This window comes from Idiomarina sp. HB (genome assembly GCF_048059115.1).
Lineage (GTDB): Bacteria > Pseudomonadota > Gammaproteobacteria > Enterobacterales > Alteromonadaceae > Idiomarina > Idiomarina abyssalis.
The window spans coordinates 1-115343 of sequence record NZ_JAYLVU010000004.1; the positions used below are offsets into that span (position 1 = coordinate 1).

General features: G+C 48.0%; 103 protein-coding genes, 1 rRNA gene and 1 pseudogene (1 of these 105 running past the window's edge). 50 read left to right on the forward strand and 55 right to left on the reverse strand.

The window, feature by feature from the left end:
* From rrf to VBY75_RS11100, 3 genes are all read left to right on the forward strand, one after another.
* A 5S ribosomal RNA gene (gene rrf / locus VBY75_RS11090) occupies nt 1–108 on the forward strand; the annotation flags it as partial.
* 269 nt (nt 109–377) lie between these two features.
* On the forward strand, nt 378–926 hold the full coding sequence (locus VBY75_RS11095; RefSeq protein WP_222236036.1) for a cytochrome b: 549 nt from the start codon (nt 378–380) through the stop codon (nt 924–926).
* A gap of 2 nt (nt 927–928) precedes the next feature.
* The gene (locus VBY75_RS11100; RefSeq protein WP_416512513.1) at nt 929–1510 is read left to right on the forward strand and encodes a YceI family protein; all 582 of its coding nucleotides are present in this window, start codon (nt 929–931) and stop codon (nt 1508–1510) included.
* A gap of 18 nt (nt 1511–1528) precedes the next feature.
* Here the strand turns inward: VBY75_RS11100 and VBY75_RS11105 are convergent, their stop codons facing one another.
* The 4 genes from VBY75_RS11105 to hemC are packed head-to-tail and all read right to left on the reverse strand — an operon-like array spanning nt 1529 to nt 5483.
* Nucleotides 1529–2692: a heme biosynthesis HemY N-terminal domain-containing protein gene (locus tag VBY75_RS11105; RefSeq protein ID WP_416512515.1), complete on the reverse strand. Its 1164-nt coding sequence runs from the start codon at nt 2690–2692 to the stop codon at nt 1529–1531.
* Complete coding sequence (locus VBY75_RS11110) at nt 2689–3813, reverse strand: uroporphyrinogen-III C-methyltransferase (RefSeq protein WP_416512517.1); 1125 nt, start codon at nt 3811–3813, stop codon at nt 2689–2691. Before VBY75_RS11110 ends, VBY75_RS11105 begins: the two co-directional genes overlap by 4 nt.
* On the reverse strand, nt 3806–4567 hold the full coding sequence (locus tag VBY75_RS11115; protein ID WP_416512520.1) for a uroporphyrinogen-III synthase: 762 nt from the start codon (nt 4565–4567) through the stop codon (nt 3806–3808). The genes VBY75_RS11110 and VBY75_RS11115 overlap by 8 nt, the downstream gene beginning before the upstream one ends.
* Nucleotides 4542–5483, reverse strand: coding sequence for a hydroxymethylbilane synthase (gene hemC / locus VBY75_RS11120; protein ID WP_271332191.1), 942 nt, complete (start codon nt 5481–5483; stop codon nt 4542–4544). The genes VBY75_RS11115 and hemC overlap by 26 nt, the downstream gene beginning before the upstream one ends.
* Nucleotides 5484–5575: 92 nt before the next feature.
* Here hemC and lptM point away from each other — a divergent pair, with 92 nt between their 5' ends.
* The 8 genes from lptM to VBY75_RS11160 all read left to right on the forward strand — a co-directional run bounded on the left by lptM (nt 5576) and on the right by VBY75_RS11160 (nt 12895).
* Nucleotides 5576–5722: an LPS translocon maturation chaperone LptM gene (gene lptM / locus VBY75_RS11125; protein WP_126783178.1), complete on the forward strand. Its 147-nt coding sequence runs from the start codon at nt 5576–5578 to the stop codon at nt 5720–5722.
* Nucleotides 5719–6981, forward strand: a complete 1263-nt coding sequence (gene lysA, locus VBY75_RS11130; protein WP_416512523.1) for a diaminopimelate decarboxylase — start codon at nt 5719–5721, stop codon at nt 6979–6981. The genes lptM and lysA overlap by 4 nt, the downstream gene beginning before the upstream one ends.
* A gap of 1 nt (nt 6982) precedes the next feature.
* On the forward strand, nt 6983–7810 hold the full coding sequence (gene dapF / locus VBY75_RS11135; protein ID WP_054490491.1) for a diaminopimelate epimerase: 828 nt from the start codon (nt 6983–6985) through the stop codon (nt 7808–7810).
* Nucleotides 7807–8502, forward strand: a complete 696-nt coding sequence (locus tag VBY75_RS11140; protein ID WP_278357924.1) for a DUF484 family protein — start codon at nt 7807–7809, stop codon at nt 8500–8502. Before dapF ends, VBY75_RS11140 begins: the two co-directional genes overlap by 4 nt.
* Nucleotides 8489–9391, forward strand: coding sequence for a tyrosine recombinase XerC (locus tag VBY75_RS11145; protein WP_199494857.1), 903 nt, complete (start codon nt 8489–8491; stop codon nt 9389–9391). Before VBY75_RS11140 ends, VBY75_RS11145 begins: the two co-directional genes overlap by 14 nt.
* Nucleotides 9392–9417: 26 nt before the next feature.
* Nucleotides 9418–10128: an HAD-IA family hydrolase gene (locus VBY75_RS11150; protein WP_199494856.1), complete on the forward strand. Its 711-nt coding sequence runs from the start codon at nt 9418–9420 to the stop codon at nt 10126–10128.
* Between the two features lie 97 nt (nt 10129–10225).
* Nucleotides 10226–12397, forward strand: a complete 2172-nt coding sequence (gene uvrD, locus VBY75_RS11155) for a DNA helicase II (protein WP_054490484.1) — start codon at nt 10226–10228, stop codon at nt 12395–12397.
* 75 nt (nt 12398–12472) lie between these two features.
* Nucleotides 12473–12895, forward strand: coding sequence for an OsmC family protein (locus VBY75_RS11160; RefSeq protein WP_054490482.1), 423 nt, complete (start codon nt 12473–12475; stop codon nt 12893–12895).
* Here VBY75_RS11160 and rarD read toward each other — a convergent pair.
* Both rarD and VBY75_RS11170 read right to left on the reverse strand, forming a co-directional pair.
* Entirely contained in the window at nt 12872–13807 is a 936-nt protein-coding gene (rarD, locus tag VBY75_RS11165) for an EamA family transporter RarD (RefSeq protein ID WP_416512528.1), read from the reverse strand. The genes VBY75_RS11160 and rarD overlap by 24 nt on opposite strands.
* A gap of 25 nt (nt 13808–13832) precedes the next feature.
* Nucleotides 13833–14297 carry a thioesterase family protein gene (locus VBY75_RS11170; protein ID WP_054490478.1) on the reverse strand — a complete coding sequence of 155 codons (465 nt, stop codon included), beginning with the start codon at nt 14295–14297 and terminating at the stop codon, nt 13833–13835.
* Between the two features lie 60 nt (nt 14298–14357).
* Between VBY75_RS11170 and recQ the strand changes: the two genes are divergently transcribed.
* Genes recQ through VBY75_RS11185 form a run of 3 tightly spaced genes read left to right on the forward strand, consistent with a single transcriptional unit; the run spans nt 14358 to nt 19248 of the window.
* Complete coding sequence (recQ, locus tag VBY75_RS11175; RefSeq protein ID WP_222236019.1) at nt 14358–16202, forward strand: DNA helicase RecQ; 1845 nt, start codon at nt 14358–14360, stop codon at nt 16200–16202.
* A gap of 9 nt (nt 16203–16211) precedes the next feature.
* Nucleotides 16212–16472 carry a DUF3630 family protein gene (locus tag VBY75_RS11180; RefSeq protein WP_416512530.1) on the forward strand — a complete coding sequence of 87 codons (261 nt, stop codon included), beginning with the start codon at nt 16212–16214 and terminating at the stop codon, nt 16470–16472.
* Nucleotides 16465–19248 carry an EAL domain-containing protein gene (locus tag VBY75_RS11185; RefSeq protein ID WP_416512532.1) on the forward strand — a complete coding sequence of 928 codons (2784 nt, stop codon included), beginning with the start codon at nt 16465–16467 and terminating at the stop codon, nt 19246–19248. The genes VBY75_RS11180 and VBY75_RS11185 overlap by 8 nt, the downstream gene beginning before the upstream one ends.
* A 36-nt stretch (nt 19249–19284) precedes the next feature.
* Here VBY75_RS11185 and VBY75_RS11190 read toward each other — a convergent pair whose 3' ends face one another.
* Nucleotides 19285–19758 carry an Hsp20 family protein gene (locus tag VBY75_RS11190; protein ID WP_199494850.1) on the reverse strand — a complete coding sequence of 158 codons (474 nt, stop codon included), beginning with the start codon at nt 19756–19758 and terminating at the stop codon, nt 19285–19287.
* 229 nt (nt 19759–19987) lie between these two features.
* Between VBY75_RS11190 and VBY75_RS11195 the strand changes: the two genes are divergently transcribed.
* Nucleotides 19988–20992 (forward strand): hypothetical protein, encoded by a 1005-nt coding sequence (locus VBY75_RS11195; RefSeq protein ID WP_416512534.1) that lies wholly within the window; start codon nt 19988–19990, stop codon nt 20990–20992.
* A 12-nt stretch (nt 20993–21004) separates the two neighbouring features.
* Nucleotides 21005–21829, forward strand: coding sequence for a mechanosensitive ion channel family protein (locus VBY75_RS11200; RefSeq protein ID WP_224798440.1), 825 nt, complete (start codon nt 21005–21007; stop codon nt 21827–21829).
* Here VBY75_RS11200 and VBY75_RS11205 read toward each other — a convergent pair.
* Nucleotides 21826–23658 carry an ABC transporter ATP-binding protein gene (locus VBY75_RS11205; protein WP_416512537.1) on the reverse strand — a complete coding sequence of 611 codons (1833 nt, stop codon included), beginning with the start codon at nt 23656–23658 and terminating at the stop codon, nt 21826–21828. The genes VBY75_RS11200 and VBY75_RS11205 overlap by 4 nt on opposite strands.
* Nucleotides 23659–23772: 114 nt before the next feature.
* Here VBY75_RS11205 and VBY75_RS11210 point away from each other — a divergent pair, with 114 nt between their 5' ends.
* On the forward strand, nt 23773–24198 hold the full coding sequence (locus VBY75_RS11210; RefSeq protein WP_054490462.1) for a DUF6746 family protein: 426 nt from the start codon (nt 23773–23775) through the stop codon (nt 24196–24198).
* Nucleotides 24199–24202: 4 nt separating this feature from the next.
* On the opposite strand, the gene VBY75_RS11215 is transcribed toward VBY75_RS11210, so the two are convergent.
* Nucleotides 24203–25309, reverse strand: coding sequence for a threonine aldolase family protein (locus tag VBY75_RS11215; RefSeq protein WP_416512539.1), 1107 nt, complete (start codon nt 25307–25309; stop codon nt 24203–24205).
* 7 nt (nt 25310–25316) lie between these two features.
* Complete coding sequence (locus VBY75_RS11220) at nt 25317–25568, reverse strand: hypothetical protein (RefSeq protein WP_053953456.1); 252 nt, start codon at nt 25566–25568, stop codon at nt 25317–25319.
* 94 nt (nt 25569–25662) lie between these two features.
* On the opposite strand from VBY75_RS11220, the gene VBY75_RS11225 reads away from it, so the two are divergent.
* The gene (locus VBY75_RS11225; protein ID WP_416512542.1) at nt 25663–27516 is read left to right on the forward strand and encodes a DUF885 domain-containing protein; all 1854 of its coding nucleotides are present in this window, start codon (nt 25663–25665) and stop codon (nt 27514–27516) included.
* Nucleotide 27517: 1 nt separating this feature from the next.
* Here the strand turns inward: VBY75_RS11225 and VBY75_RS11230 are convergent, their stop codons facing one another.
* Nucleotides 27518–28168, reverse strand: a complete 651-nt coding sequence (locus VBY75_RS11230) for a response regulator (RefSeq protein ID WP_271332198.1) — start codon at nt 28166–28168, stop codon at nt 27518–27520.
* Entirely contained in the window at nt 28165–29310 is a 1146-nt protein-coding gene (locus VBY75_RS11235; protein ID WP_416512544.1) for a histidine kinase, read from the reverse strand. The genes VBY75_RS11230 and VBY75_RS11235 overlap by 4 nt, the downstream gene beginning before the upstream one ends.
* 125 nt (nt 29311–29435) lie before the next feature.
* On the opposite strand from VBY75_RS11235, the gene VBY75_RS11240 reads away from it, so the two are divergent.
* Both VBY75_RS11240 and VBY75_RS11245 read left to right on the forward strand, forming a co-directional pair.
* Nucleotides 29436–30182 carry a hypothetical protein gene (locus VBY75_RS11240; protein ID WP_271332200.1) on the forward strand — a complete coding sequence of 249 codons (747 nt, stop codon included), beginning with the start codon at nt 29436–29438 and terminating at the stop codon, nt 30180–30182.
* Nucleotides 30179–31042, forward strand: a complete 864-nt coding sequence (locus VBY75_RS11245; RefSeq protein ID WP_271332201.1) for a tetratricopeptide repeat protein — start codon at nt 30179–30181, stop codon at nt 31040–31042. The genes VBY75_RS11240 and VBY75_RS11245 overlap by 4 nt, the downstream gene beginning before the upstream one ends.
* Before the next feature lie 2 nt (nt 31043–31044).
* Here VBY75_RS11245 and VBY75_RS11250 read toward each other — a convergent pair whose 3' ends face one another.
* From VBY75_RS11250 to VBY75_RS11260, 3 genes are all read right to left on the reverse strand, one after another.
* Nucleotides 31045–32154 (reverse strand): sensor domain-containing diguanylate cyclase, encoded by a 1110-nt coding sequence (locus VBY75_RS11250; RefSeq protein ID WP_271332202.1) that lies wholly within the window; start codon nt 32152–32154, stop codon nt 31045–31047.
* 84 nt (nt 32155–32238) lie between these two features.
* A complete protein-coding gene (locus VBY75_RS11255) occupies nt 32239–32853 on the reverse strand; it encodes a LysE family translocator (RefSeq protein WP_271332203.1) in 615 nt (204 codons plus the stop codon).
* A 12-nt stretch (nt 32854–32865) separates the two neighbouring features.
* Entirely contained in the window at nt 32866–33768 is a 903-nt protein-coding gene (locus tag VBY75_RS11260; protein WP_416512548.1) for a hypothetical protein, read from the reverse strand.
* A gap of 120 nt (nt 33769–33888) precedes the next feature.
* On the opposite strand from VBY75_RS11260, the gene VBY75_RS11265 reads away from it, so the two are divergent.
* From VBY75_RS11265 to recD, 4 genes are all read left to right on the forward strand, one after another.
* Nucleotides 33889–34785 (forward strand): glycosyltransferase, encoded by an 897-nt coding sequence (locus VBY75_RS11265; protein ID WP_199494840.1) that lies wholly within the window; start codon nt 33889–33891, stop codon nt 34783–34785.
* A 90-nt stretch (nt 34786–34875) separates the two neighbouring features.
* Entirely contained in the window at nt 34876–38343 is a 3468-nt protein-coding gene (gene recC / locus VBY75_RS11270) for an exodeoxyribonuclease V subunit gamma (RefSeq protein ID WP_416512550.1), read from the forward strand.
* Nucleotides 38340–42053, forward strand: coding sequence for an exodeoxyribonuclease V subunit beta (gene recB, locus VBY75_RS11275; RefSeq protein ID WP_416512552.1), 3714 nt, complete (start codon nt 38340–38342; stop codon nt 42051–42053). The genes recC and recB overlap by 4 nt, the downstream gene beginning before the upstream one ends.
* A complete protein-coding gene (recD, locus tag VBY75_RS11280; protein ID WP_416512554.1) occupies nt 42050–43951 on the forward strand; it encodes an exodeoxyribonuclease V subunit alpha in 1902 nt (633 codons plus the stop codon). The genes recB and recD overlap by 4 nt, the downstream gene beginning before the upstream one ends.
* Nucleotides 43952–44046: 95 nt before the next feature.
* On the opposite strand, the gene VBY75_RS11285 is transcribed toward recD, so the two are convergent.
* From VBY75_RS11285 to VBY75_RS11315, 7 genes are all read right to left on the reverse strand, one after another.
* Nucleotides 44047–45723 (reverse strand): hypothetical protein, encoded by a 1677-nt coding sequence (locus VBY75_RS11285; RefSeq protein ID WP_416512556.1) that lies wholly within the window; start codon nt 45721–45723, stop codon nt 44047–44049.
* Nucleotides 45711–46883: an AAA family ATPase gene (locus VBY75_RS11290; RefSeq protein WP_416512558.1), complete on the reverse strand. Its 1173-nt coding sequence runs from the start codon at nt 46881–46883 to the stop codon at nt 45711–45713. The genes VBY75_RS11285 and VBY75_RS11290 overlap by 13 nt, the downstream gene beginning before the upstream one ends.
* Nucleotides 46883–48736: a DrmB family protein gene (gene drmB / locus VBY75_RS11295; protein ID WP_416512561.1), complete on the reverse strand. Its 1854-nt coding sequence runs from the start codon at nt 48734–48736 to the stop codon at nt 46883–46885. Before drmB ends, VBY75_RS11290 begins: the two co-directional genes overlap by 1 nt.
* Nucleotides 48736–51927, reverse strand: a complete 3192-nt coding sequence (locus VBY75_RS11300; RefSeq protein ID WP_416512848.1) for a helicase-related protein — start codon at nt 51925–51927, stop codon at nt 48736–48738. Before VBY75_RS11300 ends, drmB begins: the two co-directional genes overlap by 1 nt.
* Nucleotide 51928: 1 nt before the next feature.
* The gene (locus VBY75_RS11305; RefSeq protein ID WP_416512563.1) at nt 51929–53593 is read right to left on the reverse strand and encodes a DNA/RNA helicase domain-containing protein; all 1665 of its coding nucleotides are present in this window, start codon (nt 53591–53593) and stop codon (nt 51929–51931) included.
* Nucleotides 53594–54064: 471 nt separating this feature from the next.
* Nucleotides 54065–55603: a DNA cytosine methyltransferase gene (locus tag VBY75_RS11310; RefSeq protein WP_416512565.1), complete on the reverse strand. Its 1539-nt coding sequence runs from the start codon at nt 55601–55603 to the stop codon at nt 54065–54067.
* A 107-nt stretch (nt 55604–55710) separates the two neighbouring features.
* Nucleotides 55711–56217 (reverse strand): very short patch repair endonuclease, encoded by a 507-nt coding sequence (locus VBY75_RS11315; protein WP_416512567.1) that lies wholly within the window; start codon nt 56215–56217, stop codon nt 55711–55713.
* 181 nt (nt 56218–56398) lie between these two features.
* Between VBY75_RS11315 and dgt the strand changes: the two genes are divergently transcribed.
* The 3 genes and pseudogenes from dgt to VBY75_RS11330 form a co-directional block, all read left to right on the forward strand.
* Nucleotides 56399–57883: a dGTPase gene (dgt, locus tag VBY75_RS11320; RefSeq protein WP_416512569.1), complete on the forward strand. Its 1485-nt coding sequence runs from the start codon at nt 56399–56401 to the stop codon at nt 57881–57883.
* A gap of 134 nt (nt 57884–58017) precedes the next feature.
* Entirely contained in the window at nt 58018–59286 is a 1269-nt protein-coding gene (locus VBY75_RS11325) for a hypothetical protein (RefSeq protein ID WP_416512571.1), read from the forward strand.
* Between the two features lie 131 nt (nt 59287–59417).
* Nucleotides 59418–59579: pseudogene (locus VBY75_RS11330) on the forward strand (dGTPase); the annotation flags it as partial.
* A 254-nt stretch (nt 59580–59833) separates the two neighbouring features.
* Here the strand turns inward: VBY75_RS11330 and VBY75_RS11335 are convergent.
* Complete coding sequence (locus tag VBY75_RS11335; RefSeq protein WP_416512573.1) at nt 59834–61771, reverse strand: S8 family serine peptidase; 1938 nt, start codon at nt 61769–61771, stop codon at nt 59834–59836.
* 336 nt (nt 61772–62107) lie between these two features.
* On the opposite strand from VBY75_RS11335, the gene VBY75_RS11340 reads away from it, so the two are divergent.
* A complete protein-coding gene (locus tag VBY75_RS11340) occupies nt 62108–62764 on the forward strand; it encodes an epoxyqueuosine reductase QueH (RefSeq protein ID WP_054490416.1) in 657 nt (218 codons plus the stop codon).
* A gap of 71 nt (nt 62765–62835) precedes the next feature.
* Here the strand turns inward: VBY75_RS11340 and VBY75_RS11345 are convergent, their stop codons facing one another.
* The 3 genes from VBY75_RS11345 to VBY75_RS11355 all read right to left on the reverse strand — a co-directional run bounded on the left by VBY75_RS11345 (nt 62836) and on the right by VBY75_RS11355 (nt 66647).
* Nucleotides 62836–64959: a TonB-dependent siderophore receptor gene (locus VBY75_RS11345; protein WP_416512575.1), complete on the reverse strand. Its 2124-nt coding sequence runs from the start codon at nt 64957–64959 to the stop codon at nt 62836–62838.
* Nucleotides 64960–65031: 72 nt separating this feature from the next.
* Nucleotides 65032–65502, reverse strand: a complete 471-nt coding sequence (locus VBY75_RS11350; RefSeq protein ID WP_416512577.1) for a hypothetical protein — start codon at nt 65500–65502, stop codon at nt 65032–65034.
* On the reverse strand, nt 65502–66647 hold the full coding sequence (locus VBY75_RS11355; protein WP_416512579.1) for a PepSY-associated TM helix domain-containing protein: 1146 nt from the start codon (nt 66645–66647) through the stop codon (nt 65502–65504). Before VBY75_RS11355 ends, VBY75_RS11350 begins: the two co-directional genes overlap by 1 nt.
* Before the next feature lie 112 nt (nt 66648–66759).
* Between VBY75_RS11355 and VBY75_RS11360 the strand changes: the two genes are divergently transcribed.
* The 6 genes from VBY75_RS11360 (at nt 66760) to VBY75_RS11385 (ending at nt 72461) form a co-directional block, all read left to right on the forward strand.
* The gene (locus VBY75_RS11360) at nt 66760–68901 is read left to right on the forward strand and encodes a TonB-dependent siderophore receptor (RefSeq protein WP_416512581.1); all 2142 of its coding nucleotides are present in this window, start codon (nt 66760–66762) and stop codon (nt 68899–68901) included.
* A 104-nt stretch (nt 68902–69005) separates the two neighbouring features.
* Nucleotides 69006–69929: a citrulline utilization hydrolase CtlX gene (gene ctlX, locus VBY75_RS11365; protein WP_416512583.1), complete on the forward strand. Its 924-nt coding sequence runs from the start codon at nt 69006–69008 to the stop codon at nt 69927–69929.
* Nucleotides 69922–70755, forward strand: coding sequence for a putative RNA methyltransferase (locus tag VBY75_RS11370; RefSeq protein ID WP_416512585.1), 834 nt, complete (start codon nt 69922–69924; stop codon nt 70753–70755). Before ctlX ends, VBY75_RS11370 begins: the two co-directional genes overlap by 8 nt.
* 112 nt (nt 70756–70867) lie before the next feature.
* On the forward strand, nt 70868–71104 hold the full coding sequence (locus VBY75_RS11375) for a DUF4160 domain-containing protein (protein ID WP_054490401.1): 237 nt from the start codon (nt 70868–70870) through the stop codon (nt 71102–71104).
* Complete coding sequence (locus VBY75_RS11380) at nt 71085–71324, forward strand: DUF2442 domain-containing protein (protein WP_054490399.1); 240 nt, start codon at nt 71085–71087, stop codon at nt 71322–71324. Before VBY75_RS11375 ends, VBY75_RS11380 begins: the two co-directional genes overlap by 20 nt.
* Nucleotides 71325–71327: 3 nt before the next feature.
* Nucleotides 71328–72461, forward strand: a complete 1134-nt coding sequence (locus tag VBY75_RS11385; RefSeq protein WP_416512588.1) for a GNAT family N-acetyltransferase — start codon at nt 71328–71330, stop codon at nt 72459–72461.
* Here VBY75_RS11385 and VBY75_RS11390 read toward each other — a convergent pair.
* Complete coding sequence (locus VBY75_RS11390) at nt 72458–74233, reverse strand: SLC13 family permease (RefSeq protein WP_222235980.1); 1776 nt, start codon at nt 74231–74233, stop codon at nt 72458–72460. The genes VBY75_RS11385 and VBY75_RS11390 overlap by 4 nt on opposite strands.
* Before the next feature lie 105 nt (nt 74234–74338).
* Between VBY75_RS11390 and VBY75_RS11395 the strand changes: the two genes are divergently transcribed.
* The gene (locus VBY75_RS11395) at nt 74339–75364 is read left to right on the forward strand and encodes a lyase (RefSeq protein WP_199495099.1); all 1026 of its coding nucleotides are present in this window, start codon (nt 74339–74341) and stop codon (nt 75362–75364) included.
* Here the strand turns inward: VBY75_RS11395 and VBY75_RS11400 are convergent, their stop codons facing one another.
* Nucleotides 75365–76195 (reverse strand): DUF4198 domain-containing protein, encoded by an 831-nt coding sequence (locus tag VBY75_RS11400; protein ID WP_416512591.1) that lies wholly within the window; start codon nt 76193–76195, stop codon nt 75365–75367.
* A 2-nt stretch (nt 76196–76197) separates the two neighbouring features.
* Nucleotides 76198–77265 (reverse strand): PepSY-associated TM helix domain-containing protein, encoded by a 1068-nt coding sequence (locus VBY75_RS11405; RefSeq protein ID WP_199495097.1) that lies wholly within the window; start codon nt 77263–77265, stop codon nt 76198–76200.
* A gap of 143 nt (nt 77266–77408) precedes the next feature.
* On the opposite strand from VBY75_RS11405, the gene VBY75_RS11410 reads away from it, so the two are divergent.
* From VBY75_RS11410 to VBY75_RS11435, 6 genes are all read left to right on the forward strand, one after another.
* Nucleotides 77409–78191, forward strand: a complete 783-nt coding sequence (locus tag VBY75_RS11410; protein ID WP_054490386.1) for a ferredoxin--NADP reductase — start codon at nt 77409–77411, stop codon at nt 78189–78191.
* Nucleotides 78192–78233: 42 nt separating this feature from the next.
* Nucleotides 78234–79073 carry a patatin-like phospholipase family protein gene (locus VBY75_RS11415; protein WP_271332229.1) on the forward strand — a complete coding sequence of 280 codons (840 nt, stop codon included), beginning with the start codon at nt 78234–78236 and terminating at the stop codon, nt 79071–79073.
* Nucleotides 79030–79620 carry a uracil-DNA glycosylase family protein gene (locus tag VBY75_RS11420; RefSeq protein WP_199495096.1) on the forward strand — a complete coding sequence of 197 codons (591 nt, stop codon included), beginning with the start codon at nt 79030–79032 and terminating at the stop codon, nt 79618–79620. The genes VBY75_RS11415 and VBY75_RS11420 overlap by 44 nt, the downstream gene beginning before the upstream one ends.
* Before the next feature lie 69 nt (nt 79621–79689).
* The gene (locus VBY75_RS11425; protein WP_054490379.1) at nt 79690–79938 is read left to right on the forward strand and encodes a hypothetical protein; all 249 of its coding nucleotides are present in this window, start codon (nt 79690–79692) and stop codon (nt 79936–79938) included.
* A gap of 10 nt (nt 79939–79948) precedes the next feature.
* The gene (locus tag VBY75_RS11430) at nt 79949–80665 is read left to right on the forward strand and encodes a PepSY domain-containing protein (RefSeq protein WP_287816423.1); all 717 of its coding nucleotides are present in this window, start codon (nt 79949–79951) and stop codon (nt 80663–80665) included.
* Nucleotides 80662–81339 (forward strand): PepSY domain-containing protein, encoded by a 678-nt coding sequence (locus VBY75_RS11435; protein ID WP_054490375.1) that lies wholly within the window; start codon nt 80662–80664, stop codon nt 81337–81339. Before VBY75_RS11430 ends, VBY75_RS11435 begins: the two co-directional genes overlap by 4 nt.
* Nucleotides 81340–81350: 11 nt before the next feature.
* Here the strand turns inward: VBY75_RS11435 and VBY75_RS11440 are convergent, their stop codons facing one another.
* Nucleotides 81351–81812, reverse strand: a complete 462-nt coding sequence (locus VBY75_RS11440) for a methyltransferase family protein (protein WP_222235973.1) — start codon at nt 81810–81812, stop codon at nt 81351–81353.
* A 36-nt stretch (nt 81813–81848) separates the two neighbouring features.
* Here VBY75_RS11440 and VBY75_RS11445 point away from each other — a divergent pair, with 36 nt between their 5' ends.
* From VBY75_RS11445 to VBY75_RS11455, 3 genes are all read left to right on the forward strand, one after another.
* Complete coding sequence (locus VBY75_RS11445) at nt 81849–82388, forward strand: DUF1415 domain-containing protein (protein ID WP_416512595.1); 540 nt, start codon at nt 81849–81851, stop codon at nt 82386–82388.
* Between the two features lie 85 nt (nt 82389–82473).
* Entirely contained in the window at nt 82474–83862 is a 1389-nt protein-coding gene (locus VBY75_RS11450) for a diguanylate cyclase (protein WP_416512598.1), read from the forward strand.
* 216 nt (nt 83863–84078) lie between these two features.
* Nucleotides 84079–84288, forward strand: a complete 210-nt coding sequence (locus VBY75_RS11455; protein ID WP_054490368.1) for a cold-shock protein — start codon at nt 84079–84081, stop codon at nt 84286–84288.
* Nucleotides 84289–84350: 62 nt separating this feature from the next.
* Here VBY75_RS11455 and VBY75_RS11460 read toward each other — a convergent pair whose 3' ends face one another.
* The gene (locus VBY75_RS11460; RefSeq protein WP_416512600.1) at nt 84351–84683 is read right to left on the reverse strand and encodes a helix-turn-helix transcriptional regulator; all 333 of its coding nucleotides are present in this window, start codon (nt 84681–84683) and stop codon (nt 84351–84353) included.
* Nucleotides 84684–84686: 3 nt separating this feature from the next.
* Nucleotides 84687–85082 (reverse strand): hypothetical protein, encoded by a 396-nt coding sequence (locus tag VBY75_RS11465; protein WP_416512602.1) that lies wholly within the window; start codon nt 85080–85082, stop codon nt 84687–84689.
* 222 nt (nt 85083–85304) lie between these two features.
* Here VBY75_RS11465 and VBY75_RS11470 point away from each other — a divergent pair, with 222 nt between their 5' ends.
* On the forward strand, nt 85305–85964 hold the full coding sequence (locus VBY75_RS11470; RefSeq protein WP_278358942.1) for an SDR family oxidoreductase: 660 nt from the start codon (nt 85305–85307) through the stop codon (nt 85962–85964).
* A gap of 59 nt (nt 85965–86023) precedes the next feature.
* Here VBY75_RS11470 and VBY75_RS11475 read toward each other — a convergent pair whose 3' ends face one another.
* Complete coding sequence (locus VBY75_RS11475) at nt 86024–87049, reverse strand: phospholipase A (protein WP_199495088.1); 1026 nt, start codon at nt 87047–87049, stop codon at nt 86024–86026.
* A gap of 185 nt (nt 87050–87234) precedes the next feature.
* Complete coding sequence (locus VBY75_RS11480; protein WP_271332236.1) at nt 87235–87702, reverse strand: hypothetical protein; 468 nt, start codon at nt 87700–87702, stop codon at nt 87235–87237.
* A 432-nt stretch (nt 87703–88134) separates the two neighbouring features.
* Between VBY75_RS11480 and VBY75_RS11485 the strand changes: the two genes are divergently transcribed.
* On the forward strand, nt 88135–88695 hold the full coding sequence (locus tag VBY75_RS11485) for a hypothetical protein (protein ID WP_199495086.1): 561 nt from the start codon (nt 88135–88137) through the stop codon (nt 88693–88695).
* Between the two features lie 263 nt (nt 88696–88958).
* Here VBY75_RS11485 and VBY75_RS11490 read toward each other — a convergent pair whose 3' ends face one another.
* From VBY75_RS11490 to VBY75_RS11515, 6 genes are all read right to left on the reverse strand, one after another.
* A complete protein-coding gene (locus VBY75_RS11490) occupies nt 88959–89450 on the reverse strand; it encodes a hypothetical protein (RefSeq protein WP_222235967.1) in 492 nt (163 codons plus the stop codon).
* Nucleotides 89447–90505: a tetratricopeptide repeat protein gene (locus VBY75_RS11495; protein ID WP_416512606.1), complete on the reverse strand. Its 1059-nt coding sequence runs from the start codon at nt 90503–90505 to the stop codon at nt 89447–89449. Before VBY75_RS11495 ends, VBY75_RS11490 begins: the two co-directional genes overlap by 4 nt.
* Nucleotides 90502–90993, reverse strand: a complete 492-nt coding sequence (locus VBY75_RS11500) for an Ig-like domain-containing protein (RefSeq protein WP_222235965.1) — start codon at nt 90991–90993, stop codon at nt 90502–90504. Before VBY75_RS11500 ends, VBY75_RS11495 begins: the two co-directional genes overlap by 4 nt.
* A 21-nt stretch (nt 90994–91014) precedes the next feature.
* Entirely contained in the window at nt 91015–92583 is a 1569-nt protein-coding gene (locus tag VBY75_RS11505; protein ID WP_222235964.1) for a DUF4331 domain-containing protein, read from the reverse strand.
* Nucleotides 92584–92658: 75 nt separating this feature from the next.
* Nucleotides 92659–93177: an anti-sigma factor domain-containing protein gene (locus tag VBY75_RS11510; RefSeq protein WP_416512609.1), complete on the reverse strand. Its 519-nt coding sequence runs from the start codon at nt 93175–93177 to the stop codon at nt 92659–92661.
* A 152-nt stretch (nt 93178–93329) separates the two neighbouring features.
* Entirely contained in the window at nt 93330–93866 is a 537-nt protein-coding gene (locus VBY75_RS11515) for a sigma-70 family RNA polymerase sigma factor (RefSeq protein ID WP_199495080.1), read from the reverse strand.
* 376 nt (nt 93867–94242) lie between these two features.
* On the opposite strand from VBY75_RS11515, the gene VBY75_RS11520 reads away from it, so the two are divergent.
* The gene (locus VBY75_RS11520; protein ID WP_222235962.1) at nt 94243–95109 is read left to right on the forward strand and encodes an AraC family transcriptional regulator; all 867 of its coding nucleotides are present in this window, start codon (nt 94243–94245) and stop codon (nt 95107–95109) included.
* Between the two features lie 90 nt (nt 95110–95199).
* Here the strand turns inward: VBY75_RS11520 and VBY75_RS11525 are convergent, their stop codons facing one another.
* The 12 genes from VBY75_RS11525 to VBY75_RS11580 all read right to left on the reverse strand — a co-directional run bounded on the left by VBY75_RS11525 (nt 95200) and on the right by VBY75_RS11580 (nt 105869).
* Nucleotides 95200–96381: an NAD(P)/FAD-dependent oxidoreductase gene (locus tag VBY75_RS11525; RefSeq protein ID WP_222235961.1), complete on the reverse strand. Its 1182-nt coding sequence runs from the start codon at nt 96379–96381 to the stop codon at nt 95200–95202.
* On the reverse strand, nt 96381–96872 hold the full coding sequence (locus tag VBY75_RS11530; protein ID WP_054490362.1) for a peroxiredoxin: 492 nt from the start codon (nt 96870–96872) through the stop codon (nt 96381–96383). The genes VBY75_RS11525 and VBY75_RS11530 overlap by 1 nt, the downstream gene beginning before the upstream one ends.
* Nucleotides 96856–97647 carry a class I SAM-dependent methyltransferase gene (locus VBY75_RS11535; protein WP_416512613.1) on the reverse strand — a complete coding sequence of 264 codons (792 nt, stop codon included), beginning with the start codon at nt 97645–97647 and terminating at the stop codon, nt 96856–96858. The genes VBY75_RS11530 and VBY75_RS11535 overlap by 17 nt, the downstream gene beginning before the upstream one ends.
* Nucleotides 97644–98096 (reverse strand): GNAT family N-acetyltransferase, encoded by a 453-nt coding sequence (locus tag VBY75_RS11540; protein ID WP_416512615.1) that lies wholly within the window; start codon nt 98094–98096, stop codon nt 97644–97646. Before VBY75_RS11540 ends, VBY75_RS11535 begins: the two co-directional genes overlap by 4 nt.
* The gene (locus tag VBY75_RS11545) at nt 98093–98965 is read right to left on the reverse strand and encodes a Dam family site-specific DNA-(adenine-N6)-methyltransferase (RefSeq protein WP_199495068.1); all 873 of its coding nucleotides are present in this window, start codon (nt 98963–98965) and stop codon (nt 98093–98095) included. The genes VBY75_RS11540 and VBY75_RS11545 overlap by 4 nt, the downstream gene beginning before the upstream one ends.
* An 81-nt stretch (nt 98966–99046) precedes the next feature.
* Nucleotides 99047–100645: an AAA family ATPase gene (locus VBY75_RS11550; RefSeq protein WP_416512617.1), complete on the reverse strand. Its 1599-nt coding sequence runs from the start codon at nt 100643–100645 to the stop codon at nt 99047–99049.
* 45 nt (nt 100646–100690) lie between these two features.
* The gene (gene aroB / locus VBY75_RS11555) at nt 100691–101764 is read right to left on the reverse strand and encodes a 3-dehydroquinate synthase (RefSeq protein WP_416512619.1); all 1074 of its coding nucleotides are present in this window, start codon (nt 101762–101764) and stop codon (nt 100691–100693) included.
* An 18-nt stretch (nt 101765–101782) separates the two neighbouring features.
* Complete coding sequence (gene aroK / locus VBY75_RS11560; RefSeq protein WP_199495065.1) at nt 101783–102316, reverse strand: shikimate kinase AroK; 534 nt, start codon at nt 102314–102316, stop codon at nt 101783–101785.
* Nucleotides 102317–102453: 137 nt separating this feature from the next.
* Nucleotides 102454–103728 carry a type IV pilus secretin PilQ gene (locus VBY75_RS11565; RefSeq protein WP_416512621.1) on the reverse strand — a complete coding sequence of 425 codons (1275 nt, stop codon included), beginning with the start codon at nt 103726–103728 and terminating at the stop codon, nt 102454–102456.
* Complete coding sequence (locus VBY75_RS11570) at nt 103728–104549, reverse strand: hypothetical protein (RefSeq protein WP_416512623.1); 822 nt, start codon at nt 104547–104549, stop codon at nt 103728–103730. The genes VBY75_RS11565 and VBY75_RS11570 overlap by 1 nt, the downstream gene beginning before the upstream one ends.
* Complete coding sequence (locus VBY75_RS11575; RefSeq protein ID WP_222235952.1) at nt 104542–105063, reverse strand: hypothetical protein; 522 nt, start codon at nt 105061–105063, stop codon at nt 104542–104544. The genes VBY75_RS11570 and VBY75_RS11575 overlap by 8 nt, the downstream gene beginning before the upstream one ends.
* A complete protein-coding gene (locus VBY75_RS11580) occupies nt 105051–105869 on the reverse strand; it encodes a hypothetical protein (RefSeq protein WP_222235951.1) in 819 nt (272 codons plus the stop codon). Before VBY75_RS11580 ends, VBY75_RS11575 begins: the two co-directional genes overlap by 13 nt.
* A gap of 155 nt (nt 105870–106024) precedes the next feature.
* On the opposite strand from VBY75_RS11580, the gene VBY75_RS11585 reads away from it, so the two are divergent.
* On the forward strand, nt 106025–108487 hold the full coding sequence (locus tag VBY75_RS11585) for a penicillin-binding protein 1A (RefSeq protein ID WP_199495060.1): 2463 nt from the start codon (nt 106025–106027) through the stop codon (nt 108485–108487).
* A 30-nt stretch (nt 108488–108517) separates the two neighbouring features.
* Here VBY75_RS11585 and VBY75_RS11590 read toward each other — a convergent pair whose 3' ends face one another.
* Entirely contained in the window at nt 108518–110959 is a 2442-nt protein-coding gene (locus tag VBY75_RS11590) for a bifunctional aspartate kinase/homoserine dehydrogenase II (RefSeq protein WP_271332259.1), read from the reverse strand.
* A gap of 174 nt (nt 110960–111133) precedes the next feature.
* Here VBY75_RS11590 and metJ point away from each other — a divergent pair, with 174 nt between their 5' ends.
* Entirely contained in the window at nt 111134–111457 is a 324-nt protein-coding gene (gene metJ, locus VBY75_RS11595) for a met regulon transcriptional regulator MetJ (RefSeq protein ID WP_082332159.1), read from the forward strand.
* Here the strand turns inward: metJ and VBY75_RS11600 are convergent.
* Together VBY75_RS11600 and rpmE are read right to left on the reverse strand one after the other, a co-directional pair.
* Complete coding sequence (locus VBY75_RS11600) at nt 111454–112698, reverse strand: malic enzyme-like NAD(P)-binding protein (RefSeq protein ID WP_416512627.1); 1245 nt, start codon at nt 112696–112698, stop codon at nt 111454–111456. The two genes, metJ and VBY75_RS11600, sit on opposite strands and share 4 nt — an antisense overlap.
* Before the next feature lie 247 nt (nt 112699–112945).
* Complete coding sequence (gene rpmE / locus VBY75_RS11605) at nt 112946–113158, reverse strand: 50S ribosomal protein L31 (RefSeq protein ID WP_054490333.1); 213 nt, start codon at nt 113156–113158, stop codon at nt 112946–112948.
* A 167-nt stretch (nt 113159–113325) separates the two neighbouring features.
* Between rpmE and priA the strand changes: the two genes are divergently transcribed.
* On the forward strand, nt 113326–115343 hold the 5' portion of the coding sequence (gene priA / locus VBY75_RS11610) for a primosomal protein N' (RefSeq protein WP_222235948.1). Its footprint extends 193 nt past the window's final position; the window shows 2018 of its 2211 coding nt (coding positions 1–2018); it begins with the start codon at nt 113326–113328; its stop codon lies off the right edge, out of view.

The following is a 115343-nucleotide window of genomic DNA, read 5'->3' on the forward strand; positions in this document are numbered from 1 at the left end:
CCATAGCGGTGTGGCACCACCTGAATCCTTTCCGAACTCAGAAGTGAAACACACCAGCGCCGATGGTAGTGTGGGGTCTCCCCATGCGAGAGTAGGTCACCGCCAGACTATTAATAAAATAGCCCTCAGCTTACGCTGGGGGCTTTTTTTATGTCCGAAACAAAATTCAGTAGCCTGACGTTCACGTCAGGTGAGTCGATTCCCCCCCGACCAGCTTGAAGCCTAAATCATACCAACCTACCATTTATTCATCCCTTCCTGATTAATAAACTAACCTTTGTTTCTATTTTTTAGAAAATAAACGGCGATATTTACTGATATTCATTTCATATAATTGGACTAAGATACTATTTGTACGAACGAAAGAGATGAAAGCAATGTTTAGAAATACACAGACAGGCTACGGTGCCATTACCATCGTTATTCATTGGTTAACGGCTCTGATGGTTATCGGGCTTTTCGCCCTTGGCTGGTGGATGCTCACTCTAACCTATTATGACGAGTGGTATCGATTGGGGCCTTGGTGGCATAAGTCCTTCGGTATCGTATTACTTGCTTTAACTGTTCTGCGAGTCATCTGGACTTTATTGAATACTAAGCCTAAACCTTTAGGCAGCAGGTTGGAACGTGTTGGTGCTAAGGCAGGCCATTTGTTGCTTTATGTACTGTTATTTACGGTCATGATCAGCGGCTTTTTAATATCCACCGCAGACGGCAGCTCTATCAGCGTCTTTGATTGGTTTTCGGTGCCTGCGGTGATTACCGATTTACCAAAACAAGAAGACATTGCCGGTGAAGTGCATTGGTATTCCGCGTTGGCGTTAGTGATTTTAGCCGGCGGTCATGGTTTAGCGGCAATGAAACATCACTTTATCAATAAAGACAGCACACTAATTCGAATGTTTGGAAAAACTAAGAGGAAATAATTATGAAAAAGACATTAATTGCAGCCGCTGTGGCGGGTAGTGCATTATTTACTTCGGCAGCTATGGCAGAAGATTATAAAATTGATATTGAGGGGCAACACGCCTTTATTCAATTTAAAATCAGTCACTTAGGTTATAGTTGGTTATATGGTCGTTTTAATGATTTTGAAGGGTCTTTTAGTTACGACGAAGATGCCCCTGAAAATGCGTCAGTGAACGTAACCATCGATACTTCCAGCGTTGATACAAACCATGGTGAGCGTGACAAGCATTTACGTGGAGACGACTTCTTAAGCGTATCTGATCATCCGACGGCGACATTTAAAAGCACCAAATACGTACCGGATGAAGATGATAAAGAGGAAGGTACTCTGCATGGCGAATTCACGCTTAACGGTGTTACCAAAGAAATCGCTATCGATGTTGAGCATATCGGCGCAGGCGAAGATCCATGGGGCGGATTCCGCCGCGGTTTTGCGGGCGAAGTTGATTTAACCCTGGCGGACTATGGAATTGACTACAACTTAGGCCCTGACGCCAAAGAAGTACAGTTGATGCTGTCTATTGAAGGTGTACGTCAATAATCACAGCACCAACCTTAGTTAGTGAGCTAACGCCTCTTTGTAGGCGTTAGCTGCTAATTGGCTATCGCCCAGCGCATGGTAAGCATCGCCTAAAATACGATAAACATGACTGCTAGGCTCAATCTCCGCTAGTTTCTTCAACGCTCGCTGCGCTAACGAGAAGTCCTGATTGTCCATCGCAATTTGCGCCAGAGCATACAAATAGTCTCTGCTCTCAGGGTTTTGCTTTAACTGAGCCTGTACAAATTCCAGCAGTTTTTCCGATTTCGCATTAAATAGATGCAGAGAGTTTACCGCAGCCGGCTCTAAGTCACCTCGTTTAAGGCCTTTAAGAATCACTCTTGCGGATATTTCGTGATCGCCCAAATGCTTCAACGCGGCGGCATAACTTAAACGAACGGTTGCATCAGCACGTTGCTTACTTGGTAAGCTGCGCCACTCGTTGTAGAGCATTTCGTTACTTTTACGCCCTTCAGCAACAAAGCGTTCGAAATACACCTGATACTCAAGGCGTTCGAACTCAGCTGGAGCAAGGTCAGTTACCTGGCGAAGCTCCGGCAAAAGCTCCTTCAGTTGCTGCCAGTTTCCCGATGCGCTAAATACGCGGTAAGCCAATTTCAATACGTTAGCCGTATGAGGTTTTGTTTTTAACAGGCTTTGGATTTTGCGGTCAGCTTCTGCCGGGTTCACTTTAACCTGTTGCTCAATAACGACCAATTGTAAGAGTGTGTCGGAGTTTTCATAAAAACTGCCGGCTTCTTCCTGCCAGTAGGTTGCTTTACCAGCGTCTTTATCAAGACAGGCGGCAGCGGCAGTTAATGCCGCAAGGTTATTATCCGGCGCCTTTTTATAGGCTTTGGCAAAGCTCTCGGCGGCTTTATTGGGTTCATCATTGAGTAACTCACGAATGCCCTGCTGATACATTGTCTGGGCTTTGCGCTCGCTGCGATTGGCCAGCCATTTTCGACCCTGGCGAGTTTTACTCAGAAGCCGACGCAGTAACGACCAAACAACGGCCAGCACAGCAACAGCCACAACAGTTACCACAAATAGACCGACAACGGTTGTCTCAATGGCAACGCCAGCAAACTGAACCAGAACGTAACCCGCGTTACCAGAGGTCATGGGGCCAATAATGGCACCTAATATAATGATAACAACCAGCGCAATGATCCACTTCATGACGCATCTCCCTGCTCAATTGTCTGAGCAATGAAGTCCAGTGACTCAAGCTGATCGAGGCTTTGCTCTTCAAAGTCCTCGCGACTTAGCGCCTGAATGCGGGATACGACATCTTGCGTGGCCGCTTTATCGCCTTTTACTTCTAAAATCAGTTCTGATAACTGCTCTAGATAACGCTGCCATAATTGTTCGTTGTTCTTAACTGCGGCTTGCTGAGCCAGAGTAAAGGTTAACTGAATTCGCTCGTTAATAGCCGTACGTTGAGTGACATTTAATAAAGGCTCCGGGTCACTTTCTACCGGCTGAATGCGGATAAAGTTATCAAGGAACGACTGCCAGTTAGCACTCAGGTTAGTTTGCCAGTCGTTAACGTCGTCGCTGACGGCCTGAGTGTCAGAGCTGAGACGCTGCTGATTGTTATTTACTTTATCCGGTAAGTCAGCCACCCGTTGCTGAAGCCCCACTAGCTGTAAAGCCAGATCAGTGTTGTCGGCTTCTACTATGGCATTAACCCGCTCAATATCTCCTGCTAATTTTTCGCGGGTACGAATGACGTCCCGGTTGTCGATACCCACTAACTGCTGGTCCGCAAGCTTTAAAAGTCTAAGCGCCGCTTTGTAGTCTTCCTGGCTCCACATCATTCGTGCTGCGGCTGATAGCGTTTGTTTAATTTCCACTAAGCGCCAGTAAGCTGCTTTTTCTGCCGGCGTTTTACGGACATCATCGCGTAAATCTTCCAGGCTTTGGCGTAGATTGGTGAATTCGCGTTGTAACTGCTGATCGGTATTACTGAATTTATCGAGTTCCCGTGCCTGAACGGTGCTTTGCAGTTGTTGCTCTAAATTGGCGACTGAGCGTTCCAATTGGTTAAAACGAGCGTCAATCGGGTCCTGTCTTGGTTGCTCTACAACCTGCTCAGCGTCCGCGTTAAATATAGCGGGGAAGCGAGTGTAACCCCAGTAGGCTGCAGCCGCTATAGCCACTAAAATAACGAGCCACATTAATCGCTTAAAGAAGCGCCCACTACTTTTCTCTGCCGTCAGCGTCTCTTCTTCGGGTTGATCGTTGTTCTGGTCATTATTCTGTAACTCGTCGTTCTCTACTCTATTCTCTTCAGTCATGAGTTTTTCCATCCGCTATTAGCGCATTCATTAATATGGCGTCCGCTGCACTGCCTGTTACTTTGATACTGTCTGATTGTCCAAAAGGAATCAAACCTTTCAAGCGGTGACTTGGCACTATCCACTGACAATTATCCAGCCATGTCTTTGCCGAGCTTGGCATTGATGACAGAAAGTATCCCAGTTGCTCAGCACTTGTAACTACTATAGTACCTACTGATTTTATCCACTGTTCAATAAGTTCGGGATCATTCAATGTGAGTTGTTTCCTGCGGTAAACTTCCCAGTAGTCAACGGATGCGCCTCGTGCCCGTAGCGCATCGGCCAGTAACTCACGTCCGCCCTCACCCCGAATAATTAACCAGCTTTGCTGTTCCAGCTTTTGCAGATCAGCCAAGTCCAGTAACCCCTCGGACTGATGTATAAAAGTAGGGCAACTTACCGGCGTGTTTAAGTGCTTTGCAGCAAATGAAGCCGTACCGGGGCCAACGGCATAATATTTAGAGGGAACATCGATAAAGCCGGCTTTTGCAGCGTAATGTGCCGCGTTTTTGCTGACAGCAACAATACCATCCCAATGCCGTTGCTTAAGATCGGTTAACTGCTTTTTATCCACAGCCAGGGGCTCTATTTCAATAAAACTGTGAACAAAGCACTCTCGGCCGGTCTCGCGCAACTGGCGAGTGAAGGCGTCCGGCATATTACCCGGACGCAGCAGTAAAACCGCTTTATGACTGACTGGATTCACTGTCATAGACTGCACTTAAAATTTCGGCTGCACCTTGTTTAAGTAACCGCTCAGCAAGCTCTGAACCTAGTTCTTCCGCCTTAGACGCCGGGCCGCGCACTTCATCTCGAAGTACTTTACCACCGTCAGGCTCGCCAACCAGGCCGCGTAAGTAGACGTTGTCGCCTTCCAGTTCAGCATAAGCACCAATAGGCACCTGACAACCACCATCCAGACCGCGGTTCATTGCACGTTCTGCTAATACTCGTGTACGGGTTTGCTGACATTGCAGTGGCGCCAGTAAGGCCTTCATTTCGTCGTCATCGCTGCGACATTCAATGCCCAGTGCACCTTGTCCGTTAGCCGGTAATGACTGCTCCACCGGAATAAAGGAGGTAATACGGTCGCCAAGCTCTAATCGAATTAAGCCTGAAGCGGCCAGGATAATGGCATCAAATTCACCGTCATCCAGTTTGCGTAAACGGGTCTGAACATTGCCGCGTAAATCTTTTATGACTAAATGCGGAAACTGCTCTTTAACCTGGCAACGACGACGCAAACTACAGGTTCCGACCACGGCGCCTTCCGGCAGTTCATTAAGGTTTTTGTAGTTGTTGGATACAAAAGCATCACGCGGATCTTCGCGTTCACAAATGGTGTGAAGCTCCAGCCCCGGCGGGAACTCAACCGGTAAGTCTTTCATGCTGTGTACGGCAATATCCGCACGCCCTTCCAGCATGGCTACTTCCAGTTCCTTTACGAATAAACCTTTGCCGCCAATCTTTGCCAGCGGGGTATCCAGAATGACATCGCCTTTGGTAGACATAGGAACCAGCTCTACCGACAGGCCCGGGTGCAGCTCTTCAAGGCGCTGTTGAATGTGTTCAGCCTGCCATAAAGCCAGCTTGCTTTTGCGTGTTGCAATTCTAACGCGTTGGGTCATTCGTTTTCCTTTACGACGATTAATGACTTTTTGGGTATCTGGTGCGATGATAGGCACCAGAGAAACCCAAACGGAATACCTATAGTTTAGCGATGTTTAGTCGAATTGTAATCAAGACGCTGGTGCTATCAGCCATTTTAATGACTTTAGTTGGTTGTGGTCAGAAAGGACCATTAACGCCTGAGCCTATGCCTGAGCAAAATACACCTGCAGAGCCGCCGGCGGAAGATAAAGAATGAGCGAATTAATTGACTATAAAAATGGCCAATTTCACATCGAAGGCTGTGATGTTGAGAGCCTGATTGAGCGTTTTAGCTCGCCTTTGTATGTTTACTCTAAAGGTCAGATTTTAAAAAACTGGCGCGAGTTTCAACAGTACTGGCCAACCCCTCACAAACTTTGCTACGCGGTCAAAGCGAACAGCAACTTAGCTATTTTACAGCTACTGGCTGAGCACGGTGCCGGGTTCGATATTGTGTCTGGTGGCGAGCTTCAACGCGTACTCATGGCTGGTGGCAAAGCGGAAGATATTGTCTTTTCCGGTGTGGCTAAGTCAAAAGATGAAATCATTATGGCGCTGGAAGCGGGCATTGGCTGCTTTAATGTTGAATCCGAGGCAGAGCTTGAGCGCATTCAGGACATTGCTGCTGCCATGGACAAACAGGCGTCAGTATCGTTAAGAGTGAACCCCGATGTTGATGCCAAAACGCATCCGTACATTGCCACAGGCATGAAAGCCAACAAGTTTGGCATCAGCATGTCACTGGCCAAGCCGGTTTTTCTGAAAGCGCATAGCCTGCCTAATATTAACTTAATTGGTGCGGACTGCCATATTGGCTCGCAGATAATGACAGCCGAACCTTTTCTTGATGCGGCTCAGCGTATGTTTAATCTGGTGGCAGAGTTGGAAAAGGACGGTATCAACTTAACCCACCTGGATTTAGGTGGCGGTTTTGGTGTGGCGTATCAGCCGGAAGAGCCGTTGGATAAAGCCTTTTATTTAAAAGAACTGGTTAAGTTAGCCGAGAATTACCCGCAAATTACAATGGTACTGGAACCCGGTCGCGCGATTACCGCAGATGCCGGAGTTCTGCTGACGACGGTGGAATACATTAAACCCTCAGACGATAAGAACTTTGTACTGGTAGACGCCGGCATGAATGACTTATTACGTCCGTCTTTGTATCAGGCCTGGCACGACATTCTGCCGGCACACGAGAACAAACGCGGCGGCGACCAACTAAACGATGTGGTGGGACCGGTGTGTGAAACCGGAGACTTTTTCGGACACGCGCGGCATTTGCATGTGCAGCAGGGCGATGTACTTATCGTCAAGCATGCTGGTGCTTATGGCTTCACCATGGCATCAAATTATAACAGCCGAGGCCGTCCGTCCGAGGTTTTGGTCTCTGGTGAAAATGCTACACTTATCCGCGAGCGAGAGAGCTTTAATGATCTTGTCCGGGGCGAGCACTTGTTACACCAGGAAGGCCAATAAAATGTTATTACATTTTTCAAAAATGCACGGGCTCGGCAACGACTTTATGGTGGTGGATAATGTCACCCAGAATTTATATGTGAATCCGGACCAAATTCGTCGTTGGGCAGACCGGCATACAGGCATTGGCTTTGACCAAATGCTGCTGGTTGAACCACCCTATGACCCCGACCTGGATTTCCATTATCGTATTTTTAACGCAGACGGCAGCGAAGTTGCGCAATGTGGTAACGGTGCCCGTTGTTTCGCAAAGTTTGTCAAAGCCAAAGGCTTAAGCAATAAAAACCATCTTAAGGTCAGCACCAAAGCGGGCAAAATGGTTTTGCATTTAGAAAAGGACGGACAAGTAACGGTGGATATGGGCGAACCCTTATTCGAACCGGCGGCGGTGCCTTTTAAAGCGCAAAAGGCGGAACAGACTTACGTTTTACGAGTAAAGGATGAAACCGTTTTGTGCGGCGTTTTGGGGTTAGGCAATCCGCATTGTGTTATTGCAGTGGATAACGTCGATACGGCACCAGTGCAGACTCTTGGCGCTGACTTAGCTGCGCATGAGCGCTTTCCGGAAAGTGTGAACGTGGGTTTCATGCAGAAAATATCCGCTGATGAAATTAAACTGCGCGTATTTGAGCGTGGAGTCGGTGAAACCATGGCCTGCGGAAGTGGTGCCTGCGCTGCAGCTGTCGCGGGCATTCAACAAGGTTTACTGAACGAACGAGTAAAAGTCAGCTTGCCGGGTGGAGATTTGCTCATTCGCTGGCAACAAGGGCATCCGGTTAAAATGACCGGCCCCGCAGAATTGATTTACGATGGACAAATGGTGTTATGAGTAGCGAATCGAACATAATGGCAAATGAACGGCTGGACGACAGCCTTATCAGAGAATACTTACAAGAGAACCCTGACTTTTTTACGCGAAACGATGATCTGCTTGCTCAACTGCAGTTTCAGCACAGTGAAAAAGGAGCAGTGTCGTTAATAGAGCGTCAGCAACAGAAGCTGCGTTTGCGCGTGAATCAACTGGAAGAAGAAATTACCGAGTTGATGATTAACGCACGTCGTAACGAGGCTATTTTTTCTGCTTACAGTAACTTGTATGTTCGCCTTCTGCGTTGCCAAAGTCTGACTCAGGTACTGGAAGAGTTAGAAAACACCTTTGAAAATGAACTGGAAATGCCGGCTTTGTCACTCAAGTTCTTTGACAGCCCTGTGGAGCTGGATGAGCAATACAGCTTTGCTTCCGACACTCACAAAAAGCTGTTGAGCAAGCGCTTTAATGACAGCTCTATTTATCTTGGGCGTTTAACCGAGCAGGAGCATAAGCTGTTGTTCCAGGACGAAGACATAGCCTCAGTTGCTTTACTGCTGCTGGGCGACAACGGTGAGTTGGGTATGCTTGCGGTTGGCAATACCAATGCCAGCCACTTTGAGCCGGCAATGGACAAATTATTGATCAATCAGCTACAGGCTCTGCTAAGTGCATTGTTACCGGGGCTACTGAAAAACCATGAAGCTGCATGACTGGCAGCAAAAATGGATGCAACAACTGCAGGGAGAGCGAGGGTTAGCAGAGCTGACGCTGAAGAACTATCAGCGTCTTATTGCCGCTGACCTGGCTGCTCTTGAACTGCAAAAAATAACTGAACCTAAAGCACTGCGTGTGCCTGTTATTGAACGGCTTTTAGTTGGCTGGCGCCGCAATGGCCTGGGTGAGCGTAGTATTGCTTTAAAACTATCGGCGTGGCGGACATTTTGCCAGTTCATGGTGGAATCTAACGCTATGGATGATAACCCCGCCATGTCGGTATCAGCTCCGAAGATCCCCAAACGCTTACCCAAAAACCTCGATGTGGACAGTATTTCCCATTTACTGGATTTACCCACAGATGATGACCTGGCGATTCGCGATGCCGCCATGATGGAGCTGCTGTATGCCAGTGGTATTCGTCTGGCTGAGCTGGTCAGCCTTGATCGAGATGACATTGATCACCGTATGATGCAATTAAGGGTAACGGGTAAAGGCAGCAAAACGCGCATTGTGCCCTTTGGCCGCTGCGCAGAAAAAGCCTTAAAGAAATGGTTGTCAGTCCGTCAATCCTGGCTTAACGAAAAGCCCGAGCTGGCGCTATTTGTCAGTAAAAGGCTGCAGCGTATTAGTCCGCGTACCGTGCAGCAGCGGCTGAATTACTGGGGTAAGCAGCAAGGTGTAGTGGGTGACTTGCATCCGCATAAACTGCGGCATTCATTTGCTTCTCACATGCTAGAATCCAGTGGTGACCTGCGTGCTGTGCAGGAAATGTTAGGGCACGCTAACTTATCCACAACTCAGGTGTATACACATTTAGATTTTAAGCGTTTAGCCAGTGTTTATGACAGCGCCCACCCGCGTGCCCGGAAAAAATCGACCTAAATTCAACTCAATGAGAGTAATGCGTTATGCAGTTTCATCGCCGTTGGTATTTGCCCAAAGTCATTAGTTTTGATTTAGACGACACACTGTACGACAACGTGCCGGTTATGCAGCGCGCAGAGAAAGCGGTGCATAACTACATTACAGAACAATTTCCGCAAACCGCTGAGTGGGATATGCACCACTGGCGTCGTTTTCGTGACGAAGTCAGCCGAACCGATCAAGCTCTGGCCAGCGATATGACCAAGCTTCGACTGAAAACACTGGAGTTAGGGTTAAAAAAGTTCGGTATTGGTGACGTATCAAAGGCCGCAAACACCATAATGGATGTGTTTTTGTCTGAGCGTAGCAATTTTCAGGTGCCATACAACAGTTTTGAGTTACTTGAAGCATTATCGCAGCATTACAAACTGATAGCGCTTAGCAATGGTAATGTCGATGCCGGAAAAATAGGCTTGGCGAAATACTTTGATCAGGTGATTCAGCCAGGAGATGGTATTCGGGGTAAACCTTTGCCCGATATGTTTGCGGCTGCGCAACGTGAATTGCCTAATTTGCAGCCGCATGAGTTTTTACACGTGGGTGATCATCCTTATTCCGATGTTCTTGGTGCGCAGCGTCATGGCTGGCAGTCGGCCTGGCTAACCTCCGGCCTGGGAACCTCAGAACATTTGTCGGTATTACCAACGGTTACTTTGCATAATCTGAGTCAGCTTCAGCAACTTCTGCTGGACTAAAGCGTCTGATTAACTACTGGTTGCTTATACAGTGATGCGCTATTACACTGGCGCATTAACGCAACACAGTTCCCAATAATGACTTAGGTGACCGCAGATGAGTACACACCCGCTTCTGGCAGATTTAAATGAACGACAGCAGCAAGCCGTGTCTGCAACAGACGGGCATATGCTGGTTCTGGCGGGAGCCGGTAGTGGCAAAACCCGTGTGTTAGTGCACCGCATCGCCTGGCTTATTCAGGAGCGGCAGTATTCGCCTTTTAGTGTGCTGGCGGTTACCTTTACCAATAAAGCCGCGGCGGAAATGCGTGGTCGTGTTGAGCAACTGGTTGGCAGCTCAGTGCGCGGCATGTGGATTGGCACCTTCCATGGTCTGGCGCACCGCCTGTTGCGCGCGCACTACATGGATGTGGGGTTGCCCCAGAACTTTCAGATCCTCGACAGCGATGACCAACAGCGGCTGATTAAACGCTTAATTAAAAGTTTAAACCTGGACGACAAACGTTGGCCGGCAAAGCAGGCGCAATGGTACATCAACGGTAAAAAAGACGAAGGTTTGCGCCCGCAGCACATTGAAACTTACGACCCGACAGAGCAAACCCTAAAAGAAATCTATACTTTGTATCAGGAAAGCTGTGATCGGGCCGGTCTGGTCGACTTTGCGGAGCTGTTATTACGGGCACACGAATTACTGCGCAATAACCGGATTGTCCGCGAGCATTACCAAAACCGTTTCCGGCATATTCTGGTGGACGAGTTCCAGGATACCAACTCCATACAATATGCCTGGGTGCGTTTACTGGCTGGCGAACAAAACAGCGTGACTATTGTGGGTGACGATGATCAGTCCATTTACGGTTGGCGTGGTGCAAAAGTCGAAAACATTCATCAGTTTTTATCCGACTTTGAAGGCGCAGAAACCATTCGCCTGGAGCAAAACTATCGTTCAACCAGCACCATATTGCGCGCAGCAAACTCGGTTATTTCCAATAACTCTGGGCGGCTGGGTAAGGACTTATGGACTGATGGTAACGATGGCGAGCCCATTAGCCTTTATGCCGGTTTCAATGAAATGGATGAAGCCCGGTACATTGTTGCCCGCATTGAAGAATGGAGAGATCAGGGCGGTTCGCTGCAAGACGCGGCTCTTTTGTACCGAAGTAACGCACAATCGCGTATTTTAGAGGAAGCTTTGCTGCACGCACGTATTCCCTATCGTATTTATGGCGGTTTACGTTTCTTCGACCGTCAGGAAATTAAAGATGCACTCGCCTATTTGCGAATTCTGGGTAATCGGGACGATGACGCCGCTATTGAACGAGTGATCAACACACCAACCCGGGGTATCGGAAACCGAACTCTGGAAATGATCCGTCAGGCCGCCCGCGAACGTGGCGAGTCTTTATGGCAGGCTTCAAAGTACATGGTGAATGAAAAGCAGCTGGCCGGTCGTGCGCGCAATGCGGTTGGTTCTTTTCTCGATTTTATGGAAGCTCTGGACGACGAAACCGAAGAGTTTTCGTTAGGTCGCCTGAGCGACGAAGTCATTAAGAAGAGCGGCCTTATGGCCATGTACGAAGCCGAAAAAGGCGAAAAAGCTGAAACTCGGGTAGAAAACTTAAAAGAGCTGGTTACGGCTTGCGAGAACTTTACCCTGGATGACGCCGAAGAGGACATGACCCCTTTGAACGCTTTTCTGGCGCACGCAGCTCTTGAGGCTGGTGAAGAGCAGGCCGATGAATATCAGGACGCGGTGCAGCTAATGACGTTACACAGTGCCAAGGGTCTGGAATTTCCGTTGGTGTTTATGACTGGCGTGGAGGAAGGCTTGTTTCCGTCCCAGCAGTCTATGGATGAACCAGGAAGATTGGAAGAAGAGCGGCGACTTTGCTACGTGGGGATGACCCGCGCCATGCAAAAGTTGGTGCTTACTTACGCTGAGCAGCGCCGTATTTATGGTCAGGAATTGTTTCACAAAGTCAGTCGCTTTATTAGCGAAATTCCGCCGGACACGCTGCACGAAGTGCGCATACAAACCAAAGTTGAAAAGCCCAGTAGTTATAGCCGATTTAATAACGCAGCCAGCCATGAGGCCTTTGAGCAGACTGGGTACTCACTTGGGCAACGTGTACGCCACCCGAAATTTGGCGAGGGTACGGTATTGAACTACGAAGGCACCGGGCCGCAATCCAGAGTCCAGATCAATTTCGATAACGTTGGCAGTAAGTGGCTGGTTGTTTCGTATGCACGCCTGGATCCCGTCTTCTGAAGTGTAAAGTAGTGATCAAAAAATGCGTTCTTCGACTATGTTTAAAGTACATACATACTATGTCGGAGGCATTTTATGAAACGCTCTGCAAATGCACAGTGGAAAGGCAGTATTAAAGAAGGTTCAGGTGTTGTTTCAACGCCAAGTGGTGTTTTAGACAGTACCCAATACTCATTTAAGAGCCGGTTTGAAGACGGTAAGGGCACTAACCCTGAAGAGCTTCTTGGTGCTGCGCACGCAGGCTGCTACGCCATGGCGTTTTCGTTAATGCTGGGAGAGTCTGGCTATGAGCCGGACAGTATTGACGCCAAAGCCGAAGTTTCCTTAGAGGAAGACGGTGATGGCTTCAGCATTGCGAAAATTCACTTAACGGTTAAAGCCAGCATTCCGGATATTGACGAAAGCAAATTCCAGAAACTGGCAGAAAAAGCGAAAGACGGCTGTCCGGTCAGTAAGGTGTTGAACGCTGACATCTCAATGGATGCCAGCCTCAGCTGAAGCTAATCGCTTCTTCGCTTTACGATCCCGCTGGCGCTGTATTATTGAATCGAAACTGTACAGTGCCAGCGCACTCCAGATAATAATAAAGGTAACCAGCTTACTTTCCTCTAAAGGCTCACCGTAAACCACCACCGCTAATATGAACATTAATGTTGGCGCAATATACTGAAAGAAGCCCAGTGTCGCATAACGTAAGCGTTGTGCTGCAGCCGTAAAACACAGCAGTGGAATGGTTGTTACCAGCCCCGCAGCAACCAAAAGCAGATTTAAGGTCCACGGGTTAGCGGTTAAATCACTGCTGGCCGACTGTGCGAAGCCAAATAGGTAAATCAGCATAACCGGCAGCAAAATAGCCGTTTCGAGCCACAGCCCGCTAATGGAATCGACCGGCAGACGTTTGCGAATGGCACCATAAATGGCAAAGCTGGACGCTAAAGCCAGAGCAACCCAGGGCACAGAGCCAAAGGTAATAACCTGAATAGAAACCCCTACCATCGCCATGCCAATGGCAATTAACTGTAACCGACGCATACGCTCGGCGAAAAAGGCCATACCAATAGCTACGTTCAGTAGTGGGTTAATGTAATAGCCCAGGCTGGCGTCCAGCATATGGTCGGTGTTTACCGCCCAAATAAACAAAAACCAGTTGCCGCCCAGTAAGCAAGTGGCAAGAGTCAGACGCAGTACCAGTTTGCGGCTTTTCAGAATAGGACGAATGCGATCCAGCCGTTTCATGGCAACGATCAGCACAAACACCATTAAAAACGCCCAAATAATACGGTGGGAGAGTATCTCGAACGCAGGCACCTGCTTTACCAGTTTGAAATAAACCGGTGCAATGCCCCAAAAGGTGTAGGCAGCAAGTGCGAAAAAAACGCCATGCCGCGCCCGAACTGCGTCATCGGACATAGTGGGAATCCTTATTTAATCTGCGTTAGCCGACCAGGTAAGTACCGGTTCCAAACGCTATGTGCGTGCCTTCTTCGTTGTGCAATTCCATCCTCGCTACCGCCACTTTGTTGCCTGAGCGGATAATGGTTGCGCTGGCAATAAACTCAGTGCCACGGCCCGGACGGAGGTAATCAACCCGAAGGTCAATAGTACCACAACGGCTCAGCCGCTCCATTAAATAAGCTTCAGAAGGTGACTCCAGTCTGTCGACCATGCCGGCAATAGCGACCAGTCCTCCGGCGGTATCCAGCGCCGTAGCCGTAACCCCGCCGTGCAACATACGCTGTGGTACATTGCCCATAAGCTGGTCTTGCCATTTAAATCGAATTTCACCACGGGCAGGGTTAAATTCCGTAATTTCCAGGCCAAGCAGTGCCTGGAACGGAACCTGAGTGTTCATAAACTCGGAAACTTTTGTCAGTATTGTTTGTGTATTCATTTTCGGCATGGTGATTAACGAACAGGACGCTTACAATAAGAGCATGTTACTCGGGAAGTCAATATAACCATGCACAGCAGTACCGCCGAAAAAACGCAGTTTGATCCGCTTCAGCAGCAGCTTGAGTCTACCTTTGGCTATCATCAGTTTCGTGATGGCCAGCAGGATATTATGCAGGCCGCTATGCAGGGGCGCGACTCTCTGGTGCTGATGCCAACCGGTGGCGGCAAGTCGCTTTGTTACCAGTTGCCGGCCATTTGTGGTGACGGCCTTACTCTGGTTATTTCGCCATTGCTGTCATTAATGCAAGACCAGGTAGAGGCGCTTAAGGCATTAGATATTTCAGCGGCAACGCTGCATTCGGGGGTAACATCACAAGAATCCATGGCAACAATGCAAGGGCTACAGAGCGGCGACATTAAGCTGTTGTACGTAAGCCCTGAGCGAGTTTTGCAGCCCTCCTTTATTGAGCGGTTGCAGTCATTAAAGCTCAATTTTATTGCGGTCGACGAAGCGCACTGTATCAGCCAGTGGGGGCACGACTTCCGACCTGAATACGGCAAACTCGGAGTACTGCGTAATTACCTGCCCAATGTGCCTTTTATGGCATTAACGGCAACTGCCGACTCTGCAACCCAGCACGACATTATTGAACGACTGTGTTTGCGCGAACCTTTGGTGCACCGCAGTTCATTTGACCGCCCCAACATTCGTTACGTGGTACAGGAAAAGTACAAGCCGCTGAAGCAGGTTCGTGACTACGTTAAAAAGCAAAAAGGCGCCGCCGGTATTATTTATTGCGGTAGCCGCAAGAAAACTGAAGAGCTGTCTGAAAGTCTTCAACAAGCTGGCGTGCGCGCTGCGCCCTACCATGCCGGTATTGAGCATCAAATAAAGGAAAGTACCCTGCGGCAGTTTCTGCGTGACGACATAGACGTTGTTGTGGCAACAGTGGCCTTTGGTATGGGTATTAATAAGCCGAACATTCGTTTTGTCATTCATTTTGATATTCCACGCAGCGTGGAGTCTTATTATCAGGAAACCGGGCGTGCCGGTCGCGACGGCCTGCCGGCAGAAGCGCTTATGCTTTATGACCCGCGCGACGCGCAGTGGATACGGCGGATGATAGAAGAGCAGGAAAATGAGCAGCGACGCCTGGTTGAGGCGCAAAAGTTTTCAGCAATGCAGGCCATGGCAGAAGCCCAGACCTGTCGACGCCTGGTGGTGCTGAATTATTTTAATGAATACTCCGATAAAGAATGCGGAAACTGTGACTTGTGCCTGGATCCGCCGCAACGCTATGACGGTCTGGAAGATGCCCAAAAGGCGCTGAGCTGCGTGTACCGGGTAGGCCAACAGTTTGGTATTAACCATGTGGTTGAGGTTTTACGCGGCTCAAAAGCGCAACGGGTTATCGAGCTTGGACACGACCAGCTCAGTACCTATGGCCTGGGCAAATCGGAAACACAGGAGCATTGGTTCTCGGTGTTAAGACAGTTGATTCATCGAGGGCTTATTCTGCAGGATATACGCCGTTTTGCGGCGCTTCAGCTTACTGACGCAGCGCGTCCGGTGTTAAAGGGCGAAGTTCCGTTGGAACTGGCCAAGCCGAGAATCGAATTAACCGCTACCAAAACCCGTATTACCGACCGTGGCGACTATAATAAAATATTGTTCCGGCGTTTACGTAAATTACGTAAAGACATTGCCGACCGTGACCAAGTGCCACCATTCGTTGTCTTTAGCGATGCAGCATTAGTTGAAATGTGTGTGCACTATCCCACAACAGCCAAAGATATGTTAGAAATCAATGGCGTTGGGGAAGTGAAACTGGCACGTTATGGTGATGACTTTATGCACGCCGTGGAAGCCTTTCTGTCCGGAGCCAGCGAGCGACAATTATTTAACGGGTAATAAAAAGCAATGGAAGACAATGTCATTACGTTAAAAAGTACACCACCGGAAGCCGAGCTTGAGCTTTGGGTTGATGAGCTTTGTGAGCGTATTGGAGCCACTGTTCGTGAAAGAGAACAGGCGGCAGACCAGTTTTGCTGGCGCTTAAGTATAAACCAGCGCCATTGGTTATTGTTTTACTCTGAAATTTGCGATGCCACCTGGCTGCAGGCTTTGGAAGAGCCGCAGCCTGCGGTACAAGCGAAACTGGCGGAGTATGGCTATGTTTAGGTATTGGCTGGTCGGGTTATTATTAGCGTTAGGGTTAGGCCAGTCTGCGGCTGCTCAGGAGCCGCTTACCGTTTCTCCGCAAACTTCCAGACTCATGCTGAATGAATATCTGAACTATCGTGTTGTGGATAAGAGTTTAAATGTTGAAAATATAGCGGTGAATGAACCCCAGCGATGGCTCAGCCCTTCACAACTGCAGGACCATAATTACGCCGGTGAACGACCAAATGTCTGGGGCGTTATCCCGCTGTTTAACCGCAGTAATGCCCCCCTGACTTTTCATCTTAAGTTCGGCGATCCTTATTTGGAAAAAGTTGGTGTCTACTTACTGGATAAAGAAGGCCAAATAACAAGCCAAAGCATCAGTCGTTTTTCGACGCCAATTTTACAGCGAGAGTATTTATCACACGAGCAGGTGCTGCCCGTTACCATACCCGCTAACAAAATTGTCTGGCTGGCCGTATCGGTTCAGCAGTGGCCAGAGCAAATGCCTTCCGTAAGCTTATGGCAACCCGGAGACTTGCAGCTACGCCTGCAGCAGCAACAAACTGCGCTGGGTGTTAATGCTGGTATCCTAATTTTATTAGCTCTGGCTGCAGCCACCTCGGCGAGGTTATTTGGTAGTCGTCTGTTAATTGCGTTTGGCACACTAACACTAGCCTTTACGTTGTCACTGCTGCTGCATAGCGGTGTCTGGATCACCTATTTTACGCCATACTCGCCGGACATAGCGGCAGTTTTGAAAGGCTACATTAGCCAGCTACTGATTGTTGCACTCAGTTGGTTTATCTGGGAGTGGTCGCGTTTTCGTTTCAAGCTATCGAGGTTTAACCGAATTGGTTACTCGGTAATGTTAATTGCTATCGCTATGACCATTTTATTGCCGTGGCTTCCGGAGCCTTGGCAGTTGGCGCTTATTTCCTGGGAAATTAACGCACTACTACTGTGGGGCGGTGTTGTCGTTGGGCGCAGTTTGCAGAAACAGCCTGTGTCAGGGCATCGCTGGCAAACCGCACTGATGGTACTCACCGTATTATCCGCCTGGTTATTAGTCTCTCCTCGTTATAATCCAATTTGGGAAGGGCTTTCAGGGCTTCTTTTGTATAGTGGTCTGACGCTGGTCACTATTATGTTTTTACTGGCATTAGAGCGTTACCGTCTCAGCCGTTTAATGCAACGTATTAGCCATTTAAAGCAAAACCGAAAAGCCTTGCGGCGCAGGTTATGGCGGCTGTTGAAACGAACCGGGGAAGGTTGGTTTCAGATGAATTCTGACGGCAGTATTAAGCAGGTTAACCGTCAAATGATGAGAATTCTCGCGGCGCACTCCGAAGAACAAATTCGGGCCAACTGGCCTAACGGGTTTAATATTGATGGTCAGCGGCAATTGGTTTCTATTGAACGTCTTGATGGTCGAAAAGTGTGGCTGGATATCGAGCTTTTCACTGATAATACCGGGCGTATAGCAGATGTTACTAAACGCATGGAAGCGGAAGTTCATTTGAATTTCCTGGCGCATCACGACGCCGTTACCGGGCTGCTCAACGTGCGGGAATTTCGGCGTTTATTACAAGACAGGCTGGATAAGAAAAAGACTTCAAGTGTGACTATTATTCGCCTCACAGGCTTGCAGGTTATCGCTGACCAAGCGGGCTCCGACGGGCGTGATCAGGCTATATTGCAGTTGACCTTGTCGCTTCAGCAAAAAGCTCCGAAAAGTGCACGAGTTGCCCGTATTAGTGAAACGGAAATTGCCTTGTTAAGCCGTGAGGATGAGCAAGCCGCGTTTGCACAGGCTCATCGTTTGCTTCAGTTTTGCCGTGAGTTCCGTTTCAGCAGTGATAAGCGCATATTTCAGCTTACTGCACACGCCGGTATTTCCTACAGCGCAGATGAGGACGTTGCAGCCAGTACGTTAATGCGACAAGCGCGTGAGGCCGTTCAGCTTGCTATGCAGCAAGGTGACTACCGGGTGCATTCCTACAGTGAAGCCGATCAGAAACGTTTAATAGGCCAGGCCGAGGCGGAATGGGAAACTCGGTTGAAAAAGGCTTTAAGGGAAGAAGACTGGCAATTGTTTTCGCAGCCGCTTATCAGTACGTCTAAAAGCGAAGACAAACACTGTTTCGAGGTATTGCTGAGGCTACCCGGCTCAGGCTCTGATGAAGCCATTGCACCGCAACAGTTTCTGAGATCAGCATTGCGGGCGGGTGTGATGGGTAAAGCCGACCGCTGGCTAGTTCGCGAAGTTATTGAGCACTTTAACGAACAACCGTTTCAGGCAAACAGAACCTGGCGTTGCCACATAAATTTGTCGGCGCAAAGTCTGGAGGACGTCGACTTCATTCGTTTTCTTGAGCAAATTCTTAAGCAGTCGGTGCTGCAACCGGAACAATTAATGTTTGAAGTGGCTGAGCCCGATGCCGACAAGTATTTTGATGAAACCTACCGTCTGTTCAAAGAGCTTCAGGGGCTGGGGGTTGGTACAGCGCTGGATCAGTTCGGAACAGGCTTTAATTCATTTCGTTTAATGCGGCAGTTGCCGTTAACGCAAATTAAGGTCAATCGCTTTTGGGTGCAGGACATGTTGGTGGACGCTGTTGATGCAGAACTGGTAGCAAGCTGCGTTCGTATTGCTAAAGTGCTTGGTATTGAGGTGTGCGCAGTAGGCGTTGAAAGTGACGAAGCGCGCATTAAGCTCACTCAGCTGGGTGTAGACTATGTCCAGGGGTTCGTCTGTGGGCACCCAGTAGAGTGGCAACGTCAGGAAAAATAGGGCGGCTAATTGCCGCCCCTCATCCAGTGCTTAAGTTTAAGCAGCATTTTCCTTACTTTTGGAACGATCTTCCAGCAGGTCTTTAGTCGAGCTGCCAATGTTGATGCGTTTCGGCTTCATGGCTTCAGGAATGTTTTTCACCAAGCCGACCGTTAACAGACCGTTCTTTAAGGCTGCGCCTGTGACTTCAATGTGTTCAGCCAGGCTGAACTTACGTTCGAAGGCACGGTTTGCAATGCCGCGGTGCAGATACTCGCGTTTTTCGTTTTCTTCGGCTTTCTTGCCGGTCACACGAAGCACGCCGTTCTCTACTTCAATTTCCAGATCATCCTCTTCAAAACCTGCAACCGCCAGGGTAATGGCGTACTGGTTTTCTGCTACCAGTTCAATGTTGTAGGGAGGGTATCCGGTTGCACCAGTATCTGAGCGTAGTGCCGAATCCAGCAAAGATGCCATACGGTCAAAACCTACACTGCTACGATATAGAGGGCTTAAGTCGATAGTTGCCATAATAGTCATTCTCCTAAGAAGCAATAACGTTAATTGTAATAAACAAGTGACACACCATGTGTCGGTTTAAGGCGGCTCTCTCAGAGACACCGGCCTTAACTCTTATATGTGCGCTGGTTAAATTGGTTTCAAGAGTCTATTTGCAAATTTTTCATTGGACTCTGCTTCAGGGCACTCTATTATCGTTGTTAAGCACTCACTTATTTTATCCGTTAAAAGGGACCTTAGAATGGCCGAAGAGCCAAAGAAAACGTGGCAATGGGTTACGGTTGACGATTATGAAAAACCTGCGGTGCCGACCGTTATTAAGGTTAAAAAGTGGTGGGGAAAATTTATTCGATGGATAACCCCTGAACAAGAGCAAGAAAGTGAGGATGGCCAGTCGAGTGCGCTGGAGCTCAGTTTTGACGACGCAGCAGATGCTTTGGAACAGTGTTTTTCTGAGTGGCCGGAGGACGACGAAGATAACAGCTTACGCTGGATAATCGCACCACCTCATTCAGGTGTTGAAGAAGCCGTAAAGAAGTGGGCTGAGAAGCATAGTCTCAGGGAAATGAGCCTGCCCGACAGAGAATCACTTTGCGACCCGGATGATTCTACTCTGCCTGAATTTTTGTCCAAGTCCGATGATAATAAGCCGTGGATTTTGCCACAGTTAGCGCATGGTTTTCTTCGTCAAACCAATGGCTTGCGGTGGGTGCGCGAGTTCTTTTCCAGCGTTCTTTCAGGCGAAGCGGGAAAAGGCGTTATTGTTTGTGACAGCTGGGCGTGGGCCTTTCTTGAAAAGGTCTGGCCGGTTCCGGTAAGCCAACTGTGGACTTTGCAGGGGTTGGATCAACCGGCGCTGGAGGAGCTTGGTTTGGCTTGTGGCGATGGCCGTCTGCGCGCGTTAGCGGCATTAAGCCGCGGTAACGCAGGTGTGGCTGCTGCCTATTCCGATCGTTACCAGCGCAGTAGCGAGAAACCTTTTGAAACACCCAGCATGCCTTCAGAGATTAACGATGCCACGGCTTTTGTCTGTTATGCTCTGCTGTTACACCGAGGTTTGAATAAAGGGCAGTTGGTTAAGGTGTTGCCAATAATATCCGGTAGTCAGCTTGAAATTCAGCTACAGGTTTTGCATCAGCGAGGTTTGATAGAGCTTGAGCAGGAGCTTTGGTATGTCACTGCACGCGGTTACCCGGTTGTCCGGGAGCTTTTGGCCTCGCGGGGCTTTTGGCTAGACCGGTTTTAACGGGAGACATTAATGGAAACAGGATCAGTAGACGACGTTACCGGACTCTTTAAATCGCTGGACGGCTTCGCGATCTTTGAAATAGCAGTGATTTTCGTTTTTGCACTAGCGATAGTTTGGCTGACTCAGCGTGTTTTACCCTGGGTTGCCTCCCACCTGCACGGCAAACGCCGACTGTACACTTTGGCCTTAGTACCAATGATTCGCATACTGGTATTGGTTGTTGCTCTGGTTATGATAATGCCCCGGATCATTGAGCCAACGTTGCAGAACATGGTGGCAACACTGGGTGCAGCGGGCCTGGCTATAGGTTTTGCATTAAAAGACTATGTGAGTAGTTTAATTGCCGGAGTAGTGGCTATTCATGAAATGCCCTACCGACCGGGTGACTGGATAGAAGTTGACGGTAGTTATGGCGAAGTTACCCATATAGGCATGCGTACGGTCGAGTTAGTAACCAACGACGACACCGTTATTTGGGTACCACACTTAAAACTCTGGGATAACCTTATTCACAATGCGAACAACGGCGGCCCCAGTTTAATGTGCATTGCTGAATTTTATACTCAGCCAGAAGCCGACGCCTATCAAATACGAGATGCTCTGGAAGAAGTGGCTCTGACCAGCCCGTATTTACAGCTGGGCAAGCCCATAGCGGTAACAGCGGCGGAACAACCCTGGGGCACCAAATACCGCTTAAAAGCCTACCCGATAGACCCCAGACAGCAGTTTCAGTTTATTACTGACATGACAGCCCGGGGTAAAAAACGCTTAATGGAACTGGATGTACGCTTCGCCAAAATTGAATCTGACGAAGCGTACGAGCTAAAACACTAAGCTTCTTTTGCTAAAAAACCACCCGACTGATGACGCCACAACTTAGCGTAGAGACCGTCCTGGGCAAGCAGCTGTTCGTGGCTGCCCTGCTCAATAATCTCACCCTGATCCATAACCACCAGCTTATCCATAGCAGCAATAGTCGATAAACGGTGAGCAATGGCAATAACGGTTTTGCCCTGCATCAGTTGGTACAGGTTTTCCTGAATGGCATTTTCTACCTCGGAGTCGAGTGCGGAAGTGGCTTCGTCCAGAATCAGAATGGGGGCGTCTTTTAGCATGACGCGGGCTATGGCAATGCGCTGGCGCTGGCCGCCGGACAGTTTCACGCCACGTTCACCCACGTGGGCATCCAGACCGGTGCGCCCTTTGCTGTCACTTAAGTCCGCAATGAACTCTTCGCAATGAGCACGTCGCACCGCATTCATGAGTTCCTCTTCACTGGCTCCCGGGCGACCATACAAAATGTTGTCACGCACTGAACGGTGTAGCAAAGAAGTGTCCTGAGTTACCATACCAATATTGGCGCGCAAACTGTCCTGCTGCACTTTATGAATGGCCTGATCATCAATACGAACCTCACCGCCTTCAACATCATAAAAACGCAGTAACAAGTTCACCAGGGTGGATTTTCCGGCACCGGAGCGGCCAACAATGCCGACTTTCTCACCAGGCTTAATGTGCAGATTAAAGTCGTCCATTACGCCATGCCCCTTGCCGTAATGAAAGCGCACATGATCGAAGGCTATGTCGCCGCACTCTACTTTTAAAGGCGGTGCGTCAGGTTCATCAACAATGCGTTGAGGTACGGCAATAGAGCCTATTCCGTCCTGAACAGTACCTATACTTTCAAACAGGGTCGACATTTGCCACATGACCATTTGTGACATACCAAATAAGCGCAGAACCAGGCCAATAACCACGGCAACCGCCCCCAGAGTGACGGCATTATCCATCCATAACACAATAGCGGTAGCGGCCGAGCTGAACAGCAGTGCGCAGTTAATGAAATAAAGAAAACCATAAAGCTGAGTGACCAGGCGCATTTGCTTGTGCACCGTGCCTAAAAAGGTATCCATACCGTCATGGGCGAAAGCCGCCTCACGCTGAGAATGCGAAAACAGCTTAACGGTTTGTATATTGGTGTAAGAGTCGACTATGCGGCCGGTCATATTGGAACGAGCATCCGCCTGTTCGGCAGAAACTTTACCCAGCTTAGGCACAAAGAAACGCAGCAGCAGCGCGTAAAGAATAAGCCAGCATGCCAGTGGCAGCATCATACGCCAGTCGGCACTGCCAATAATGACAAACATCCCCAGAAAATAGACGACGACATAGTTCACTATTTCAATAAAGGTCATGATGCACTGGCGCAGGGCGAGCGAGGTTTGCATCAACTTGGTGGCGACCCGGCCGGCAAACTCATCCTGGTAGTAGCTCATGGACTGTTTCATCAGGTAGCGGTGGCCCAGCCAGCGGATACGCATGGGGAAGTTGCCAAGCAGTGTCTGGTGGGTCAGTAAGGAGTGGAACCAGACCAGCAGAGGCAGGCCTAACAAAACCAGCGTGCTCATACCTAACAGCGGCCAGAACTGGTCGCTTAACAAGGTCTCTTTGTCCTGAGCGGCAAGCCAGTCGACAATCTGCCCTAAAAAGCCAAACAGCCAGACTTCAGCTACGGCAATGGCAGCCATAAGTAGCGCCGTAACGGTAAGGAAGGGGGTCGCACCTTTCGTATAATGCCAGCAGAAAGCAAAAAAGCCGGTAGGAGCCTGAGTGGGTTCCTCCGCAGGGAAAGGGTTTAATCGGCGCTCGAACCACGAAAACATTGCGTCACTCCTTGATATACATCAAGCTAAGAATATCAGGTTCGCATTCATTCAGCTTGTAAAAAATGGACATTTGAACAATAATGAGAACCATTAACAACTAATGAGGTTTTTATGAAAGCTTTAACAATGATACTAGCAGGCGCAGCACTGCTTTTTAATGTAGCCGCTACGGCCAGTGACAATGATGACGAGCAGCGTTACCAGCATTTTAAACCAGAGGCTTCTGAAAACTTAGAACAGGCTATTATGAACCTGACGAAATATAACGCCAAATTACAGGAAATTGTGAATGGCGATTTAGACTCACAGGACATGGTGAAAGTACACGAGCTGACTTACACACTGGAAGTGGCACTGGCCCGTTTAAGTAAAGAGCTCGACGTAGCGGCAAACTCTCTGGAAGAAGTGCATTTAGGCTCTGAGGCAATGAACAAACAACGTGTTAAAGGCTTTGGTAAAAGCTACTTAGATACCCTGAACCATGTGTTAGGCGAGCATAGCAAACACCATGAAGGTGAGCACAAAGAGCACCACTAAAAGCCTAAAGCGTTTCTAAAAACGCCTTAAAGTGTCGCAGCCAGAAGCTTTGTGGTTGCGACATGGCGTTTCTTCCAATTGAAATCTCACAAATAGCTTCACCATTGATCTCTGCTCTTGGCAGGGGTAATAGCATGACGCCTGTATTGCTGGCGTAGTCTGTTATTTTCTCGCCGAGCGTATTGGCCGGCAGAGCAAAATGAAGGTGAAACATCGCGGCTTGCGGTATCTCCGGATTTACCTTTAGCATTTCTAACTCGTTGAGTGCCTCGCCGAGTGCTTTGGCGTAGTTAACCGCGTCGGGCATAATGGGTAAATTCTCTCTTAAGCCGTAACGGGCAGACAAAACCTGCGGGTACTGGGTAATGATATTGCCACCGGCACGGCGAGCCCAGATTTTGGCTTGCTCTATGAAGGCTTCTGAACCCGCCAGAATAGCCCCCGAGATAGCCCCTAAATCCTTATAAAAACTCACATAAACCGAGTCAAATAACTCACAGACTTCGGGCAATGAACAGTCATAAGCACTAGGTACCTGCCAGAGCCGGGCTCCGTCTAAGTGCATGGCTATATTGTGCTGGCGCGCCCATTGCGACTGCGCGACCAAGTCGTCCCAGTCGGGCAACTGCCCCCCAATTTCACGCATGGGCAGTTCCAGTAAAACGGCAGCCAGATCCTGTGTTTGCACGGACTTTAAATCGCTAAGTGTTATCGGTTTATTGGCAAAGCCCGTGGTGGTGCCGTTAAGCTGCCACAAAGCTTCAAAGCCCATTTGTTCGTGCAACATCAAGTGTGACGTTGGGTGTAATGCCACGCCATTACGCTGACGCTGGTCGGCATGTATACGCAGGGCCAGTGGTTGCGCCAGGGTTCCCGTAGGTAAAAACAAAGCGGCTGGCTTGCCCAGTAATTTTGCAACGCTATCTTCAAAGTCGTTAATGAGCGCCCCGCTACCATAGACGTCTCTTTTCTCATTGCCCTGAAGTTGTTCAGACAATAATTTGAGCTCATCCGCCATGCCAGGCTGGGATTGACGCAAAAGAGATGTGCTCGCCTGCTCGGCAGCGTGCTGGTACGCCTGTTTTGTTTTTACCGTTATTGAGGTTGTCATGGTTTTCCTACTTTGAATGGACTTTACCGCCAATAATTTTGTAGGCAGGAGTGCCACGTATCATAGTTTCGCGCGCAAACTCCTGCCCACAACCGGGGCAATGGCACGGCTTAGTAGTGTGGTCTTCAACAATACGCTCAATAAAGCATTTTACCAAAGCGCCTTTGCCACCCTTGCGATATTTAAATATGGGCGTTTTGCACTGCAGACAAGAAATCTGCACGGTGCGAACCGGCCCTTTCTTGTTGGGTTTCGCCATAAAACAGTCGGTTACAATTTAAGCATTTCCATTAGTGTAACAAGCACGCTATAGTTTTTCTTCCTGTATCAAAAGAAGAATAAAGGACACTGCTATGCGTTATTCCATTGTCGCCCTGGCTGTTTTGGGCTTATTAACGGCCTGCGGACAACCGCAGCAAAACAATTCTGAACAAAATTTACAAACGGCGGTTGAGCAAACGGCGCAGTCAGAAACTGAGCGTCTGAATCAGTGGTTTGAAGAAAAGTACGAACAACAGCTTCAACAAAGCCCCATTCAAATGACCTTTCTGGGTCGCAAAGACCGCTACGGTGACATTGATGACATGACCGTCGCTGCTGAGAAAAAGCAGCTGCAGTGGCTGGAAAATAGTGTTGAAGAGCTGAAAGCGAACTTTGATTACGACAAGCTGAACCTCGAAGCTCAGACGTCTTACGACGTTTGGGTTTACCAATACGAACAAGCCAAGCGTAATGCCGAATTCCGTGGCATGGACTACGTATTTGACCAAATGCGTGGCGCACACACCTTCTTACCGCAGTTTTTAATCAACTTCCATCGAGTGGATGACGCGGAAGATATGGAGGCTTATATTTCCCGTATTAAGGGCGGTGCAACGGCTATTGAGCAATTATTGCAGCGCGCGAAAGAACAAGTAGAGAACGGCGTTCGTGCTCCGCGGTTTGCGTATGAGCAGGTTATTAAAGAGGCAAAAGGCCTGACTTCAGGTGCCCCTTTTGATGAAGAAGGTGACTCAAGCTTACTGGAAGATGCTAAAAACAAGCTCAGCACGCTTCAGGAAAATGACGCGATCTCCGCCGAACAAGCCGATAAATACGAAAAAGAAGTGCGTAAGGCTCTATTGGAGCGTTTCCGCCCGAGTTACGAAGCCTTAATCAGCTTTTTGGAAAGTGACATTGAGAATACCGACGAAGTCGCAACCGGCGTGCATCGTCTGGAAAACGGCGAAGCTTACTATAACGCCCGTTTGGCCAACTACACGACGACTGACTTAACCGCTGATGAAATTCATGAGATAGGCCTGAGTGAAGTCGAACGCCTGACCAATGAGATGATCGCGATTAAAGAGAAAGTTGAATTTGATGGCGATTTGCAGGACTTCTTTGATTATATCCGCACCGACGAGCGCTTCTTCTATCCGAACAACGACGAAGGCGCTGAAATGTATCTGGAAGATTCGCGCGAATATCTGGCGTACATTAATGAAAAGCTGCCTGAATATTTTGGTATTTTGCCAAAAGCCGACTTGGTGGTGAAACGGGTTGAGCCTTTCCGTGAACAAGACGGTGCGGCCCAGCATTATTACCCTGGTTCGCCTGACGGTGAGCGTCCGGGCATTTACTATGCGCATTTGTCGGACATGAGCTCCATGCCGAAAAATGAAATGGAAGCCATTGCCTATCATGAAGGTAACCCGGGTCACCATATGCAAATTTCTATTGCTCAGGAACTGGAGTCGGTACCAGAATTCCGTACTCAGGCTGGCTTTACGGTTTACAGTGAAGGCTGGGGCTTATATTCAGAACAGTTAGCCAAGGAAATGGGGGCCTATGAAGACCCTTACTCTGACTTTGGTCGCTTAACCACCGAAATTTGGCGTGCCGTGCGCTTGGTTGTGGATACCGGCATGCACGCTAAAGGCTGGACTGAAGAGGAAGCGGTTAAGTACTTCCAGCAGCACACGCCGATTGCTGAAGGCGCTGTGCGTTCAGAAGTTCGTCGCTACCTGGTCATGCCGGGTCAGGCAACGGCCTACAAAATTGGCATGATCCGCATTCTGGAACTGCGTGAAGAAGCCAAAGAGGCCTTGGGCGATAAGTTTGATATCCGTGGCTTCCACGACACCGTTTTGGGTGGTGGCGCATTGCCGCTGCATATTCTGGAGCGTCGTGTTGACCAATGGGTTGAAAAGCAGAAGAACGCCTAACTTACAATAAACCTAAATCAATGGCCTTTAACACAGCTCGGGTGCGGTCACGTACCCCGAGCTTGGCCATAAGTGACGACACTTGATTCTTAACGGTCCCTGTCGATTTAAACAAGCTTTCCGCTATTTCATTATTGCTGAGCCCCGCTGCTATTAACCGTAAAACGGCAATTTCTTTATCTGTCAGCGGCTCAACCAGAGTCTGTTCACTATTATTTTCAGACGCTTTGCTTTCTTTTAAGCCTTGCACGATACGTTCAGTGATAGCGGGCTGAAGCCAGGTTTTACCATCGGCTAAAGCTTCAATGGCGTCCACCAAAACCTCCAGCGAAACATCTTTTAATAAGTAGCCTTCGGCGCCGACTTGAATGGCTTTCATTATAGATTCGTGGTCATCAAAGGTTGTCAGCATTAAAACCGGTGTTTGGAAGCCTTTTTTTCGCAAAAGCTCGACGGCCTCAATACCACTCAAGTCAGGCATGCGAATATCCATGAGAATTACATCAGGTTCACTCTCTGTCGTTAGCCTAACCGCCTCTCTGCCAGAGCTAGCCTGCGCGACAACGGTAACATTGTCGGATAGTGACAAGAGCGAACTCAGACCTTCCCGAACTAATGTTTGGTCATCAACTAACAGAACGTTAATGTTCATACATCACCCTCAAGCGTTAGCTGAATGCTAAAGCCTCTGCCCTTTGTCTGCACGCTCAAATCAGCACCAATTTCATCGGCGCGCTCTTGCATACCGGTCAGTCCATTTCCGCCCTTAAAATGCTGAGTAGACCCATTATCTTCAATAAAAAGGCAGAGTTTATCTCCCTGGCAAGATAAAGAAATACTCTGACAATCACCATTGGAGTGCTTCAGGAAATTGGTCACTGCTTCTTGCGATATTCTCAGAACAGCGTCAGCAATATCGATGGATTGAATACCAAGTTTTTTCTGGCAAACCACCTCAACTCGCTTGTCCGCCGAGTGATAAGAAAGAGACTGTAATGCGTTTTCAATGTCCAGCACGGCCGAATCACGTAAATCGGAAACCGCTTCACGAACATCGGAGAGCAATAACTTGGTAATGCTCTGACTCTTCTCCAAAGTGGGTTTTAGTTCATCATCTGCTTTTCGAGCTGCCACCTGTAGGTTAATTGAAAGCGCCGTTAAGTGATGGCCTATTAAGTCGTGAATGTCGCGGGCTATGCGAGTCCGTTCATTCTGTTTGCTCGCTTCCTGAAGCAACATTTGTGTTGCGCGAAGTTCTCGATTGATAGCTTGCTCTCGCTCCAGTGCTTTTGTTTCTCTCAGCCGGGTGCCCATGGTCACAATGGAGAACAAATTAAATGCCCAAAACAGAATGGCGGATATCCAAGCATAACTGTCGCCCCAGCCAAATTGGTAAATCAACCATAATGGAACCGATAGCGGAATAGAGAGAAGAACAGAGTTTCGAATACTGGTGTAATAAGGCAGCTGTGCCATGCAAATCGTCATCAATATGGCGACAACACTATAGGGTATTAAGTAATACAAACTGAAAATAGCCACTAATTGAATAAAGACAAGACTAAGGCGTAGCCAAGGCTCGTTTTTGTAAGGCTGCTCCCGTGTGGCTATTGTGAAGCACACAATAAAGGCCAAAAAAAGTACCGCGGAAATAATCCAGTACGAACTGAAGAAAGGCGTTTGCTCTCTTTGGCCCAGTAAGTAGAGACAAAACGAGGACAGCAGCACCCAGGCCAGCACTGCAATCCACTGCTCATGATCTAAGTATTTGGAAGTAACAGATTTTATATTCATTAGTTAAGTATGCCCGCAGCTCGGCATTTCGCAATAGGTCAAAAGTCACGTTTCATAAAGTGACTTCTTGCACTAACCGACACCGTTGAACCGCTCTAACCTGTAAAAAAACAGGAGGGCTTATTATGTTGACGCTGCACAGCTTTTTACTTTATTTACACATCGTGTTTGGTGCCATAGCGATGGCATTATTCTGGATACCGGTAGTGACAAAAAAGGGAGGTTTGAACCATCGCCGGTTTGGTAAGGCGTACGTCTGGATCATGAATACGGTTGCTGTTTCGGCCATCGTCATGTCAGTAATGGTTCTGGTGGCTCCTGCTTATTTTAAAGCGGACATCATTGCCAATAGCCAAAGACCTGACGCCGTTACAGAGGGGATTCGCTTCTTTTGGACATTGCTGTTGTTCCTTTCCGTGTTTACTTTTGCCTCGGTTCGGAACGCAACCGTTGTTTTGCGGTCGAAACGAAGTCGCGATAACTTGCGCACATTCAGCTACTTATCGATGCCGGTTGGTTTGGCGGTGATGTCTCTGGTGTTGCTATGGCAGAGCATGAATACGCCTGCTATTCAGTTTGTCAGCCCTTGGTTGCACATTATTTTTGGCATTTTAGGGTTAGTAAACGTGTATCAAATGTTGCGTTTTGCATTTTCGCCCTCAGTTAAGAAGAATGCCTGGCTGATAGAGCATTTAAGTTCAATGTGTGGTTCAGGCATAGCGGTTTATACAGCGTTCTTTGCTTTTGGCGCGCGTCATGTGCTGGCTCACTTGGGGCAGTGGCAATTGTTATTCTGGGTAGTGCCGGGTGTTGTAGGTACGGTGCTTATATTTTTATGGTCACAAAAATACGAAAAAGGAGAATTCTCGTGAGGTGGCTTTTATTCTTACTTACAACATTAATTTTTGCGCCCGGCGTTTATGCCGAGGTGGAAACGAAGCAGGTTATTCAGCAGCAGTTGGCTGATGGCTCATTGGATAGCGCTGAAAACAGCGTCGAAGAATGGGTTAAAAATGAACCGGGAAACGCTGAAGCATGGCATACCCGTGGGGTGGTGATGGCGCAACAGGCACAAAATGCCTTTTTCAGTGCGATGAGCTACGCCGGCAAGTCAGTGGACTCCTTTGAGAAAGCAGTTGAACTGGCGCCTGAGAGTATTAAATACCGTAGATCCCTAATGCAGTTTTATTTAATGGCGCCCTCTATTGCCGGTGGTGATGACGAAAAAGCGCTGGCTCAAATTGAGAAAATGATGGCGTTAGACCCGGCACAAGGTGCGCTCGCGAAAGTTGGGTATTTTCGTAAGCATGAAAAGATGACAGAAGCAGAATCGCTGCTGGAAGAAACCATAGCAGCACACCCAAATAATGCGGATGTTTTGCTTTATGCAGGCTTGCAAAAACAACGCGCAGGAGAATTTGATACGGCTCTCAAGCTGCTTGATAGAGCGGTAAATGGCGTTTCAGATGATGGTTCTGCAGTCAGTATGGCGTTGTATCAGATTGGAAAAACCGCCGTTTTAGCCGAAAACCAAATCGAAGCTGGAATTGCAGCGTTAAATAGCTACTTAGAGGAAGAGGTAACATCGGATAATTTGCCTGAGCCGCACTGGGCCCAGTTTAGAAAAGCACAGCTATTGGCGCTAAAAGGCGACACGGAAACCTCGGAGCAAATGCTTGCAGAGCTTAAAGGCGTTGACGATAAAGAGCTGCAAAAACAGCTAGCACAATAATGCTAGTCGTCTAAATACCCTTTGTTTCGACCATTGGACTTGGCGCGATAAAGCGCTGAGTCTGCTTTGCCTATCATTTTTTCTACAAGTGTTTCAATGTTTTCATCGGTTTGTGGAGTATGGATATAGCCACCGACACTAACAGTCAAGTAGGGCGCTATAGCCGAGGTTTCATGAGGTATTTGCAAGGCTCTGACTGATTCAAGTAAATGGTTGATGCTGTCTTCGGTCTTCTTTCTGTCAGTCGCTGAAATCACAGCAACGAATTCCTCCCCACCGTAACGGGCAACAAAGTCCGTGTTGCGCTGGAACAGATCGAATAGTGCATTGGCAACCGACTTTAGCGCCTGGTCGCCTTGTAAATGACCGTAGTGATCATTATAGGACTTAAAATGATCGATATCGATAATCAGTAAGCTTAGGGGCGACTGTTCTCGCATTGAACGCTGTATCTCATTGTGAATGCGCTCGTCGAAGGCGCGGCGGTTGGCAATACCGGTTAAGCCATCCTGAGACACTTGCGCATGAAGCAGGCGGTTGGCTTTTTCCAGTTCACGTTGAGTATGAATGAGCTCGGCATAGGTTCGCTGGCGCTCTAGCGTATTGGCAATAATGTTGGCGACTAGCTTTAAACAGCGAACTTCTTCTGGTATCCAGCGATGCTTCTTCTGGACTCTGTCACAGCCGACAAAACCAAGTAACTGATGCTTCGCCACAATACCGACACAGATAACCGACTTTATATGCTCGCGTTTAAATTCCTGCTTTTCAGCTTCGGCTTCAGGGGGTAATAACTCGACATCATTAACAATCAACAGTTGGTGCGTCTTTATTTCACTGAAAAACCAGGGGAGGTCATCGATACCCACAGACTGAAGGTCATCAATATGTGCGTCAAAGCCATCTCGCACCCACTCATGGGTATTGGTCATATTGGCAACAGCGTCATCAAATTCAAAAACATAGCAGCGGTCTGCACCGGCGTAGCTGCCAAATGCTTCGATGACTTCTTCTATGCATTCGTAAGTTTCTGCCGGCTCGCTGTTGATCAAGCGAGACGAAAGCTCAGAAATGAGTTGGCTAAACGTAACTTGAGTATTTATGGCGTCCATGATTCCATCCGACTGTTTACAATTTTAGTTAAGCACAGACTAAGCACTGGGTAAATGTTATTTTTGTGTTATTTGAGAGATTGCTCAGGCTGTATAGAATATCCAGATATCGTATACGACGGGTAACACAGAAAAGACCAATAGAAGAGCCATTGAGACGTTAAAGACGCGCTGTGCGGTGTGGTTGGTGAGTAACTGCCTCAGTCCGGCGCCGGCCACCAGCCAAACGCCTACACAAGGAAATGCCACCGCCAGAAAAGCGGCAGTTATTTCCATTACTTCTGACCAAAGCGTGCCTGCAACTGTGGTAAATGCTGCCACTGCGCCTGTTGCCATAACCCAGGCCTTGCCATTTACCCACTGAAACAAAACCGCCTGCCAGAAAGTTAATGGCTTACGGTCACCCTTTTCAATTGCCTTGGGAGTTTGTGAGCCAATGACCCAGGCCAGCCAAAGCAAATAGACAGTACCGGCAATTTTAATCATTTGGTGCAGAAGCGGGAACTGCTCCAGTACCGAACCAAAGCCCATACCAACCACCAGCACCATGGCCGGAAAGCCAAGGCAAATGCCGAGAAAGTGCGGCAGGCTGGACTTAACACCATAGTTCACGCCTGACGACATAATCATAATATTGTTGGGGCCCGGCGTAATAGTTGTCGAAAAAGCAAAGAAAAATACCGCAATAAAAATTTCCATTCTCTGATCCTTTTACTTCTTCTCTAAGGTTGGCGGCAGACCAAAATGTGCGATTAAATTCTGTAGCTGTGCGTCATTGCCGCCATCTTCGCGCTTATTGAACTGCCATAACGAACTGCCACCGCTGCCTTTCCAGTTAATCAGTTTAGGGTTGTTACCCACTCGTCGTATGATGCAGTTATTCAGGCTGGCTAACCAAAACCACCATAAATCATCCGCATAAGGAGCCAGAGAAGAAGCCAGCTCCTGGTCAGTAACGCGCTTATCAAAGCAACCCGGCGGGAAAAGCACTCCGGCGCCACTGGTAAAAAACAGACGCGGATCGGGACCCCGTACCTCTGTTTTCGGGTACCATTGCCTGTAGGGTCGTATTTCTCCGCTTTTTGCCCGGCGTAAGTAATGTGCCCGCCAACACAGAATCTCCTGGTCATTACCCGTATACGCATTGACTAAGATTGCCAGCCAGCTAGGACGGTAATAGATGTCATCATCAGCGGTCACATGAAAGGCATCGGGAAAGCTTTTAAGTGCCGGAATCAGCTTTTTATAGGAACGGGTGTCGGTACTGACTAGCGCAATGGTTAAGCCGTATTTTTGCAGTACAGTGACACTTGCCGGAAGTTTGGCAATGTCGTCCTGATATAACCATAAAATGACTTTGTCCGCTTTTACCGTCTGTAACAATAGCGACTTTAATGTCAGGTGCAGCTTAGCAAAGCGATCAGGGAAGGAGGTTAGGTTCACTATCAACTGACCGGGCAGTGAGTGTTCCGACTGAATTAAGGTGTCGCGCTGTTGCCATTGCAGTTCAGTTATCGCCTGGGCGTTTCGTTTAAGACTTGAGCCCGCCAGCGATTTATACTTTCGTAACCAGCGATAGCGCAATTGTTCGAAAAAACCTTTAACTAAATTCATCGGTTTAACAACTAACCCCTTCGTTCGTTATAGAGTGGTTACAAAGCGTCCAGTTCTTCTGTAGCCTGTGTCGAAAATACCATAGTACGTTCAAAGAAAGCGAATGCGAGGTAATGCTGAATGGCACTAAGAAGTTGGTTACAGCAAAGTAAAGAGTTCATATTGCGATTTGCGGTATCCAGTCCCGTTCCGGCTAGTTGGCTATATGATGTACCGGAGTCAACCGAAATTGAAGACCTGACCAGCACACCTGAACATATTGAAATTGTCAGTCACTGCTGGAACTATTCGCATTTGTTTGTGTATCAGTTGAAGTCGCTGCTGGATAATGCCCCGGAGGACTTTAAAGTTACGCTGACCGGTTTTTATTGCCCCGAAGACAAAAACACCGTTGCTTTAATTAAAGAGTATGAATCGAAACAGGTTGATAATATCGAGTGGAATTTTATTGCGCTCAACAAAGGCGACTTACTACGCCGTGGTATAGGCCGTAATAAAGCTGCAAAAGAAACGAAAGCCGACTGGATTTGGTTTACCGACTGCGACTTACTGTTTGGGGAAAATACCTTCCCAAGCTTAAAACAGACCTTACGCAAAGAGTCCTGCATTCTGGCGTTCCCGGAACAGGTTTCTCGAACTTCGTTATTGAGCGAAGAGCATGATGTTCTGTGTAATGGTAAAGAAACCTCAGTTGAAGAATGCTTGCAGCAGGCGGACTTTACCACCCACACCTTTTCAAAAGCCTCTGGCCCGGTGCAGATAGTTCATGGTGACACGGCACGTCGCTATGGCTATTGCGAGCAGATAGACTGCTATCAGCAGCCGAAAGACCGGTGGGTAAAAACTTACGAGGATCGCGCGTTCCGCTGGTTATTGGGTACGCACGGAAAACCATTAAACATTGAAGATGTATCGATAATTCGCCACGTAGAGAAGGGACGCTATAAAAAGAACTCGACCTTCTCAGAAATGCGTAAAGCGAACCGTCAGGCCAAAGACAAACTACTGGCGAAATAAGCGCGTCGATAAGTTGCTCTATAACTAGTAAGATAATTCCCTATTGATTAGGATGGATGTCTTACAGTAACCCTACAGGGAGAGCAGCGAGTGAGTGAATTGACCCCCGGCTTTATTGTCGCGCATGGACATCGGCTGGAAGACTTAACCGATGTGGCGGTTACATTCACCCAAAACTACCCGCTGGCGCCGCTGGAGCAGGAAACCGTACTGGTGCAGAGTAACGGTATCGCCCAGTGGCTGAAAATTAATTTAGCTCAGGCCAGTGGCATTGCTGCCATGATAGACGTCACTCTGCCGGCAAGGTTTCAGTGGCAAGCATACAGAGCCGTGCTCGGTGACGACATTCCCAAAACCTCCCCCTTTGATAAAGACCGCTTAACCTGGCGGTTAATGCGCTTGTTGCCCGAGCTTATTGAGCATAACCCGCACTTTGCACCGCTTAAGCACTATACCTCCGACGACAGCGACGGCCGCAAGCTGTATCAGTTGAGTGGGCGATTGGCTGACCTGTTTGATCAGTACGCGGTGTATCGTGCCGACTGGCTGGATAACTGGGTGCGTGGTCAGGACGTGCTGGAGCAGGAACAACCAGTTGAAGTCGAACAGTTGTGGCAGCCGGAATTGTGGCGTGCAGTCAGTAACGACATTGGCATAGACGACTACTGGAATAACCGGGCGGAGCTGCATCAGCGCTTTATTGATACGGCAAAGGCGTTAACTGAACGCCCTGCAGGTTTGCCGCCACGGGTGGTGGTGTTTGGTATTTCCTCGCTGCCGCAGCAAATGCTGCAGGTGCTGGATGCCATTAAAGGCTATACCCAAATTCTGTTGTGTGTGCATAACCCATCGCAGTACCACTGGGCGGATATTGTCGATGGCAAAGAAGCCTTGCGGCAGGCGGTCAAAGCGTCTTCGCGCTTAAAACACAAGCCGGAACTGCCCGACGACCCGAACGACGACGAACTGCATCAGCTGGCGCATCCATTGCTGGCCTCCTGGGGTAAGCAGGGTCGTGACTACATTCGCTTACTGGATTTATATGATGAAACCCTGGCCAAACAGGAAGCGTTTAACACCATTAAGCTGGAGCTGTTTGAGCCCCATAGCACCGATCATTTACTCGCCCAGCTGCAGGACGATATTCTAAACCTGCGGCCGGTACAGGAAACCCGTGAGCTTTGGCGTACGCCGAATACTGCCGATAAGTCACTGCAGTTTCACGTTTGCCACAGCCCGCAGCGCGAGCTGGAAGTGTTGCATGACCAGCTACTGGATGCCTTTGCGAAAGACCCCGAGTTAAAGCCGCGTGATGTTATGGTCATGCTGCCCGACGTCAACACTTACGCGCCTTACATTGATGCGGTATTTGGCCGTTATCACAACCGCTTTGGTGAACGTGACCCGCGTGCCATTCCTTATACCATTGCCGACCAGGGTGAGCGTCATCAGCGGCCGTTAATGATAGCGCTGGAATTGCTGTTGCAAGTTGATCAGTTGCGTTTTACTCAGACCGATTTATTCAATTTGTTGTCGGTACCCGCGGTGCAGCAACGCTTTGATATGAGTGATGATGACCTGCCGCAGTTAAAACGCTGGGTAAAAGAAGCGGGCGCACGCTGGGGGCTTAACGCTGATCAGCGCGGGCAGTTTTATATGCCGGCAGCGGAAGAAACCAACAGTTGGTGGTTTGGCTTAAAACGCATGATAGCCGGTTACGCCATGGGCGATTTGGCTGACGTTAGTTTAGAAAACGATTCACCCTGGGCTAACGTAGAACCTTATACCGAAGTGGCCGGGCTAAGTGCCGCGCTGGTGGGGTGTCTGGCAGATGTGGTTCGCACCCTGGAACAATGGTGGCAGCGCACGCAGGGTGAACACACCTTGCCGGAGTGGGTCACTCAGGGCGAGTGGCTGCTGGAACAATTTTTCGAGGTCGAAGAAGACAGTGATCGCTTACTGTTAGCCAAGCTGGGTGACGAGTTGTATCAACTGCGCGATATTTGCGTAGAAGCGGATAATGAGTTACAACTACGCCTGCCCATATTTAAAGACGCCTGGCTGGAGCGCGTGGATCAGCAGAACCTGAACCAACGCTTTTTGGCGGGGGCGGTAAACTTCGCCACCTTAATGCCTATGCGGGCCATTCCGTTTAAATACGTGTGTGTGCTGGGCATGAACGAAAGTGATTACCCACGTTCAACGCCGCGTGTCGACTTTGATTTAATGACCGACCGGTATCGGCCGGGTGACCGCTCCCGTCGTGACGATGACCGCTATCTATTCCTGGAGGCTATGCTCTCAGCCCGTGACTGTTTTTACCTAAGCTGGGTAGGCTACAGCGCCAAAGACAATAGCGAGCGCACGCCGTCGGTGCTGGTGGCGCAGCTGCGTGACCACCTGCAACAGGGCTGGGAAGTGGACATTAACAGCCTGACCGTTGAGCACAAATTACAGCCGTTTAACCCGTATTACTTTAGCCAGGAAGACCCGGACTATTTCACCTATGCCAGTGAATGGGCGCAGGCGCATCGGGGCTCGTTGGCTGCTACGAGCCGCCCGGCTTCGGGAACCGCCCAGGACGACGAGCTGGGACGCACCCTGAGCATTAACGACATTAAGCGCTTTATTGAAGAGCCCGCCCGGCTGTACTTTAACTGGCGACTGGATACTTACTTCAGCCGCAACAGTGAAGATCTGGACGACAGCGAAGCCTTTGTGATGGATAACCTGCAAAGCTGGTCACTGACTACGCGTTTGGTGGATGCGGGCAAGCGGGCGCTGCTGGGAGGCGCAGGCATTGAAGCCTCGCTACTAAAAGAGCTAAACCGCATAAAGCGTGAAGGGGCTTTAGGTATTGGCGCAATAGCTGAGCAAAATGGGTTTCAGTTGCTGGAGCAGTCGCAGGAGATACTGGAAACCTATCAGCAAAGCATTGCCGGTTATTCGGGTGTGAATGAGTTTCCGGTTGAGGTGTTTTTTGAGCACAGCGGGCTGACTATTGATGACACCCTAACCGGGCTGCATACCAATGAAAGCGGCGAGCACCTATGGGTGGTTACCTCGGCCAGCAATATTGCTGCTAAAAACGGTAAAGGCATTAACAGCGGCGGCTGGAAGCACGCTAGCGCTTATTACCTTGGTCTGTTGTTATTGAATTTACAAAAGCCGACACGGCTTTTAATTGTGTCCAAAGGCGGGTGTCAGTTGCAGGTGGCACCGGTGCCGGCTGAGCTTGCAGTACAACAACTGGAACAAATACTGGAGTTAGTGGCCCTGTCAGTACAGCAGCCGCAAGCCATGCATCTGGATGTGGGCATGGCCTGGCTAAGTGCAATGGACAAGAACGAGCATGATGAAACGCTGGCGCATGAAGCCGCCCGGCAAAAATACGAAGAAGAAGGCTTTCAAGACCCGGCACTGGTCACCAAAAGTGATTATTGCGGGCGCGTAGCCGAAAGTTACCAAGCCATTCAGGCATCACCGCACTTCCGTCGCTTTATGGACGAACTTTATGACCCTATGCGCTTAACCCTGGTGCCGGAGGATAAATCATGAGCCAGTTGTCTTCTCAATCATCAGGGCATACGTTAGAGAATCCGCTCGACTTTCCGTTGAACAGCAGCCGCTTAATTGAGGCCAGCGCCGGTACCGGTAAAACCTACACCATTGCTGCGCTTTATGTGCGTTTGGTTATTGGACACGGCTCACATAATGGTACGGAAGAAACTGCGTTTGAACGCGAACTGGTGCCGAAAAACATTCTGGTCATGACCTTTACTAAGGCCGCCACCGAAGAGCTGAGTGACCGTATTCGTGCGCGCTTAGCCGAAGCCGCAGCTTACTTCCGTGACCCGGAAGCCGTAGAAGGTGACCCCTTCTTAGCCAGCCTGCGGGAAGACTGCGCAGTGCAGGAGCAAAACCTGATGCATCTGGCGCGGCTGCTGGATTTAGCCTCGCAGTCCATGGACGAAGCGGCGGTGAAAACCATCCACGGCTGGTGTCAGTCCATGCTGAAAGAACACGCCTTTGCCAGCGGTAGCCTGTTCAGCCAGGACGTTGAAACCGACAACGAAGAGCTGCGCCTGCAGGCGGCCGAAGACTACTTCCGCCGTTTTATTTACCCCGCGGATGCCGAGCTCAGTGCCCGGTTGCTGGAAGACTTTAAATCACCGGAAACCTTGTTGGGGCTCACTTACAGCTTAAGCAAAAGCGGGCAGGCACCGGTCAATGGTGACTTGCACAGCCTGCTGAAGGAAGCTGAAAGCGCCCATCAGCAACGAATGGCTGATATAAAGCAGGAAGTTGCGCCTATTGTGCAGGAATTGGTTGATAAAACCTCACAAGCCAAAGGCGCAGCAACCAAACTTAAGCAATTTCAGAAATTTGCGGACTGGTGCGGAGATCCTGACTTAGTTGAGCCGGAGGCTACGGCAGCTAACTGGAAAAACATAAGCACCGACGAGTTACAGAAGTTTGCCGATGCCAAACTTGGCGGCATGCCCCAAAGTTGGGCCACTTTAGGTGAGCTGCAGGAACGCATTAAGTGCAGCAAAGTGCAGCAGCAGGAAGAGCTGGCCAAAGTAAAACAACACGCGGCCTTCTGGGTCAGCAGTCGCTTTGCCGAACTGCAAAACCAGCGTGCCGAAATGGGTCACGACGACATGCTGACGCGTTTACGGGACGCACTGAAAGGCCCCAGTGGTGAAGCCTTAGCGGCCGCTATTCGTAAGCAGTATCCGGTGGCTATGGTGGACGAGTTTCAGGACACCGACCCGGTGCAGTACGAGATTTTTAACCGTATTTATAATTTGGCGGAGCCGCACCCGGGCACGGGTATTTTCCTTATTGGCGACCCGAAACAGGCCATTTACAGCTTCCGTAACGCCGATATTTATACCTATTTAAAAGCCCGGCGCGATACCGAAGGCCGGCATTATAATCTGGCCCGAAACTTCCGCTCGTCGCAGGCCATGGTGGACGGCGTTAATGCGCTGTTTGAGCGTGCTGAAGAGCTGCCGCGCGGCGCGTTCCTGTTTAAAACCGAAGCAGAAAACCAGCTGCCCTTTAACCCGGTGGGTGCGAATGGGTTGAAGCGCACTTTCAAACATTGCCTGTTATCCAGCAACTTAAAAACCGCACCGGCGCTTCTGTGGTCGGTGTCCGGAGAGGAAAAACGCAATAAAGACACCTTCTTCCGCGCAGCGGCGAACCATCACGCTAACCTGATTGCCTCGCTGCTTAATGACCCGCAGGCGGGCTATTACAACGGCGACGATAAACTCGAGCAGCGCGTCAAAACCAGTGACATTGCGGTGCTGGTAAACAACTTTAACGAAGCGAATGCCATTAAAAAGGCGTTGAGTGATCGCGGGCTGAAAAGCGTTTATTTGTCGGACCGGGAATCGGTGTTTGCGCAGCGCGTTGCCAAAGACCTGCTGGCGCTGGTGAGTGCCTGCGCCGAACCGCGCGACCCGTCGTTGATACGCAGCGCCCTGGCGACACAGTTACTTGGCCTGCCGCTGAGTGAGCTGGAACATATTCACAGCCACGAACGCGAGTGGGAACAGCGGGTAGAGCAGTTTTTAAGTTATCACGATCAGTGGCAGCGACAGGGCGTACTGGCCATGTTGCACAGCCTGCTGCACGATCACCAGGTACCGGCTAAGCTACTGGAAGACCGCATTCACGGCGAACGGCAGCTGTCCGACGTGCTGCACATTGCCGAGCTGCTGCAACAGCAGAGCCTGGTGCTGGACGGTATTCCGGCGCTGGTGAACCATTTTGCCGAGCAGGTGAACGAACGCCACGGCTTTGGTAGTAACAGCCGTACTCAGAGTGACGAGCAGCAACTGCGCTTAGAAAGCGACGACGAACTGATAAAAATTATCACCATTCATAAGTCGAAAGGCTTGCAGTACCCGCTGGTGTTTATGCCGTTTGTGGCGTACACCCAGGCAGAAGCCTACCGGATAAAGCCGCCGGCGGTGTATCACGATGAAAACGGTGAGCTACAGGTATTGTGGTCAAAAGACGACGACAACAAGCAGCGCTTGAGTAATGAGATCCTCGCCGAAGACTTACGCAAAATGTACGTAGCCGTTACCCGCGCGCAATACGCCACTTTTATTGCACTGGAAGCGGTGAAAGAGCATCGCAACAATCCGCTGTTTTATCTACTGAACGGCGGTGAGTCGTTAACCGATGAGCTGTACAACGAAGTCAGTGAGCGCTGGCAACAGGAGCCGCACACACAATTAACGCGACTGGAAGACGACGAGCCTTTAGTCCGTGCGCTGGAGCAAGAGCAAAAGACGCCGAAACTGACACCGCGCAGCATGCCCGCAGACCGCAAGCTGGAACGTTGGTGGGTGGCCAGTTACAGCGCGCTGAAATACGAAGGCGCCATGACAAAAAGCGTGCAGGCACCGCAGTCGCCCGCTGAAATGAACCTGTTGGACGAGCGCGACGATGACGAGGCAGAAGTCGCCAGTGCCGCCGAGCCGAGCCCGGACAGCATTCATCACTTACCCAAAGGCGCGGGGCTGGGTACGTTCTTGCATAACTTACTGGAAGAGTCGGCCAATATCGGCTTTGCGCAAATTTCAGGTGACGCGACTAAGCGCTTAGAGCTGGTTGAGGGCTTTTGTGTCAGCCCTTATTGGCAGGAACACCAAAACAGCCTGGAACACTGGCTGGATGCCTATTTACACAACCAATTCCCCATTAATGACAGTGGTGACCGCATTAGCTTAAGCGTACTGGAGCAATACAAAGCCGAGCCGGAATTCTGGTTTGGTGCCAGCGAAGTTAACGCACAAAGGCTGGACGCCCTGGTTTGTGAACACATTCTGCCGGGGCACGAACGCCCGGCGCTGGAACCTAATGTGCTGAACGGCATGCTAAAAGGCTTTATCGATTTAGTGTTTGAGCATAACGGCAAATATTACGTGGCAGATTATAAGTCCAATTGGCTGGGCGAACACGACCACGCCTACACCGAACAAGCCATGCGCGAGAAAATTCTGCACAGTCGTTACGATCTGCAATACGTCATTTACACGCTGGCACTGCATCGTTTGTTAAAGGCGCGGTTAGGCAGTGACTATGACTATGACACTTACGTTGGCGGTGCCGTGTATCTGTTTTTGCGCGGGCATCGGGCGGAGACCGGCGGGGCGTTCTGCGACAGGCCGCCACGGAAGTTAATAGAGCAGCTGGACGCACTTTTTGTGGGTAATAACCTTTCAGATAAGGAGTCGGTATGACAGAAGTAACCTCAAACACCTTATTTGATGCCCTCCGTGAGTGGCGCAATGCCGGCTGGATACGATCAATAGACCTGGCCTTTGTGGAGTTTTTGCAGCAAGCTGGCGAAACGCGCAGTGAGGTATTGCTGGCAGCCCTGTGTGCCTCGCACGAAGCCGGCCGCGGGCATACCAGTATTGATATAAAAGCGCTGCAGAATGAGCCCGAAAGCGTACTGAATTTACCACCCGAAAACCGCTATTCACCAAACTGCGATACTCCCAGCGAGTTGTTCCGTCAGTTTGGTACCGATGTTGAAACCGCTTTAACCCAAAGCCACTGCGTAGACGCCGACGGTAAAGGCAATCAGCCACTGGTATTTAGTGGCAGTAAACTGTATTTGCGTCGCTACTGGCAGTACGAAGCCTTTATAGAAAGCGACTTGCAGGCGCGCATGCGCGATCGGCCAGTTACCAACGGCGACTTACTGAAAAGTACGCTGGCTAAGCTGTTTGATAAACCTGACGATGAAAAAACAGAAGAGATTAACTGGCAGCGCGTGGCCTGCGCCAATACCGTCCGAAATCGCTTTAGCGTAATAACCGGCGGGCCCGGCACCGGCAAAACCTACACCGTAGTGCGCTTGCTAACTGCGTTGCAGCATCAGACTTTATTCCTCGGCCTACCGCCGCTGCGCGTGTCGCTGGCAGCACCTACCGGTAAGGCCGCCGCGCGACTGACCGAGTCAATAGAAAGCGAGCTGAATACGCTGCGGGGTGATGCAAAGCTCGCCACTTTAAAAGACGCCTTAGACTCCATAAAACCCGAAGGTAAAACCCTGCACCGATTACTGGGTGTAAAACCGAATTCGCGCGCGTTTAAACATAACGCCGACAACCCACTGCGCACCGATGTCGTGATAGTCGACGAAGCCTCAATGATAGACATTGAAATGATGACCGCGCTGCTAAAAGCCACACCGAAAAATGCGCGGCTGGTGCTAATAGGCGATAAAGACCAGCTTGCCTCAGTAGAAGCCGGCGCCGTGTTGGGCAACCTGTGTGAAGGCGCGGACGAAGGCCACTACCAAACAGAAACCGCCCAGTGGTTGCAGCAAGTAGCCGACACGCCGGCCTTCCCAGGTGATTTAATAGAGGAAAGCGGCGAGCAACGTCTGCAGCATGTCGTGAAATTCCGCAAAAGCTACCGCTTCAAAGGTCCTATTGCCGACCTGGCTAACGCCATTAACCAGCAAGACAACGTCGCAACAAAGCAGGAACTCGAAAAAGCTAAAAACGCCGATGAAGACTACCCCGTCAGCCTGCACGAAGTCGCCAGCTTAGATGATCCAGCCTTCGAAGCTCTTATCAGGGGTAGCCTGACGTTACACGTCAGGAACAATGCCGATGCAACAACCGATGCCAACAACATCAACGATATTGCCCAAGAAGCCCTGCAAAACCTAAGCAACTTCCAAATCCTGACTGCCCTGCGCGAAGGCCCCTGGGGCGTAAAAGCCGTTAACCAAAAAGTCGGCGACATACTCGGCGTAAACGCCAACACTTGGTACGAAGGTCGCCCCGTTATGGTCACCAAAAACGACTACGGACTGAAGCTGAACAACGGCGATATTGGCCTAACCTTTAAAGACCCCGAACACGGCCATCTGCGCGTCGCCTTTCCCGACCAGACCAGTCAGTCTGAAAATAACGGCGTGCGCTGGGTACTGCCCAGCCGCCTCACCCACATAGAAACCGTGTACGCCATGACTGTACATAAATCTCAGGGCTCCGAATTCAAGCACACCGTCATGGTACTGCCCGATCACGACAGCCCCGTGCTAAGCAAAGAGCTGCTGTATACGGGAATTACCCGGGCTAAGGAGCGGTTGAGTTTGGTGGGTGGAATCAGAGGTTGATAGGTATCAAGTGGTCGAACAATTCCGAGATCGCGGAGATATGCAATTACTTCGGCCACAGGAGGGTTTCGAGAAGTCTCGGGCTTTACCGTTCTTCAGTATATGTCTTTATTTAAAACATCACTCTCATATTCATCTGCTACTTTTGCAACATACTTTAGCAATGTAACGAACTCATCATCATCCATGGTTCTGACAATTTGCATAGCCTGAGCAACTATTGCTTTACGTCTCTCTGAGTAAGCAAACCCGCAATACATAGACTCCACACAGTTTCTTTTAAGGAAATCGACCGCAACATCCTTCTTTAACTTATTTCTATTTTTACCCGATAAATCCATACATGGAGAAACAAATCGAATAACATCAAAACCGGGCGCCAAAGGAGTTATTAGTTCAATATAAATCGTCTGCTTTCTACCTTTACCCATATCAAAAGCATAATATAATTCTTGGTTTTCGTAGTTGTACTGTAGATCATAACCCGCTGATTTAGCCTGATTAAGCACGCGCGCCAGAACCACGTTTTGCCGGACTTCCAGCTTGAGCAATACCTCGCGATTAACTTCATACACTTCAGCCGTTCCATAGGGCGTAGGTTCAAGCACAATATTGAGAGCCAAATGCGACTTGCACCATAACGAATCTATTAGAGACTTTGTAAATCGATTAAAACTTCTGTACTCGCCTTTATAATCAGGTCCCATTCTTGTTAACCCAAGAGAGAAACCGGCCAAGAATGCGGCAATTGATAATACAGCAGGACCAGGCGAAATCGAGGAACTTTTCACTTTCTCTAGTCTTTCTATGTCAGGCCGAAGAAGGAAGAGTAAAACTGAACGTTTAAAAATATCTCGTTCATCGGCAAGAGCGGGAACCTCTTGTTCTCCTTCAATGGCTCTTTTAACGTATTGAGCCCACTTTAAAGTATCTTCGCCAAGTTCAGATGCTTGTGCTTCAAGAGAAAAAACGAGTTTATCAAGTAGTGATACCGGGTCGATCCCGTCTTCAAATTTTATGTCACGGAGGATAGGCAGCAGAGAAAAAATAATAGCTTGATCAGATTCAGATACTTTCGAAGTACTCCTACTGAGGTTTGGTTTTTTCGCCTTTAAGTGGGTGTTGCTATATGAAGTAAGGCAAAGGTTTAGCAAATCACGTATATATGTATAATCAGATATTTCATCTGACATAAACTTAAGTAAGGCCTTTACACCTCCACCAATGGAGTCCAAAAAGTTTAATTGGGGCTCTATTGTATTAATTTTACCTATATCGGGGATGTCTGCTTTTTCAAAGTAACTGATATCCTTAGCAACCTTAAAAATACTGCTATCTAATACAACATCCTCCGGAACACGCATCACAAAGTCATCTATAATCGATCTGGATGGCATGTGGAAGGCTGTAACAGTCAAAAGAGGTACGGGTGCGTTAACCACCAAAAGTTGTTCGTTTTCTGCTTTTATAAATCGCCCGCTATACTTCGTTATATCGTCGGTGTGGCATTCAACAATAACTGAGCGTTCATCGCTTAATATATCTTTATAATAGCCTGAAGAAGGAATTCCTCCTTTCCAGAAAGGTATGGCTCCGCCAAAGTGCTCGCGGCTGTCTTTCTTGTAGCGGAATTGAGCACTGGCAGGTACCAGCATACCAGCGCCAAGAAACGACATAAGATTACGCTGTGTAGTTACGAAGAAAAGGCTAGTTGAAAGAGAGTTGTCAAAAAGCGATTCTTGTATTTCTTTTGTTTTATCTATATTTTCCACTGTAAAACCTCGTATTCCTCAGGCGGTAGCATTTTTACCACTTGAGGAGCTTCCTCACACTCCGAGAATGACAACTGCAAGTACGTTCTTGCTCTACTGATCATTACATACATTTTCATCTTAAAGAAATCTTCATTAGCACCATCGGTTTTATAGGCCTGTATTTGCGGGATAAATACGGCGTTAAACTCCAATCCCTTACAGCTTTTGTCACAAACAACGGTTATAGTCCCACCAGTATAAAAATCGATCATGCTTGCATCGTTTCCTGACGCGTATTTCTGAACCTTAAAACCTCTCTTTTCAGCCAGAGGTTTTATTGCCTTGACCACTTTATTCTGAACTTGCCTATCAGGAACAATAATACCCGCTGAAAGGTCATCGTTATTATTCAGCCAATTGACCACTGAAGAAACCTCGTCATCAAGCGTTTTAAACCGCCTAAGCTGTGGCATTAGCCCCTTGGCATTTTTAGGGATATTAGGTTTACCCGTTGACATACCCACATAAAAATAATTTGCTAACTTGGCAATAGGCCCGGAGTTTCGGTAATTAACTGTGATTTCATACTTTGTAGCCTCTGGAACATTAGATTGTATTTGATTTATTGTAGAGTTTCTTCTCTCTTCCATCCTTTGGTTATCATCTGCAAAAATTGTAAGACTTGGTGGACGCCGACCTTTTAGAACCGATTGCTCGTGCCTCAGCACGGTAAGAAAAAGATAAAACTCTTTTGGGAAGTCTTGACCTTCATCTATAATAAGATGGTCCCAATACATTTTCTGAGGATTGCGCGGCTTTCCTTCCTTTATGATACTAACAGCCTTACTGAAATCTGGCAGCCAATCCTCTATTTGAGGTATCTTGTAACGTCCATTTCCCTTCGCCCATAGGTGATAAATCCAGGAGTGCCAAGTTCTTGAATCAACACTCAGGTTTAACTCTTCAACCGATCTCTCAACATAGCGGTTCAGTAGCTTGCTATGCATGATCAAATCAACTTTATTGTGTTTCTGGTTTAAAACTACCGCCCGGTAAAGAGCTAATACAGTTTTCCCTGTCCCCGGTGGACCAACACATAATACCGGCTTATCTAATGGCGCCTCCATTAAAAAATCTTCTTGTTGCTCACTCAATTCTGAGCGTCTTGGCAAACGCATTAAACAGATCCTTCAATTAATGAAAGCATGTGATTGAAATAACCGATTTTTGGAGCACTTTTAGTTCCAATGATTACAGAGCGGTCAAGTAAGCTGTTAGCATGGTCACAACTTGTTTCGGCCACCAGAGTACACGCATGGCAAGCTGATTTATTTAACCCCTGAACACCTTGTTGTTCCAGCTCACTACATATAGGATCATTCGAGCACCAGCCGGCTCTAAATAGCGCGGTTTTAAAAGTGCCGTACAGCCTCTCAGGCAACCCCTCTTTTACCAAACCACCCAAAGCACCCTCACTATCAGCCGAAGCCGTATATATGAGGATACCTGCCATACCTTCTTTCTCGTCACTATATATTCGCTCAGAGAGAGAAGACGATGAATATCCACACTCAAAGCAAAGCTGTCGAATGAGTATATGCGAGAGAGTGTGCAGCAATACAAAGCGATCTGTAGCTTCAGGAAGAAAACCAAGAGTGGAAAGTTTTTTAGCGTTCCGCATTCCAGCTAGAACTTGATTTGATATTTGTATCTCCCATTTATTAAGGGCTTCGGGATCTAGTGCGATGAAGATACCTTCTCCATATATTTCATTTGCAGGCAGCCAATTAACCGTACTCCCAAGAGAAGGGGTTACTAAATTCTCATAATTCGGCTCCAGTCTTGTAAAGCCTTTTAGTGCACGCACAATACGTAATTTTTTCGCTAGGGTTATCTGGGCTATCAAACGCTTGAACTCTTCCCATGACGCTTTCTCGGCCTTAGGAAGCTTCTCTGAAAATGATTCTAAGTTAGCTCTTTCTGCAATAAACTCTGCACCAGGCAGGCTCTCTGGTGGTGTAATAAATGCACTCCATTCGTCAAATAACAACCTATCATCGTTGCTTTCTCTCGACTCTGTTATTCCCTCATCTGTTCCGGTCTCAACGAGACATTTCCAAACTATTTCAGCAGTTACCCCAAGCTTTTGAAGGTTATCATCAGCTACTATTTTATTAATAAAAATCGAAGCCGTAGGATCGTCGTGAGAGCGAATGTGGTCTTTTAGATCCACGAGAGGTTGCCAACTCGGATGAAGCCTTATTAGGTCAAAAAGGGAATCTTCCTTTTTGTCTCCCACCCGTATATCAATGGCAGATTCAACAATAGGATAGTATGCATTGCTTGCTCCCCTTTGGACTACTTGAGGAAGTTGATCACATGGCTCCGCAAAGTCGCTCTTCTGCCAAGGATGTTTCCCCGGGCATGCTTTCATAACTCCTGCCAAAGAGTCTTTAAATGGCAACCTCTCTAAGTCGTTTTTTGAATTGCAGTTTACACACTCAATTACAAGTGATTGCAAACCCGCACCACGGTTTGGCTCTGATTTAAACTGCAGACGATGGTTATCACATTTTTTATCGCTACCAATATGTGCCCATATCCCCCAAGGTATATCTGCGAGGTGACCTTTCTTACACACAGCCATAAAACGCATCGGTACAAGATAGCTTTTTTTACCACAGACTTCACAGTAGGGGTGTTCTCCTTCCTCCTCCATACGAGAGAACCATTGCTTCATGCTTCTGCAATTTGGGCAAAATAACCAAGAGGGAAAACGAAAATAAGGTAGTGAGATTCCGCTACGATATGCCCCGGGAAACAATGACCGACCAGCGATCGGAGCTGCTCTGAACCCCTCTACTTTTAAAACCCGTTCCAGTCGAGGAAGACGCAAGTCGGGACTGCCTTTGACTTTCCATTTACTGGTATCCATACCGACAAATGATTCAGAACCAAAATCGTAGATTCCGCCGACACCAAATGGTGTAATTGTCTGTGAACGCCTGACAGTTCTATCAATGCCCATCATTACTCCCCCCATACATATACATTGCAGTCGCTATCGACATTTCGCATAGAGTTCAGTGTTGGCCAAGGTATCTCTGGTTTAGAGGCTGCGCCCGGAGTATAAGTGATGATAAGGGGCTCAAAGTTAGGTGATAACTTACAGTCATACCTTAACTGAATACCCCCCTCCCTAGAAAGTTCCGCTTTCTCCTGCCAAGCTTCAATACATCTATCTAGGTAATGATTTATGTCAGCTTGTGTGGTTTGGTCATCCTTTTCAGCTTCTAACATGCGCTGTCGTAGGGAAGTTATAGTATCAGCTACAACTGGCTTATATTTATCAAATTGTCGAGCACCGTCATTATGTGAGAGTCCAGCGCAATACCTTACAACAGTTATCAATGCAGCATGCAGTGCGCGCTCCATTGAAGGTAATGCATAGGGTGTGACACTAGTAGGCTCTACGGCGCGATACAGTGCTTGGTGATAAGGTATGAAAGATTCATACTGTGAGCGGTCCCTCGCCTTATTATTTGGATAAAGCGCCACTACAAGACCAGGAATAAGATCGCGACCTACCCGCGACGATGCTTGTATATACTCTGAGGTAGTTTTGGGTTGACCATTCATCATGATCAAGCCTAATCGTTTTACATCAACACCTACTGAGAACATGTTAGTGCAGGGTAAACAGTCGATTGCTCCCGCATCATCTTTATGCGCGTTTAAAGACTCAAGTATTTCCGGAATCTCTTTCGATGGTATATTAGCTGACATTTCAACTGGCTTTACTTTTCGTGCTTTTGCGGTGCTGTTAGCAATCACTTCTGCTCGCTTTGGAATGTCATCTAAAGACATTGTCATAGTTTTACCCAACTCTCGCCGGCTATTATGAAAGATCACCTGCGTCCAATAACCGTCTGCTGCCTTATCTGTTAATTTTACGTCAATGGCTGATTGCGCTAAAGCAGCGCTGGAGTGTACTAAAGAAGTCACCGGAGTGTGATACTGACCCATAATTCCAATATACAAACGTCCGGGATTTGTTTTAGTCGGCGATTCCTCGCGGGAAAAAAATGAATCCTCAGCTGTAATCCCTGCAGGTGGGAATATCATACAATCGCGACCGTACAATCGACGTACCTGCTCTTTAGCTCTTCGTATTGTTGCTGTTGCGGCAATGTATTTTGGATTTGCACCATAACGTTTCATTACCACATCCATTGCAGCTTCATAAACCCCTGCAATAGTGCCTAATGGGCCTGAGATAAGGTGCAGCTCGTCTTGGAGAATCATAGAAGGGGGGCGGCGCTTTTGTTTATTTCCTGCAAAAAAGGCTCTTGGTTGATCACTCCATGCAAGCCGCGCAAATTTATCAATCGTGCCAATGAGGAAAGACGGGGGCTCGTTATACAGTGCTTCATCAACCACCTGCACAGGCAATAAATTATGAAACCAACAAGTTTTTGAAGGGCAGAAGAACCTAAAGCTAGATGCACTAGCACTTATGCCATAATCTTTGGGATCTTGGCTTTGTACTGCAGGTACAATACGTGAGCCACACCAAGGACACTGAACCAATTGGAAGGGGTTTTCTGGTCTCGCCTGCTCTCGCACAACTTTGTATTTCTGGAACGAGCCAGCTGACTGCTCTGACTCCGCATCCAGATAATTCGGGGTGGTACTTCCCCCTACCCAAAGACCAAGCCTAAACGGCTCATCTCCCCATTTATCCGTATTTTCCTTTCGCACGACTTCACAAGCGCAAATCATAGTAGCAGCGCGTTGGAACTGCTGCGTAGTTAACAGCCTTAGCGTATACCTTAGAATAATAGCGGTTCCGCCACCCGCATCACCATACTGGTAACGGCGATGAAGTAACTCGAAAGCAGAGACAGCGAGATAAGCTTCCGTTTTACCACCGCCGGTTGGAAACCAGATTAAATCAGCAATTTCACGATCGTCAGAGTTGCTATTTCCGATCGATTCAATCGCAAGCAACTGGAAAGCCAGCTGGAATGGACGCCAGCGAAAGAAACCCCATTCTTCACTGCTATAATCCGGAGTATTGATAGTAAAGCTGTTAGCGTCACGCATGGCGCCACCAAATTCTTTACCTGAATGAATCATTTGCATTAGCATAATTTTATTTGCTAAAACAAAACAGTTTCTTGCTCCGGCATTCTCATCCAAAAAAGACAGTCCTTTCCTCATTCTTTCTACAGCTGTATTAAGGCGAGAAAGTATTCTCTTGGCAGCCTCATCGAGACCGCCTGGGATTAGCCGCTGAGCTTCGGCTTTAACCCAGCTCGCATAACTCAAAATAAATTCTTCCAACTTTTCTCGTTTCTTGTTCCAGTCAATTGTTTCATCGGCCAGATATTGAAGAGAAAAAGCGTCGCTATGCTTGAGCTCGTGATCTTTTGGCAACGCAGAGGTAACGGGTGGTACTTCGTATTGCGGAATAAAAGAAGTTTCAACAGTTTTCACAGAGGCCCGCTCGTTTACTATCGGCCAAATCGGGGCGCAACCATGGCCAATCGCAAAGGTTTTTTTATTCTGGTAAATGAGTGCTAGTTCTTCTTCCTCTTTATCCCATGAGTACCGGTTAGGGGAGGGGTATGTGCCAATACGGCCATTTTCTGCGGAGCAGCGAAACCATACTTGATGAATCACATCTTCAGGATCAAGCTTATTCTCAGTGACCTTTCTCGGGTTGACTAGTGTAACGGTTACCAAGTAGCCCCTGCCAATATTTCGCCAAGTCGAGACTAGGTTGGCTCGCCCGGTCAACACTCCAGAAATTTTACTGCCCGCTCCCAGTGAGAGAATATGTCGCTCAGGTGCAGTTTTAGTTGCTAACGTATTTCTTACCCACATGTCATCGGTAAGCGTATATGCAGCGGCTGAGAGTTCTACACATATTTCCGGCGTGATTTGCTCTGACTCAATAAAAAATGACAGGCCCAAAGATGAAGGTTTGAGTTGGTATGCCATCGAAATAGGATCTTCGCTAGTTTGATCTTCCTCTTCTTCAGTTTCCTTGATGCCTGACCCCTGAGGGAATAGCGCTCCCATTAAATAATATGTATGTGGCGCATCTTTTTTCAGTAATGTTTCATCCTCACCCTGTGCAGGGCCAATCAACTGAGCATTCAAGTAATCGACGATTTTCTCTCGATCATCGGAAAGTTCCTTTTTCAATTGCATCATCTTATCCACTTTTTTTCCCTTCTTGTGCAATATTGAGCACCGCCATTACATTTTCAGTCCTACGCTCGTCAAACCAGTCTTTCTTGTAGTTAGGTGTAGCCATCCAAAGCACTGAATTTGCGCGTGTCATAGCGACATATAGTTGATTTACAGAGTACTTCTGGCTGACCATAGCATCAATATCAATTAACATCACGTAGCGACTCTCAAGCCCTTTAAAGTTACGAATAGTACTGAATGGTAGTTGAGTATTTAGCCAGCGTTCACCAAAACTTTCATTTATTACAACTATTTTTCTACGCCATCGTTTGTCTAAGTTTGATGCCGCACTCTCCTCAAAGGATAGTGGAGATAAAATAGCAATATCACCAAGTTGCACACTTTCAATATCAACCCACTGCTCAAGTTGCTTTTCCACCATATGGATTAGTGTTTGATCGTCATCATAAAACTGATCTTTCCAAAGTACCGGCAAACCATCCGCAGAAACTGGGCAATTACCAATATCAGCCCCGGTATACATCAGTGTGTGCTCTGCAATCTGACGCGTATTACGGCAGTTCCGTGTTAAGGGTATTTTAGTGCCACAATCTTTTAGGTAATCCAGCGCGCTTTTGTCGAAATCAGCATACAGTGAGCCTTGGTTGTTCGTGTCCATGAAAAAATACCAACGTCCTCTATCTAGACCGCAGTCAAATAAGTGCTCTAAAACTTCAATGCAGTCAAGATCCAGCATGTCTTGTCCTTCGTCTATCACTAAGGCTGTGAATTTTGGCATTTCGTTTGTACTAACTTTATTGCTGAGAGTAGAGAAATTCATAACTTGTATACGAGTATTTTTCAGCCTGTTTTTAATAAACGACGCCAGTACTGGACTTCGACATACAAATAGCACCGATTCTCCTTTTGCTTCTAATACCTCACATGCGCGAACTGCAACCAGTGTTTTCCCTGTTCCGGCTCCTCCTTCAATAACTACTTGTTGATTAGCGAGAATCATATCGACTACAAGATACTGCTGGTCTGTTAGAGTAACCATCTGATCCCAACTCTCACCTACTTCAGCTAGTAAAGATTTTTCGCGGTCAAACTCATCCCTCAACGCCTTGCACAACACGGTAACTTCGTATTCGCTGAGTCGTTCTCTTTTTCCTGTTTTCTCAGACCAGTACTTGTATAGCTTTTCTAACCAACGGTCCAAGTTGTTCCTATCCCAGTCTACGGCATCAAACACTTCCTCTTTAGTCAACTCTATACTGACATCGCCTAGCTTGACGTCTGGGAACATAACTCCGTAACCAAAATTTACCTTACGTAAGTCGATATCTAACGACTTATCGCGCAACATATTTTGAAGGGCCTCCCAAGCACTTATAACTTGATTGAGAGGACTCTCCTTTAACTTCTTAACATTGCCTTCCTTGTCTTTCGTATACCAAACCCCTTGTTTTACGGACAGCCGTCCACCCTTGACCTCTAGAACCAAGAGACCCCGACATGAAACGACTACGAAATCAGCCTCAGCGAATTGCTTGCGTTGGTGCTTCGGAATGTTCAACGAGTGAAAAGTAGTGCCCAGTTTGAGCGTAGTTTTTTCAAAGAGAGGAAACAGCTTCCTTTCCGCGTTACTGTCAAAGTTATAAACGAAAACCGGATTCATTTTCATGTAACGACAACTCCACTTTTTATTTTCATCCTATTTATAAACAATGAAGTTGTCTATGATAAATGGCAACTATGCAAGGATTTCATAACTTCATCAGTCCAAAGTATAATATGATGAATAGCTATTAATATTTGCTTCTAACTCAATTTTACTAATAGTTTTTCCGATGTTGTCAAACTATTGATCAAAGCAAAATTATGAGCCTACAAGATAATGTGGGCAAAAATACAACATATCGTTTGATTAAATTTATTGTTTTCAAATAATGATTTAAACCACTTTTCTTACCTTGATTCAGGCGTAATTTATGGCATAGAGGAAAAACTAGTTATCAGATAAATTAATAATCAGTCAGGCAGTGTTGACTTTAGAAAACGAATATTGTGCTAAGTGGTTTAAACAAGTGTACTTAATTCATCTGGGGAGTTTAGTTTTATATCAACTTTAAAATTGAGGAAATTTTACTTATTGTTAGTTAATTAATATCGAGCGAACAATTTCTGCTATCTGGGTAGCAAGAAAAGGCGGCACAGCATTTCCAACTTGAACATATTGTTGTGTTCTATTCCCTTCAAAAAAGTAATTATCAGGAAATGTTTGCAGCCTAGCGGCTTCTCGTACGGTCAAGCTTCGGCATTGTTTAGGGTCATAATGTATAAAGTAATGACCATCTTTGGAAATATGGCTAGTAACTGTCGTTGAATAGCGGTTAGCGGCTTGCGTTCTGAAACGATCGGCGTGGGAGCCACTAAGCCAGTTCTGATGTGTGGGCGCTAGTTTACTAGGAAAATCTCGCGCTTTAGGGGAAAACCCACCGCTTAGCTGAGTATATGCAGCACTGTATGAATAACGCAGTAAGTCACTTTCCATGTGCCCGCGTGTTTCATGATTAATGACTACAGGAGGCGAATTGCTGGTAATCCATTTTAGTAAAGCCGGCGGAAGCTTTGGCGTATTACTCTGCTCTTTCCGTACTTCTTTACGGCTCAAGCCTTCAAATGGCTGAAGATCTAAATCGTTAACGTGAGATGGTTCAAATTTCGAAGACAGTAACTTTTTAACTGTTTTAGCATTCTCCGATATTACTCTTTCCCAGTCATTTCTGTTATCAGCTCTTTTAGAGAAGCCACTTCGAAGCTTAGGTAGATCGCTAGTTGCGTCCATAACAGAAACCGTATCTTCAAACTTCGGTAAAATTTGAGGGATTTGAGTAATATTCTCTCTTACCCCAAGTAAAATCACTCGGTGTCTTGCTTGTGGAATACCATACTGTTCCGACTTAATTAAGAAGTCTGAGTTTTTCTTATAAGAAGGAGCGGAGTCACCTTTTGAAGGGACAACTAAAGAATAGACTTTATAGCCGGGTACGTCTGTTAGGCCTGTTACTTTTCCTGGGCTCTGCAAGTCCTCTAGTATTTTTGGAAAAATAGTACTGCCATTCACTTTTGCTGAAAGTATACCTCGCACGTTTTCCATTATAAAAACGTCAGGTTTCGCTATGGAAAGGACGTTTAGGTATTCTTTATATAGGAAGTTCCTGTCATCGGTTTCAGGCGTGTATCCAGTTATTCCGGCGTTCCTAGAACGGCCTGCCAGTGAGTATGCCTGACATGGCGGACCTCCAATTACAACGGTTGGGCCCTGGTGATCAGAGACAAGCTTTTTTATTTCAGTGTGAATATGTTCGTTATCTTCACCTAACGCGCAGGGTTTTGTCAGTGTTTCTTTCTGAGCATGTTTTGCTTCTTCTGGAAATGCAGAAAAGAGCTCTTCTCTTGTGAGTTCTTTTTTTAGGTACTTAAAATAATTTTCTAGACCTTCAGGCAGGTGCTGTATTTTCCGGAAGAATGCTCGTGTTGTCAGAGTTTTATGAGCTGATGCTTCTTTTTCAACAGAAATCCCGATTTTGAATGGATAATTGCCATTTTTGTCTTTAAATGAAGCGAACCCCTCGCCGAGTCCACCCGGACCTGCGAATAAATCTATGATCAACGTTTCCGTAGGATGCATCAGCTATAGCTCATTATTAATAATCGGCTAATCATACCAGGCCGCAAGCACTATATAAAATAAATGTTACGAACTAAGCAGGATTAGTTTTAAGTTGGAATTTAGGTCTAATTCAGTGCTTTGTTAAACTGAGCTTCCAAATCTTCCTGAGGTGCTGAACGTATGCCCTGTTTATCGATTACACTTAAACTATCGTCAGTGGTTAACCATCGACTGATTAGTTTTAGCAGATAATCAGGCTCTAATCGTCCATTACCACGAATAGCGCACTCCCAGATGAGCAAAACTCTTACGTTCTGCTGTCTGGATTCATTGATGTTTCGCAGATCTCTCTGCGCGTTGCTTAAAATTTTAGCTTTCCAGAACTCAGTCCTGGTTTTTGGCAGTACAAACTGAGGGCAATTGTGCCCGTGCCAAAGACAGCCGTTAATTTGAATTGCTGCGCGATACTTAGGCAGGTAGATATCGGGTGTTCCGGGCAGGTTTTTTACGTTCAGGCGATAGCGGTAGCCGGCGTGCCAGAGCATTTTGCGAACCCGCACCTCAATTGAAGTATCAGCTGACTTAATAGCACGCATGTTCTTGCGTCGCTGATCTTTATTGTGAACGTCCACCAACTTTGATGAGCCTTATTCTTGGTCTGCTCTAAATAGGTAACGTAACGCTAAGCTTCTCTTACCGCAACGAGCTTTGCACACTAATAATAGGTATCTGGAAGTGGTCAGAATTAGTGTTGTTTGACTACGACGGGTTTAGTCGGTAGAAATAAATAATAAAAACAAAAGGATATCGATTATGGACTTAAGCAAGATTGAAGCTTTGATCACGGATGAGCGTTTTTTCCCCAGAAAGCGGGGAAATCTTGTTATCGCTGCCGAAAGCGATAGAGGCCGTATCATAAACTCTGCTGCTATTAGACGACTCCAACAGAAGACTCAGGTTTTCCCTCTTGAACGTAATGCCGCTGTACGTAGTCGTCTGACTCACTCGCTAGAGGTTCAGCAAAATGGTCGTTTTATTGTAAGGGAAATTGAAAAGCGATTTGATGAAAACCTAAAAAAACAAAAGAAACCAAAGCCCGAAGAGAATTGGAAGCTATTCCGCGCAATGGAAAGCATAGTCGAGATGGCTTGCTTGATGCACGATATAGGAAATCCACCCTTTGGTCATTTTGGAGAATCGGCAATTAGCGGTTGGTTCGGTGACAACCTGGAAGGAATTTTTAAAAACATAAAAACAGAGCAGACTGATATTACCGAACAAGAATTAATGCAGGAGCTGAAAAACTTTGAAGGTAATGCCCAGGCCATCCGGTTGATTCATTCGCTAATGACCTTGAACTTAACCTATACACAAATCGCAGCGGTTCTGAAGTATACCCGGGAGGGGACAAAAACAAAACCGCATGACCAACACCCATTATCCTATTTACAGAAGAAACCTGGGTATTACTGGGCCGAGGCAGAAATAGTCGAAAAAATATATAAAGCACTTGGCATGACGCCGGGGCATCGTCATCCGCTGAGCTATATTATGGAAGCTGCTGACGATATTGCGTACGGGCTTGCTGATTTAGAAGATGCGGTAGAGAAAGATGTTCTTTCAGTAGAAGCTGTTATTTCTGGTATACAAAAGGAGTATGGGAAGGAGAGACTAAGGCAAGAAACGCTGGTGGGTGTAAGCGGTAAAAAGCAATCGCTTCAGGACATCTTAAGCTACGCAGAAAAAGGTTATGCCCGTAATAGTATAGACAGCAACAATCAGTTTTTTATCTCGTTGCGAGTATCTGTCCATAATGTTCTTGTGGCACATGCGGCTGAACGTTTCTTCGACAATTATGATGCTATTGTCATGGGTAATTTTAATGATCCATTACTCGAAGATGACAGTGACGCCCATAGGTTGAGTGAGGCTCTGCAGACTCTTGCGGGTAAGTATGTATTTAGCCACCCTGAGGTGGAACAGCAGGAGCTTAGGGGGCACACAATAATAACTGGACTCTTACAGGCATACTCCCCCTTACTGCGACTACCACAAACTGATTTTTGGGAGATCTCTGAGAATACACGAGAGTTTTGCCGGAAACACCCGCTCTGCAGTCGTTTATTTAATAAACTGTCGAATAAGCATGTGCGAGCATACAAGTCAGCGGTCAGGGACTATAAGCATGACATGATGCTGGAACGATACTTCCGCTGTCGTTTATTGCAGGACTATATCAGCGGAATGACGGACCAGTTCGCGTATGACGAATATCGGTCTTTGAAAGTAAGTGATTGAAAATACAATATGCGTCGTATCTTACCCTTAGACGTGGGGCGGCAGAAATTATAACGTTCTAGTGAAATTGTGTTTGATACGAAAAATCATATAAAATCCATTAAAAACAAATAATTAAAATTCTGGAGTAGTAAGTGAAAAACTTCTTTTGTGTTTTTTCTATCTTATGTTTTCTATTTATTGGTGGCTGCTCTGAAGAGTCGAGCCAACCCTCAGAAGAGAAAATTGAAAACGCGTTGGCGATGAAGTTGGAACCAGGGGTTAGTATTTCCGAATTAAATATTGAGGTATCTAAAAAAGTAGAAAATGCGAATATTCCTGAAGTGGTTTCTCGCTCAACGTTCGAACTGACTTTCAATGAGAACTTTTATGAACAAATAGACAGTGTTAAAGAGACACCTGTGGTTAAACTCGTTGCTAGTAAGGGTGAAACCTTGCAAGGAACTATCGTAACAAGATCTGTAATCTTTGGAGAAAAAGGCTGGAATACTGCGGTGGAGAGTATAGAAGTAGCTCAAATTCTAGGAAAAGCAGAGAGTCAATACGGCAAGAATGGCTTCTTTATTGACCAGTCTTCAGAGCATCGGGAGCTTGTTGCGAAGATAAAAGAAGAAGAGAGACTAGTAGAAGAGGCTCGCCGGGCAAAAATGCTAGAGCTGCGCGAAGCTTTAACGGGGAAATGGTCTACGGATGAACCTATGCTGTCTAACGGAAATGTTTGGTCTGGTAGTTCAGAAAGAAACATGGCATTCGAAGTTACCATTCCTAAAGGGACTGAGGTGTCTGGTGAGGCTAGCGTCACAATGTATGACTATGACTCGCCATGGCTGCAGGTAGAAATTCCAGCCAAGTTCCGTATCGCGAAGGGTGGTTCAGAAATGAAGATAAACTTGAGTCGAAAGACTGAGTTTGAACGAGTAGGTTTTACTCTTAGTCACCATACTGACATTACGTTTACAAGAAACGGCAAGTTGAGATTTCCGGACGACTGGAAAGATATTGAATATAGCAATCAACTTAAAAAGGCAGAGAATAAGGTTCGCTTGGCAAAAATAAAGCGTTACGAAGCAATAATGAAAGAACATAATCCTTTAATTGTGAAAGCCAATTCGGCTATGAGCGACCTTCCGCTAGAGTACAATACTTATGCGATGTTTTTAGTCGAAGGTAATAATCACGGACGAGTAATAGGAGTTGATCAGTATCATCCAAACTCGTGGGTGCAAACAGCGACGGTTCACGCTGGCCTGCTGAAAGCTGGAGAAACCGGTGTAATAAAAATAACATTACGCAAATTGTCTGACTGTGTTCAGTTAGCCGGAAAAGCTCTTAATGGCGTGGTTTCTCGTGCAGTTAGGTCGTGCTACGGAACCTATAGAATGGAGCTTGTAGAAAAGATCTAGATGAATCTCACAGCCTTAATTGAAATTAAAAATGACGGCGGCAAGTTTAATTCAAACTTGCCGCAACACGGCCAAAATACCTTGGTCTATCGTTTTCTCTTTTGAGAATGCTCTAACGCCGCTCAAGAAAAATCACAAGCTTTAACTCTGTCACACAAGACAGAGATGCGCAGCGTGACAGAGCGCGTATTATTCACTCTTCGGCCTTTCGGCGGCTGCAGCCCAAAACTCAATCGTTGGGTGTGGGCGAAGTCGACTTTTACCGTACGTGGTTAACGGACTCCATGGAAGTGGTACTGAATTACCCAGTGTTACACAGCGAGGTGAGTACTTGCTCACTATCTGCTGAAGACCACCTAGACGCCTTTAAGCCGCCAAAATCTCTTCATGATGACGAACAGAACGTACTTGATTGAAGGAACTGGAGGCTTTTAGCGAAGAGGGTAAAGCCCGGACACCGGCTCTGTATTCGATAAGGTTTAATGCTGTTCAAATAAAAAGGGCGCCAAAAAGGCGCCCAAAACGTTACATTTTACTCATTAAAGGTTTATTGCCACTCGACTAATAAGTCTACGCCTGAGTAGTTAGTGTAGCCTTTAAGGCTAATGTACCAACGGTCTTCAGCCGGGTTAGCAATATTACAAGTTTCGTTATTACCTGAACGGTAAGGACGGCACTCGTAGTTTGACTCGGTTGGCTGGCTGCCCTGACGAACATAAAGGTCAGCGTCGCCGCTTCCACCAGACATGGTTACGTCAAGTGATGACATGCCCGCAGGAATATCAACGTAGTAGTGAGTCCACTCGCCGCTGTTGCCAGAGAGGTCAGTAGCAGAAACAGAGTCACCTCCGCCGCCGCCAGTGCTAGGTTCTGTGAACGAACCAGTCAGGTTCAGACCAGAGAAGCTAGAGTAAGCATTGACCATGACATAGTAAGTACCGGCTTGTACGTTAGAGATAGAACAAGTTTCGGTATTACCGCTTTGGTATGGACGACAGTCGTAGCTAGACTGAGTTGGCTCTGAACCGAAACGAACGTACAGGTCAGCATCGCCTGAACCGCCGTTAATGTTAAAGCTTAAGTCAGTCGCACCGGCTGGAACATCTAAGGTGTAGTACAGAGAGTCGCCAGTTGTAGCGGACAGGTTGCTAACGGTTTGACCGTTCGTCAGTTCGCTGCCTGTTGGTGGCTCTGGATCTCCACCGCCGCCTGAGCTGTCACAGCCATTAGCGTCGATGTAGTCGATAGCGTCTTTGGTTTGTGCTAAACCGTAACCGAATTTAACGTCACGTCCTGCTGCACCTAGGTCCTGCGCTGTGGTGTTAAGAACGCCACGAATTTCTTGTGCGGTACAGGTTGGATGATGTGACCAAACTAGCGCTGCAACACCAGCTACGTGAGGTGACGCCATAGACGTACCGCTCATAGTACCGTAGTTACCTTGCTGGCCAGTGCCTTCTGGGTAAGTTGAAAGAACATCGACACCCGGGCCTGAAATTTCAACTTGGCTGTTTTTCTGCGAGAAAGACGCCAGGTTTTTACTGCTGTCTACTGCCGCAACTGAAACAACGGCGTTGTATGATGCAGGGTAAGACATTGGGTCTGTTTCGCTATAAGCTGAACCGTCGTTACCAGCAGCTGCTACAAGCAGAACGCCCTGGTTATGAAGGTCTTGCATAGCGCTGGCTTCGGTCTGGCTTGATCCGCCACCACCCAAGCTCATGTTAACGACGTCTGCGCCGTTATTAGCACAAGTTTCAATCGCTGAAACCAGTGAAGATGAATAACCCCAGCCGCTTGAGTTAAATACTTTTACAATGTGCAGGTTAGGGTTGCTGCCAATAACGCCACGAACGCCCAGGCCGTTATCTAAAGCGGCAATAGTACCAGCAACGTGTGTGCCGTGAGGGCCACCATTATCATGCCAGTTGCCTGTGCCGCTATCGTTAGTACCGTTGATGGTGCCGCCTCGTGTACCCATGTCTTCGTGCGGCAGCTCTAAACCTGAATCGATAACACAAATTTTCTTACCACCGGCAGATGCAGCTGCAACGCTGTCATCAACTAAGTCAGCCTGAACCTGGCCGATGCCGTAAGGTACGTCTTGAGCCATGAAGCGACGTTTTTGGTCAACTTCAACGTATTCAATGTTAGGGTTTTTCTCAAGGCGTTTTTTCTGTTTTTCGGTAAGTTCAGCAGCAACTGCCAGGTTATGGCGCATGCTGAGTTTTACTTTACCGCCGGCCTTTTTGACCATGTTGTTTGCGCGAGATATCGCAAGTTCAGAACGGCCACGGTTCCCCATTTTCTGTACGGCGTTACCATTATTCTTAAATTTAATAATGTACCGTTGTGGAGCGGCGCTTTCGATTTGCTTCTGGTTATCAAGTAGTGGCTGAGCTTGAGAATGCTCAGGTGGTTTTGCAAAAGCAGATGAAACCGACACTGCCAAAGCAGACAGTGTAAGAACACTTAGTTTTTTCATAACGTAATATTCTCTTTTTGTTTTTATGTGGACTGCAATGAGTCCTTCAAAGAAGGCAGCAGAGGATACGTCGTTTGGCTGCACGAAAATGACGTCGTTTGACATCATTTGTTGCATTTAATAACAAAAAATAAACGATTTAAAGGGTGATAATGTAAAGATTGTTTAAAGATTTTACAAAATTCCAACATATGTAGCGCTATAACCTAGGCCTGATATGGCCATTGAGGTATTTTCATGTTTCGGTATTTTTCGTTCGATAAACGGGTGAAGACGTGATCACCCCCGCCTGTTTGAGTTATAATTCGCACAAATTTCAGCCGCGAAGAGAGAGTTATGGCTAGAAACAAGAAAGAATCCATTGTTTTAGAGACGCCTACGGGCTCTGACCATGTGCTGCTGCACTCTTGCTGCGCACCTTGTTCAGGTGAAGTAATGGAGCGGATGGCTGAAGCGGGCATTAAGTTTACGATTTTCTTCTATAACCCAAATATTCACCCTGAAAAGGAGTATTTGCTGCGTAAAGAGGAAAATATTCGCTTTGCAGAAAAGCTTGGTGTGGACTTTATTGACTGTGACTACGACACCAAAAACTGGTTTGAGCGGGTGAAAGGCCTGGAATGGGAACCTGAGCGTGGTGAGCGTTGCAGAGTCTGTTTTGATATGCGTTTTGAGCGTACGGCGTTGTATGCGCATGAAAACGGCTTTGACACCATTACCAGCTGCTTAGGTATTTCACGCTGGAAGAATATGGAACAGATTAACGACTGCGGTCAGCGTGCGGTTGCGCGTTATCCCGGTCTGCATTACTGGACCTTTAACTGGCGTAAAAAAGGCGGCTCCGCTCGTATGGTAGAAATTGCCAAGCGCGAGCGTTTTTATCAGCAGGAATATTGCGGCTGCGTTTACTCATTGCGCGACACCAACCGCTGGCGCCTGCAAAATGGCCGCGACCGTATTCAAATTGGTGTTGAGTACTACACTCCTGAATAAACTCCCCCATAAAAAAGCCCCGAACGCTGGGAAGAAAGGCGTCCGGGGCTGCACGTGAAACTTACTAAGTCTTAAAAGTTATAACGGAAGTTCGCCATAACCGTGCGTTGCTGGCCGTAGAAACAGTCACCGCGCGCGCCACACGAGGTAATCACTGTTCTGTCTGTCAGGTTGTCAACATCCAGGCTTAAGCTGTAACTGCCCCAGTCGTAACCAATCATGGCGTCGAACACCGTGTAACTTGGCGTTTCTAAGTACAGTGGGTTGCCGTTATATACCACGTTACCGTCAGAGGTGTTCCCTACATAGCGAACGCCGGCACCAACTTTAAAGCCATTCCAGTTGTCCGGACGGTAAGTTCCCCAAACAGAAGCTTGATGATCAGGAGTGGCTGACAGTGGCTTGCCGACTTCAGATGGGATGTTGCTCTTGCTAACAGCCGCGTCGGTGTAGGCATAGCTGGCGTAAACGTCCAGAGAGTCCCAGGCAAGTTGCGCTTCAAACTCGACACCTTCAATCTCTACTTCGCCTATTTGCACCTGGCCATCCGGATTTGGTGCATCAGCATCGTTTACCGGAGTTGCCCGGTTCTCTTCGGTAATTTGATAAGCAGCAATGGTTAACAGGTGCTCTGTACCCTGAGGCTGGTACTTAATACCGGCTTCCCACTGTTTACCTTCTAATGGTACATAGGGATTTTCGTACGCATCCCGGCCAATAAGTGGAGAGAAAGACTCGCTGTAACTAAGGTATGGAGACAAGCCTCCGTCCATAAGGTACATGAAACCCAGGCGACCAGTTGTCGCATACTGATCGGTAGCACCTTCGCCTTCAGGGTTATTTGTTGCACGGTCGCGACGTAAAGCGGCTGAAATTAACCATTTGTTGTCTATACGCATGTTGTCCTGCACATACACACCCGTTTGCTGGCTAGTTAAAGAGGCATAGTCAACAACATCGGATTCAGTCGGCAAACCAGTTGCCTGGCCGTACACTGGCGCATACAAATCTAACGGGTTCATGGCACCGTAAGCGTAGTCGTTATCGGTGTAAGAGTCTTGAAAGTCCAGGCCGAAGACTAAGTCGTGCTCAACAGCACCAGTAATAACAGAGCCGTGCAACTGCAGGTCGCTGGTCCAGGTTCTTGCATCAGCACGAGACAAGTAAGAAACGCGGTTAACCGTGCGGTTGTCGTCGGCGAAAACTGGGGGCCAGCCATACATTGTGTTGTAGTCGGCATGACTGTCGTTGTAGCGACTTGCTAAGCGCAGACTCCAGTCCAGGTTTATATCGTGTTCAACAATAGCGGTTAACGCGTCCTGCTCAGTATCGTATTTATCGAAGCCCGGCTCTGACACAAAGGTGGAACTGTCAATTTGACCAAACTCGTTCGGGAACAGGGTGCCCTGCCACGGAAAAAACTGTGTACTGGAGCCTGATTCGTTACGCTGAATATTGCCGATCAAAGTAATTTTAGTGTCTTCAGAAGCGTGCCAGCTTAAGGAAGGGTTGAGTACCAGGCTGTTGTCGGGCACAAAGTCGGTTTGGGTGTCGCTGTTGCGGTATAAGCCAATGAAGCGCCCGGTTAACGACGCATCATCGTTTAAGGCGCCGGTAATGTCGCCAGCTACTTGCTTGCGCGAATAGTTGCCCAATTGTGCCCAGAACTGACCTTCGGTCTCTGCCTGAGGGCGCTTGCTGACTAAATTAATAATACCACCGGTAGAGCCTTGTCCGTATAAGACCGAGCTTGGCCCTTTCAGTATTTCAATTTGACCTAACGAGTAGGGGTTAATACGCACGTTGTTGTAGTAGCCGAACAACGACTTAAGGCCATCTAAATACTGTACTGGAGAGACGCCACGAATTTGTGCCCAGTCACCGCGGGTATCAACGCCGTAAGGTCCGTTGTATAAACCCGCTACGTAACCAATAGCGTCCTGCACTGTTACAGCGCCTAAGTCTTCAATACGGGTTTCGGTCAGGACTGAAACCGACAAAGGTGTTTCAATAATAGGAGTGTCAGATTTGGCGCCGGTAGCGCTAACGTAAGAGATAAGTCCGCGCGAACTGACTTTGATGGTCTCCATCATCTCTTCCTGAGTCTTTTCAGGGCTTTCTTCTTGTGCGTGAACGTTGGTGGCGGTTAAGGCGGCCAGGATGCTGGCCGCCAGTAAGGTCTTGTGAATGTTCATTGTTCCCCTCAAAAATTAACTGCTGTCTAAATTGAGGTGGATCGTAAATGAAAATGATTCGTGTTTAAAGTTTTATTTTAACCAATCTTCGGGAAGTTGCCATGAGGCCTTATGCACATTGCCGTCCCAGGTCTGCAATGTTACCCAAACGCGGTGTTCAGGTTGATATTGTTGTGGCGCAATAGCATGCACATGTTGCAGTAACTCACTGCCATGCAGAATGCCGACGTCATCTTTTTGCAAGGCTTCCAGGGCAACCGGTTCTTCGCCGATACTGACGTAGCCCTGGCGTATATTGCTGACTTCACCGTCATTTACATAGGCCGCAAAGTCTTTTACCCAGTCGTCGTGGTGTGCATACGGCGCATCGTTATTTAACGGCTGTATGGAAATTTCAAAAGGTCCGACTGATTTTTCTTCCCAGGCATCCGGAAACACAGGTGGCTGCAGCTGCTCATATAAAAAATAAATAGGCAGAATGAGAATTAAGCCGCTGAGTTTGAATTTGTTTCGGTTCCAGAATGTATTTTTGCGACGTGCCATTACTGAGCCCCCTCGCTTTGCAGCTGTTCTTGAGCGGCAGCTCGTCTCTCTTTCGATGCTTTAACAGTACGCGAGCCCCAGATTAAAAACCCGGTAATGGACATGGCTGACAATATAAGGCCAAAAATAAACCAGATGGCTTTGGTCCAGATGCCGCCAATAGTGCCGTAGTGCAGGGGATCAATAATATGCTGGATGGTTTGCAGCGTATTCATGCTTTCCGGTGAAACGGCACGGGCTATTTCGCCGTTCCACGGGTTAATATCAAGCCGATAGGAATACTGATCGTAAAAGATAAAGTCGCCGCCACCCATAATTTTGAACATGTCGCGGTTGTGCTCCGGCATCATAATAAAGCTGGGTCTTATATCCGGGAAACGCTGCTCAGCAATTGTCAGGGCTTGTTCAAAGGAAACCGGTGGCTGTGTTTTTTCACCCATGGGAATGTCAGAGACTTCCACTAACGGTGCATGCCCTTCAATATCGATATCGGCATGCCAAAGCACTTGCTGGGTGAAATACCAGAGGCCGGTCAGGCTCATAACAATCAGGAACCAGATAGACCAGGCACCGCCGTGCTTATGTAAGTCAGTTAATAGTGTTTTCTTGCCCTGCTTAGCGCGAACTTTAGGTTGTGTATAGGCACGCCAGAATTTTTTGTAAATAACCAGCCCGGTAACTAACGCACCTATCATGACAAATGACATGGCCGAAACTAAATAGTAGCCAACGCTATAGCCTTCTTGCCAGGGGAATAGCAGCCAGCTATGCAACGAGCGCATAAAGTTAATAAAGGTAATTCCCTGGTTCACTTCCTGAATTTCGCCGGTGTACTGGTTTACGTAAGCAATGCCATTCGGAATATTCTCGGCCGAGAAGATAACCGCATTAATAAGGTAAGGCTCAAAAGTCATTACTGTAGTGACGTTGGCGGTCGGGAACTGGCTTTTAACTGCAGCAACAAGTTCTGAAACAGGCTGAGCCGGCAAGCTGTCTGGGTTGACGGCGCGTGCATTCTCGTTAAATAGCCAGGTGAGCTCGTGACTGAAGACCGCAATGGTGCCAGTAATACAGATAAAGCAGAACAATACCCATATAGGTAATGAGCACCATCCGTGTAATTTAAACCATTGTCGCTGCGTCATTTTGAGCCCCCTGAAAAATTTTCCGAAATGATATTGTAAATACGAACAATTATCAAATACAATGTTGGCTGATAACAATTCGCATTTACAGTCTGTAGTCGGGAGACAATTCATGAAGGCATTCGCCAAAAGCTTTTTAGCGACAGCAGTAACATCGGTGCTGTTAACTTCTACTGCGTTTGCGGTGCAGTCAGAAGGTTCAGACCAAGCTGAACAAAATACCGAGACTAAAGAAAAGATTTTTGAACACATTAAAGTGACCGGAAGCCCGCTTGACCGTGCGACAACGGCAACAGGACTGCCGTTAACTCTACGCCAGACACCTCAGTCTATTTCAGTTATCGATCGCGATTTTATTGACGGTTTCGCATTAGATACTGTTGCAGATGTTATGCAATTTGCCCCGGGTATTCAGGCGCAGCAGGCCGAAACGGACCGCTTTTTCTTCCGCTCTCGCGGGCGTGACGTAACTAACTTCCAGTTTGACGGTGTACCCATTGCCTATAACAGTTTCTTTAGTGAAGCCTTAGCCGACTCGGTAGTATTTGAGCGAGTGGAAATTGTGCGCGGCGCAACCGGCTTGTTAACGGGTGCCGGGGAACCTTCTGCAGCAATTAACCTGATTCGTAAGCGCCCAAAAACAGAAGATGGCGGCTATGCGAGTGTTGGTATTGGCTCCTGGAGTAATTATCGCTTCGAGGCTGACCATTCTCAGACATTGACCGAAGACGGTAATGTGAAAGCGCGAGTGGCCATGGCCTATGAAGAAGGCGAAAGCTACGTCGACCTGTCGGAAAAAGAAAACGCACAAATTTACGCGGTAGTAACGGCCGATTTAACGACCCAAACGCGCTTGACGGTAGGTGCAGACTACAGTGAGCGGAACCCCAAAGGCAGCATGTGGGGTGCATTGCCGCTGTTTTATGACGACGGCACTCAGGCGGATGATCTACCTGTGAGTACGACAACCGCTTCGCCATGGAACAGATGGGACAGAGAAAGCACTAATGTGTTTGCGCAACTAGAGCATGCGTTTGATAACGGCTGGGACCTTCAAATGGATGTTGAGCGCCGTGAAGGTGAGATGGACGGGTATCTTTTGTACTTTTCTGGCTTCCCGAATAAAGAAACGGGAGAAGGTCTGAGTGCGTCTCCTAATCACTATGTGTCCGACCGGGAGCAAACGTCATTCCGTATTTTAGCTTCGGGCCCTTTTGAGTTATTGGGTCGCGAGCACCAGTTAACAGCAGGTGCTCTCTATGCTGAGCAGGATGTTAACGCTACGTCTTATGGTATTACCGATACGGTTATTATTCCTAGCCTGTTCGACTGGGGGAACGGGGTTGCTCGCCCTAACTTTAGCGATACGCCGGCATACAGCACGTTGGAGTCTCATACCCAGGAAGGCATTTACGCTGCTGCTCAGTTTAGTTTAACGGACGAATTTACCGCGATAATTGGTAATCGTTTAACCAACTACGATTCATTGTCTGAGTCACCCTGGGCAACAAGTGATTACGAGAACTCAAGCGTCAATACGCCTTATCTCGGCCTTGTTTACGATGTGACTGACATTATTTCCACCTACGCCAGCTACACCGAAATATTCCAGCCCCAAAATGCATTTAACGCTGACGGCGAGCTGATTGGCCCAGTTGAAGGGTCTAACGCAGAAGTTGGTATTAAAGGCGACTTCTTTAACGAAGCGCTGTCTGCCAGCTTTGCTATTTATAAAATTAAGGAAGATAACTTAGCAATCAATGATCCTGATAATACGGATCCATTGCCGGGCACGACCATTTTTCCTTCCATAGGTGTGGATGGAGCAGAAAGTGAAGGTTATGAGCTGGAGCTAAATGGTAAACCAACAGATGCGCTGAACATTTTCTTCAGTTATACGCATAATGAGTCAACGGATCGCGATGGTTCAGATTATGCACCTTACTTGCCGGAAGATATGTTGAAAGCCAGCGCGCTTTATACTGCCACTGATGCGTTAAAATTTGGTGTTAATGCAAATTGGCAAAGCGATGTATCTAACCCTGGTATTGGCCCTAATGGTGAAACCTTTAATCAGGACAGCTATACCGTAGTAAACGCTATGGCTAACTATCAGTTAGGTAAAAACTTGGATCTAAGCCTGAACGTCAACAACCTGTTCGATGAGAAATATTACTCGAGTATCGATTTTTATAATCAAGGGTTCTTCGGCGCAGAGCGTAACTTTGAGTTGAGTCTTAAATACGCCTGGTAAGTGAACTGGGTAATCATAGAAAGGGCAGTGCAACAACGCTGCCCTTTTCTTTTGCCCGTTGCTAAGCGTCAGCCAAGTTGCTATAACTGCGCGCAAATTCTGCAATGTCTATAAACGCAATGAATCAGTCGTCCGATACCGTTGTTATGGTGCGCCCGCATCACTTTGCTTCAAATCCTGAAACTATGGCGGATAATGCCTTTCAGTCGATAGCGCAGCAGGGACTCAATGTCGCCAAGGCCGCTTACGACGAAGTTACAAAGGCGGTCGAGCTGTTACAGAGTAAAGGCGTTAAAGTACAACTGTTTGAAGATACCGGCACAGAAACACCCGATTCAGTCTTTCCTAACAACTGGTTTAGCACGCACCGTACCGGAGAGCTGGTGCTGTACCCCATGTATTGCAATAACCGCCGTAAGGAACGTCGAGCCGATATTATTGAGTTTCTGCAGGAAACTTATGGATACGAAAAAACGCTCGATCTCAGCGTGCTAGAGCAAGAAGAAGTTTTTCTGGAGGGTACAGGATCGGTGGTTTTCGACCACGATAATCAATTGGCCTATGGTGCCCGCTCAAAACGCATGAACAAGAAAGCCTTGGAGCAATTGTGTAATGAGTTGGGCTATCAGCCAATGGCCTTTGATGCCACCAGCAGTGACGGTAAACCGGTGTACCACACCAATGTGCTGATGGCGGTTGGCAGTGACTTTGTTATAGCGTCTGTGGATATGATCCGCAATAAGGAAGAGCAACAGACTTTTGTTCGTTCGGTGAAGAATTCGGGCAAAACCTTAGTGCCATTAACAGAGCAGCAGATAAGCAACTTTGTAGGTAATATGCTGGAACTGGAGGTTAATGGCCACAAACTTCTGGCTATGTCTGAAACCGCTTATCGCTCATTGACCACAGAACAAATACGGCAACTGGAGCAGTGGGTTGAGTTACTACCGATAGCGGTTCCGACCATAGAACTTGGCGGCGGCTCTGTTCGTTGCATGCTGGCGCAGGTGTTTAAGCGTTATGACTAAGTCGTTAACTGATTTGATCTGCCCACTTGATGGCAAGCCGCTGCGCTTAAATGAGCGAAGCTGGCGCTGTGAGGATGGCCACAGCTACGATGTGGCGAAACAGGGGTACGTGAATTTATTGCCGGTGCAGAATAAGCGCTCTAAGGATCCTGGCGACAGCAAGGCCATGGTGCAGGCGCGTCAGGAGTACCTTGAGCAGGGATACTACGAGCCTCTGGTCCGGGCTTTGGCGAACACAGTGTTGGCGGAAGGTGATCAGGCGGTGCTCGATGCGGGCTGTGGTGAAGGCTATTACTTGCGCTATTTGGTTGAACAAGCTGAGCAAAAAGGCATTGATTTACGTGTAGCGGCTTTGGATATCTCCAAATGGGCGGTACAAGCGGCGGCAAAGAAAGACAAGCGTTTGAGCTGGATGGTGGCATCGAACGTTTCTATCCCATTAGCCGACAGTAGTGTCGATACTATTTTATGCGTATTCGGATTTCCGGTAGAAGCTGAATTTAAGCGGGTTTTAAAGCCCGGAGGCCGGTTGATTATGGTGGACCCTGCCGGTAGCCATTTAAAAGAGCTGAAAGCCATTATTTATTCTGAACAGAAAAGTAAAAATGAGGCGCTGCCGATAACCGATTCCGCTTTTGAGTTGACCTCTGAGCAACAAGTAACTTTTCCGGTATCCTTGGCATCAAATCAGGCGATAAAAGATTTACTTACTATGACTCCCCACCTATACCGAAGCAGCGCTGAAGGCCGTGAGCGCATCGAAGCTCTCAGCTCATTAGAGCTGACAGCCGATGTATGGGTGCGGGTTTTTAGCTACGAAAATTAGTGCCGGATGAAATGAGCTGGCAAATGACTACGTACTTTTAGGTTATTTCATAACGTTCTATTGTTTGGTTTTTTCTAAGCTTGGTTTCTTTATAAAGCCTGGAAACTAAAGCATGCCGACAATACTAAGAATTGGTGCTTATCGCTTTTTCTTTTATAGTAATGAAAACGGTGAGCCTCCTCACATTCATGTGCAGCGAGACAACAAGCTGGCAAAATTTTGGCTTAAGCCTGTTTTGATGAGCAGTTCGATAGGCTTTTCATCGTTTGAGCTTAGGCGTATAAGCAAAATTGTCGTTCAACATAAAGAAGAGCTTCTGGAGGCCTGGGATGAATACTTTAGAGATTGATCGCCATCCTGTAGCAGTGAATGTATCCGTTACCGAAGCAACGCTTGAGGTCGAGCTAGCTGATGGACGTAAAATTTCTGCACCCATTGTCTGGTTTCCTCGTTTGGAAGCGGCCACGGAAGAGGAACGTAAAGATTGGCATCTGCTGGGAAATGGCCAGGGAATTCACTGGCCACAATTGGATGAAGACATTAGTGTGTTGGGGCTTTTAAGCACCTAACGCATGCAAACAGTTATACACTCAACAATAACCACTATACCTAAGGCTGACTGGAGCCGGTTATTTAAGAGTGATTACCCTTTTACTTGCTATGATTTTCTGTTGGCGCTTGAGCAGGGCGGTAGTCTTGGGCCTCAGCGAGGCTGGTTGCCGCAATACGTCACGGTACATGACAATAGCGACACACTGATTGCCATTATGCCGTGGTTTAAAAAGATCCATTCCTATGGTGAGTATTTGTTCGACTGGGCTTTTGCTGAAGCCTACGAGCGTTATGGTTTTCAGTACTACCCCAAACTTATCAATGCTATACCTTTTACCCCGTGTCAGGGGCCTCGTCTGGCTACTGCCGAGAGCGTTAATGCTGCTGATGTTCTGCCGGTTATTGAATCGGCGTTGATGCAGGAGCACGATGTCAGCAATTTGCAGTGTTTGTACGTTGAGCCGAATGTAAGCGAGGCTCTGGCAGAACAAGGTTGGTGGCAACGCTTTGATATCCAGTTCCTCTGGCAGAACCGAGGTTATAGTTCCGTTGACGACTTTCTCGGGGCTTTGGTGTCACGCAAGCGCAAGTCCATACGCAAAGAGCGGCAAAAGGTGTCAGAGCAAAATGTCGAAATGCGAACCTTACAGGGTACCGAATTAACCGCAGATTTTTGGCATCAATTCATTGTGTTTTACCAGCGCACCTATTTAAAACGCTCAGGCCATGGCGGTTATTTAACCCCGACTACCTTCAAACTTTGGGGTGAACATTTAGCTGACCATATTGTGGTTTTTGCGGCTTACCGAAATGACGAAATGCTGGCGGCGTCATTATGCTTTAAAAGTGAAGACACGCTTTACGGGCGTTACTGGGGTTGTCAGGAAGAGCTTGAGTTTCTGCATTTTGAAGCTTGTTATTATCAGGGTATTGAATACTGCATAAACCATAACCTTAGCTACTTTGACGCCGGCGCACAGGGCGAGCACAAGCTGCATCGAGGCTTTGAGCCTGTGCTTCGTGAAGGTTTTTACCGGTTTATGCCGTCTCCTCTTAACGACGCCATTGAACAGTATTGTCGGGATGAAAGCACCGCGTTACGCGAACATCTAAAAACATTGCGAACTTACCTGCCTTATAAAGACCGCGCTTAATACAGCGGCCATACCAGCAATATCATGACCAGAGCGACGGCGGCAACAACCAGCGACAGCGGCAAGCCCAGCCGCCAGTAATCGCTGAAGTTATAGCCGCCCGGACCCATAACCAGAATGTTCGACTGGTGTCCTATTGGCGTTAAGAACGGAACTGCGGCTCCAATAGCGACGGCCATCAAAAATGGATCCATACTGGCACTGAAGCTACTGGCCATGCTGATACCTATGGGAGCCATAAGTACCGCAGCTGCTGCATTATTGACAATATTGGACAGCAACATGGTGACTATAAGTAGTAAGCCGACGGCCACAAATTCCGGTGACCCCTGGCTGATATAAAGTACGGCATTGGCAATGGTGTCTGCGGCGCCACTGCGTTCCAGCGCAGACCCCAGTGGTATGGTTGCGCCTAACAATACGATGATAGGCCAGTCTATAGAATGATAGAGCTCTCGCAGGGGTAGAATATTGGTTATAACCATAAGGCCTGCGGCCAGTGAAAAGGCGACAGGAACCGAGATTAAACCAAACGCAGCCGATAAAATGGTTGCGGCAAAAATACCCAAAGGCAACATTAAACGTTTTGACGAACCAATGCGCAAGCTGCGCTGTGCCAGCGGGAAGCAGCCAAAGCGCTGAAATACGTCATCGAGGATCTCTGCGTCTCCCTGCAGTAATAAAACGTCGCCCGGCTTAAAGCGAATATTGGCCAGTGCGGTGCCCAGCTTCTGACCTTCTCGGGCGACGCCAAGCACGTTGATGCCGTAGCGGCTGCGCAGTTTAATATCGGCGGCAGAGCGCCCAATAAGCCGCGAGTCGTGTCCGACAATTCCTTCTATTACGGTAATGTCATCGGATTTTAAGAAACGGTCATCGATTTCTTCTTCGGCATTAAGCTCAAGCCCAGTACCGTCAATAACTTGCTGGATAGTTTCCGCGTTGGCTTCAACTATTAATACGTCTTCAGACTTTAGCCGCAAATAACGAGCCGGTGCTGACCAACGCTTGTCACCGCGCTGCAGCGCAACAATAACAAAGTCGTCTTCTGTACGGTTTTCAAGTTCGTACAGAGTTTCGCCTACAAAGCTGGACCCTTCGGGCACGTACAGTTCTGTCAAATAGCTGCTTACATCGTAAAGCGATTCTGACTTTGATTTACCGGCCTTTTCCGGTACCAGCCAATGACTGAGCAACCACATGAAAAGCAAACCGGCTATAGCAATACTGAGGCCAACGGGCGTAAATTCGAAGATACCAAAGGTTTCACCCATTGCCTCTCTGCGTATGTCGGCAATGATAATATTTGGCGGCGTACCCACCATTGTAATGGTGCCACCCAGTAAGGAGCCAAAAGCCATCGGCATAAGCAGTTTGGACGGGTTATTGCCGCTGCTGCGGGCTAACTGAAGTGCAACCGGGATCATTATGGCCATGGTACCGGTGTTACTGATAAACGCAGAGCAGAAAGTTGTGACCGAGGTTAGGGCTATCATCTGCACCCAACGCTTATCGCCAATGTTTTTCATGGCGGAAGCCAGTGCATCAACCACACCTGAACGCCACAGTGCCTGGCTTATAATGAGTACGGCGGCCACGGTAATGACCGCGGGGTTGCCAAAACCACTGAATACTTCTGCTGTTGGCACCAAACCAAGAATAGCTGCGGATAATAGCGCCATCATAGCTACCAGGTCATAACGCCATTTATCGATGACGAAGAGCACCAGCATAGCAACTAATATGATTCCGATAAGCCATTGATCCAGCATGTAAGACGCGCCGTTTTAGAGTTAAAGGTTGAAGATTGCACAGTGTTGGGTTTGACGCAATAGCGTCTATACTTAGATACGAATCTATTTCGGGAGGCCATAACGATGAAGTACCTAAGTTTAACAAGTGCAGTAATCATTGGTCTGGCGGGAGTAAGCAGTGCGCCGGCAAAAAGTGATGATCACAAAGACAGCAGGCTGGCGAACGCAGAAATTCAGGAGTGGCAGGTTCCATGGGAGGACTCCCGTCCGCGTGACCCATGGGTACACGACGGAACGGTTTGGTTTGTGGGTCAGGGAAGCCATTACGCCGCCACCTTTAACCCAAAAACTGAAGAATTTAAACGCTACGATTTACCCGATGGCGCTGGCCCGCACACCGTTATAGTGGATGACCGCGGTGCCTGGTACGCCGGTAATCTTATGAATCATATTGGGTTAATTGACCCTGCAACAGGTGACATCGAGAAGTTTGAGCTGCCGGGTGATGGCACTCGTGACAGTCATACCATGGACTTTACCTCCAACGATGACATTTGGTTTACGGTGCAAGGTGGTAATCAAATTGGTTTTCTGGAAACCGGTGATGGTGAGATGATGCTGTGGGATGTTCCCACGGACTCGGCCAGACCCTATGGTTTAATTGTCGAAAATGACAAACCCTGGGCAACGCTTTTTGGCACCAATAAACTGGCGACCATAGAAAACGGCAAGCTTCAGGAAATAGAGCTGGATAGAAAAGATAACCGACCGCGCCGGTTGGGTATGACTGACGATGGTACGATTTGGTATGTCGACTACAACAAAGGGTATGTTGGCAGTTACGACCCGGTCAGTGGCGAGAATAAAGACTGGCGCGCACCCGCTGAAGAAAATTCGCGCCCTTACGGTATGGCTGTGGATAAACGTAACGATGTCTGGTTTGTGGAAACCGGTGTTCAGCCTAACCGACTGGTGGGCTTTGATACAGAAACCCATGAGTTTTCAGAGCCGATGGAGCTGGAAAGTGGCGGCGGTACCGTTCGTCATATGTTCTATGATGAAAGCACCGACTCCATTTGGTTCGGTACCGACGCCAATACACTGGGCGTGGTTCGTTTAGAGGAACCACCCGTTGTAACAGCCGATTAATTACATCGGTAATACTTCTAGTACAGCAACATAGGAGCCCTGGCGTTTACTCGCCGGGGCTTTTCCATTGTTGTCAGTGTACTCGGCTTCTAACCAGTACATGCCCGGCTCATTCAGAGTAAAAGTCACCTCACCTTTCTTGTCGGTTTTCAGTTTGGTGGGTTGTGACTGGTCGCGGTAGCGTTCCCCGTCTTTTACCAGAACAATTTCAGTACCCGCCGCTGCTGTGCCATCAATATTGAACTTAAAGGTAATGTTTTCGCTAGTGTATAAATCATTTGGGTGAGTGATCGGTTCCAGTTCCAGACCTTTACCAGTTGGACCCAAAGTGTCATAGGTTGGTGCGCCGGAGGTAACAAAAGCTTCTACACGATGTGAGCGCTCACTAACTTCCAGGTCTTTGGCGTTCTGAGGTACTTCCTTATAGAAATCCTCATTGGTTTTTTGCGAGCCACGAGGAGGCCAGTATTGGCGTTCACCTTCGGCGTCTACCCAACGTGCCGATAAGCCTGAGCTGGCTGAGTAAACGGTATATGTGCCTTCTTTTTCCAGCTCAACATCGAATACAGAGCGAAGCTTGCCCTTGTGGCCATTTTCTAAAGTCACGGCTGCACCATCGGGGGCCATGGCTTTTACACGGTCCAGTCCCAGCGGGTAGTGGTCAGGGTAGAAAATGCCGTTAGCAATAGCGGCGTCAAAAGTAATCCATTCCGAGTCGCCGGATACAATGGTTGCACTCGGCTTTATCCAGACACGGTGGGCTTCACTACTGGCGCTGGCGAATAAGGTCAGAACGGCCAGACTGGTGGTCAGTACAGAAGATAATTTCATGGTTAAGGCTCCAGTTTTAATGACACGCGACCAAGCTCATGCTCGCCGGTGTCTGAGATGGATATTGGGCTTTCAATTGGTAAAGACAATGGCAGCCGCAACATTTCACGGCCTCCGAGCTCGCGTGCGGCTTCGACGTATAAGTAATACTGGCCGGCTTCAAGCTCCGGTAATTGAGTCAGTAAAGGTGTTAAGTCCACACGGTTAGTGCCCGGACGACGCGTTGCACCTGACACGCCATCAATAGGCATGTCGGCCATGCGACCACTGCGTCGCCACCATTGACGCATGTCTTTCAGCCACTTCTCACCCTCGTTGTCTTTCAGGTTTACGTCGTACCAGACGGCAATGTCGACGACTCGCTGGTGACGCTCGTTAGCGAGCCATACCGCCAGGTAAGGTGCGTGGTATTCGGCAACCGATAAGCGAGGAATTTCCACGGTGAGTTCATTGTCAGCGGCATGTGCAGAACCCATAATGGCGAATAAGGGAATGATGAATCCGGCCAGAACTAAAGGCCAGGTGGACTTTCGCCCTTTGCTGTATTTTTTCAAGAGTAATAACCCTGTAACAGTGAACAGAATGCTGGCAATGGCAAATACATCAATAAAGAGGCTCCAGAAAAGCCCGGTGTTACGCGCTTTGTGGAGATCATTGAAGTAGGCAATCCAGCCGCGATCGGTGGTTTCTGAATAAAAGGCACCGCTGGCTAAGTCGACGCTGAACCAGCTATCCCCGCCAGGTCGGGGCATGGCGACGTACAATTCGTAGTCATTCCATTCTATTTCGGCATTTGAACTGATGCTGTTCTGCGTCTTATCTTCGTACCAGCGGTGAAAAAAAGTTGGCAGAACGTCATTCCCTGACGCATTCACCAACCGGGCCAATTCCGTTTGTGGGAGAGAACTTTCATGGCTTTCGACGCTGGGCGCAGACTCTATCCAGCCGGCGTGGTTAAGCGTAATGCCGGTAACTGAAAACAACAGCATGCCAATGAGGCAGATGGCAGAACTTATCCAATGCCAGTCTTTTAATGACCATCCTTTGCGTCTACTCGAGCGTCGAGCCATGACTTTTTAATCCTTTACAAACATCAGTGAATGTATCTTATATAAAAACTATTCTCATTTGCAATACTTAATGATAAAAATTCTCATTTAGATTTAATCACGTTATGTTATGATGCGCACAAAATCGCCAATGAGGAATAGTTATGAGAAGTATCATTGCGGAAAAAGTGACTCAGGTACGCCACTGGAACGATACCTTATTCAGCTTCAGAACCACCCGTCAGCCAAGTTTCACCTTTGAAAACGGCCAGTTTGTGATGATGGGTCTGCAGCTGGAAGAGAAGCCCTTGCTCAGGGCCTACAGCATTGCCAGCGCAAACCATGAAGAAGAACTGGAGTTTTTCAGTATCAAGGTGCCGGACGGCGCCCTGACCTCCCGCCTGCAACACATTCAGGTGGGTGACGAGGTAGTACTGTCCACTCGTCCAACAGGCACTCTGGTTCCCGGGCATTTATTACCCGGCAAAAATTTGTATTTGCTGAGTACAGGCACCGGACTGGCGCCCTTTATGAGCGTTATTAAAGACCCCGATATTTATGAACAGTACGATAAAGTTGTGTTAGTGCACGGTGTTCGCTGGGTTTCAGAGCTGGCTTATCAAAAGGAAATTGGCGAGGACTTACCAAGCAATGAGTACTTTGGTGACTGGGTGCGCGAAAAGCTAATCTACTACCCAACGGTTACCCGGGAGCCATTCCGTGACGAGGCTCATCAACAACGCATTACCGACTTGCTGGAGTCGGGTACCTTGACTAAAACCATTGGTATGCCCGACATTAACCCTGAGCATGACCGCTTTATGTTGTGTGGTAATGACGCTATGCTGCAAGACTTAATGGCAATACTGAATGAGCGTGGTTTCACAAAGGCAACGTCACGTCGCCAGGGTGACTACGTAATTGAGCAGGCCTTTATTGAGAAGTAAAGAGTATTGAAAAATAAAGAGCATTGAGAAATAAGCGAGTGTATGACGCAAGAGCAAGGTAACAAAGCACTGGTGGTTGAAGGCGGCGCTATGCGTGGCATTTTCGCCGCGGGTGTACTGGACGGTTTTCTTGAAGCCGGACATACAGACTTTGATTTTGCGATTGGTGTGTCGGCAGGTTCAACCAACCTGATTGGCTTTCTTGCCGGCGACCATGGACGTAACCGAAAAATTCTTTTGCAGCATGCACTGCAGCCCGAGTTTCTTAATTGGCGGCGATTTTTAAAAGGTGGTCACTTTTGCGATGTCAGCTGGCTATGGCATGCTTCGTTTGAGCAAGTGCCGTTGAGTACTCAGTATTACCTTGAGCAAAATCGCCCTTTGTATGTCGTTACCACCAACGTCGATACAGGCTTACCAGTTTACACCCGGGTGACAGCCGATAATTTGCACGAACTTTTTCCGGCGTCCTGCGCTATCCCTTTGGCTTACCGCGACTTCCCCACCGTTGGCGGCGCGGCTATGACAGACGGTGGTCTGGCCGACTCTATTCCGGTGATTAAAGCCTATGAAATGGGGGCCCGGGACATTACCGTTATTTTGTCTCAGCCCCGTGGCTTCAGGAAAAAAATACGACCACTGCCGACCTTTATGAAGCGCTTTTTTAAACATCATCCTGCTTTATTTGACGCGGTTGCCAGACGCTCCACGGTGTATAATGACGCAATTAACTTCATTGATAATCCACCAACGGATTGTAATATGACCGTGTTAGCACCGCCTGCTGACTTTCCGGTGGGGCGTTTTACTCAGGACAAAAAACTGTTGGAGCAGGGGTATGAAATGGGAAGAGCCGCCGCACTGGCAACAATTATTGCGTGATGTAAGAGCCTGTACTTTATGTGAGCCGGAGCTTCCCTTAGGTGCCAGACCGGTCGTTCAGCTAAACCCTAAAGCCCGTATTCTGGTTGCAGGTCAGGCCCCTGGCAGACGTGTACACGCCTCCGGCAAACCCTTTGATGACCCAAGCGGCGACAGGTTGCGGCAATGGATGGGTATCGATAAAGAGACTTTCTATGACGCCGAAAAACTCGCTATTATTCCTATGGGACTTTGCTACCCGGGAACAGGGAAGTCTGGTGACCTGCCACCGCGTCCTGAGTGTGCTCCAGCCTGGCGTAATCAGTTGTTAGAGCAGTTACCTAATTTGGAACTGACGCTGGCTATTGGTCAGTATGCTCAGCAATGGCATTTAAATGAACCAAAGCGCAATTTGACTGAGCGAGTAAAAAGTTGGCAAGATTATTGGCCAACTTTACTGCCGATGCCGCACCCTAGCCCGCGAAACAACTTATGGTTACGTCGGAACCCATGGTTTGAAGACGAAGTTATTCCTCAATTAAAGCAGAGAGTTAGAGAACTACTTTGACTTTTGCGAGACGACCCGATAATTTTATAGAGCACTTCATAACAATAAATTATAAAAGTAAGGTCTATTATGGAAAATCAGAATAATAACAATGATGTTATCTCTACTGGCAATTGGTTTGTCACCCTTCTAATTACCGCTATTCCACTTATTGGCATTATTATGTTGTTTGTCTGGGGCTTCTCAGATGCAACAAATCCAAACAAGAAAAATTGGGCAAGAGCTGCTCTTATTTGGGTTGCTATTGCTATTGTCATCAATATTTTCATGTTCATTGGTATGGTAGGCATGGCTGGCTCAATGAACGGCGGTTATTAATTTAGCGCATATGAACCCTCGAAAATGGCGAGTCTGGCATCGCTGGTTATCTCTTATTGTCGGCTTACAGCTGGTGGTGTGGAGTATTAGCGGTGCCTATATGGTGTATTTTGATCTGAGCTTTATTCACGGTAATCACCTGGTGAAAGAGCTTGAGCAGCCTATTGCTAAAAATACCTTAAACTCTCCAATAAGCTGGGTGTTGGAACAAAACCCCGAAGCCACGTCGGTCCGCTTAATACAGCAGTGGATAGATGGATCTTTGCAACCGGTTTACAGCGTTGAGAGCAAGGCTGGCACACAGTTGTTTATGGCTGAGTCTCTTGAGCCGATAGAGCTTGATCGAATGGACATCGGCTACATAGCGCGACAGCATTATACCGGTGACGAAAACATAAAAGCCCAGGTCAGTTTTATTGAAGACAAAGCCCCGGGTGAGCTGAACCCTGCCTTATTACCCGTTTGGCGAGTGGACTTTAATGATATGGCCGGTGCTACTTTATATTTTTCAGCGGCGACGGGTGAGCTTGTAACCAAGCGTCATGATTTCTGGCGGATGTTCGACTTCTTCTGGATGCTCCATATTATGGACTATCAGGACAGGGTGGACATTGAAACCTGGTGGTTAAAAGCGTTTAGCATTGCTAATGGCTTGTTTCTGATAAGTGGCATTGCCTTGCTTTACTTTCATTATCGGCCACGTAAAAAAAGAAGGCGGTCAGTATGAGGTTTATGCGCAAACTGCATCGCTGGTTAAGCCTGGTTATTTTTATTCAGGTATTTATATGGTTAGCTAGCGGCTTGTACTTTAGTTGGTTGGGTCATGAGAAGCTGGCAGCCCATGACTATTTCCAACCCGTTACTGAAGAGGCCGTAGGTCCGGTTTATTACCCGGAAAGCGCGTTAATTGAACGTTTTGAGAATGTTCAAAGTCTGGAAATACGGTCCGTTGCGGGTACCGCTCAGTACGTGGTTACAACAACCGATGGTAAAAAGCATTATGTGAATGCTCTCACAGGAAAAGACTGGAAGACGTCGGCACCGCTGGCAGCTGAGCTGGCTCGACAAAGCTACAATGGCCCTGGCCGTATTGAACAAGTGCATGCCGTAACCGGAAGTGATGAGATTATTGGTTGGCGGAGCAAGGGCTTTAGAGTGACCTTCAGCGATGACATTGCAACGCGTGCCTACATAGACGCAGCCTCCGGCGAAGTGATTGATCACCGTAACAGCAGTTGGTGGTTAAGTGACTGGATGTTCCGTTTACACTTTATGGACTACAGCGGTGAACGGGACTTTAACAGCCTTCTGAACATTGTTGCGGCAACCGCTGCGCTCTGGTTTAGCTTGTCGGGCCTCATTCTACTGGGCCGGAGCTTAAAACGGCGGCAGCTTTTTTAAATTAAGCGGCCCTACCACCAACGGCCAGTTTTCTGACAGTAATCTTTATAAGTTTCACCAAAGGTTTCTGTCAGAATACGTTCTTCCGGAATAATCTGAAAGCGGTTCATGTAAGCCACATACAACGCTAAGCCCCATAAAGAAAACACACTACCCAGAAAAACGCCCCACGCCATTAACAAAAAGAAAAAGCCTAAATACATTGGGTTCCGCGTTCGCTGATAAATACCCGTGGTGACCAGTTCTGTACTTTTGGCAGGGTCGCGTGGGTCTACTGTTGTCTGTGCACGTCGAAAACCAATAACACCCAGCAAGGGTAATAACACGCCTAATGCCAATAGGAAAATAGCGGCAGCGCGCTGACCAACATAAAACTGGTTAAAGGCTTCCGTGTAATGGGCGGTTAACCACATTAGCCCGGCAACAACGGCAACAACCAGCACGGGCGGTACTTTGAGTTCAAGCGATTTCATGGCAAAGTGGCTTCCTTTTCGGAAAAGATACGAAAAATGACGACTGATACAGCTAAGATTATTGAGCAAACCCGCCATTGGGTGCAACAGCTGATTGTAAAGTACAACATCTGCCCTTTTGCTCGCCGCGAAGTTGAGCGTAAGAGTATTCGATATGTGACAGCTGCTCAGCGCGAACCTCAAGCCGTGCTGCAACAATTACTGGATGAAGTTAACCACCTGGACGCGACGCCTGAAACTGAAACCACATTGCTTATTCTTCCTTCCGGGTTTGAAGGTTTTTATGACTTTCTGACTCTGGTTGATATTGCCGATGCATTGCTTGTTGAAGAGGGTTACGAGGGCGTTTATCAACTGGCGCATTTTCATCCCGACTATTGTTTTGACGGGGAGGCGCAAGATGATCCGGCTAATTACACCAACCGGGCTCCTTACCCGACCTTACACCTGCTGCGTGAAGCCAGCATTGAAGAGGCGCTGAAAAGCTACGATGACCCGGAATCCATTCCGGAACGAAATATAGAGTTTGCCCGCCGTAAGGGTAGCGAGTTCTTTAAGGCAATCTTATCCGAATAGTTTACGACACTTTGCTACACTGTTAGTTAGTATAGTTAGCAGTTATGCTGGCTCGTACCCTTGAGCTTTAAAGCGATGAGGCGCTATGTCAACAAACCGTATTACTCATAGAATAATTGAACAGCTGCCAACGATGGTAGCTTATGTTGATGTTGAAAGACGTTTTCACTTTGTGAATACGGCTTATGCCTCGTTTTTTGATTTAACGCCGGATGACATGCTGGGTAGACCGGTAACCGACGTGTTGAGTGACGAATCTTACCAGCGGGTAAAGCCAAATCATGACCGTGTGTTTTCTAGTGGTGAGAAGCTAGAGTTTTCAGACGTTATTACTTTCCGAAACGGACGTAAGTGCTTTTTGGATATTCGCTACCTGCCTGAATTTGATGAGCAAGGTAAGGTCATTGGTCTTTATGCTCTTATTGAGGACGTAACGGACTATTACGCATCGGTTGATGTTATGCGCACCATTCATGAAGTGATTCATAAACGTGGACGCCGGATTGACCCCGCCTCCATTGATGAGTTACTAAAAGTTGGTGTGGATTACTTAGGTGTTGATATTGGTACCGCCAGTTCTATTAAAAACGAGACTTACACCATTGAATGGGCGCAAACCGCAAAAATGGATTTTCCTGCCGGCACGCAATTGCCTTTGGAGACAACCTATTGCTCGGTAGTACTTAAAGCCAATAACTTAATTCATACCAATGATGCTTCAGAAGATCCACGCTTTAAAGATCACTCCAGTTTCCAGACTTACGGCCTGGAGACCTACATTGGTACGCCTATTATTATTAACGATATAACTTGGGGCATTTTAGGGTTTTCCCGTAAAAACAGACGGGCGGAGCCTTTCAGTGAGCTTGAAGTCGAAATGGTAAGAATGATGGGCACGGCGGTAGAAACCGTTATTGCTGAGCAACAGGTTCGTTCCGACCTAATCCGCCAACGGGATGATATGGCGGTTATTGCCTATACCGATGCGTTAACCGGACTTAAGAATCGTTCGGCGGGCATGGAAATACTTGAGCAAAGCTTAATACGGAAAAACGATGAGCGCGGATGTGTTGTTGCCGTTATTGACTTTGACCACTTTAAAGCAATTAATGACACTTACGGGCACGATGTGGGTGATAAAGTACTAATTGCAGGCACCGGAGCCATGTCAGAAGCCGTTCGTAGCAGCGACAGCGTTGTCCGGGTGGGTGGTGAAGAGTTTATGGTGGTATTGGCTTACGCCGACCATGAGAGTGCGACGCAAGTACTGGAAAGAGTGCGTCAGGCGGTAGAAGAGACAGTCATTACGCTCGATTCAGGGGAAATTATTAACCCAACAGTCAGTATTGGCGCCTCGGAGAGCCGAGCGGAAGATGACGTTTCCAGTATTTACAGAAGGGCTGATCAGGCGCTGTATAAGGCTAAGCGGGCAGGTCGTAACTGTGTTGTCTGGGCGGATGACACTGATGCATAAATTTATTATCAAAATAAAGTGATAAATCGTTTGACTCACAGTGCAATAGGCGTAGACTCCACTGCGTCGGATAGATAGAAAGACAGTTAGTTAAAAAACTCCACTTCGTTGACCTATTATTATTAATACCATCGTCCTGTAGTTCTAAGTTCTTATTTTTACCCGCATCATCGGCCTTTAACGGCCACATACTTAAAAGTTACAGGAAGATATATTATGTCTGATAAAATTACTGGTTCAGTAAAATGGTTTAACGAAGCAAAAGGCTTCGGTTTCATCGAACGTGAAAACGGCGCAGACGTTTTCGCACATTTCAGCGCTATTTCTAGCGACGGTTTCAAAACCTTAACTGAAGGCCAGCGCGTTGAGTTCGCAGTAACTCAAGGCCCTAAAGGTCCTCAGGCTGAGAACATCGTAGCGCTGTAATTACGCGCCTCGAAGTCTAAAAAGGCAACCTTCGGGTTGCCTTTTTTTATGCCCACTTTTCATTAGCGGTTAGTTAGCCAGAGTGTTAAGCCAATACCAATAGCCATACCTAACAGCAGTGTGATTAACATGGGCAGTGCATCTAACCAGCCCGGTGGGCGTTGCTGATTTACTGCGTTACTGACTTTGGGTTTTGTGACAGAGTCTGCTCCGATAATCTGTCGCTCTATTTCGTACACACTACACAGGGCTGCAACGGTCTCCTGTGACGCTATGCCATCTTTTTCCACGCGTTGTATCGTCCGTAAGCTGACTGCGCAGGCATCCGCCAGGTGCTGCTGTGTCCAACCTCTTTTATTCCTTAGCTCTATGGCTTTAGCTGCATCAATTTGCATAGCTTACCCCATTACCTTTAGCGCTATGGTGGCTGCTAAATAACCAAAGGCCATACCGGCCAGAAAAAATAAAATGAGGTTACGGATAAAAACTTTCTTATTATCAAAAGCGGAACGAGTTTCTGTTTCTATGACGTTGCCGTCCGCCATCAAAGTACATTCCACCCGACAGAACAGAAAACCGGTCACATTGAAGCGTAGTTCGTACGAAGTGCCATCAACCTGAAACTGATGGCGACTGGATAAGCCCAGATTACGTTTTTTTGATACCGACACGCCGTCGACCAGAATTTCTTCTTTACTGGTAAGGCTGGAAGCATTTGCCGTAATAGTATGGCTGTTATGCTCAAATTCAAAACGATACGCTAAATACAGCTTTTCAGTCAGAGATTGTTTCATTGCGACTCACCTTTTTATTTGTTTTAAAGAATACACTCTTCGTGTGCTGAATAAAGCTACCAGTGTTAGAAAAACAGCGTGACGTCAGTTTTGAGCCTGTCATATGACAGTGCTCTGTCGTAATGCCTACAAGCCTTATGCTACTTGTAAATGTCAGTAAAATGGCGATCTAAATTCAGTAAAAGTTACGTAGAATCAGACAGAGAAAACTCATGGAGGTGGATGATGAAAGTAGCTGTTATTGGAGCAAATGGAAAAATTGGTCAGCATTTGGTTGAGCAGATGCAGCACGCGAAAACACATGAAGTTATTGCGGTGGTGCGCAAAGAAGCGCAGCAAAAGGCGTGGCAGGAACGAGGTGTTACCGCCAAGTTAGGTGATTTAGAAGGACCGGTTTCAAAGTGGCAGGAGCTGTTTGACGGCGTCGATGCCGTGGTCTTCACCGCTGGCTCCGGCGCAAGTACCGGTGACGATAAAACATTGTTGGTTGATTTAGACGGTGCGGTAAAAACTATGGAGGCAGCAGAAGCAGCCGGAGTTAAGCGTTATGTCATGGTTAGTGCCTGGCAGTCGAACAACCGGGAAAACTGGGCCGATTCTTTACTTCCCTATTACGCCGCAAAACATTATGCAGACCGGGAGTTGATGCGTACAAACCTTAACTGGACCATTGTTCGTCCGGGGGCATTAACGGACGAAGAAGCGACCGGTAAAGTGGTTGTTGGTGATTCACTGGCACCGGGTTCTGTACCGCGTGAAGATGTCGCCAGCGTTCTGCGACGCTGCCTTGACGAAAATGGAACTGAGCATAAAGCTTTTGATTTAATGGCAGGCGACAGCGAAGTCGAACGTTCGCTACAGTCGATGAAAGGAATGGCTTAGTACCTTGGCGTTACGGCTGGAGTATCTTCTTGCTCCAGCCGTTTTTATCCATTTAAGCGTTATAGAATGTTGTTTAAAGCTATGCCGATACCAAAGCGAGTCTGTTTATGGTTGTAATCAATGAGACTCTCTCCGTAACCGGTAAATATTGAGGTATAACCTATAAATTTACCGCCAATAGGGAAGGTCCAGTTGAGTTCTGCTGACCCTCTGCCGGTATCAATGGCATGACGAAGGCGAAGAATGTATTCAAAATCACCATCGCTGTAAGCCGTGGTGAATTCGTAGTCGCCAACGTAGTCGGTAATGTTCGGGTTGTCATCTCCGCTGGACTGCATAGGGTCGGTTTTTCTGTTTTCCTGTAAGCGTATCCAGGGTTTTAGGGAGAAAACAAAACGGCCTTTTTCAACAAAAAACTGCGCATAAAATCGGTTCCAACTACGCGACAAAGGCTGGCTGCGACCGTTTGATAAGTGTTCGGCACCAAAAACGACCCCCGTATTTGTGCCAAAAGGATGCCAGCCGGTTGGTGTGGCATAGAAAATTTCAGGCATGTAATTGGTTTCACGGAACGGCTTGGAAATATCATCGGAGTACACCTGCCACCACGACTGCACGGTTAAACCGAAGAAAAGTTTATCTTCTTCAAACAACAAGCTTTCTCTATTGAAAGGCACTTTAAAGCTGAACTGAAACTTCGCTTCGTAGTCTTCAAGGTTTTGCTCATAACCATCTACGCTCGCATACTGCTCGCGGTTAATGTTGTTACTGGTAATTACCGGCAGTAAATAATTGCGACGGTGCGGAGTTAAAACATAAGGGTCAAACTGAGTAACCTGCTCACTTTTCATGCGGTTGGTTAAAGCGCCGGGCTGCTCAACGGCATCGACTTCAACAATGTCCTCGTCCTCAGCAGAGCGAAGTTCTTCCTCACACTGAGCCCGAACATCCGCAATAGTGACTTCAGCATTGGCGTCATTCATTTTACCCAGCAGGCATTGCTGCATATTTGAGAGTTCTTGCGCCTGGACATTAACCGCTATAGCGGAAACTCCTGTCGCAAATATCCAGATCCATTTTCTCATAAGCGCAATACTCCTTTACTAAGACTCCTTGTACTATAGCGTAAGAGAGGGTTTTAGATCACTCGCTCATTCGAAAGTGAGTGTAAAGGGTTGGGGAAAGACTCGTTGCTATGAAAGGCTCTTAAAGGCCAACTTTGTCATACTTGCTGTACTCAGAGGCTCGCAAGCTAAACGCGTTATTACTCTTATCGTTTGGGTGAAAGGTAGAGAGGTTCACTCATACCGATGATATTGTTTCTGCTTTTAGTCTTTTTTTGATGAATAGCTACTTGGTATTTGAGTGGTAACTGCATTTTTTTCAATACTTCATCTGAATAATCCGCACTCGTCGATAAAGGAGTAGTCCATTCCATTGACACTGAGCCGCTCCTTGAGTCGATTTGGCAAGGATCGTTTCCTATGGTTTGGGTCACCCATTCACCTTTTCCCGTCGAAAACAAGACTGAGCACGTATATAGACCATCAAGTGCTTTGTAGTTCTTGATACTATAATCAAACTTTACATGTAACTGGTGCTTATCGGTTCTAGGCGTACCCACTTCGGAGACTTTTAGGTTACTAATGACCGCTTGGCTGTCACTCACATCCGAGTAATTTTGCGATGTACATCCGGTAAGAAAAGCAACGATCACGAGCCCTAGAGTTTTCTTCATCTTTATCCTCCTTGAATACACAACATTCTCTTCATATTGAGGTGTTGCATAGCGAGCAACATTAAGCCCCGACTTTCAAATTAACGTTAAACCAACAAGTTGAGTAAAACAACCGCATACTACACATTAGCGCCGCTCACGAGTTCCTAAAGCCATTAGCGTAACCTCAGTTACCGCAAGTTGAAGCACATTAAAAACTCTAAGAAAAATTCAAGTTCCGCTTCTCGCTCCAATCGGACTTTCGTCGGTGTAACGCATAACCAATGTTAGGTATCATGCAGTCGGTAGGGCTTAAACGAGTGCTATTCAGGTTATTAATAGTGTATCTTGGTAGCGGTATTTTTGCGTTGACCTAAGGATCAGTACCTAACTGTTGAGCGAGTTACACCGTCCGCACGCAAAATGCATAAATGTGGTACACAAGGAGCTAAAGTGATCAAAAAGTTGTCATTGGTGTTGATTCTTACCTCGCTTCCATTGCTAGCGTGGTCGTTCGTAAAACCGGTTAGATTGCTTTTTCCACATTTAAACGGCATGAAATGTCACAACTCGGTTTGTGTCGAGCACACAAAAGAAATGGAAAAAGCCGAAGAGTTGTACGGATCCGCCTTCGATGCAGTCTCTTCTGCTGGAATACCTCTTCGCTCAAAGCCTATATTTGTATATTGCTCCACTTTAGAGTGTTATCAGTCGTTCGGAGGAGGCTATGAGCGGGCCATCTCATACCCTTTTCTTGGTACGGTTATAGCTCCCGCTTCTTGGCAAAGCTACATTACTCAGCATGAATTGATTCATTGGTTTCAATTTTCCGAAATTGGTGCTGTTGCGACAATGATGAAACCGGAATGGTTCAGAGAAGGAATGGCCTATTCATATAGCAACGCACCCGATTCAGATATCCCTGAGCACTACCTGCCCTTGATGGAAAGATACAATGATTGGCATTCTAAAAAATCATGGACGGAAGTTATTGAACAGGCGGGTGAGCTCTGACTTGAATAGCTTATCAACCGTACTCAATCCTACATAGAGTGCACTATCTCTTTATATTCGATATCTAAGGGCCTGCGTTAATGTCAGCTTCGAGCGATGGACGGACATTGAATTTGACTTAAGTCGACTTAATCTATTAATGCTAAGTATCCGGCCAAACAGGTAAAATTTTGTTTAATATTGTCTTACTACATTAATCTGGGCACTATTGGACCGATCACGGCAAGACTTCTTAATTTAAAGTCCCTCCCTATGATTCAAAGTTAAAAAATAACCGTGCGTTGCTCAATGTCTATAACAGTGGGATTGCTACTCGTGTCTAATAGTGAAGATTCAACAATCACTCGATGGTCAGGAAACTCTGTCCAGACATTATTTACGGTCACTGACGTTAGTGGCTGGTCGCAATCAGGCTCTGCCTGTAATACAAGATACTGTTCTTTGGCATAGGTCACGGTAACCCAGGGATTATTGTGAGTTAATACTAAGTGACACTGGTTAAGACTGACCGTTTGATTAAGGAATTGCTCCAGTTTATTCAGTTTTCCGTTTAGGAGCTGCTTGCTTATTTTGCCTTCGTCTATCCAGTCGTCGTTTAATGCAACTAGGTCGTGAAACGATATCTGGTATTTAAGCAGCCCATCACGATCGATATTTAAAAACGATGTACTGAATGAATGTCCACTAACCTGCCCTGTAAACGCTAAAGACAGGAGCAAGAGGGGGATAGAAAAAAACGTTGGTATCTTCATCATTGATTCGCCTCTTTTTGAAGTTGTTGCGCGTCAATCAAGAGCCGTTTATCAAAGGGCTCTTTGGCGACAGAATAATTGATGTTAGCCCACTTCACAGCTCTGTCAGGATGCTCAAGGAGGTAGGTAAAATAAAACGCAATATCTGCACTGTGCAGCCGATCATTGCGAAGTACGCGCAAATGCATTCGTTGCTTGATGTAATCTACCCAGCAACCACCACCGTGCAATCGTTGTTGCACTAGGGCGACACGAACCGCTAACGCGTCGGTGAGCTGACTAGCGCAGTCGGCTATCAGCGAGTCGGGAAGTGATCCAGACGTTTCCAGCAAATAACTGTCCAGCAATAGTTTTTCTTCTACAATGGTTTTCTCTTCGGGTAACTGGTTAAGCCAGCTTCTTGCTTCGGCATAACGCTCTAATAACAATGCTTGTTCGGCCAGGATCTGTAAACGCCAGCGCTCAATAGTGTCAACTTCACTTTCTTGTGGCTGTCGCTTTTGCAGATCGCTTAACTGCGTGTAAGCGGCAAGCTGTTGGTTGGCACGTCCCTCAACTTCAAGTAAGCAGGTCGATACGATACTTAATGAATGTTGACCAAACAATGAGGTGCAGCGGGACTTAGCTGCTTCAGTGTTCCCTTGAGCCAAGGCAATACGCGCTTGCATCAGTGAGGCCTGCAAGTGGAATGGACGTAGTTCAAGAATCCGCTCTAAATATTCACTGGCCTTGGTAAACTGATGTTGGTATTGCAGTAAATCGGCACTTGCTAATAGCCAGTTAAGGTTCCGGTTAGCACTGGGTTGTTCTGCCAGCTTTGATCGTAACTGCTTTGCCTTTTGTAAATATTCATGGCTGTCCGAGCGGCGAACCCAGTTAAGATAGTGGTGAATAAGATCAGCGCCATGGTTCAGGCTGTTAGGGTGTTGCTGGTACCCTTGTTCAGCCTCGGTTACTTCGGTCGGAACTATGGCAGCCTCAGGCTGCCATAGTAACTCTTCCGATGAAGCCGCCATATGACTGACCAATAAACCGATCAGTAAAAGCGCGACTCTCATTCATTGCCTCCTTCCGCTACCAGATCGGCAAAAGCTGCCGTATCCGAGACATCATCATTGATTATGCGTCCATTCAAAGGCAATGGCTCAGCATTAGCAGGTTGACCATAAGCCTCACGGACATAAAAGCTCGCAGCAACCTGCTCGGCTTCCACCGCGATTGATACAGTTCCCTCATCAGAGAGTTCGCCGTCCGTAACAGAATACCTAAAGTCAACATCACCAACATATTCGCTGGGTGGTGTATAACTGAAGGTGCCATCCGAATTCACTGTTAGCTCGCCAATGTCGGTGCCTTGTTCTAGCTGGTAGCTCAGGGTATCACCGTTGCCATCATAACCATTCAGTGTTTCGTTAAGTGTCGTATCTACGGTCATTGTAAACATACTATCGCGAGCTGCTGGTGGCAGATTTTCGTCACTGTTATCCAGGCAGCCTGATAGCAACATAACGGCAGCTGAACTGACAATAATTAATGAGTATTTCATGTTGTTTCCTCCCATGCTGCGTTATTCGCTCGCTGAACCCGGTGTCGGCGTTTTCAGATAAGGGAATCCATCGTTAACGTAGCTGGCGTCGATGGGGGCTCCATCGGTGAAAGGTACATTGCCGACGGGGGCGTCGTCTGGGCTGCAAAAGCCTAAGTTAGTTGCCTCACCATTAACGGGAATGTCGTGACATAACGCGCCCATAACCACTCTTAAGGCGATATCCACTACGTCATCACCTGGCCTGCGGCCGTTAGGGAAGCCCGCTAAATCATCGCCTGCAACGCCTAAAGCAGCCTGCTCTTGAGCGGGTGTGGCCGGAATGCCGGTATTTAACCGTAACATTTCTGATGGCGTGACCATTGTCTGTTGGTTTACACCCTCGACGCCGGTTAGAAACGCAGCCACAAGATCGGTGCGTGGATAGTTCGATGGCGCCAAGCTGTCGAAGTCGGTACCTAAGGTTGTATTCACGGGTTCACGGAACAGTAGGTCAAGAATAACCGGTAGCGTTGGGTGCGTAACGTAATCAGCAAATTGGCCGTCTTCACTCGGTGCCGACGATGAGAACGTGTCTTTATCATCGATACCAATAACGAGTTCGTTCACTAATGGTGCGCCTAAGCGCGATACCTGAACCAAAGCGCCGGCATTAACGTCGGGCTTTTCAAATGTAGCGTTAGGATTTTGCAATCGCGCCTGAGGTACTTGTGCGGTTGTCCAGCTGCCGACGACCCCATTGCCGTCACCTGTGATGCAACTTTTTGGTAGCTCAAGGGCAATGGTGTTGATGTTCTTGTTACGCAAGTCATCATTGGCGTCACTCTGCTCTATCCCGCCTGGGAACGCGCCTGCCTCGATGGGCACATAATTCACGAGGTCAAAGGTTTCACCTAGGTTAACGACGAAGGGGTCTTTGCGTTGACCTACAAACACCTTACCCGGCATCGAGCAGTTTGGAATGTTGATTTCATATACATACTGGTTTGCATAATCCTGGTAGCCCTGTGCACTGCCAAATGTCTTCTCTCCCACAAACGCCAATGGTTTAGTAAACTCTTGTTCACCCGAAACGCCCATAACCTGTGCCGAGGTGCCACTTTTTTGAGGTCCATTGACGACATTAATGGTAAAGGATTCATTAAAGTTGAGGGTGCTCTGGTCGCTTGCCGAAATAGCGCCGATAAACTTCAGCGGTACACTTACATCTTTCTGCATACCATCTGTACCAACGGGTAGCTTCACGCCGCCATTTGGCAGTGAGTTATCAAAACGGAACTCAAAGGTCAGGTCTTCTTCAGCGTCACCATCACTATCAAAATGGATAGAGTAAACCGCTGATTCGTCCATAGCGAAGTAATTAGGACCACCATAAGCGTCTTGCAACGGAACATAGTTAGCGATGGCGGTAACGTAATCCTCGCGGCCAGGCTCATAACTATTGAATAGATAAAAGTCGGTTGAATCTAATGCTGGAAAGCGAGTGATGTTAGGCGCTTCGCGGTGACTGGATGCCAGTGCGGTTGCTGATACGATCCCTGCAGCCACAATCGCTGTGGCTAATGGTTTTTTAGAAAATAGTTTTTTCATAATGCCCTCTCGTTATTTTAGTTCTTCATGAGCTATCCGAACGAGAGGGCATATTGGATTCAAAAAAATATTTTTTTATAGCTGAGCAATATCAGTTGTATATAAAACGGGTCCAGTAGGCAGCCCTGTCGGGGAACCTCCGGCAGGCTCCAGACTCACGGCTAAACCACTAACTTGCGCCAACTTAAAGGCATCCGGAGGTGTAAGCATTATGCTTCCGGCCTGTTCTGGTAGTAGACCCAGTGATACAGGGTTAGAACCATCAGCAGGTAACATCCACAACTGATAGTCTTTATCGGAGTATGGCTCGATAGTTCTCTGGGGAACAACTTCGATTGAGTTATCCGAGATGCTTAATACCCACAATGATTTTTGTTGTTCGTTTTGAATCACCGCCACACGGCTATCTGCCGTATCTGGGGTGAATACGGTTTGCTGCACCAGGAATATAGCTAACACGACTGCTGCGGCAGTACCAACCGGACCAAGCCAATGCCATAGATCGAAACTTCGTTGGTTGCGGCTGAATAGGCGCCCGTAGATCGTGTTCCACAGCTTTGCCGGTGGGTTAACGGGCTGTAGACGGTCAGTCAAATGGTTTAGTTGCCCTTCCCAATAAATAACCTGTCGATTGATAGATGAACTGCTTTGTATCAATGATCTAAAACGAATCCTCGCTGAGCCGCGCATCAATCCTATAACGTAGCGGCGCGCCAATTGTTCGGTCAATTCTTGATTATCATAATTCATGATTGCAGGCACCTCTTCAGACTGTCCAACCCGCGACGAATCCAGGTTTTAATCGACCCCAATGCTTCTCCTAAATGGTGGCTGATCTCTTGATGCGTCAATCCAAACAGGTACGCAAGGTGAATAGAATGTCGCTGTGAGCCTTGCAATTTACCAAGACAATCATCAAGCCGCGGGGCATCGGCCTCCTCCTCGTTCATCACATCAACAGCATTTTGGCTAACGAGGCGCTCGATGTCATCTACAGATATGGCCCGATTATCCGACGAACGTAAAACATCAATGGCACGATAACGAACCATACTGGTCACCCATGACATAGCCGTTCCCTGATCAGCACGATACTGCGAGGCAGAATGCCAGACTTTGATATAAGTATCCTGAAGCACGTCTTCGGCAAGGTTTCTTTCGCGGAGTATCGCAAGGCTGACTCCAAATAGCTTAGCCGCAGTCTGTTTATAAAACCGCTTAAAAGCCTGTTGGTCGCCAATTGCAATAAGGTGTAGCTCTTCAGCAAGGTTTTGACTAGCCATGGAACCTATCCTTAATTATGAAGTGAAAGTTCAATACGATGATAGCTTGGTGAAATATTGTTCGTTGCCATTTAACGGCAACTTGATGTCTATCGTCAAGTTACTCCTAACAAACATAAAGGTGAGTAGAAGAGCTTGAGTTTGCACGACGTATATGTGTAACCTAGTTATTTGCGAGCAATGGCTACTGTTGGCCTAAGTTCGCGCTTCAAATGTTCGGACAATTATTTGTTGTTACGGCTGTGGCTATGCTGTGTGTTGGTATTGCTAAAAAGCTGCTGCGTAGAACAAATTTCCCTCGATATTGAGCAACCTTAGTCAAGATTAACCCTCTATTAAGTTTTAGTATTAAACCGCTAAGGGGAGAATTACTTATATGTCGAACTATCAAGGTCGGTTTGAGAAAGTTATTAGTCACATTGAGGCGAATCTGGACGCTGACCTTGATATTGATACGCTGTGCAAGCTTGCGCATTTGTCCAAGTATCATTTTCACAGGCAGTGTTCGGCATTCATGGGAATGTCGGTAATAAAACTGGTACGGTTGCTTAGGCTCAAAAGGGCTGCTTATCAGTTGGCCTACAGAGATCATGAAAGAGTTCTGGATATAGCGCTGGCAAATGGCTACGAGAGTCATGAAGCCTTTTCTCGGGTGTTTAAAAAGCACTTTGAGAAAAGTCCATCCGAATTCAGAAAGGCGGCTAATTGGACCCCTTGGCACGAGAAATATGAACCGATATTAATGCTAAGGAAAAATATTATGGATAACGGCACAAAATTTAACGTTGATATTAAAGAGTTTCCTGAAACTCTAATCGCGGTAATGGAACATCGCGGGGCGCCAAGTTTATTGGGGGCTTCGCTACAAAAATTTATTGAATGGAGAAAGCTTAGTCATATCCCGCCAAGCAAAAGTAAGACATTTAACTTGGTTTACGATGACCCGAATGTTACCGCACCAGACGACTATCGACTCGATATAGCCTGCTCTGTCGATAAGCCAGTCGCCGCGAATGACTACGGCATAGTCAACAAAGTTATTCCTGCGGGACGATGCGCCGTAGTTAGGCATATTGGTAGCGATGACTCTATCGGTGTGATAGTAAGCTTTCTTTATACCCAATGGCTGCCGAAGTCTGAGGTTGAAGTGCGGGACTTTCCTATTTACTTCGAGCGAGTCAGTTTCTTCCCGGATGTGCCAGAGAACGAAATGATAACCGATATTTATTTACCCATTGAATAAAATATAGTTGTCGGCTAATTAGTCTGATCCCGGTTCGCCTCCTGGCACCAAGCGGAACTAACCAGCACAAGTGATCGCTCTGGCAATCACTTAAACCTCCGACCCACAAGCAAAGCCACTGCTCCACGCCCATTGAAAATTAAAGCCTCCCAACCAACCGGTTACATCCAGCACTTCGCCAATAAAGTACAGGCCGGGTTGCTTCTGGCTTTCCATGGTTTTGGAGCTGACTTCGTCAACATTAACACCGCCTAAGGTGACTTCGGCGGTGCGGTAACCTTCGGTGCCGTTGGGTTTTAGCTGCCAGCGGTTAAGGTTGTCGGCTATGGCCTGAAACTGCGCGTTAGAAGTATCGGCCAGTTTGTTGTTCAGTGGCCATTGGTGGTGCTCTGCTAGCGCGGTCACTACGCGTTTAGGGAAGTGTTGCTGTAATACGGTATTGAGCTGAGTTTTGGGTTGTTGCTGTTGTTGCGTTTTCAGCCACTCAAAGGCGTCTAAGTCGGGTAGCAGGTTAATAGTCACGGCTTCGCCGGGCTGCCAGTAGGAGGAAACCTGCAAAATGGCCGGTCCGCTGACACCGCGGTGGGTAAACAGCATGGCTTCACGGAAATAACCGCCATGGGCTTCTGCACTGACGGGTACAGCCACACCGGAAAGCTCGGCAAAGCGGGCTTTTTCGTCTTCTTGCAGGGTAAAAGGCACTAAACCTGCGCGTACCGGCACAATGGAATGGCCAAACTGCTCCGCAATTTGATACCCCAGCGGGGTCGCGCCCAATTTGGGCATAGATAGCCCGCCACAGGCAATAACCAGTTTGTCGCAGCTATAGTCGCCGCGGCTGGTTTCAATGCGGTAGTTGCCGTCGTAGTCTACCGACACAATCTCGGTGCGTAGCTGAACTTTGGCGCCGTATCGGTCGCATTCGCTCATTAACATGCGCACAATGTCTTTGGCGGAGTCGTCGCAAAACAACTGGCCTAAGGTTTTTTCGTGGTAGGCAATGCCGTACTCAGCCACCAGGCCAATAAAGTCCCATTGGGTGTAGCGGCTGAGTGCCGACTTGCAAAAATGCGGGTTGGAAGACAGAAAGTTTTCCGGGCCAGCGTACATATTGGTGAAGTTGCAGCGGCCGCCGCCGGAAATCAGAATTTTCTTACCTGCCTGCTTGGCGTGATCCAATACCAGCACCGACTTACCGCGCTGTGCGGCATGGGCGGCGCAATGCAACCCCGCCGCACCGGCACCAATAATAATCACATCCCAGTTCGACATTATTTTTGCAGTTGCTCCAGTATGTATTCGGCTTTGCTCACTTCAAAGGACTTGTCCTCTTCTACAAACACACCTTTTACCTGGCCGTCGGTAATGATCATGGCGTAGCGCTTAGAACGTATGCCACCAAAGTTACCGGTGTCCATGCTAAGGCCCATTGTCTGGTTGTATGCGCCGTTGCCGTCGGACAATAACCGAACCTTTTCTCCGATCCCTAATGCGTCGCCCCAGGCCTTCATAACAAAGGCGTCATTTACGGCTACACAATTAATGCTCAGAACTCCCGCTTCTTTTAACGCTTCGGCGTGCTCTACGTAGCCGGGCAAGTGTTTCTCCGAACAGGTCGGAGTAAACGCGCCAGGCACTGAGAACAATACGTGTGTGCCTTTGGCGAATATTTCTGCCGGGTCATAGTTCTGAATGCCAAGATCACCTTTGCTGGTCAGTGAACCTGATGGAATTTTATCGCCTTCTTTAATTTGCTGACTCATGAAAACCTCGTTTTATGTAAACATCAAAGCGATGCTTTTTACTATTAATTTGGCTGTTTGGTTCACGCCCGGCCAGAAAAGGTGCGCTGTTGGGGCGCTTAACTACGACTCGGAATTTAGCGTTATTAAGCGCAGGCTCTAGCAATGAATCGGCGTCTTCGTCGCTGCCGACTAACTGCTGGAACATTTGCATGTCTTTTTTCACTTGTGCCTTTTGCTTGCCGGTTTTTGGGTACATGGGGTCTAAATAAACCACGTCGGGCTCGTGGGTGAAGCCTTTACCCGTATATAAGTTGTCGGTTCCGATTAAATGCATGCGCTGGCAGGTTTCGCCAATGAAGTCGGCTTCCTGCTGGGCTCTGTGCAGGCCGTTATCGAGCAGCGCAGCGACAACCGGGTGACGTTCAATTAACTGAACGTCACAACCCAGTCCGGCTAGTACAAAGGCGTCCCGCCCCAGGCCGGCGGTTCCGTCGACAACCGATGGTTTAAACTGCCCGGTGACACCTACTGCTTTAGCAATAGCTTCGTTTTTTAACTGCGTGTTCTGAGCACGGTAGGCCGCTTTGCCCTGATGAAAGTCGACCACTAAAGGTGACATTTTTTGTGGGCTTTGCAGCCAATGCAGCGCGAGTACATCGTCGTTCAACCAAAGTTGAAAAACGTCATTATCGGTGGCTTCAGACGGGAGGCACCAACGCTTAGCAATCGCCTTTGCCTCAATGGTTTCAGCGTCGCTGCCTGCAAGAACGGGAACCCGGACTGCGGCGGTCACTGTGCGGCCTTACGTTGCATATCAATGTGTGGAATATCGTCTTCCAGATACTCGTCGCTAATGGCTTCAAAGCCGAAGCTTTGGTAGAACTTCAGCAGATAAACCTGTGCGCCTACCCGAATTGGGGCTTTGGGGGCATATTCTTCAAGATAGTCGATACTGCGTTGCATGACTTCTCTGCCTAGCTTCTGCCGGCGCATTTTTTCATGGGTTATTACCCGACCAATACGAGAATAGCCGGTATCGGCGGTGGCCAGGTAAAGCCGGGCGTAGGCGACCATTTCGCGGGTGTCGTTGCGGGCGTACAAATGTAAAGCCTGCTCGTCTGCGCCGTCGGCATCCAGGTAGGGACAAGTTTGCTCCACCACGAAAACTTCTTGTCTAAGTTTCAGCAAGTCGTAGAGATCGTGCAGCGAAAGATCGTTAAATGCTTTTAAGTGCCAGTTCATGTGCCTACTTTCTTCAATGAGTTGCTAAGAGAAACCACGTTGCTTTTATTGACTTCGCTATCGTATAAAGCGAGCAGCTCGGCTACGGGTTTGCGGCCATCGCCTTTTTGACTGATGCTGCGCGAGACCGACAAGCTACTGATGTCGGCGTGTTTGTATAAAGCCCGGGTGAGGTCGGTGTCGTGGTTGCTTATCAGTACCGGAATGTGGCGCTTTTTCGCAACTTGAACTGCCCGGCGGGCTAACTCGTCCTGGTCAGTCAGGCCAAAGCCACCGGTCGCGTAGCTGGTAAAGTTAGAGGTCTGGTCCAGCGGGGCGTAGGGCGGGTCGCAATAAATCACGTCGCCTTGTCGGGCACGTCGAAACACTTGTTCAAACGGGCGGCAAATAAACTTGGCCTTGCGCGCTTTCTCGGCAAAATGCTCGAGCTCTTTTTCAGGGAAATACGGTTTGCGGTAATCACCAAAGGGCACATTAAAAATGCCTTTGCTGTTATAGCGACACAGGCCGTTGTAGCCGTGGCGGTTCATATATAAAAAAAGCAAAGAGCGAAAGTAAGGGTCGCTGCTGGCATTAAAGGCGGCACGCAGTGCGTAGTAAGCGTCGGCCTGGTTGTTACGGTTAACGAAGAGCTTGCGGGCGTCCTGAATAAAAGTCTTCGGACGGCGCTTCACAAACTGATACAGGGTAATGAGGTCCTGATTAATGTCGTTAAGCAGGTAGCTGTCGTAGTCGGTATTCAGAAAAACTGAACCGGCACCCACAAAAGGTTCGATGAGCTTTTTACCTTGCGGCAAGCGTGCTGTTATCGGCTCGATAAGTGAGTACTTACCGCCTGCCCATTTTAAAAATGCCCGATTCTTCTTCATGCGCCGGCCGTTGGTGGATCCTCAAGGGATTGTAACCCAAAGGCCGGGGGATGAAAATTGCTGACTGCGCTATTCGTCCGGCTACTGGCTAGTAATGTCGTTTTGCACACTGGCAAACGACTTAGCCCAGGGCTCCATTTGCTGCACATCGGTCGGCAGCTGAGTGGCGGCTGCACGTGCTTGCTCAATGCTGGGGTAGCTGCCAAAAATAACCACATAACGTTGGTCAGCGCGCTGATACACCTGGGTATTAGCGGCAATACCGTAGTCATTACGGAAACTGCGCAGTAGCTGCGGGTCACTAATAATACTGATTTGCAGCGTGTAATTGCCTGAGTTCTGATCCAGTGCCCACTGGGTCTGGAACGGCCGCGCTTGAGGCTGAGACTGTTGTGGTTGTGGTTCAGGTTGTTCTGCTTTAACTTCTGGTTCTGGTTTGGCTACAACGGTATCAATGCCTGCCTCGGCTGCCGACTGCTCGTTAGACTGCCCGACAGGCTCAGCTTCCTGCGGCTCTTGTTGCTTCGGCTGTTGTTTAATAAAGCCCAGCGAAATTTCGCCTTCTGTAATTTCAGAGGCGGCTACGGTGTTTAATGTACCTAACGCATTGCGGTAAGAGGCGGCCAGTTCCGCAGGAACCAGTTCTAAAGAACGTTCATTGAGCGGTTCAAAGCTGGGCAAACTGGTCGTCTGTTCGGTAGCTTCTGTTGCTGTTTTATCTTCGGCTGTCGTGGCACTGTTTGCATCGCCTTCTTCGGTCGTGGCTTCTGCCGATGCCGCTGATTCCGGATTCACTTGTTGCCAGTAGGCGGTCAGCTGCTCTTTATTCAGAAAGCCAGCAAAGGCCAGACTCATAATGGCTGCAATTAAAAGAATAGGCCACAGACGCATTTTGCGACGGCTGCCCTGTTCTGATTTATGGTTCGCTTTGCTCTGTTCGCTGGCGTTGGTATTGTCAGCATTCTCTTCGGCATTGGTATCGCGGTAGCGTGCTGCCTGAGTCGTTAAGGTTAACTGCAAACGCTGCTGAATTTCACCGGGAAACCCATGAATGGAGTTTAAAAATTGTTGAATGCGTTCCAGGTTCCAGAAGCTACGCTGCTTCTCCGGCAGTAAGGCCTGCACAAAGCGAATCTGTTCGTCATGATTAAGTGGCTGAACCTCAATCATGGTGGGCCCTTGTACACGCAAGTGCGGCGCCGGGCGTTGTTGCTGTGCCCAGCGGCTGTCGCCGGTAATGATAATGCTGGTGCGCTGACCAATGGCGCTAAGCTGAGTAACGGTGGAAATGCACTCGGCTAAAAAGCTTTCTGACAGTAGCTCACCGTTATCGATAACAATAATGGCGTGGTTAAGCGGACGCTGGCGTTGCATCTGACGACTTAGTGACTCGTCGTTAATGCTGATGGTGCCGAACAACTGGTTGAGTATTTGTGCGCGAAGTCGGTCGTTGGTGGAGCGTTCATTGGCGCTGATAAAAGCCACTTCCGCGTATTCTGATGCCTGCTCCAGAAACACTTCTGCAATGGTGGTTTTACCGCTGCCCTCTTTGCCGTGCAGCATAATAAGCGAAACGCTTTGCTGGCAATTTTGGTGGAGCTGGTCAATAACCTGTTGCTGGCTTGGTTTGGTTTTTACCGGCGCGGCAACAATGTGTTGTGTGGTTGCAAGTGCTTGCATCTGTCTGTTCCTGTCTGTCAGCCGAATAGAGATAACGCGTTGGCGTTAGCAACATTCAGTGATCACAGCAGCAACGGTATTGTGTTCTACAGTACTGACGACTTCAGCTTTACCAATAGCAACTGGAAGAACAAAGTGCAGCTGACCGTCTTTTACTTTTTTGTCGCGCTGCATGTAGTCTAACCAGTCCTGCCAGGGCATTTGCGGGCCCTTCGTTGGCAAGCCAAGTGCCAGCAGTAAATCTTTAATGCGTCGAAAATCTGACGAATCGAGCCGCTGTGTCACTTCTGACAGCTTAGATGCAATTATAATGCCAGCAGCTACGGCTTCGCCGTGTGTCCATGCGCCGTATTCGGTGGCGGCTTCAATGGCGTGTCCAAAAGTGTGGCCTAAATTGAGTAATGCCCGTAGGCCTTTTTCGCGCTCGTCCTGGGCGACAACTTCCGCTTTAATTTCGCAGCTGCGTTGAATAGCATAAGTCAGTGCTGCCGGGTCTTGCTGACTTAACTCTGTCGTATGCTGTTCCAGCCAGTGGAAAAACTCAGCGTCGTAGATAACACCGTATTTAACCACTTCGGCCAGGCCGCTGCGGTAGTCCCGTTCAGTCAGTGTTTGCAAGCAGTCTATGTCGATAACCACCGATTTGGGCTGATAGAAAGCGCCAATCAGGTTTTTCCCCTGCGGATGGTTAACCGCTGTTTTTCCGCCCACGGAAGAATCAACCTGCGACAATAGGGTGGTCGGAATTTGGTAAAAGTCGACACCCCGTTGAAATGTTGACGCCACAAAGCCCGCTAGGTCACCAACCACACCTCCGCCTAAAGCAATAATGCCGCAGTCGCGGTTAAAGCCAGCGTTAATAAGAAGATCCATGGCTTCGCTGTAGCTTTCCAGGCTTTTAAACTGTTCGCCGTCGCGCATTTCAAATACTTCGACCTGATGGCCGGCAAGCGCACTTAATAATGGCTTTAAATAGTGCTGGCTGATGGTCGGGTTAGTGATGACCAGTAGCTGTTGATTGAGTCTATGCGGGAGGTTTTCTACGTAGTTTGATAACAGGGCGTTACCAATGTAGATGGTGTAGCTGCGTTCACCTAAAGAGACGTTAACCTCAGCCATGAACGCAGCTCCCTTTACTTACCCGAGGCCGTTAATCGACTCGAGTTGATCGATAATGTCATTGACGACGAATTTTGCGCTTTGATCATCGGTTTGTACCGTGATGTCTGCAATTTCTTCGTATAAAGGGTCGCGTTCTTGCGCCAGTTGCTCCAGCACTTTACGCGGGTCGTCAGCTTCTGCAATTAAAGGCCGGCGTTTGTCGCGCTGAGTGCGCGCCAGTTGTTTCTCAATGGGTGTTTTTAAATACACAACAACACCCCGAGCCGACAGACGGTTACGGCTTTCTTTGCTCATGACCGAGCCGCCACCTGTCGCTAAGACAATACCCATGTTTTCGGTAAGCTCTTCGATTACTTTTTCTTCGCGTGCACGAAAGCCTTCTTCACCTTCAAGTTCAAAAACCCAACTGATATCGGCCCCTGTGCGGCGCTCGATTTCAGAATCTGAGTCGAAGAACTCTAAATGTAATTGTCTGGCGATTTGACGGCCAATCGTACTTTTGCCAGCCCCCATGGGCCCAACAAGAAAAATATTACGTTTCTCAGCCATATTCCTGCTTACATCATTGGTTAAAATTAGCTGTAACTCACGAATCCGGAGTGTCTGGAGACGTCCCCCAACCCAACGAAAAGAAGCGCGATTATCGCAACTTGAGCCCACTTTAGCAATAGTAATCGGCTTTTGGACTAAGTTTGGGGCAATATCGTTGGTGTGACGAAAATCATTAACTCCCGCTTTTCATTGCGCTGCTGCTGGTGAGAGAACAAATTCCCGAGTAACGGCAGCGAACCTAAGATGGGGACACGACTGTCATCATTCAAGCTATGTTCCTGAAAGATTCCCCCTAAGACGATAGTTTCGCCATTTTTCGCCAGTACCCGCGTCGACATTTCCTGAGTGTCGATGGCAACGGCTGGTCCGGTTGGTGTGGCAATGGTGTCACCGCGGGTGTTTTGGGTAATGGTGAGCTCCATTAGTACATGATCATTTGGCGTTATTTGCGGAGTTACACTTAAACCCATAACCGCTTTTTTAAATTGCACCGCGGTAGCCCCGTGCGCAGCTGTTTCGACGTAAGGTATTTCGGTACCTTGCTCTATGTAGGCCGGTTGCTGATTCGACGTAAAAATTTTCGGACTGGTAATAATTTCGGCTTTGTTTTCCTGCTCCAGCGCCGTTAATTCAAGGTCCAGCAGAATGTCATCGCTCAGCCTGGCCAGGTTTGCGGAAAAGGTTCCGGCGGGGTTTGTTGCGGGTAAGTCCACTTGCATACCTTTTACAAAGCTCCCTGTGTCCTCTGGTATTGCCAGTCCGTACTCCGACGCGCCCCAACGAATGCCCAGTTCTTTACTCACGTTGGCCTTTACCGTCACCATACGGGCTTCAATAAGCACCTGTTTCACCGGGACATCTAAATCATTGACTAACTGACGAATGGTGGCCAGCTGCTCCGGCGTGTCCCGAACAATGAGGGTATTAGTGCGCTCATCAACACTGACCGCTCCGTTGGGTGACAAAAAGCTTTGCTGTTCATTTTTTAATAACGACGCTAAGTCACTGGCTTTAGCAAAGTTTACGCTAAGCAAAATAGAGCGGTGCTGGCTATTGTCTACGGCAGCATCATCGGCGACATCAATGCGGAGCATGGAACCTTGTGTGTGAACCGTTAAGCCATGACTGGTTAGCAGCGTGTCGAAGGCATCCTGCCAGGCAACCTTGTTGAGTTTCAAACTGGATTCACCACTGACCTGGTCGGTAATCAATATATTTAACTGATGCTGATCGGCCAGTAATTGTATGAGTTGGCTTAGCGGCATTTTATCGGTATTGAGCGAAACAGGTTGTTGTCTTTGCTCTTCGCTCAGCAGGCTTTTCCAGGAATTTTCCATTGCGTAGCCAGATGTAGAGCAAAGCACCAGCAGCAGACTGAGCGCACGAAAAGAGAATTTAATTGGCTTCATTACGGTTTCTTGTCCTTAGTTAAACGAAGTTTGACGGTCTCTGCCGACCAACAGCCTGCATACTGCTGCCAGCGTTCGAAAAGTGCGTACCCGGGGTCAATTTCACGCAATTGCATGAGTGGGTTTTCTATCCAGCTGTTGTTAGCAAGGGTTATTACGCGGTCAGGCAGTTGTAGCAGAGCTTTTCTTTGTGGTGAGGTTTGTGTGGCCAGCAACTTCACTAAAGACCAATCACTGATTTGAATATTGCTCTTTATTGCAGGCCGCTCTAAGCACTTAGGAGGTTCGACAGCAATGGGCGGAAAGTTTGTTTTAAACAGCGTGTTGGCGTCAATGCTTGCCGAAGCGGCATCATCGGCGTTTAACCACAGAAACTGCCAACTGAGTTTACCGCTGGTTAAGTCTGTGTCTTGCCACTTTAATGTTTGAGTAAAAGGAAAAGCCTGAGTCGCGCCGTGTTGTGCCAGCATTACAGAGGCAACAAAACGGACAGCGCGCTGATAGCTACCATTAACCCCAACCAACCATTGTTCAGAACTCTCTGGATCTTGTTGGTAGTGCAAGTCTACCTTTTGTTGCTTTGCCGCCTGGGTCAGTAAAGACGAAACATCCACGAAGGAGGGTTCGGATACATCGATACTGTCCTCTGCCGGAACTGGAGGAAGAGGTGTCTGTAGCTGCTGATACTGATTCCGCAAGGTTTTGCTAAGCTGCGCGGCCTGATACCCGGTGAAGTAATAGCTAATGAGCACAGCAAGCAGGGTAAAGATAAGCAGGGCCATGACCCAGGCAATAAGTGCTTTGTGTAATGATTTAGCCACGGCTGGCCTCACGCTGGCTATTTAAGTAATGGAATGAAACGCGTTTTTGCGGCAACAACTGCTGTTTTAGCCCGGCATGAACAAGTTGTTTGTTGAGCCATAAATAGTGATCGTTAACTTCCTGAATACGGCGATAGCCAGCTTCCAGCTTGAATTGCTCATGGTTAAAAGTAAGCCTGCGGTGGTGAAAGCTTTTTGGGGTGTTGTCGAGTAATGCCGAAAATGCGTTAAGCCTCAGCTTATGTAAGCGTTTAAGCCGGGTAAAAATACGCTGAGTTTCTTGCTGTTGCTTGTAGGCTTGCCAGCGTTGTTGGTGAACTTTGCGCTCAGCCAGTTTCTGATTCTGGTCGCTAACTTGCTGCTGCAACTGAGCCAGATAGTCACTGTATGAAATAACCCACTGTGACGAGAAAAAGGTAACAGTTATTAACAGCACAATACCGACTTTATGCAACGTGCGGTGGCGTTGCCATAAGCTTTGCTGTCGCCATTGCAGAAGGTTTAGCGATGCCATTGGTTAAACCCCCGCAAGGCTAAGCCTAATAACACCATTTCATTATCTAATGCTGCAACAATGGGTGCTGGATTGTTTTTGAAAAAGGGGGTTGTTGATAGCACTAAGTGCGTGAGTTGCATTTGCCCTTCAAGCTGCCGGTCAAGCGACGACTGAACCGCTTTATCGCCAAAGCTCATAACCCAACTGAATTTGCCGGACATTTGAGCCGACAAAAGATAAGGCAGTAAATTGAAAGTATCGACGTATTCTAAGCGCTGAAAAACACCGCCTTTGCAATACAGAAGAATAGACTGAGGCTGTCTCAGCTCGACAATGACCCATTGCATTGTGCTTTCAAATATTGCGTTGTCGGGCCAAAGGTAAGGAAGTACTGCGTTGGTTGCACGTACAACAGACTGATAGGCCGGCTCAACCACGTGTACCGGCATTTGTAGTGGTGCCAATATTGCCAGTAATTCTTCCAGAGCTGAGCGTTGACCAATGACCGCTTCAGCTTCGTTATCTCGGGTAAAATAGTCGTAACTGATACCGGTACTGGTCTTTAATTGTGGCGGTAACTTTTCCAGTAACTGCTCTTCAACCTGACTATGGTTGTCCAGCGCAATTTTCTGATAGTGAGTTGCGGTGTAATCAAGCGCTGAGACAATGCCATCTTTATTGAGTCCTTTATCGCTGAGGCTGTTTTTGTGTTGCTGTGAAAAGTGGTCGACGACAAAGTGCCGGCCCTGCCGTGATAGTTGTAAAACCAGACAACTTTCACGATTCATTTGCACAGCAAGTGGTTGCTGGCGAAGTAATGACATTAGACAATATCCTTATTGTAGAAAAGCCAGATGCAAGCGTAGTGTTGTGAACAAAAATCCGCCATAATAGTCAGTAAGAATTTAGAGCTAATTTATGTCGGTTTTTGCGGTTTAAGCAGACTGGTGTAGTGAAAAAGCGGTTATGGAGCAGATAATTGAAGTGGTTTAAGCGGCTAATTTACACCTTGCTGGTGTGTACTATTATTGGCGGGGTAGCGGTTGGCAGCCTTTACTTGTATGTAAAGCCCGAATTACCCAGCGTGGAAACTTTGCGCGATGTGCGTTTGCAGACACCAATGCAGGTGTTCACAGCAGACGGAGAACTGATCTCACAGTTTGGTGAAAAGCGGCGTATACCTGTGGAGCTGCAAGACGTACCGCAACCGCTTATTGATGCTTTTCTGGCAACTGAAGACAGTCGTTTTTATCAGCATTTTGGTGTTGATCCTATTGGTGTTTTGCGTGCCTTTAGTGTGTTGCTGACCACCGGTGAGATTCAGGAAGGTGCCAGTACCATTACCATGCAGCTGGCACGTAACTTCTTTTTGACCTTTGAACGCGCGTGGATGCGCAAGATAAAAGAAGCCTTTATTGCCGTTCACATTGAACAGCTCTTAAGCAAAGATGAAATTCTGGAACTTTACCTCAATAAAATTACCTTTGGGCATCGCGCTCATGGTGTCGGGGCTGCAGCACAGGTTTATTACGGTAAGCCACTAAAAGACCTGACTTTAGCACAGATGGCAACCATCGCAGGCCTGCCTAAAGCACCGTCGAATCTAAACCCAATTTCAAACCCCATTGCTTCGAAAGCGCGCCGCCGTGTGGTTTTGTTGCGTATGCTGGATGAAAATAAAATCAGCCAGGCGGAGTTTGAAGAAGCGGCTAATGCCCCGGTCACCGCTCGTCGACATGGCGCCGAAGTAACGGTCAATGCGCCTTACCTGGCTGAGATGGTGCGTCAGGAAATGGTAGACCGCTACGGAGACGACCAAGCTTACAATGAAGGCTACAAGGTTTACACAACGATAAGAAGTGATGTGCAGCTGGCTGCGCGTCAGGCCGTCTGGGATAACCTGCACAGTTATGACGAACGCCATGGTTACCGCGGTCCGGTGAGTTTGTTGTGGTCGGCAGAGAAAGAAGAGGAGCCGGTGGAAGAACCGGCTATTCGGCAATACCTTGAACAATTACGCGTTATTGGTGCGGTTACACCGGCTGTGGTGACAGCCATTGGTGAGCAGTCTGCGGAAGTGATGGTTAAAGACGAGGGGAAAATCACTTTACCCTGGGAAGCCATGCACTGGGCCCGCGAATACCTGAACGAAGAACGTCAGGGACCGCCTCCAGAGACAGCCGGAGAAATCATGCAGCCCGGGCACGTTATTTGGTTGCGTCGGGTGAATGACGGCAGTGAATGGCGTCTGGCTCAAATTCCTGAACCAAGTTCCGCCATTGTGTCGCTAAGGCCCGATGACGGCGCTGTAGCTGCTGTGGTTGGTGGTTACAGTTTCCAGCTGAGCCAGTACAACCGCGCATTACAAGCGGAACGTCAGGTTGGTTCTAATATTAAACCGTTAATATATTCAGCAGCCTTTGAAGAAGGATTGACGCTGGCGACTTTGGTTAACGATGCTCCGATTAACCAGTGGAACCCGGGTTCCGGTATTGCCTGGCGACCCAAAAACTCGCCTGAAGTTTACGAAGGGCCTATTCGCCTGCGTAAAGCGCTGGCTAAGTCGAAAAACGTGGTTTCAGTGCGGCTAATTCGCGAAGTGGGCGTAAAGCAAGTGGCAGACCATTTAGCGAAATTTGGGCTGGATCGTTCTGAAATTCCTGAAAATGAATCGCTCTCGCTGGGTTCTCTTTCAATGACACCGATGCAGGTAGCCAGAGCATTTGCTGTTTTCGCAAATGGTGGCTTTTTGGTCGAACCTTATTTCATTGAACGCATTGAAGATGCAGACGGAAACGTTTTAGACGAAACCGACCCGGCGCGCGCCTGTTTCGACTGCGATAAACCGGCACCGCAGGTCATCAGTGAGCAAAATGCATTTTTGGTTGAACAGGCAATGAACTCTGCTGTCTGGGGTGGTGGAAGCTGGCCTAATGGCACCGGCTGGAATGGTACCTCCTGGCGTATTCAACGTTCTAAACCCATTACTGAAGCGGTAGGTCGTAACATTGCCGGTAAAACCGGTACGACAAACGATGTGCGAGACACCTGGTTTTCGGGCTTTACTTCTAGTCTGTCCACCACGGTCTGGGTAGGTTTTGATGATGTTTCCAGAAAGCTGGGGCGTACGTCAAAGCATCCTGAAGTGGACTCCAGTCAGCAGGCAATAACAGGCGGTGAGGCTGGTGCTAAAACAGCGTTGCCGGGCTGGATCCTATTTATGGAAAAGGCGTTACCCCTGTTCCCGTCACGTGAGTTTGGTATTCCACCGGGCGTGGTGAATGTTCGAATCGACTTAGAAACTGGTAAGTTGTCGCATAAGAGCGATTACACAACACGCTTTGAATACTTCATTCGGGGAACTGAGCCGACAGAGTACAGCCGTAATAATGGCAACTCAGACCGCGATATTTTTGAAGACAATGACGACGATTTATTCTAGTCAGGCATTAGGACAAAATGAGTGGGAGCGTTAAGCTCCCACTGCCAGTTTACCCAGTAACTGATTCAAATCGGACTGAACACCACCTGCGGTAACGTGTTTACCTGCACCGGGACCACTTATTACGAGCGGCATTTCAGAATACCAGTCGGTGTAGATAACAAAGATGTTTTCGCCGGGTATTAGGTTTGCCAGCATATCCCCTTCCGGAATGTACTCAATACCAACCTGGGCGGTAACCCGCTGCTCATCACTGACCGTGAAGCTGGCCAGTAGTCGAGGGACCTTACCGTCTTTGGCGGCTTCGTCGAGCATAGCTGCCATGGGCTCATCAAGCTCAGATATGCGTTGCATAAAGTCGTTAAGCGGTATGTCGCGTAAGTTCTCCGGCACAAGGCTTTGTACCTGAATGTCCTGCCAGTCCAGATTCAAGCCAATTTCGCGTGCAAGAATCAGCAGTTTACGGACAAGGTCCTGGCAGGACAGATCCTCTCGTGGGTCGGGTTCGCTGTAACCCCTTTCTTTGGCTTCTTGTACCAGCGAACTGAAAGCCACACCTTTGGTGAAATTCTCAAACAGCCAGGACATAGTTCCGGAGAAAATACCGGAGATACTGCGGATTTCGTCGCCGGAATTGCGTAAGTCATTAATGGCGTAATTCAAAGGCAGTCCAGCGCCAACGGTGGTGTTATAGAGCCACTCACGTTCGTATTCGTGCTGGATGGTACGAATTTCGCGGTACAGCGCTTCGTCAGCCGAGCCCGCGCGTTTGTTGGCACTGATGATATGAAGGCCGTTTGCGAACAGACTCGGGTATAATTGCGCGACTTGTTTGGCATCGGTTAAATCAATCACAACCAGCTCGTCGTATGGCGCATTGGGCAGCTCGCGCAACAGTTCGGTCAATACGTAAGGGCGCGCCAGGCGGTCGAAGTCATCTGCCCACTGGGTCAGTTCAACGCCGTTGTAATCCAGCCATAAACGGCGGGAGTTGGCTATGCCAATAACGCGAACGTCCATCACCTGATTAATGCGATCTCGTTGTTGTCTGAACAGCTCCAACCAGGCTGTACCAATATTGCCACGGCCAATAACCAGCACACCCAGACTGCGGCGGTAGTTAAATAATTGACTGTGTAAACGGTTCAGTAAACGGTTATCAAGCTTCTGCTCTAAAATAGCCACAGCGGAGTCGCCGTTCTGAGTTAAGGCAAAGCGGCGTACTTTTTGTTCTGAAAGCTGGAGCTTAAAGGTCGAAAACTGATCGGTTTCCTGAATGCGGTTACCGACTATAGCGACCATGGAGTAACCGCGAATTTGAGTGATGGCATCACCCGCGCCCAGACTGTCCAGCCAGCCGGTCAGATAGTCTAAGTGGTTTTGGTGAAAGACCAGATACTGCTGATGATTTTCCGGCTCAGTCCAACTGACCAGCGGTTCTAACTCCAGTTCATCCAGGCGCTTTACTAAAGCCTTGTCCTGCAACTCAACTTTAAACAGAACCACTTCGGACAAAGACGTGAAAACTTTGCCGCGGGGCTGCGTATTCTGGAACTGACCAATGCGGGTTTGCTGGTTTTCTACTTTTAAGCTGGAACGTACCGATATGACCATGCGTTGACGGTCGACCGGCTGAAAGGTTCTTGGGTGCAGAACCGGGCTGCCAAGTCTTGCCAGTTCCTCGGCTTCGGTCCAGTCCAGTGTGGGCAAACTGACGACACGTTCAACTTTACGAGGATCCGCCGAGTAAACACCGGCAACGTCCTTCCATATGGTGACCTGGCGAGCATCGAGCAAGCTACCCACCAGCGTAGCTGAGTAGTCACTGCCGTTGCGACCCAGAGTCAAGCTTTCGCCGTTTAAGCCCCGTGCAATAAAACCGGTGACAATAAAGCGGGTGCCGGAATGAGGAGCTACCCGCAGTAGTAGCTTTTCACGGGAATGCTCAACCTGAATCACAGGCTCTGGAGCATCCGCTGCCAGTAAGAAGTCGCGGGCATCAATGTGATCGGCCCGGGTGCCCTGTTTTTGCAGCAGCGCAGATAATAAGCGTGCCGACCAAAGTTCACCGTAGGACAGCAGCTCGGCGTTATGAGCAATGTCTTCGTCACCGGCTAACCAACGACGCCAGCGAGTGAAGTCCTGTTGTGACTGTTGCAGCAATTGCTGTTGTAAATCGCCACTTAATAACTCAGTGATAAGTCCTTGCTGAAAATTCTCCAGCTGATCGAGCAGAATACTGGCGGTATCGCCCGGCTGCGGTTTGGCGTTTATAATAGCCAGAATACGATTGGTCGTATCACCAGCGGCGGAAACTACGACAAGATCGCTCGCGCCGGCGTATTCCGTTACAATGCGGGCCACACGTCGATAGCAAAAGGCGTCGGCAAGACTGCTTCCGCCAAACTTGTGTACCTGAACACTGTCGGCAACGGCCTGCTTTTGCTCCTCTGTGAGCTGTGTTGTTGTCATTCCGCCTTCCTTAACTACTCGCATGGATTGGGTTACTGCTACTAAGGCTAAAATATTGTCAGACAAATGTCAGCAACTTTTAGCCATCTAGACGGATAAAATTTGACGGGGTCGCTCAGTCGGGTACAATTCATTACAACTTACAGGGTTTTGTCTGACATCAGAGCAATGAATATGAAATGGAACGGCGAATACATTTACCCGTATGCTGAACACGGTCGTAAGAGTCAGCAGGTTAAGAAAGTTACGGTCTCAATTCCTACTCGGGTATTAAAAGTACTGACTGATGAGCGGACCCGTCGCCAAATCAATAATTTGCGTCATGCTACCAACAGCGAACTGCTGTGTGAGGCGTTTTTACACGCTTTTACCGGTCAGCCGCTGCCCGAAGATGAAGACTTGCAAAAATCGAACTCGAATAAAATACCCAAAGCCGTGCGGGAAGAGCTGGAAGCCAGAGGCTTGCCCATCCCCACGGATGACGAATTGGACGATTAATCCTGCATATAATTTTCTGGTAAATCGATTTTCGCCGCGCCGGATTTCACGGCGGCTTCAGCAACGGCGCGAGCCACACGCTGGCACAAGCGTGGGTCGATAGGCTTAGGAATAATGTAGTTGCGGCCGAAGTTTAATTCTTTGACATCGGCTGCTTTTAGCACGGAGTCGGGCACGGGCTCTTTCGCCAACTGGCGAATGGCCTCTACCGCTGCCACCTTCATTTCATCGTTAATGGCTGTTGCCCGCACATCTAATGCTCCGCGGAACATAAAAGGGAAACAGAGTACATTGTTCACCTGGTTCGGATAGTCCGAACGGCCAGTTCCCATAATTAAGTCGTCCCGTGCTGCCATAGCAACTTCCGGTTTAATTTCCGGATCAGGGTTTGAGCAGGCAAAAATAACCGGGTTAGGTGCCATTAGCTTCAGCTCTTCCGGGCTGAGCAGGTCTGGGCCTGAAACGCCAACAAAGATATCAGCACCCTCAATAACATCTTTTAGCGTGCGCTTATCGGTATTGTTAGCGAACAGTTGCTTGTATTCGTTTAAGTCGTCACGGCGGGTGTGAATAACGCCTTTAGAATCGAGCATGTAAATGTGTTCACGCTGTGCACCGCATTTAATCAGAAGCTCCATACAGGCAATTGCTGCTGCGCCGGCACCGAGACAAACAATGCGGGACTCGGCCAGTTTTTTGCCCTGAATTTCCAGCGCGTTAAGCATACCGGCTGCGGTAACAATGGCAGTACCGTGTTGGTCGTCATGGAATACCGGTACATTGCAGCGCTCTATTAAGGCCTGCTCAATTTCAAAACACTCAGGCGCTTTAATGTCTTCTAAGTTAATACCGCCAAAGGTATCAGCAATGTTGGCAACCGTATTGATAAAGTCCTGCGTGGTACGGTGACTGACTTCAATATCAATGGAATCCAGCCCGGCGAAGCGTTTGAACAAAAGCGCTTTACCTTCCATGACCGGTTTTGACGCTAGTGGCCCCAAATTACCCAGACCGAGAATAGCCGTACCGTTGGTAATAACAGCAACCATGTTGCCTTTAGCTGTGTACTTGTAGGCATTGTCCGGGTCTTGCGAGATTTCCCGAACCGGCTCTGCTACGCCCGGGCTGTAGGCCAGCGCTAAATCTTTACTGGTTTCAGCAGGGGTGGTGAGTTCAACGGAAATTTTACCCGGGGTCGGGTATTGATGGTAATCCAGTGCCTGTTGGCGAAAGTCTGTCATGCGGTGATACCTGAGTCTGGTGATCAGAATGCCGATCAGTCTATCGCTTTTGTGCTAATAAACAAATCTTACCTCCGCCTTTGAGGGTAATGAGGTGAATGAAATTTCCAATGTGTTTAAAAGTACACCAGTTAACTTTTCTTTAACAATAGGCCGCTTAGCGAAACAGGCACAAAAAAAGGCACTGTTTAGCGCCTTTTTCTTAAAATCTGCTGTTAAGCAGCGTTTTCTATAAGTTTTCTTAGGCTTATTTCTTGCCCAGAGCACCAAAACGCTTCTTAAATTTGTCAACACGACCACCAGTGTCCATTACACGCTGCTTACCAGTGTAGAACGGGTGGCACTCTGAACATACGTCCAGGTGAAGATCTTCTGAGCGGGTTGAACGCGTTTCGAACGTGTGACCGCAAGAACAGCTGACTTTTAAAGTCTCGTACTTAGGATGAATACCTTGTTTCATGGGGTTACCTCAGTTATGGGCCGCATCGCCATTCGATCCAAAGCCGAACACCATGCGCAAAAAAACATCAATGAATTAAGAGCCGCGCATTTTATGTGATCCTGAGCCTGTGATCAAGCAGAATCTGCTGCCTTGTATTCTGCGCGGTAGCGTTCCAGAATAGAGCCATGAAGCAAGCCAACACCGGCAATGAACGACGTTATAAAGTCGCTCTGCCGTTACCTCTTCGACAAACCTATGATTATCTGTGCAAAAGTGCTGAGCCGCTGCCGCAGGGAGTGCGCGTGCGCGTGCCATTTGGTCAGCGCCAGTTAGTCGGCTATGTGGTTACTGAAGCCAATGACGAGCCGCCAACGTTTGAGCTGAAGTCGGTTTCGTCGGTATTGGATGAGCAACGACTGTGGCCGGATGATATTTGGCAACTGGTTCGCTGGTCTTCCGATTATTACCACCACTCGCTGGGGGATGTTGCTGCCAATAGCCTGCCGGTTTTGTTGCGCAAAGGCGATGCGCCGGAATACCTGACTGAAACTTTTTATGCGTTGACTGACTTAGGCCTTGCTCAGTCTATTAACGACTTGAAAGGGGCGGCGCGACAACAGCAAGTGCTGGCGGCGCTGAAACATAAGCCGCTCAGGCGCAGCGACTTAACCGACATAGGTGTGACCTCGGCCGTGCTTCGTACCCTGCAGGATAAAGGCTGGATTGAGGTGCGTGAGCAGGCACCGGCAAAGCCACAAAGCTGGCAGCAGAAGCCATCGGTATTAAGAGAACAGGGTCATGAATTAAATACCGAGCAGGCAGTAGCGGTTTCAACCATTAACCAGCAACAGAAGCACAGTACGCTATTGCTGGAAGGCGTTACCGGCAGTGGTAAGACTGAAGTCTACTTACAGGCTATGCAACCGGTACTGGAACGTGGTGAACAGGTTTTAGTGCTGGTGCCTGAAATTGGCCTCACCCCGCAAACCCTGCAGCGCTTTAAAGAACGCTTTGACGCGCCGGTGGTGATGCTGCACTCCGGTATGAGCGACAGAGAGCGATTGAATACCTGGCTGGATGCTAAGCACGGGCATGCAGCGATTATTATCGGTACCCGTTCGGCGGTGTTTACGCCTTGCCAGAAGCTCGGTCTTATTGTGGTTGATGAAGAACATGACCTTTCGTATAAGCAACAAGATGGTTTCCGTTATCATGCCCGGGATATTGCTATTAAACGGGCGTCGTTGCTGAATATACCGCTGGTATTAGGCAGTGCTACCGCGTCGCTGGAAACCTTAAACAATGCGGTAAACAAACGCTTTCACTGGCTTAAGCTGGGGCAGCGCGCTGGTGGCGCGCAAATGGTTAAACACGAGCTTATTGACCTTAAGCAGCAACCGATAAAAGCGGGCATCTCCAAAGCACTACGGGAACAAATTCAGGTAGAAATTGAGCGCGGTAATCAGGTGCTGTTGTTTTTGAATCGTCGTGGCTTTGCCCCTGCGTTAATGTGTCATGAATGTGGTTGGCTGGCCCAGTGTCATCGCTGTGACGCTTATTATACCGTGCATAAGACGCACCAGCAGCTGCAGTGCCACCATTGTGGGAGTCAGCAGCGGATACCACGTCAATGCGGCTCCTGCGGCTCGCCGCAGATGATTTCTCATGGTGTGGGCACTGAGCAGCTCGAGCATAGTCTGAAAGAGATGTTTCCTGGCCGCGGGGTACTGCGCATTGACCGGGACTCAACCCGCCGCAAAGGCCAGTTAGACGACTACCTGCAAAAAGCCACAAATAATGAGTATCCTTTGCTGGTCGGCACGCAGATGCTGGCAAAGGGCCATCACTTTCCTAACGTGACTTTAGTGGCGCTGCTGGATGTCGACGGTGCGCTTTACAGCGCTGACTTTCGGGCTGCAGAGCGTTTAGGCCAGCTTTATACTCAGGTGGCCGGTCGCGCAGGGCGTGAGCACAAAGCCGGTAAAGTGGTGCTGCAAACCCACCATCCGGAGCATGATTTAATTCAGGATTTGCTCAATAACGGCTATTCGCATTTCGCACTGACGGCTTTAGCCGAACGCCAACAAAGTGAGCTGCCGCCGTTTTCTTATTTAGCTCTGTTCAGGGCTGAGGCGACAGACAGAGACTCTGTCGTGCAGGCCATGACCCAAATTCAGCAGTTGATGCCGCAGGTTGATGGTGC

Excerpts from the sequence above, each read along its gene's own strand:
- VBY75_RS11095 (WP_222236036.1), top strand. The coding sequence starts at position 378 with ATGTTTAGAAATACACAGACAGGCTACGGTGCCATTACCATCGTTATT.
- VBY75_RS11100 (WP_416512513.1), top strand. The coding sequence starts at position 929 with ATGAAAAAGACATTAATTGCAGCCGCTGTGGCGGGTAGTGCATTATTT.
- VBY75_RS11105 (WP_416512515.1), bottom strand. The coding sequence starts at position 2,692 with ATGAAGTGGATCATTGCGCTGGTTGTTATCATTATATTAGGTGCCATT.
- VBY75_RS11110 (WP_416512517.1), bottom strand. The coding sequence starts at position 3,813 with ATGACTGAAGAGAATAGAGTAGAGAACGACGAGTTACAGAATAATGAC.
- VBY75_RS11115 (WP_416512520.1), bottom strand. The coding sequence starts at position 4,567 with ATGACAGTGAATCCAGTCAGTCATAAAGCGGTTTTACTGCTGCGTCCG.
- hemC (WP_271332191.1), bottom strand. The coding sequence starts at position 5,483 with ATGACCCAACGCGTTAGAATTGCAACACGCAAAAGCAAGCTGGCTTTA.
- lptM (WP_126783178.1), top strand. The coding sequence starts at position 5,576 with ATGTTTAGTCGAATTGTAATCAAGACGCTGGTGCTATCAGCCATTTTA.
- lysA (WP_416512523.1), top strand. The coding sequence starts at position 5,719 with ATGAGCGAATTAATTGACTATAAAAATGGCCAATTTCACATCGAAGGC.
- dapF (WP_054490491.1), top strand. The coding sequence starts at position 6,983 with ATGTTATTACATTTTTCAAAAATGCACGGGCTCGGCAACGACTTTATG.
- VBY75_RS11140 (WP_278357924.1), top strand. The coding sequence starts at position 7,807 with ATGAGTAGCGAATCGAACATAATGGCAAATGAACGGCTGGACGACAGC.
- VBY75_RS11145 (WP_199494857.1), top strand. The coding sequence starts at position 8,489 with ATGAAGCTGCATGACTGGCAGCAAAAATGGATGCAACAACTGCAGGGA.
- VBY75_RS11150 (WP_199494856.1), top strand. The coding sequence starts at position 9,418 with ATGCAGTTTCATCGCCGTTGGTATTTGCCCAAAGTCATTAGTTTTGAT.
- uvrD (WP_054490484.1), top strand. The coding sequence starts at position 10,226 with ATGAGTACACACCCGCTTCTGGCAGATTTAAATGAACGACAGCAGCAA.
- VBY75_RS11160 (WP_054490482.1), top strand. The coding sequence starts at position 12,473 with ATGAAACGCTCTGCAAATGCACAGTGGAAAGGCAGTATTAAAGAAGGT.
- rarD (WP_416512528.1), bottom strand. The coding sequence starts at position 13,807 with ATGTCCGATGACGCAGTTCGGGCGCGGCATGGCGTTTTTTTCGCACTT.
- VBY75_RS11170 (WP_054490478.1), bottom strand. The coding sequence starts at position 14,297 with ATGCCGAAAATGAATACACAAACAATACTGACAAAAGTTTCCGAGTTT.
- recQ (WP_222236019.1), top strand. The coding sequence starts at position 14,358 with ATGCACAGCAGTACCGCCGAAAAAACGCAGTTTGATCCGCTTCAGCAG.
- VBY75_RS11180 (WP_416512530.1), top strand. The coding sequence starts at position 16,212 with ATGGAAGACAATGTCATTACGTTAAAAAGTACACCACCGGAAGCCGAG.
- VBY75_RS11185 (WP_416512532.1), top strand. The coding sequence starts at position 16,465 with ATGTTTAGGTATTGGCTGGTCGGGTTATTATTAGCGTTAGGGTTAGGC.
- VBY75_RS11190 (WP_199494850.1), bottom strand. The coding sequence starts at position 19,758 with ATGGCAACTATCGACTTAAGCCCTCTATATCGTAGCAGTGTAGGTTTT.
- VBY75_RS11195 (WP_416512534.1), top strand. The coding sequence starts at position 19,988 with ATGGCCGAAGAGCCAAAGAAAACGTGGCAATGGGTTACGGTTGACGAT.
- VBY75_RS11200 (WP_224798440.1), top strand. The coding sequence starts at position 21,005 with ATGGAAACAGGATCAGTAGACGACGTTACCGGACTCTTTAAATCGCTG.
- VBY75_RS11205 (WP_416512537.1), bottom strand. The coding sequence starts at position 23,658 with ATGTTTTCGTGGTTCGAGCGCCGATTAAACCCTTTCCCTGCGGAGGAA.
- VBY75_RS11210 (WP_054490462.1), top strand. The coding sequence starts at position 23,773 with ATGAAAGCTTTAACAATGATACTAGCAGGCGCAGCACTGCTTTTTAAT.
- VBY75_RS11215 (WP_416512539.1), bottom strand. The coding sequence starts at position 25,309 with ATGACAACCTCAATAACGGTAAAAACAAAACAGGCGTACCAGCACGCT.
- VBY75_RS11220 (WP_053953456.1), bottom strand. The coding sequence starts at position 25,568 with ATGGCGAAACCCAACAAGAAAGGGCCGGTTCGCACCGTGCAGATTTCT.
- VBY75_RS11225 (WP_416512542.1), top strand. The coding sequence starts at position 25,663 with ATGCGTTATTCCATTGTCGCCCTGGCTGTTTTGGGCTTATTAACGGCC.
- VBY75_RS11230 (WP_271332198.1), bottom strand. The coding sequence starts at position 28,168 with ATGAACATTAACGTTCTGTTAGTTGATGACCAAACATTAGTTCGGGAA.
- VBY75_RS11235 (WP_416512544.1), bottom strand. The coding sequence starts at position 29,310 with ATGAATATAAAATCTGTTACTTCCAAATACTTAGATCATGAGCAGTGG.
- VBY75_RS11240 (WP_271332200.1), top strand. The coding sequence starts at position 29,436 with ATGTTGACGCTGCACAGCTTTTTACTTTATTTACACATCGTGTTTGGT.
- VBY75_RS11250 (WP_271332202.1), bottom strand. The coding sequence starts at position 32,154 with ATGGACGCCATAAATACTCAAGTTACGTTTAGCCAACTCATTTCTGAG.
- VBY75_RS11255 (WP_271332203.1), bottom strand. The coding sequence starts at position 32,853 with ATGGAAATTTTTATTGCGGTATTTTTCTTTGCTTTTTCGACAACTATT.
- VBY75_RS11260 (WP_416512548.1), bottom strand. The coding sequence starts at position 33,768 with ATGAATTTAGTTAAAGGTTTTTTCGAACAATTGCGCTATCGCTGGTTA.
- VBY75_RS11265 (WP_199494840.1), top strand. The coding sequence starts at position 33,889 with ATGGCACTAAGAAGTTGGTTACAGCAAAGTAAAGAGTTCATATTGCGA.
- recB (WP_416512552.1), top strand. The coding sequence starts at position 38,340 with ATGAGCCAGTTGTCTTCTCAATCATCAGGGCATACGTTAGAGAATCCG.
- recD (WP_416512554.1), top strand. The coding sequence starts at position 42,050 with ATGACAGAAGTAACCTCAAACACCTTATTTGATGCCCTCCGTGAGTGG.
- VBY75_RS11290 (WP_416512558.1), bottom strand. The coding sequence starts at position 46,883 with ATGCGTTTGCCAAGACGCTCAGAATTGAGTGAGCAACAAGAAGATTTT.
- drmB (WP_416512561.1), bottom strand. The coding sequence starts at position 48,736 with ATGATGGGCATTGATAGAACTGTCAGGCGTTCACAGACAATTACACCA.
- VBY75_RS11300 (WP_416512848.1), bottom strand. The coding sequence starts at position 51,927 with ATGATGCAATTGAAAAAGGAACTTTCCGATGATCGAGAGAAAATCGTC.
- VBY75_RS11305 (WP_416512563.1), bottom strand. The coding sequence starts at position 53,593 with ATGAAAATGAATCCGGTTTTCGTTTATAACTTTGACAGTAACGCGGAA.
- VBY75_RS11310 (WP_416512565.1), bottom strand. The coding sequence starts at position 55,603 with ATGCATCCTACGGAAACGTTGATCATAGATTTATTCGCAGGTCCGGGT.
- dgt (WP_416512569.1), top strand. The coding sequence starts at position 56,399 with ATGGACTTAAGCAAGATTGAAGCTTTGATCACGGATGAGCGTTTTTTC.
- VBY75_RS11335 (WP_416512573.1), bottom strand. The coding sequence starts at position 61,771 with ATGAAAAAACTAAGTGTTCTTACACTGTCTGCTTTGGCAGTGTCGGTT.
- VBY75_RS11340 (WP_054490416.1), top strand. The coding sequence starts at position 62,108 with ATGGCTAGAAACAAGAAAGAATCCATTGTTTTAGAGACGCCTACGGGC.
- VBY75_RS11345 (WP_416512575.1), bottom strand. The coding sequence starts at position 64,959 with ATGAACATTCACAAGACCTTACTGGCGGCCAGCATCCTGGCCGCCTTA.
- VBY75_RS11350 (WP_416512577.1), bottom strand. The coding sequence starts at position 65,502 with ATGGCACGTCGCAAAAATACATTCTGGAACCGAAACAAATTCAAACTC.
- VBY75_RS11355 (WP_416512579.1), bottom strand. The coding sequence starts at position 66,647 with ATGACGCAGCGACAATGGTTTAAATTACACGGATGGTGCTCATTACCT.
- VBY75_RS11360 (WP_416512581.1), top strand. The coding sequence starts at position 66,760 with ATGAAGGCATTCGCCAAAAGCTTTTTAGCGACAGCAGTAACATCGGTG.
- ctlX (WP_416512583.1), top strand. The coding sequence starts at position 69,006 with ATGTCTATAAACGCAATGAATCAGTCGTCCGATACCGTTGTTATGGTG.
- VBY75_RS11370 (WP_416512585.1), top strand. The coding sequence starts at position 69,922 with ATGACTAAGTCGTTAACTGATTTGATCTGCCCACTTGATGGCAAGCCG.
- VBY75_RS11375 (WP_054490401.1), top strand. The coding sequence starts at position 70,868 with ATGCCGACAATACTAAGAATTGGTGCTTATCGCTTTTTCTTTTATAGT.
- VBY75_RS11380 (WP_054490399.1), top strand. The coding sequence starts at position 71,085 with ATGAATACTTTAGAGATTGATCGCCATCCTGTAGCAGTGAATGTATCC.
- VBY75_RS11385 (WP_416512588.1), top strand. The coding sequence starts at position 71,328 with ATGCAAACAGTTATACACTCAACAATAACCACTATACCTAAGGCTGAC.
- VBY75_RS11390 (WP_222235980.1), bottom strand. The coding sequence starts at position 74,233 with ATGCTGGATCAATGGCTTATCGGAATCATATTAGTTGCTATGCTGGTG.
- VBY75_RS11395 (WP_199495099.1), top strand. The coding sequence starts at position 74,339 with ATGAAGTACCTAAGTTTAACAAGTGCAGTAATCATTGGTCTGGCGGGA.
- VBY75_RS11400 (WP_416512591.1), bottom strand. The coding sequence starts at position 76,195 with ATGAAATTATCTTCTGTACTGACCACCAGTCTGGCCGTTCTGACCTTA.
- VBY75_RS11405 (WP_199495097.1), bottom strand. The coding sequence starts at position 77,265 with ATGGCTCGACGCTCGAGTAGACGCAAAGGATGGTCATTAAAAGACTGG.
- VBY75_RS11410 (WP_054490386.1), top strand. The coding sequence starts at position 77,409 with ATGAGAAGTATCATTGCGGAAAAAGTGACTCAGGTACGCCACTGGAAC.
- VBY75_RS11415 (WP_271332229.1), top strand. The coding sequence starts at position 78,234 with ATGACGCAAGAGCAAGGTAACAAAGCACTGGTGGTTGAAGGCGGCGCT.
- VBY75_RS11420 (WP_199495096.1), top strand. The coding sequence starts at position 79,030 with ATGAAATGGGAAGAGCCGCCGCACTGGCAACAATTATTGCGTGATGTA.
- VBY75_RS11425 (WP_054490379.1), top strand. The coding sequence starts at position 79,690 with ATGGAAAATCAGAATAATAACAATGATGTTATCTCTACTGGCAATTGG.
- VBY75_RS11430 (WP_287816423.1), top strand. The coding sequence starts at position 79,949 with ATGAACCCTCGAAAATGGCGAGTCTGGCATCGCTGGTTATCTCTTATT.
- VBY75_RS11435 (WP_054490375.1), top strand. The coding sequence starts at position 80,662 with ATGAGGTTTATGCGCAAACTGCATCGCTGGTTAAGCCTGGTTATTTTT.
- VBY75_RS11440 (WP_222235973.1), bottom strand. The coding sequence starts at position 81,812 with ATGAAATCGCTTGAACTCAAAGTACCGCCCGTGCTGGTTGTTGCCGTT.
- VBY75_RS11445 (WP_416512595.1), top strand. The coding sequence starts at position 81,849 with ATGACGACTGATACAGCTAAGATTATTGAGCAAACCCGCCATTGGGTG.
- VBY75_RS11450 (WP_416512598.1), top strand. The coding sequence starts at position 82,474 with ATGTCAACAAACCGTATTACTCATAGAATAATTGAACAGCTGCCAACG.
- VBY75_RS11455 (WP_054490368.1), top strand. The coding sequence starts at position 84,079 with ATGTCTGATAAAATTACTGGTTCAGTAAAATGGTTTAACGAAGCAAAA.
- VBY75_RS11460 (WP_416512600.1), bottom strand. The coding sequence starts at position 84,683 with ATGCAAATTGATGCAGCTAAAGCCATAGAGCTAAGGAATAAAAGAGGT.
- VBY75_RS11465 (WP_416512602.1), bottom strand. The coding sequence starts at position 85,082 with ATGAAACAATCTCTGACTGAAAAGCTGTATTTAGCGTATCGTTTTGAA.
- VBY75_RS11470 (WP_278358942.1), top strand. The coding sequence starts at position 85,305 with ATGATGAAAGTAGCTGTTATTGGAGCAAATGGAAAAATTGGTCAGCAT.
- VBY75_RS11475 (WP_199495088.1), bottom strand. The coding sequence starts at position 87,049 with ATGAGAAAATGGATCTGGATATTTGCGACAGGAGTTTCCGCTATAGCG.
- VBY75_RS11480 (WP_271332236.1), bottom strand. The coding sequence starts at position 87,702 with ATGAAGAAAACTCTAGGGCTCGTGATCGTTGCTTTTCTTACCGGATGT.
- VBY75_RS11490 (WP_222235967.1), bottom strand. The coding sequence starts at position 89,450 with ATGATGAAGATACCAACGTTTTTTTCTATCCCCCTCTTGCTCCTGTCT.
- VBY75_RS11495 (WP_416512606.1), bottom strand. The coding sequence starts at position 90,505 with ATGAGAGTCGCGCTTTTACTGATCGGTTTATTGGTCAGTCATATGGCG.
- VBY75_RS11500 (WP_222235965.1), bottom strand. The coding sequence starts at position 90,993 with ATGAAATACTCATTAATTATTGTCAGTTCAGCTGCCGTTATGTTGCTA.
- VBY75_RS11505 (WP_222235964.1), bottom strand. The coding sequence starts at position 92,583 with ATGAAAAAACTATTTTCTAAAAAACCATTAGCCACAGCGATTGTGGCT.
- VBY75_RS11515 (WP_199495080.1), bottom strand. The coding sequence starts at position 93,866 with ATGGCTAGTCAAAACCTTGCTGAAGAGCTACACCTTATTGCAATTGGC.
- VBY75_RS11520 (WP_222235962.1), top strand. The coding sequence starts at position 94,243 with ATGTCGAACTATCAAGGTCGGTTTGAGAAAGTTATTAGTCACATTGAG.
- VBY75_RS11525 (WP_222235961.1), bottom strand. The coding sequence starts at position 96,381 with ATGTCGAACTGGGATGTGATTATTATTGGTGCCGGTGCGGCGGGGTTG.
- VBY75_RS11530 (WP_054490362.1), bottom strand. The coding sequence starts at position 96,872 with ATGAGTCAGCAAATTAAAGAAGGCGATAAAATTCCATCAGGTTCACTG.
- VBY75_RS11540 (WP_416512615.1), bottom strand. The coding sequence starts at position 98,096 with ATGAACTGGCACTTAAAAGCATTTAACGATCTTTCGCTGCACGATCTC.
- VBY75_RS11545 (WP_199495068.1), bottom strand. The coding sequence starts at position 98,965 with ATGAAGAAGAATCGGGCATTTTTAAAATGGGCAGGCGGTAAGTACTCA.
- VBY75_RS11550 (WP_416512617.1), bottom strand. The coding sequence starts at position 100,645 with ATGCAAGCACTTGCAACCACACAACACATTGTTGCCGCGCCGGTAAAA.
- aroB (WP_416512619.1), bottom strand. The coding sequence starts at position 101,764 with ATGGCTGAGGTTAACGTCTCTTTAGGTGAACGCAGCTACACCATCTAC.
- aroK (WP_199495065.1), bottom strand. The coding sequence starts at position 102,316 with ATGGCTGAGAAACGTAATATTTTTCTTGTTGGGCCCATGGGGGCTGGC.
- VBY75_RS11565 (WP_416512621.1), bottom strand. The coding sequence starts at position 103,728 with ATGAAGCCAATTAAATTCTCTTTTCGTGCGCTCAGTCTGCTGCTGGTG.
- VBY75_RS11575 (WP_222235952.1), bottom strand. The coding sequence starts at position 105,063 with ATGGCATCGCTAAACCTTCTGCAATGGCGACAGCAAAGCTTATGGCAA.
- VBY75_RS11580 (WP_222235951.1), bottom strand. The coding sequence starts at position 105,869 with ATGTCATTACTTCGCCAGCAACCACTTGCTGTGCAAATGAATCGTGAA.
- VBY75_RS11590 (WP_271332259.1), bottom strand. The coding sequence starts at position 110,959 with ATGACAACAACACAGCTCACAGAGGAGCAAAAGCAGGCCGTTGCCGAC.
- metJ (WP_082332159.1), top strand. The coding sequence starts at position 111,134 with ATGAAATGGAACGGCGAATACATTTACCCGTATGCTGAACACGGTCGT.
- VBY75_RS11600 (WP_416512627.1), bottom strand. The coding sequence starts at position 112,698 with ATGACAGACTTTCGCCAACAGGCACTGGATTACCATCAATACCCGACC.
- rpmE (WP_054490333.1), bottom strand. The coding sequence starts at position 113,158 with ATGAAACAAGGTATTCATCCTAAGTACGAGACTTTAAAAGTCAGCTGT.